At 71.7% G+C, this 95,990-nt stretch carries 91 protein-coding genes, 1 rRNA gene, 1 pseudogene and 2 riboswitches; of the genes and pseudogenes, 56 read left to right on the top strand and 37 right to left on the bottom strand.

The genetic code is table 11. The features are described from left to right. From rrf to ACZ7EG_RS33155, 11 genes are all read left to right on the top strand, one after another. Positions 1 to 95 (top strand): 5S ribosomal RNA (rrf, locus tag ACZ7EG_RS33205); the annotation flags it as partial. A gap of 109 nt (positions 96 to 204) precedes the next feature. After that, positions 205 to 813 (top strand): CDP-alcohol phosphatidyltransferase family protein, encoded by a 609-nt coding sequence (locus ACZ7EG_RS33200; protein WP_471087153.1) that lies wholly within the window; start codon positions 205 to 207, stop codon positions 811 to 813. Positions 814 to 927: 114 nt separating this feature from the next. Continuing rightward, positions 928 to 3,423 (top strand): sugar phosphate nucleotidyltransferase, encoded by a 2,496-nt coding sequence (locus tag ACZ7EG_RS33195; protein WP_471087150.1) that lies wholly within the window; start codon positions 928 to 930, stop codon positions 3,421 to 3,423. 98 nt (positions 3,424 to 3,521) lie between these two features. Next, positions 3,522 to 4,436 (top strand): DUF881 domain-containing protein, encoded by a 915-nt coding sequence (locus ACZ7EG_RS33190; protein WP_471087147.1) that lies wholly within the window; start codon positions 3,522 to 3,524, stop codon positions 4,434 to 4,436. Beyond that, entirely contained in the window at positions 4,433 to 4,765 is a 333-nt protein-coding gene (locus ACZ7EG_RS33185; protein ID WP_003988855.1) for a small basic family protein, read from the top strand. The genes ACZ7EG_RS33190 and ACZ7EG_RS33185 overlap by 4 nt, the downstream gene beginning before the upstream one ends. A gap of 5 nt (positions 4,766 to 4,770) precedes the next feature. Further along, positions 4,771 to 5,745: a DUF881 domain-containing protein gene (locus ACZ7EG_RS33180; protein WP_471087144.1), complete on the top strand. Its 975-nt coding sequence runs from the start codon at positions 4,771 to 4,773 to the stop codon at positions 5,743 to 5,745. A 61-nt stretch (positions 5,746 to 5,806) separates the two neighbouring features. After that, positions 5,807 to 6,760 carry an FHA domain-containing protein gene (locus ACZ7EG_RS33175; RefSeq protein ID WP_471087141.1) on the top strand — a complete coding sequence of 318 codons (954 nt, stop codon included), beginning with the start codon at positions 5,807 to 5,809 and terminating at the stop codon, positions 6,758 to 6,760. A 51-nt stretch (positions 6,761 to 6,811) separates the two neighbouring features. Next, positions 6,812 to 7,549, top strand: coding sequence for a transcriptional regulator FtsR (ftsR, locus tag ACZ7EG_RS33170; protein WP_471087138.1), 738 nt, complete (start codon positions 6,812 to 6,814; stop codon positions 7,547 to 7,549). Positions 7,550 to 7,634: 85 nt separating this feature from the next. Further along, positions 7,635 to 8,108: a bifunctional nuclease family protein gene (locus ACZ7EG_RS33165; RefSeq protein ID WP_003988851.1), complete on the top strand. Its 474-nt coding sequence runs from the start codon at positions 7,635 to 7,637 to the stop codon at positions 8,106 to 8,108. Positions 8,109 to 8,394: 286 nt separating this feature from the next. After that, the gene (locus tag ACZ7EG_RS33160) at positions 8,395 to 9,078 is read left to right on the top strand and encodes a MerR family transcriptional regulator (RefSeq protein ID WP_471087134.1); all 684 of its coding nucleotides are present in this window, start codon (positions 8,395 to 8,397) and stop codon (positions 9,076 to 9,078) included. 304 nt (positions 9,079 to 9,382) lie between these two features. Next, a complete protein-coding gene (locus ACZ7EG_RS33155) occupies positions 9,383 to 10,837 on the top strand; it encodes a DNA polymerase IV (RefSeq protein WP_471087131.1) in 1,455 nt (484 codons plus the stop codon). On the opposite strand, the gene ACZ7EG_RS33150 is transcribed toward ACZ7EG_RS33155, so the two are convergent. Continuing rightward, complete coding sequence (locus tag ACZ7EG_RS33150; protein WP_189593721.1) at positions 10,756 to 11,130, bottom strand: PRC-barrel domain-containing protein; 375 nt, start codon at positions 11,128 to 11,130, stop codon at positions 10,756 to 10,758. The genes ACZ7EG_RS33155 and ACZ7EG_RS33150 overlap by 82 nt on opposite strands. Before the next feature lie 113 nt (positions 11,131 to 11,243). Beyond that, a riboswitch (glycine riboswitch) is annotated at positions 11,244 to 11,339 on the top strand. A 175-nt stretch (positions 11,340 to 11,514) separates the two neighbouring features. Here ACZ7EG_RS33150 and gcvP point away from each other — a divergent pair. Continuing rightward, the gene (gene gcvP / locus ACZ7EG_RS33145) at positions 11,515 to 14,400 is read left to right on the top strand and encodes an aminomethyl-transferring glycine dehydrogenase (protein ID WP_471087127.1); all 2,886 of its coding nucleotides are present in this window, start codon (positions 11,515 to 11,517) and stop codon (positions 14,398 to 14,400) included. A 64-nt stretch (positions 14,401 to 14,464) separates the two neighbouring features. Here the strand turns inward: gcvP and ACZ7EG_RS33140 are convergent, their stop codons facing one another. From ACZ7EG_RS33140 to ACZ7EG_RS33130, 3 genes are all read right to left on the bottom strand, one after another. Further along, positions 14,465 to 14,884 (bottom strand): TOBE domain-containing protein, encoded by a 420-nt coding sequence (locus tag ACZ7EG_RS33140; protein ID WP_471087124.1) that lies wholly within the window; start codon positions 14,882 to 14,884, stop codon positions 14,465 to 14,467. Positions 14,885 to 14,987: 103 nt separating this feature from the next. Then, complete coding sequence (locus ACZ7EG_RS33135; RefSeq protein ID WP_471087121.1) at positions 14,988 to 15,383, bottom strand: TOBE domain-containing protein; 396 nt, start codon at positions 15,381 to 15,383, stop codon at positions 14,988 to 14,990. 91 nt (positions 15,384 to 15,474) lie between these two features. Next, positions 15,475 to 17,454 carry an APC family permease gene (locus tag ACZ7EG_RS33130; protein WP_471087118.1) on the bottom strand — a complete coding sequence of 660 codons (1,980 nt, stop codon included), beginning with the start codon at positions 17,452 to 17,454 and terminating at the stop codon, positions 15,475 to 15,477. Between the two features lie 434 nt (positions 17,455 to 17,888). Here ACZ7EG_RS33130 and ACZ7EG_RS33125 point away from each other — a divergent pair, with 434 nt between their 5' ends. From ACZ7EG_RS33125 to ACZ7EG_RS33110, 4 genes are all read left to right on the top strand, one after another. Then, positions 17,889 to 19,181 (top strand): extracellular solute-binding protein, encoded by a 1,293-nt coding sequence (locus ACZ7EG_RS33125; protein ID WP_471087201.1) that lies wholly within the window; start codon positions 17,889 to 17,891, stop codon positions 19,179 to 19,181. A 6-nt stretch (positions 19,182 to 19,187) separates the two neighbouring features. Further along, positions 19,188 to 20,186: a carbohydrate ABC transporter permease gene (locus ACZ7EG_RS33120; protein WP_471087115.1), complete on the top strand. Its 999-nt coding sequence runs from the start codon at positions 19,188 to 19,190 to the stop codon at positions 20,184 to 20,186. A gap of 74 nt (positions 20,187 to 20,260) precedes the next feature. Then, complete coding sequence (locus tag ACZ7EG_RS33115) at positions 20,261 to 21,025, top strand: carbohydrate ABC transporter permease (RefSeq protein WP_471087198.1); 765 nt, start codon at positions 20,261 to 20,263, stop codon at positions 21,023 to 21,025. Positions 21,026 to 21,079: 54 nt separating this feature from the next. Beyond that, the gene (locus ACZ7EG_RS33110) at positions 21,080 to 22,129 is read left to right on the top strand and encodes an endo-1,4-beta-xylanase (RefSeq protein ID WP_471087112.1); all 1,050 of its coding nucleotides are present in this window, start codon (positions 21,080 to 21,082) and stop codon (positions 22,127 to 22,129) included. Here the strand turns inward: ACZ7EG_RS33110 and ACZ7EG_RS33105 are convergent. The 3 genes from ACZ7EG_RS33105 to ACZ7EG_RS33095 form a co-directional block, all read right to left on the bottom strand. Further along, a complete protein-coding gene (locus tag ACZ7EG_RS33105) occupies positions 22,108 to 23,217 on the bottom strand; it encodes a LacI family DNA-binding transcriptional regulator (protein ID WP_471087109.1) in 1,110 nt (369 codons plus the stop codon). The genes ACZ7EG_RS33110 and ACZ7EG_RS33105 overlap by 22 nt on opposite strands. Positions 23,218 to 23,426: 209 nt before the next feature. Beyond that, a complete protein-coding gene (locus ACZ7EG_RS33100; protein ID WP_398665845.1) occupies positions 23,427 to 23,630 on the bottom strand; it encodes a DUF5999 family protein in 204 nt (67 codons plus the stop codon). 432 nt (positions 23,631 to 24,062) lie between these two features. After that, entirely contained in the window at positions 24,063 to 24,647 is a 585-nt protein-coding gene (locus ACZ7EG_RS33095; RefSeq protein WP_471087105.1) for a hypothetical protein, read from the bottom strand. A 545-nt stretch (positions 24,648 to 25,192) separates the two neighbouring features. Between ACZ7EG_RS33095 and ACZ7EG_RS33090 the strand changes: the two genes are divergently transcribed. Next, complete coding sequence (locus ACZ7EG_RS33090) at positions 25,193 to 26,710, top strand: glutamate-cysteine ligase family protein (RefSeq protein WP_471087102.1); 1,518 nt, start codon at positions 25,193 to 25,195, stop codon at positions 26,708 to 26,710. A gap of 303 nt (positions 26,711 to 27,013) precedes the next feature. Then, positions 27,014 to 27,814, top strand: coding sequence for a CPBP family intramembrane glutamic endopeptidase (locus ACZ7EG_RS33085; RefSeq protein ID WP_471087099.1), 801 nt, complete (start codon positions 27,014 to 27,016; stop codon positions 27,812 to 27,814). Positions 27,815 to 27,865: 51 nt separating this feature from the next. On the opposite strand, the gene ACZ7EG_RS33080 is transcribed toward ACZ7EG_RS33085, so the two are convergent. Continuing rightward, positions 27,866 to 28,684, bottom strand: a complete 819-nt coding sequence (locus tag ACZ7EG_RS33080; RefSeq protein ID WP_471087096.1) for a PhzF family phenazine biosynthesis protein — start codon at positions 28,682 to 28,684, stop codon at positions 27,866 to 27,868. 165 nt (positions 28,685 to 28,849) lie between these two features. Here ACZ7EG_RS33080 and ACZ7EG_RS33075 point away from each other — a divergent pair, with 165 nt between their 5' ends. After that, positions 28,850 to 29,485: a PadR family transcriptional regulator gene (locus ACZ7EG_RS33075; protein WP_471087093.1), complete on the top strand. Its 636-nt coding sequence runs from the start codon at positions 28,850 to 28,852 to the stop codon at positions 29,483 to 29,485. A gap of 60 nt (positions 29,486 to 29,545) precedes the next feature. Here the strand turns inward: ACZ7EG_RS33075 and ACZ7EG_RS33070 are convergent, their stop codons facing one another. After that, positions 29,546 to 29,974, bottom strand: a complete 429-nt coding sequence (locus tag ACZ7EG_RS33070; RefSeq protein WP_471087090.1) for a type II toxin-antitoxin system Rv0910 family toxin — start codon at positions 29,972 to 29,974, stop codon at positions 29,546 to 29,548. A 223-nt stretch (positions 29,975 to 30,197) separates the two neighbouring features. On the opposite strand from ACZ7EG_RS33070, the gene ACZ7EG_RS33065 reads away from it, so the two are divergent. The 3 genes from ACZ7EG_RS33065 to ACZ7EG_RS33055 all read left to right on the top strand — a co-directional run bounded on the left by ACZ7EG_RS33065 (position 30,198) and on the right by ACZ7EG_RS33055 (position 33,019). Continuing rightward, a complete protein-coding gene (locus ACZ7EG_RS33065; protein ID WP_471087087.1) occupies positions 30,198 to 30,746 on the top strand; it encodes a Clp protease N-terminal domain-containing protein in 549 nt (182 codons plus the stop codon). A gap of 86 nt (positions 30,747 to 30,832) precedes the next feature. Continuing rightward, positions 30,833 to 31,837 carry an EamA family transporter gene (locus tag ACZ7EG_RS33060; protein ID WP_471087195.1) on the top strand — a complete coding sequence of 335 codons (1,005 nt, stop codon included), beginning with the start codon at positions 30,833 to 30,835 and terminating at the stop codon, positions 31,835 to 31,837. Positions 31,838 to 32,068: 231 nt separating this feature from the next. Further along, positions 32,069 to 33,019, top strand: coding sequence for a DMT family transporter (locus tag ACZ7EG_RS33055; RefSeq protein WP_471087084.1), 951 nt, complete (start codon positions 32,069 to 32,071; stop codon positions 33,017 to 33,019). Between the two features lie 16 nt (positions 33,020 to 33,035). Here ACZ7EG_RS33055 and ACZ7EG_RS33050 read toward each other — a convergent pair whose 3' ends face one another. Further along, entirely contained in the window at positions 33,036 to 33,668 is a 633-nt protein-coding gene (locus ACZ7EG_RS33050) for an FMN-binding negative transcriptional regulator (protein ID WP_471087081.1), read from the bottom strand. Beyond that, on the bottom strand, positions 33,668 to 34,360 hold the full coding sequence (locus ACZ7EG_RS33045; RefSeq protein WP_471087079.1) for a pyridoxamine 5'-phosphate oxidase family protein: 693 nt from the start codon (positions 34,358 to 34,360) through the stop codon (positions 33,668 to 33,670). The genes ACZ7EG_RS33050 and ACZ7EG_RS33045 overlap by 1 nt, the downstream gene beginning before the upstream one ends. A 35-nt stretch (positions 34,361 to 34,395) precedes the next feature. Between ACZ7EG_RS33045 and ACZ7EG_RS33040 the strand changes: the two genes are divergently transcribed. Next, entirely contained in the window at positions 34,396 to 35,727 is a 1,332-nt protein-coding gene (locus ACZ7EG_RS33040) for an aminotransferase class I/II-fold pyridoxal phosphate-dependent enzyme (RefSeq protein WP_471087076.1), read from the top strand. Positions 35,728 to 35,891: 164 nt separating this feature from the next. Here the strand turns inward: ACZ7EG_RS33040 and ACZ7EG_RS33035 are convergent, their stop codons facing one another. Continuing rightward, the gene (locus ACZ7EG_RS33035) at positions 35,892 to 36,845 is read right to left on the bottom strand and encodes a DMT family transporter (protein WP_471087073.1); all 954 of its coding nucleotides are present in this window, start codon (positions 36,843 to 36,845) and stop codon (positions 35,892 to 35,894) included. A 75-nt stretch (positions 36,846 to 36,920) separates the two neighbouring features. Between ACZ7EG_RS33035 and ACZ7EG_RS33030 the strand changes: the two genes are divergently transcribed. Next, complete coding sequence (locus ACZ7EG_RS33030) at positions 36,921 to 37,823, top strand: LysR family transcriptional regulator (RefSeq protein ID WP_471087070.1); 903 nt, start codon at positions 36,921 to 36,923, stop codon at positions 37,821 to 37,823. 15 nt (positions 37,824 to 37,838) lie between these two features. Here ACZ7EG_RS33030 and ACZ7EG_RS33025 read toward each other — a convergent pair whose 3' ends face one another. After that, complete coding sequence (locus tag ACZ7EG_RS33025) at positions 37,839 to 38,309, bottom strand: pyridoxamine 5'-phosphate oxidase family protein (RefSeq protein ID WP_471087068.1); 471 nt, start codon at positions 38,307 to 38,309, stop codon at positions 37,839 to 37,841. Between the two features lie 134 nt (positions 38,310 to 38,443). Here ACZ7EG_RS33025 and ACZ7EG_RS33020 point away from each other — a divergent pair, with 134 nt between their 5' ends. Next, the gene (locus ACZ7EG_RS33020; RefSeq protein WP_471087065.1) at positions 38,444 to 39,094 is read left to right on the top strand and encodes a cysteine hydrolase family protein; all 651 of its coding nucleotides are present in this window, start codon (positions 38,444 to 38,446) and stop codon (positions 39,092 to 39,094) included. Here the strand turns inward: ACZ7EG_RS33020 and ACZ7EG_RS33015 are convergent. From ACZ7EG_RS33015 to ACZ7EG_RS33000, 4 genes are all read right to left on the bottom strand, one after another. Further along, positions 39,081 to 39,569 (bottom strand): Rieske (2Fe-2S) protein, encoded by a 489-nt coding sequence (locus ACZ7EG_RS33015; RefSeq protein WP_471087062.1) that lies wholly within the window; start codon positions 39,567 to 39,569, stop codon positions 39,081 to 39,083. The genes ACZ7EG_RS33020 and ACZ7EG_RS33015 overlap by 14 nt on opposite strands. Beyond that, positions 39,566 to 40,738, bottom strand: a complete 1,173-nt coding sequence (locus ACZ7EG_RS33010) for a MerR family transcriptional regulator (RefSeq protein WP_471087059.1) — start codon at positions 40,736 to 40,738, stop codon at positions 39,566 to 39,568. Before ACZ7EG_RS33010 ends, ACZ7EG_RS33015 begins: the two co-directional genes overlap by 4 nt. Next, a complete protein-coding gene (locus ACZ7EG_RS33005; RefSeq protein ID WP_471087056.1) occupies positions 40,732 to 41,514 on the bottom strand; it encodes a HEAT repeat domain-containing protein in 783 nt (260 codons plus the stop codon). The genes ACZ7EG_RS33010 and ACZ7EG_RS33005 overlap by 7 nt, the downstream gene beginning before the upstream one ends. 176 nt (positions 41,515 to 41,690) lie before the next feature. After that, positions 41,691 to 42,332, bottom strand: coding sequence for a maleylpyruvate isomerase N-terminal domain-containing protein (locus ACZ7EG_RS33000; protein WP_471087053.1), 642 nt, complete (start codon positions 42,330 to 42,332; stop codon positions 41,691 to 41,693). 304 nt (positions 42,333 to 42,636) lie between these two features. Here ACZ7EG_RS33000 and ACZ7EG_RS32995 point away from each other — a divergent pair, with 304 nt between their 5' ends. Then, the gene (locus tag ACZ7EG_RS32995) at positions 42,637 to 43,392 is read left to right on the top strand and encodes a HipA family kinase (protein WP_471087050.1); all 756 of its coding nucleotides are present in this window, start codon (positions 42,637 to 42,639) and stop codon (positions 43,390 to 43,392) included. Beyond that, positions 43,389 to 43,802, top strand: coding sequence for a DUF3037 domain-containing protein (locus ACZ7EG_RS32990; protein WP_471087047.1), 414 nt, complete (start codon positions 43,389 to 43,391; stop codon positions 43,800 to 43,802). Before ACZ7EG_RS32995 ends, ACZ7EG_RS32990 begins: the two co-directional genes overlap by 4 nt. 30 nt (positions 43,803 to 43,832) lie before the next feature. Here ACZ7EG_RS32990 and ACZ7EG_RS32985 read toward each other — a convergent pair whose 3' ends face one another. Next, positions 43,833 to 44,312: an excalibur calcium-binding protein gene (locus ACZ7EG_RS32985; RefSeq protein WP_471087044.1), complete on the bottom strand. Its 480-nt coding sequence runs from the start codon at positions 44,310 to 44,312 to the stop codon at positions 43,833 to 43,835. A 230-nt stretch (positions 44,313 to 44,542) separates the two neighbouring features. On the opposite strand from ACZ7EG_RS32985, the gene fabG reads away from it, so the two are divergent. The 5 genes from fabG to ACZ7EG_RS32960 all read left to right on the top strand — a co-directional run bounded on the left by fabG (position 44,543) and on the right by ACZ7EG_RS32960 (position 49,260). Continuing rightward, positions 44,543 to 45,304 (top strand): 3-oxoacyl-ACP reductase FabG, encoded by a 762-nt coding sequence (fabG, locus tag ACZ7EG_RS32980; RefSeq protein ID WP_392111350.1) that lies wholly within the window; start codon positions 44,543 to 44,545, stop codon positions 45,302 to 45,304. 12 nt (positions 45,305 to 45,316) lie between these two features. Then, complete coding sequence (locus ACZ7EG_RS32975) at positions 45,317 to 46,075, top strand: SDR family oxidoreductase (protein ID WP_471087040.1); 759 nt, start codon at positions 45,317 to 45,319, stop codon at positions 46,073 to 46,075. Positions 46,076 to 46,273: 198 nt separating this feature from the next. Beyond that, positions 46,274 to 47,860, top strand: a complete 1,587-nt coding sequence (locus tag ACZ7EG_RS32970) for an ABC transporter substrate-binding protein (RefSeq protein ID WP_471087037.1) — start codon at positions 46,274 to 46,276, stop codon at positions 47,858 to 47,860. A gap of 93 nt (positions 47,861 to 47,953) precedes the next feature. After that, on the top strand, positions 47,954 to 48,637 hold the full coding sequence (locus tag ACZ7EG_RS32965) for a uracil-DNA glycosylase (RefSeq protein WP_471087034.1): 684 nt from the start codon (positions 47,954 to 47,956) through the stop codon (positions 48,635 to 48,637). Between the two features lie 122 nt (positions 48,638 to 48,759). Beyond that, the gene (locus tag ACZ7EG_RS32960; protein WP_471087031.1) at positions 48,760 to 49,260 is read left to right on the top strand and encodes a hypothetical protein; all 501 of its coding nucleotides are present in this window, start codon (positions 48,760 to 48,762) and stop codon (positions 49,258 to 49,260) included. A 4-nt stretch (positions 49,261 to 49,264) separates the two neighbouring features. Here the strand turns inward: ACZ7EG_RS32960 and ACZ7EG_RS32955 are convergent, their stop codons facing one another. From ACZ7EG_RS32955 to ACZ7EG_RS32945, 3 genes are all read right to left on the bottom strand, one after another. After that, a complete protein-coding gene (locus ACZ7EG_RS32955; protein ID WP_471087028.1) occupies positions 49,265 to 49,627 on the bottom strand; it encodes a hypothetical protein in 363 nt (120 codons plus the stop codon). Positions 49,628 to 49,920: 293 nt separating this feature from the next. Beyond that, positions 49,921 to 50,445, bottom strand: coding sequence for a DinB family protein (locus ACZ7EG_RS32950; protein ID WP_471087192.1), 525 nt, complete (start codon positions 50,443 to 50,445; stop codon positions 49,921 to 49,923). Between the two features lie 92 nt (positions 50,446 to 50,537). Next, a complete protein-coding gene (locus ACZ7EG_RS32945; RefSeq protein WP_471087025.1) occupies positions 50,538 to 51,128 on the bottom strand; it encodes a TetR/AcrR family transcriptional regulator in 591 nt (196 codons plus the stop codon). A 79-nt stretch (positions 51,129 to 51,207) separates the two neighbouring features. Between ACZ7EG_RS32945 and ACZ7EG_RS32940 the strand changes: the two genes are divergently transcribed. Next, entirely contained in the window at positions 51,208 to 52,392 is a 1,185-nt protein-coding gene (locus ACZ7EG_RS32940; protein ID WP_471087022.1) for an FAD-dependent monooxygenase, read from the top strand. Positions 52,393 to 52,405: 13 nt separating this feature from the next. Continuing rightward, entirely contained in the window at positions 52,406 to 53,311 is a 906-nt protein-coding gene (locus ACZ7EG_RS32935) for a Gfo/Idh/MocA family protein (RefSeq protein ID WP_471087019.1), read from the top strand. On the opposite strand, the gene lnt is transcribed toward ACZ7EG_RS32935, so the two are convergent. Both lnt and ACZ7EG_RS32925 read right to left on the bottom strand, forming a co-directional pair. Beyond that, complete coding sequence (gene lnt, locus ACZ7EG_RS32930; RefSeq protein WP_471087016.1) at positions 53,235 to 54,800, bottom strand: apolipoprotein N-acyltransferase; 1,566 nt, start codon at positions 54,798 to 54,800, stop codon at positions 53,235 to 53,237. The genes ACZ7EG_RS32935 and lnt overlap by 77 nt on opposite strands. Before the next feature lie 69 nt (positions 54,801 to 54,869). Next, entirely contained in the window at positions 54,870 to 55,340 is a 471-nt protein-coding gene (locus tag ACZ7EG_RS32925) for a nuclear transport factor 2 family protein (RefSeq protein WP_471087013.1), read from the bottom strand. A 96-nt stretch (positions 55,341 to 55,436) separates the two neighbouring features. Between ACZ7EG_RS32925 and ACZ7EG_RS32920 the strand changes: the two genes are divergently transcribed. Beyond that, positions 55,437 to 56,039: a DUF4291 domain-containing protein gene (locus tag ACZ7EG_RS32920; protein WP_471087010.1), complete on the top strand. Its 603-nt coding sequence runs from the start codon at positions 55,437 to 55,439 to the stop codon at positions 56,037 to 56,039. Between the two features lie 58 nt (positions 56,040 to 56,097). Here the strand turns inward: ACZ7EG_RS32920 and ACZ7EG_RS32915 are convergent, their stop codons facing one another. The 3 genes from ACZ7EG_RS32915 to ACZ7EG_RS32905 form a co-directional block, all read right to left on the bottom strand. Then, on the bottom strand, positions 56,098 to 56,277 hold the full coding sequence (locus ACZ7EG_RS32915; protein WP_471087007.1) for a hypothetical protein: 180 nt from the start codon (positions 56,275 to 56,277) through the stop codon (positions 56,098 to 56,100). Between the two features lie 98 nt (positions 56,278 to 56,375). Continuing rightward, a complete protein-coding gene (locus ACZ7EG_RS32910; protein WP_471087004.1) occupies positions 56,376 to 57,251 on the bottom strand; it encodes an undecaprenyl-diphosphate phosphatase in 876 nt (291 codons plus the stop codon). A gap of 158 nt (positions 57,252 to 57,409) precedes the next feature. Then, positions 57,410 to 57,880 carry a winged helix-turn-helix transcriptional regulator gene (locus ACZ7EG_RS32905; protein WP_471087001.1) on the bottom strand — a complete coding sequence of 157 codons (471 nt, stop codon included), beginning with the start codon at positions 57,878 to 57,880 and terminating at the stop codon, positions 57,410 to 57,412. A gap of 93 nt (positions 57,881 to 57,973) precedes the next feature. Here ACZ7EG_RS32905 and ACZ7EG_RS32900 point away from each other — a divergent pair, with 93 nt between their 5' ends. Then, entirely contained in the window at positions 57,974 to 59,143 is a 1,170-nt protein-coding gene (locus ACZ7EG_RS32900) for a thiolase family protein (RefSeq protein WP_471086998.1), read from the top strand. Positions 59,144 to 59,160: 17 nt separating this feature from the next. Here the strand turns inward: ACZ7EG_RS32900 and ACZ7EG_RS32895 are convergent, their stop codons facing one another. Further along, complete coding sequence (locus tag ACZ7EG_RS32895; RefSeq protein WP_471086995.1) at positions 59,161 to 59,952, bottom strand: TVP38/TMEM64 family protein; 792 nt, start codon at positions 59,950 to 59,952, stop codon at positions 59,161 to 59,163. A 340-nt stretch (positions 59,953 to 60,292) separates the two neighbouring features. On the opposite strand from ACZ7EG_RS32895, the gene tuf reads away from it, so the two are divergent. Both tuf and ACZ7EG_RS32885 read left to right on the top strand, forming a co-directional pair. Next, positions 60,293 to 61,462: an elongation factor Tu gene (gene tuf, locus ACZ7EG_RS32890; protein WP_471086992.1), complete on the top strand. Its 1,170-nt coding sequence runs from the start codon at positions 60,293 to 60,295 to the stop codon at positions 61,460 to 61,462. 99 nt (positions 61,463 to 61,561) lie between these two features. After that, positions 61,562 to 62,407, top strand: coding sequence for a spermidine synthase (locus tag ACZ7EG_RS32885; RefSeq protein WP_471086989.1), 846 nt, complete (start codon positions 61,562 to 61,564; stop codon positions 62,405 to 62,407). Here the strand turns inward: ACZ7EG_RS32885 and ACZ7EG_RS32880 are convergent. After that, on the bottom strand, positions 62,369 to 63,673 hold the full coding sequence (locus tag ACZ7EG_RS32880) for an MFS transporter (protein WP_471086986.1): 1,305 nt from the start codon (positions 63,671 to 63,673) through the stop codon (positions 62,369 to 62,371). The genes ACZ7EG_RS32885 and ACZ7EG_RS32880 overlap by 39 nt on opposite strands. A gap of 199 nt (positions 63,674 to 63,872) precedes the next feature. Then, complete coding sequence (locus ACZ7EG_RS32875) at positions 63,873 to 64,895, bottom strand: DUF8017 domain-containing protein (RefSeq protein ID WP_471086983.1); 1,023 nt, start codon at positions 64,893 to 64,895, stop codon at positions 63,873 to 63,875. A 175-nt stretch (positions 64,896 to 65,070) separates the two neighbouring features. On the opposite strand from ACZ7EG_RS32875, the gene ACZ7EG_RS32870 reads away from it, so the two are divergent. Continuing rightward, a complete protein-coding gene (locus tag ACZ7EG_RS32870) occupies positions 65,071 to 65,508 on the top strand; it encodes a DUF4442 domain-containing protein (protein WP_104781909.1) in 438 nt (145 codons plus the stop codon). Positions 65,509 to 65,561: 53 nt separating this feature from the next. Here the strand turns inward: ACZ7EG_RS32870 and galU are convergent, their stop codons facing one another. Then, complete coding sequence (gene galU, locus ACZ7EG_RS32865) at positions 65,562 to 66,506, bottom strand: UTP--glucose-1-phosphate uridylyltransferase GalU (RefSeq protein WP_471086980.1); 945 nt, start codon at positions 66,504 to 66,506, stop codon at positions 65,562 to 65,564. Between the two features lie 350 nt (positions 66,507 to 66,856). Between galU and ACZ7EG_RS32860 the strand changes: the two genes are divergently transcribed. The 3 genes from ACZ7EG_RS32860 (at position 66,857) to ACZ7EG_RS32850 (ending at position 72,128) form a co-directional block, all read left to right on the top strand. After that, positions 66,857 to 68,740: an RICIN domain-containing protein gene (locus ACZ7EG_RS32860; protein WP_471086977.1), complete on the top strand. Its 1,884-nt coding sequence runs from the start codon at positions 66,857 to 66,859 to the stop codon at positions 68,738 to 68,740. Positions 68,741 to 69,035: 295 nt separating this feature from the next. After that, positions 69,036 to 71,420 carry a phosphoketolase family protein gene (locus ACZ7EG_RS32855; protein ID WP_471086974.1) on the top strand — a complete coding sequence of 795 codons (2,385 nt, stop codon included), beginning with the start codon at positions 69,036 to 69,038 and terminating at the stop codon, positions 71,418 to 71,420. 69 nt (positions 71,421 to 71,489) lie between these two features. Continuing rightward, positions 71,490 to 72,128: a DedA family protein gene (locus ACZ7EG_RS32850; RefSeq protein ID WP_471086971.1), complete on the top strand. Its 639-nt coding sequence runs from the start codon at positions 71,490 to 71,492 to the stop codon at positions 72,126 to 72,128. Between the two features lie 77 nt (positions 72,129 to 72,205). On the opposite strand, the gene ACZ7EG_RS32845 is transcribed toward ACZ7EG_RS32850, so the two are convergent. Continuing rightward, positions 72,206 to 72,733: a gamma carbonic anhydrase family protein gene (locus ACZ7EG_RS32845; RefSeq protein WP_471087189.1), complete on the bottom strand. Its 528-nt coding sequence runs from the start codon at positions 72,731 to 72,733 to the stop codon at positions 72,206 to 72,208. A gap of 112 nt (positions 72,734 to 72,845) precedes the next feature. Between ACZ7EG_RS32845 and ACZ7EG_RS32840 the strand changes: the two genes are divergently transcribed. After that, positions 72,846 to 73,643, top strand: coding sequence for an acyltransferase (locus ACZ7EG_RS32840; RefSeq protein ID WP_471086968.1), 798 nt, complete (start codon positions 72,846 to 72,848; stop codon positions 73,641 to 73,643). Positions 73,644 to 73,653: 10 nt separating this feature from the next. Here the strand turns inward: ACZ7EG_RS32840 and ACZ7EG_RS32835 are convergent, their stop codons facing one another. Continuing rightward, positions 73,654 to 74,511: an EamA family transporter gene (locus ACZ7EG_RS32835; RefSeq protein WP_471086965.1), complete on the bottom strand. Its 858-nt coding sequence runs from the start codon at positions 74,509 to 74,511 to the stop codon at positions 73,654 to 73,656. Between the two features lie 97 nt (positions 74,512 to 74,608). Between ACZ7EG_RS32835 and ACZ7EG_RS32830 the strand changes: the two genes are divergently transcribed. Beyond that, positions 74,609 to 75,181: an XRE family transcriptional regulator gene (locus ACZ7EG_RS32830; protein WP_471086963.1), complete on the top strand. Its 573-nt coding sequence runs from the start codon at positions 74,609 to 74,611 to the stop codon at positions 75,179 to 75,181. Positions 75,182 to 75,189: 8 nt separating this feature from the next. Here the strand turns inward: ACZ7EG_RS32830 and ACZ7EG_RS32825 are convergent, their stop codons facing one another. Then, entirely contained in the window at positions 75,190 to 76,254 is a 1,065-nt protein-coding gene (locus tag ACZ7EG_RS32825) for a cation diffusion facilitator family transporter (protein WP_471086960.1), read from the bottom strand. Positions 76,255 to 76,317: 63 nt separating this feature from the next. On the opposite strand from ACZ7EG_RS32825, the gene ACZ7EG_RS32820 reads away from it, so the two are divergent. After that, the gene (locus ACZ7EG_RS32820) at positions 76,318 to 76,677 is read left to right on the top strand and encodes an ArsR/SmtB family transcription factor (RefSeq protein ID WP_391250974.1); all 360 of its coding nucleotides are present in this window, start codon (positions 76,318 to 76,320) and stop codon (positions 76,675 to 76,677) included. Between the two features lie 230 nt (positions 76,678 to 76,907). On the opposite strand, the gene ACZ7EG_RS32815 is transcribed toward ACZ7EG_RS32820, so the two are convergent. Then, positions 76,908 to 78,131, bottom strand: coding sequence for a 4-hydroxybenzoate 3-monooxygenase (locus ACZ7EG_RS32815; RefSeq protein ID WP_471086957.1), 1,224 nt, complete (start codon positions 78,129 to 78,131; stop codon positions 76,908 to 76,910). 91 nt (positions 78,132 to 78,222) lie between these two features. On the opposite strand from ACZ7EG_RS32815, the gene ACZ7EG_RS32810 reads away from it, so the two are divergent. Next, positions 78,223 to 78,753, top strand: coding sequence for a hypothetical protein (locus tag ACZ7EG_RS32810; RefSeq protein ID WP_471086955.1), 531 nt, complete (start codon positions 78,223 to 78,225; stop codon positions 78,751 to 78,753). Next, positions 78,750 to 83,081, top strand: a complete 4,332-nt coding sequence (locus tag ACZ7EG_RS32805) for a hypothetical protein (RefSeq protein WP_471086952.1) — start codon at positions 78,750 to 78,752, stop codon at positions 83,079 to 83,081. Before ACZ7EG_RS32810 ends, ACZ7EG_RS32805 begins: the two co-directional genes overlap by 4 nt. 13 nt (positions 83,082 to 83,094) lie before the next feature. On the opposite strand, the gene ACZ7EG_RS32800 is transcribed toward ACZ7EG_RS32805, so the two are convergent. Then, the gene (locus tag ACZ7EG_RS32800) at positions 83,095 to 84,699 is read right to left on the bottom strand and encodes an APC family permease (RefSeq protein ID WP_471086949.1); all 1,605 of its coding nucleotides are present in this window, start codon (positions 84,697 to 84,699) and stop codon (positions 83,095 to 83,097) included. A gap of 134 nt (positions 84,700 to 84,833) precedes the next feature. Then, positions 84,834 to 85,262: a CoA-binding protein gene (locus tag ACZ7EG_RS32795; protein ID WP_471086946.1), complete on the bottom strand. Its 429-nt coding sequence runs from the start codon at positions 85,260 to 85,262 to the stop codon at positions 84,834 to 84,836. Between the two features lie 97 nt (positions 85,263 to 85,359). After that, positions 85,360 to 85,520, top strand: a riboswitch (cobalamin riboswitch). Between the two features lie 83 nt (positions 85,521 to 85,603). Here ACZ7EG_RS32795 and ACZ7EG_RS32790 point away from each other — a divergent pair. The 9 genes from ACZ7EG_RS32790 (at position 85,604) to ACZ7EG_RS32750 (ending at position 95,776) form a co-directional block, all read left to right on the top strand. After that, the gene (locus ACZ7EG_RS32790; protein ID WP_471086943.1) at positions 85,604 to 86,620 is read left to right on the top strand and encodes an ABC transporter substrate-binding protein; all 1,017 of its coding nucleotides are present in this window, start codon (positions 85,604 to 85,606) and stop codon (positions 86,618 to 86,620) included. Positions 86,621 to 86,682: 62 nt separating this feature from the next. After that, positions 86,683 to 87,669, top strand: a complete 987-nt coding sequence (locus ACZ7EG_RS32785; protein WP_471087186.1) for a FecCD family ABC transporter permease — start codon at positions 86,683 to 86,685, stop codon at positions 87,667 to 87,669. Continuing rightward, positions 87,666 to 88,463 carry an ABC transporter ATP-binding protein gene (locus tag ACZ7EG_RS32780; RefSeq protein ID WP_471086940.1) on the top strand — a complete coding sequence of 266 codons (798 nt, stop codon included), beginning with the start codon at positions 87,666 to 87,668 and terminating at the stop codon, positions 88,461 to 88,463. The genes ACZ7EG_RS32785 and ACZ7EG_RS32780 overlap by 4 nt, the downstream gene beginning before the upstream one ends. Positions 88,464 to 88,564: 101 nt before the next feature. Further along, positions 88,565 to 89,281 (top strand): hypothetical protein, encoded by a 717-nt coding sequence (locus tag ACZ7EG_RS32775; protein WP_471086937.1) that lies wholly within the window; start codon positions 88,565 to 88,567, stop codon positions 89,279 to 89,281. Next, complete coding sequence (locus ACZ7EG_RS32770) at positions 89,278 to 89,820, top strand: SixA phosphatase family protein (protein WP_471086934.1); 543 nt, start codon at positions 89,278 to 89,280, stop codon at positions 89,818 to 89,820. The genes ACZ7EG_RS32775 and ACZ7EG_RS32770 overlap by 4 nt, the downstream gene beginning before the upstream one ends. Positions 89,821 to 90,202: 382 nt before the next feature. Next, positions 90,203 to 90,487 (top strand): hypothetical protein, encoded by a 285-nt coding sequence (locus tag ACZ7EG_RS32765; protein ID WP_471086931.1) that lies wholly within the window; start codon positions 90,203 to 90,205, stop codon positions 90,485 to 90,487. Positions 90,488 to 90,598: 111 nt separating this feature from the next. Continuing rightward, positions 90,599 to 91,225 (top strand): YigZ family protein, encoded by a 627-nt coding sequence (locus ACZ7EG_RS32760; protein ID WP_471086928.1) that lies wholly within the window; start codon positions 90,599 to 90,601, stop codon positions 91,223 to 91,225. A 394-nt stretch (positions 91,226 to 91,619) separates the two neighbouring features. After that, positions 91,620 to 92,783, top strand: a complete 1,164-nt coding sequence (locus ACZ7EG_RS32755) for an exonuclease SbcCD subunit D (RefSeq protein ID WP_471086925.1) — start codon at positions 91,620 to 91,622, stop codon at positions 92,781 to 92,783. Beyond that, positions 92,780 to 95,776, top strand: coding sequence for an AAA family ATPase (locus ACZ7EG_RS32750; RefSeq protein ID WP_471086922.1), 2,997 nt, complete (start codon positions 92,780 to 92,782; stop codon positions 95,774 to 95,776). Before ACZ7EG_RS32755 ends, ACZ7EG_RS32750 begins: the two co-directional genes overlap by 4 nt. A 13-nt stretch (positions 95,777 to 95,789) precedes the next feature. Here the strand turns inward: ACZ7EG_RS32750 and ACZ7EG_RS32745 are convergent. Next, positions 95,790 to 95,870 (bottom strand): annotated as a pseudogene (locus tag ACZ7EG_RS32745) (Lrp/AsnC family transcriptional regulator); the annotation flags it as partial. Positions 95,871 to 95,990 lie beyond the last annotated feature (120 nt).

Genomic DNA, 95,990 nt, shown 5'->3' with positions numbered 1-95,990 from the left:
AAACGCCCGGTTACATTCCGAACCCGGAAGCTAAGCCTTACAGCGCCGATGGTACTGCAGGGGGGACCCTGTGGGAGAGTAGGACGCCGCCGAACTCCTTTTAGAGCTCTGGCTCTTGGGCACACAGCCCAAGAGCCAGAGCTTTTTTGCGTTGAGGTAAGGTCAGGGGGCATCGTTGGCACGTTTCCCACAGGAGGCCCCCGGGTGGAGGTTCAGGAGACTCGCGTCCAGACGGACCGTGTGCTCACCATCCCGAACATCCTCAGCATGGCCCGCCTCATCGGCGTACCCGTCTTCCTGTGGCTGATCCTGCTCCCTGAGTTCGGTGGACCCCAGAGTGACGGCTGGGCCCTTCTGGTGCTCGCTCTGAGCGGTGTCAGCGACTATCTGGACGGCAAGCTCGCGCGGCGCTGGAACCAGATCAGCAGCCTCGGCCGGCTCCTCGATCCCGCAGCCGATCGGCTCTACATTCTCTCGACCCTGATCGGCCTCACCTGGCGTGAGATTCTGCCCCTCTGGTTGACCGCCGCACTTCTTGCGCGAGAGCTGGTTCTGCTGGTGATGGTGGGCATCCTCCGCCGGCACGGCTATCCGCCGCCCCAGGTGAACTTCCTGGGTAAGGCCGCCACCTTCAACCTGATGTACGCCTTCCCCCTGCTTCTGCTGAGTGACGGAAGCAGCTGGATCTCGTCACTGGCTGCTATTTTCGGATGGGCGTTCGCCGGATGGGGTACAACCCTGTACTGGTGGGCAGGAGTCCTCTACGTGGTACAAGTCCGCCGCCTGGTCCGTGCGGACGCCACGGCCGATTGAACTCTCGGATGGTCCTGCTGCCGTAGCGGAGCGATGGCCTGTACCGGATAAGTGCGGGACAATCCAGGCGGGGGAAGTCGGCTAGACCGTCTCTTCGAGGAGGACGCTTCCGACATGAAGGCCGTCGTGATGGCCGGAGGCGAAGGCACGCGCCTTCGCCCTATGACCTCAAGCATGCCCAAGCCGCTTCTGCCGGTGGCAAACCGGCCGATCATGGAGCATGTTCTTCGGCTGCTCAAAAGGCATGGGCTGAACGAAACAGTCGTGACCGTCCAGTTCCTGGCCTCGCTCGTCAAGAACTACTTCGGTGACGGCGAAGAGCTGGGCATGGAGCTCACCTATGCCAATGAGGAGAAGCCACTCGGTACCGCCGGGAGCGTCAAGAACGCCGAGGAGGCGCTGAAGGACGATGCCTTCCTCGTCATCTCCGGTGACGCTCTCACGGATTTCGACCTCACCGAGCTCATCAATTTCCACAAGGAGAAGGGCGCGCTGGTCACCGTCTGTCTGACGCGTGTGCCCAACCCGCTGGAATTCGGTATCACCATCGTCGACGAGGAAGGCAAGGTGGAGCGCTTCCTCGAGAAGCCCACCTGGGGCCAGGTCTTCTCCGACACGGTGAACACCGGCATCTACGTGATGGAGCCCGAGGTCTTCGACTACGTCGAGCCCGACGTGCCCGTCGACTGGTCCGGTGATGTCTTCCCGCAGCTGATGAAGGAAGGCAAGCCCGTCTACGGCTACATCGCCGAGGGCTACTGGGAGGACGTCGGCACCCACGAGAGCTATGTGAAGGCGCAGGCCGATGTCCTCGAGGGCAAGGTCGACGTCGACATCGACGGCTTCGAGATCTCCCCGGGTGTGTGGGTCGCCGAGGGCGCGGAGGTCCATTCCGACGCCGTACTCCGTGGACCTGTCTATATCGGCGACTATGCCAAGGTCGAGGCCGGAGCCGAAATCCGTGAGCACACCGTCGTGGGCTCCAACGTGGTCGTCAAGAGCGGCGCGTTCCTGCACAAGGCCGTCGTTCACGACAACGTCTACGTGGGGCCGCACAGCAATCTGCGTGGCTGCGTGGTCGGCAAGAACACCGACATCATGCGTGCGGCGCGGATCGAGGACGGGGCGGTCATCGGTGATGAGTGCCTGATCGGTGAAGAATCGATCGTCCAGGGCAATGTTCGGGTCTACCCGTTCAAGACCATCGAGGCCGGCGCCTTCGTCAACACCTCGGTGATCTGGGAATCCAGGGGCCAGGCGCACCTCTTCGGTGCCCGTGGTGTCTCCGGCATCCTCAACGTGGAGATCACGCCGGAACTCGCGGTGCGTCTCGCGGGCGCGTATGCCACGACGCTGAAGAAGGGCTCGACCGTCACCACGGCCCGGGACCACTCGCGTGGTGCTCGTGCGTTGAAGCGGGCGGTGATCTCCGCGCTGCAGGCCAGCGCGATCGACGTGCGGGACCTGGAGAACGTGCCGCTGCCCGTGGCCCGGCAACAGACTGCGCGCGGCAGTGCGGGCGGCATCATGATCCGTACCACGCCCGGGGTGCCGGACTCCGTCGACATCATGTTCTTCGACGGGAACGGCGCCGACCTGTCGCAGGGCAGCCAGCGGAAGCTGGACCGGGTGTTCGCGCGGCAGGAGTACCGCCGAGCCTTCCCCGGTGAGATCGGTGACCTGCACTTCCCGGCCAGTGTCTTCGACTCGTACACCGGGTCGCTGCTGCGGAACGTCGACACCACCGGGATCGCGGACTCCGGGCTGAAGGTCGTCGTGGACGCGTCCAACGGAAGCGCGGGACTGGTGCTGCCGAGCCTGCTCGGCAAGCTCGGGGTCGACTCGCTGACGATCAACCCCGGTCTCGACGAGTCCAGGCCGACCGAGACGGCCGACATGCGGCGGTCGGGGATGGTGCGGCTCGGGGAGATCGTGGCGTCTTCGGGAGCCGCGTTCGGTGTGCGGTTCGACCCCGTCGGTGAGCGGCTGTCGCTCGTCGACGAGAAGGGCAGGATCATCGAGGACGACCGGGCGCTGCTCGTGATGCTGGACCTCGTCGCCGCCGAGCGGCGCAGTGGACGGGTCGCGCTTCCGGTGACCACGACCCGGATCGCCGAGCAGGTGGCTGCGTACCACGGCACGCAGGTCGAGTGGACGACCACTTCTCCCGACGACCTCACGCGCGTCGGCGGCGAGGAAGGGACGATCTTCGGCGGTGACGGCAAGGGCGGCTTCATCGTCCCCGAGTTCAGCAGCGTGTACGACGCCACCGCGGCCTTCGTGCGGCTCATCGGACTCGTGGCGCGGACGCAGCTCACGCTCAGCCAGATCGACGCGCGCATTCCGCGGGCGCACGTCCTGAAGCGCGATCTGGCGACCCCGTGGGCCGTCAAGGGGCTCGTGATGCGTCGGGTCGTCGAAGCGGCCGGAGATCGCTTCGTGGACACCACGGACGGTGTGCGTGTGGTGGAGACCGACGGCCGCTGGGTGATGGTGCTGCCCGACCCGGCCGAGGCCGTCACCCACCTGTGGGCCGAGGGGCCGGACGACGCCTCCGCGCAGGCCCTGCTCGACGAATGGTCGGCGGTCGTGGACAGCGCCGGCCGGTAGAACGGGCTGCACGCGTGCGTGCCGGACAAGTGTCCCCAACGGGGCCTGTCCGGCACGCCGGTGGGCCCGTTCGGAGGTAGTGCTCGCGACGTGCGACGATGTGCGGCATGCCGCAGCAACCCCCCATTCGGAGCACACCCACGCGGCCCCGGCGCCCGGATGCGTCCATGTCGTTGCTCACCAACGTCATGGACCACAGCCTCGACGACGGCTACGCCGAGGCCGCCGAGCGCAAGAAGGCCGCGGGTGACAGCGGCATGCCGAAGACTCTCAGGGCGAAACTGGGGCTCGCCGCCGGACTGGTGCTCGCGGCCCTCGTCGTCACCGTCGGGGCGGCACAGGCGCGGGTCGCAGCCCCGGTCGTCGCCAAGGAGCGGGAAGAGCTGGTCGACCGCATCGACCGGGAGACCGAGGCGGCGGACAAGCTGGAGGACACCGTCGACGAGCTGCGCGCGGACGTGGGCGCACGACAGCGCGAGGCGCTGAAGCACAGCGGCGGCAGCGCCGACTCCGACCTGGCGGGGATCCTGTCGGGGGCGGTCGCGGTGCACGGCCCCGGTGTGAAGCTCGTGGTGAACGACGCCAAGGAAGCCGCCTCCGGTGGCGATGGCAACCCGCGGGAGACCTCCGGCTTCTCCGACACCGGCCGCGTGCGTGACCGGGACATGCAGAGGGTGGTCAACGGGCTGTGGGAGTCGGGTGCCGAGGCCGTCTCCGTCAACGGGCAGCGGTTGACGGCGCTGTCCGCGATCAGGGCCGCCGGGGACGCCATACTGGTCGACAACAAACCGCTGGTGCCGCCGTACACGGTGCTCGCGGTGGGGGACGGGCGGCGGCTGAGCACACGGTTCCAGAACAGCGCGGACGGGTTGTATCTCAACGCGCTGCAGGAGAGCTACGGCATCAGGACGAGCATCTCCGTAGAGGACGACCTCCGGCTGCCCGCCGCACCGAGTGTGATCGTACGTACAGCACAGCCGAGCACTGAGAAGAGCGAGAAGGGCACATCGTGATCGCCGTACTGGGCCTCGTCGTGGGAGTCGTGGCCGGCCTGTTGGTCCGGCCTGAGGTTCCGGCGGTGGTCGAGCCTTACCTGCCGATCGCCGTCGTGGCGGCGCTCGACGCCGTCTTCGGCGGGCTGCGGGCCATGCTCGACGGGATCTTCGACGACAAGGTCTTCGTGGTGTCGTTCCTGTCGAACGTGGTCGTGGCCGCTTTGATCGTGTTCCTGGGGGACAAGCTGGGTGTGGGTGCGCAGCTGTCCACCGGTGTGGTGGTCGTCCTCGGCATCCGGATCTTCTCCAACGCCGCGGCGATCCGCCGGCACGTGTTCCGGGCGTGAGGCCGATGAGCGAACACGACGAGAAGCCCGTCAAGCCGGTCAAGCCCGCCGATCCCGCCGAGGGGCGGGGCGACGCGCGGGACGGCAGCGGCGAGTCCGGGAACAGGTTGCGCAAGGAGCTGCCCCAGGAGGTTCCTGGGGCCGGGCCCGCGACGGCGCCCGCGGCCGGGAAGGCCCCGGCGGAGCCGGAGCCCGAGCAGGCACCGGAACCGCAGACCGAGCAGGCACTGGAACCGCAGCCCGACACCGAGCCGCGGCTGACCGGCCGGCAGCGGCTGGCACAGGGGGTGTGGCCGCCGCGTGTCACCCGGGCCCAACTCATCGTGGCCGTGCTGCTGTTCGGCCTCGGGTTCGGGCTGGCGGTGCAAGTGGCGTCGAACAGCGACAGCGACAGCGCGCTGCGTGGCGCGCGACAGGAAGATCTTGTGCGCATCCTCGATGAACTGGATGACCGTACTCAACGTCTTGAGGACGAGAAGCAGGGTCTCGAGAAGCAGCGCGACGAGCTGGAGAACAGCTCCGACCAGGCAGAAGAGGCCCGGAAGCAGACGGTCGAGAAGGAGAGGCAACTCGGCATCCTGGCGGGCACGGTGGCCGCGCAGGGGCCCGGCATCACCATGACGATCCAGGACACGAAGGGGACGGTCGAGGCGGACATGCTGCTCGACGCGATCCAGGAGCTGCGCGCGGCGGGTGCCGAGGCGATCCAGGTCAACGGTGTTCGGGTGGTCGCGGGCACGTATCTCACGGATTCGGGCAAGGGTGTGGGCGTCGACGGGAACAAGATCAACGCGCCCTATCGTTTCAAGGTCATCGGCAAGCCGCAGGACCTCGAGCCGGCGCTCAACATTCCCGGAGGCGTGGTGCAGACTCTCGAGAAGGAACAGGCAACCGTAACGATCGAGCGGTCCACCGACATCGTCGTGGACGCCTTGCGAGCAGCGAAGCGCCCTGACTACGCTCGGTCGTCCTCGCAGTGAACCGGGGGTGCATGGGCGGCGTTCGGCGAGGGCATGAGGTTGCGGGGGGTCGGCGCACCGAATGGGCGGTGCGTGGTGGAAACTGTCTGGTGCAGACGGACGTTGTCAGGATGTCCGGGTCGGCCAGAGTGTTCAGTCAGGGTTCGTCCTGCCCCACGGGCGGGTCTGTTTCGGTCAAGGGGAATCGCCCGTGAAGTTGTTTGCGAAGTTGTTCGGCAAGAGCGCGCGAGAGGGCAGTGACAACGCGACCGCTCGTCATCGCGCACAGCCTGACGCGGAGGGCCAGCGGCCGCTGTTCCGGGACCAGGTCGGCGGCCCGGGCGGCGATGTTTCCGGTGGTCAGGGCGCGCCGTCGGTTGACCCTGCACAGTCCGGCGGCATAGGTTTCGGGCAACCGTCAACCTCAAGTGCGGGTGGAGGGTTTTCCGACCCGTACGCGTCCAACGCCCCCGGTGGGCAGCCGCGGCAGGAGGATCCGATGTCGGCCCTGGTGTGTACGAGGTGCGGTAACCGCAACGCGGAGAACAGCCGTTTCTGCTCCAACTGCGGCGCGCCGCTGCGGGCGGGAGCGGCACCGGAGCGTCCGTCCGAGACGACCTCCACGATCTCCATCTCCGGTCTCGAGGCCTACGACAGCGAGACCACCGGCCAGACGCCGATGCCGACGCTGTCCCCCGAGGCGCAGGCCGCCGTCGACGCGCTGCCGCCGGGTTCCGCGCTCCTGGTCGTGCGCCGGGGGCCGAACTCGGGCAGCCGCTTCCTGCTGGACGGCGACCTGACCACGGCAGGCCGGCATCCGCAGAGCGACATCTTCCTGGACGACGTGACGGTCTCCCGGCGGCACGTGGAGTTCCGTCGAGCCCAGGACGGCTCGTTCACGGTGGCCGACGTGGGCAGTCTGAACGGCACGTACGTGAACCGGGAGCGGATCGACCAGGTCGCCCTGAACAACGGCGACGAGGTGCAGATCGGCAAGTACCGGCTGGTCTTCTACGCCAGCCAGCGGGGCTACTGACCGGCTGCGTCCGGGCAGACCCAGCGAAGGTCCATCCGTCAGGGAAGGTCCATGCTTCATACACCGAGCGGCGGTGCCGGGCACGGCACCGCCGCCACGGACAGTGGGCTGATGAGCATCGGCGCGGTGCTGAACGCGCTGCGCGGTGAGTTTCCCGAAGTGACCATCTCCAAGATCCGCTTCCTGGAGTCGGAAGGGCTCATCGAGCCGCAGCGGACCCCCTCGGGGTACCGCAAGTTCAGCGCGCATGACGTCGAGCGTCTCGGACGCGTCCTGCGGATGCAGCGGGACCACTATCTGCCCCTGAAGGTGATCCGGGAGCATCTGGAGGCCATGGAGCGTGGTGAGGCCGTGCAGCTGCCGGTCGTGGGTCGTCAGCGGGACGGCGAATCCGCGTCCGAGCCGCCCGAGCCGCCCACAGCGGCCAGGATCGGGCGGGATGAGCTGCTGACGGCCGTCGGCGTGGACGAACAGGAGCTCAAGGAGTGGGAGTCCTACGGGCTCCTCACCCCACTGGAGGACGGGGCCTACGACGCCGAGGCGGTCACCGTGGCCCTGCTCGTCGTGGAGCTCGGGCGGTTCGGGATCGAGCCGCGGCACCTGCGGGCGATGAAGGCCGCCGCCGACCGGGAGGCCGGGCTCGTGGACCAGGTGGTGGCGCCGCTGAAGCGGCACCGGAACCCGCAGACCAGGGCTCATGCCGAGGCCCGCGTCAAGGAGCTGGCGGGGCTCACGGTGAAGCTGCACGCCGCGCTGGTGCAGACGGCGCTCGGGGTGCGGCTGCCCTGAGACGGCCGGGCGTTCGGGGGCTGGATCAGGCGCCCTATCCCGGCCCGACTACCCAAACGTCCCGGGCACGGCCTAGGGTTGCTGTGTGAACGAGCTCGATGTCGTAGGTGTCCGGGTCGAAATGCCCTCCAACCAACCGATCGTGCTGCTGCGTGAAGTGGGAGGCGACCGTTACCTCCCCATCTGGATCGGACCGGGGGAGGCGACGGCGATCGCCTTCGCCCAGCAGGGCATGGCTCCCGCGCGGCCGCTGACTCACGACCTGTTCAAGGACGTGTTGGAAGCCGTCGGCCAGGAGCTCACGGAAGTGCGCATCACGGACCTGCGTGAGGGCGTCTTCTACGCGGAGCTTGTCTTCGCCAGCGGCGTCGAGGTGAGCGCCCGCCCGTCCGACGCCATAGCGCTCGCGCTGCGCACCGGGACGCCGATCTACGGCAGTGACACGGTCCTCGACGACGCGGGCATCGCGATCCCGGACGAGCAGGAGGACGAGGTGGAGAAGTTCCGCGAGTTCCTCGACCAGATTTCCCCGGAGGACTTCGGCAGCAGCAGCCAGTGAGCTCCTCGGCAGCGGCCTGAGAAAGCGTGTGGGCGGTCCGGCGGACGATGTGGTCCGTGGCAGGGCCGCCCGCCGTGTGTGACGGGTGAAATGCCCGCATGTGCCGGTGGCGTGTGAGAGCGTGACGCGGCCCGTTCCGGGCACATTCGGCTAGCCTTTCCCCGCGACGGGGCACGGGAAACCACTCTCAGGGTGATTATCACTCGGCGTGGCGAGTGTGGCGATCGTTGACGCACCCCTGGTGACTGCCTACCGTCGAGAAGGCAGGTCAAGGACGGAGGTCGGCGTGAGAAGCAGCGGCGACGGTACGGCTGGGGGCGGCCCCGAGCGCAGTCTCAGGGCGAGCGGTCCGTACCCTCCCCCCGGCTCACGGCCTCTCCCGGGAGGGGGATGCCCCCAGCCCGGTGGTGCGGCCGATCACGTTCCGCAGCGACCGACAGCGGTGCCGAGCAGCGGAGGGGCGACGTCCATGGCGTCCGAGCAGATCGGCTATCGCGGCCCCACGGCCTGTGCGGCCGCCGGTATCACCTACCGGCAGTTGGACTACTGGGCCCGCACCGGGCTCGTCGAGCCCAGTGTGCGCCCCGCCTACGGGTCCGGGACGCAGCGGCTGTACAGCTTCCGGGACGTGGTCGTCCTGAAGATCGTCAAACGGTTCCTCGACACCGGGGTGTCGCTGCAGAACATCCGCACCGCCGTTCAGCACCTCAGGGAACGCGGTTTCAGCGACCTCGAGCGCATGACGCTGATGAGTGACGGCGCGACGGTCTACGAGTGCACTTCGCCCGACGAGGTCCATGCCCTGCTCCAGGGCGGCCAGGGGGTCTTCGGGATCGCCGTCGGGGTGGTGTGGCGGGACGTCGAGAGTGCGCTGTCCCAGCTGCACGGTGAGCGGATCGACACCGGTGAGACCCTGGTCGGGCCCAACCCGGCGGACGAGCTGGCGCGCCGGCGGAACCGGGCCGTCTGAGCCGTCCTGCGGCAGGGGGGCGTAGTCGGCCGAAGGAGTCGGGACGTTTCCAGCGCCGGTCCGTAAGCGGTTTCCGGCGGGAGGGCGTCGCAGGGTGGTGAGCGGTTCGGCCGGGAGGGTTCTGCCGGATGGTGAGCGGCCTCTGCCAGGGGGCGCTGCCGGGGGTGTGGGCGGCCTCTGCGAGGGGGCGCCGGGGTTGTGGGCGGCCTCTGCGAGGGGATGCCGGGGTCGTGAGCGGTTCACCGTGAGGCGTTCAGAGCGGCAGGGCGGTGCGTTGTCAGTGGTGTAGGGCAGCATCGGGGGTGTGAGAACCTCGCCCACGATCCTGCATCTCGACATGGATGCCTTCTACGCCTCGGTGGAGCAGGCGTCCAAGCCGAGTCTGCGCGGGAAGGCCGTGGTCGTGGGCGGGCTCGGGCCGCGGGGCGTGGTGGCGACCGCGTCGTACGAGGCGCGGGTCTTCGGGGTGCATTCGGCGATGCCCATGGGACAGGCCCGGCGGCTCGCGCCCAACGCCGCGTATCTCGTGCCGCGCTTCACCTTCTACCGGTCGATCAGCGAGCGGGTGATGGAGTTGCTGCGTGCGCTGTCGCCGCTGGTGGAGCCGCTGAGCCTGGACGAGGCGTTCGTGGACCTGGAGGCCGGCGGAGTGGCGTGGGACGAGCGGTCGGCACGGCTGGCCGGGGTGAAGCTGCGCGCGGACATCCGTGCTGTCACGGGGCTCACGGGGTCGGTGGGGCTCGCCGCCTCCAAGATGCTCGCGAAGATCGCCTCGGAGGAGGCCAAACCGGACGGGCTGGTGGTGATCGAGCCGGGGACCGAGCGGGCGATGCTCGGGCCGATGTCGGTGCGGACACTGCCGGGAGTGGGGCCGGCGACGGGCGACCATCTGAGGCGGGCCGGGATCACCACGGTCGAGGAGATCGTCGAGGCGGGCGAGGACGAGCTGGTCCGGCTGCTGGGCAAGGCACACGGGCACGGTCTCTACGCCATGGCGCTGGCACGGGACGACCGGCCCGTGGTGGCGGAGCGCGAGGCGAAGTCGGTGTCGGTGGAGGACACCTACGACGTGGACATCCACGACCGCACGCGGGTCGGGCTGGAGGTGCAGCGCCTCGCCGAGCGGTGCGTGCGGCGGCTGCGCGGGTCCGGGCTCTCCGGGCGGACGATCGTGCTGAAGGTGCGGAGGTACGACTTCTCGACCCTCACCCGCTCCGAGACGCTGCGCGGGCCCACGGACGACCCCGCGGTGGTCCGCGAGGCGGCGGCCAGACTGCTCGACTCGGTCGACACGACCGGCGGGGTGCGGCTGCTCGGGGTGGGGGTCAGCGGTCTCGCCGATTACACGCAGGAGGACCTGTTCGCCCAGGCGGCGGGGGAGCGGGCGGTCGCGGAGAGTCCCGCCGAGGAGCATTCCGTGGCGCCGGCCGAGGAGCAGCCGCCGCTCGCCGAGCGGCGCTGGCCCGCCGGGCACGATGTGCGGCACGCCGAGTTCGGGCACGGCTGGGTGCAGGGCAGTGGCCTGGGGCGGGTCACCGTACGGTTCGAGACGCCCGACTCGGAGCCCGGGCGGGTGCGGACGTTCCGGGTCGACGATCCGGAGCTGGAGGCGGCGGATCCGTTGCCGTTGGTGTTACGTGGGCCGGACGGGGGAGGCGGGGGGCCCGGGGCGGGGTCTCAGGCCGTCTCGTCGGTACCGGCGAGCTTGCCGAAGTCACGGTCCGGGAGCGGGGGCGGAGCAGCGACGTCGAGACCGTAGTGGTGGTAGAGCTGCAGTTCCTGCTCGGGGGAGAGGTGGCGGCCCACACCGAAGTCGGGGGCGTCCTTGATCAGGGCGCGTTCGAAGGGGACGTGGAGGGCGCCCTCGATCAGTTCGCTGGGCTCCAGGGGGACGAAGGCGTCCCTGCTGAACAGGCCGGTCCGTATGGCCGCCCACTCCGGCTCGCCGGTGGCGTCGTCGAGGTAGACCTCGTCGATGGTGCCGATCCTGGTCCCGTTGCGGTCGAACGCCTTGCGGCCGATCAGGTTGCGCGGATCGATATCGGTTCGCACGGGCCCTCCACGTGGTCGCGACTCATACGTAGACACTACAAAACGGTACAAGCGGGGATGCGGCCACTCGAAGGTTCGTGCGTTGGCCTCGCTGGTACGCTGGCATCGGCTGTTGACCCCGTGCGGGAGAGTCCTCCAGACACCATCGGAGGCGCCGAAGGAGCAAATCCTCCCCGGAATCTCTCAGGCACACGTACCGCACGGACGAGGTCACTCTGGAAAGCAGGGCGGGTGTCGACGGCTTCCGCTCTCACCGACGGTGAAAGCCGGAGGCCTTCGGGCGATCCGGTGAAGCTCTCAGGTTGAGATGACAGAGGGGGAGGCCGTCCGGGTACCCGCGCCGTGGTGCCCCTCGCAGGTCGCGTCGACCAGGAGGCCTCCGCAATGACCGCCCACCGCATTCCGCTCTCCGAGCTCGAAGAGGCAGCGCCCTTCGAGCAGCGCCACATCGGCCCCGACCACGAGGCCTGCGCCAAGATGCTCGCGCACGTCGGTTACGGCTCGCTGGACGAGCTGACCGCCGCCGCGGTCCCCGCCGTGATCAAGAGCGCCGAGGCGCTGGACCTGCCGGGCGCCCGCAGCGAAGCCGAGGTGATCGCCGAGCTGCGCTCCCTCGCCGACCGCAACCAGGTCCTCGGCTCCATGATCGGCCTCGGGTACTACGGCACGTTCACTCCGCCGGTCATCATGCGCAACGTGATGGAGAACCCGTCCTGGTACACGGCTTACACGCCGTACCAGCCGGAGATCTCGCAGGGCCGGCTCGAGGCGCTGCTCAACTTCCAGACCATGGTCGCCGACCTGACCGGACTGCCGACCTCGGGCGCCTCCCTGCTCGACGAGGGCACCGCGGCCGCCGAGGCCATGGCGCTGTCGCGGCGCCTGGGCAAGAACAAGAAGGGCCTGTTCCTGGTCGACGCGGACACGCTCCCGCAGACCATCGCCGTGATCCAGACCCGCGCCGAGCCGACCGGCGTCGAGATCGTCGTCGCCGACCTCAGCGAGGGCATCCCCGCCGAGATCGCCGAGCGCGAGATCAACGGCGTGCTGCTCCAGTACCCGGGCGCCTCCGGTGCCGTGCGGGACATCAAGCCGGTCATCGACCGGGCGCACGAGCTCGGCGCGCTCGTCACCGTCGCCGCCGATCTGCTGGCGCTGACGCTGCTGAAGTCGCCCGGTGAGCTCGGGGCGGACATCGCCGTCGGCACGACGCAGCGCTTCGGTGTGCCCATGGGCTTCGGCGGACCGCACGCCGGCTACATGGCGGTCCAGGACAAGATGGCGCGCAGCCTGCCCGGGCGGCTCGTCGGCGTGTCCGTGGACGCCGACGGGAACAAGGCCTACCGGCTGGCCCTGCAGACGCGTGAACAGCACATCCGCCGCGAGAAGGCGACCAGCAACATCTGCACCGCGCAGGTGCTGCTCGCCGTCATGGCCGGCATGTACGCCGTCTATCACGGTCCGGAGGGCCTGAAGGGCATCGCGCGGCGCACCCACCGGTACGCCACGGTCCTCGCCGCCGGGCTCGCGGGCGGCGGGGTCGAGGTCGTGCACGGGGCCTACTTCGACACGGTGACCGTGCGTGTCGAGGGCCGGGCCGCCGAGGTCGTGGCCGCCGCGCGGGACCACGGGGTCAACCTGCGCCTCGTCGACGCCGACCACGTCTCCATCGCCTGCGACGAGACCACGACGCGGGCCCAGCTGCGTGCCGTATGGGCCGCCTTCGGTGTCGAGGGCGTCGTCGAGGCGCTGGACGCTGCCACCGGGGACGGACTCCCGGCCGCACTGCTGCGCAGCGACGACTACCTGACGCACCCCGTCTTCCACCAGCACCGCTCCGAGACCGCCATGCTGCGTTACCTGCGCAAGCTGGCCGACCGGGACTACGCGCTCGACCGCGGCATGATCCCGCTGGGCTCCTGCACCATGAAGCTCAACGCGACCACCGAGATGGAGCCGGTCACCTGGCCCGAGTTCGGGCAGCTGCACCCCTTCGCGCCCGCCGAGCAGGCCGGGGGCTACCTCACCCTCATCCACGAGCTGGAGGACCGGCTCGCCGAGGTCACCGGCTACGACAAGGTGTCCCTCCAGCCGAACGCCGGGTCGCAGGGGGAGCTGGCCGGGCTGCTCGCCGTCCGCGGGTACCACCGGGCCAACGGGGACGAGCAGCGCACCGTCTGCCTGATCCCGTCGTCCGCGCACGGCACCAACGCCGCCAGTGCGGTGATGGCGGGGATGAAGGTCGTGGTCGTGAAGACCGCCGGGGACGGCGAGATCGACGTCGAGGACCTGCGGGCGAAGATCGAGCAGTACCGCGACGAGCTGGCCGTGCTGATGATCACGTACCCGTCCACGCACGGTGTGTTCGAGGAGCACGTCTCCGAGATCTGCGCGCAGGTGCACGAGGCGGGTGGGCAGGTCTACGTCGACGGGGCCAATCTCAACGCGCTCGTCGGGCTCGCCAAGCCGGGGCACTTCGGCGGTGACGTCTCGCACCTGAACCTGCACAAGACCTTCTGCATCCCGCACGGCGGCGGCGGTCCCGGCGTCGGCCCGGTCGCGGTGCGCGAGCACCTCGCGCCCTACCTGCCGAACCACCCGCTGCAGCCCGAGGCCGGACCCGAGACGGGCGTCGGCCCCATCTCGGCGGCCCCCTGGGGCTCCGCCGGCATCCTGCCCATCTCGTGGGCGTACGTCCGGCTCATGGGCGGCGAGGGGCTGAAGCGGGCCACGCAGGTGGCCGTGCTCAGCGCCAACTACATCGCCAAGCGGCTGGAGCCGCACTACCCGGTGCTCTACACCGGTCCCGGTGGTCTTGTCGCCCACGAGTGCATCATCGACCTGCGGCCGCTGACCAAGGCGACCGGCGTGAGCGTCGACGACGTCGCCAAGCGGTTGATCGACTACGGCTTCCACGCGCCGACCATGTCGTTCCCGGTGGCCGGCACGCTGATGATCGAGCCGACCGAGTCGGAGGACCTGGCCGAGCTGGACCGGTTCTGCGAGGCGATGATCGCCATCCGGGCGGAGATCGAGAAGGTCGGCTCCGGCGAGTGGCTCGCGGACGACAACCCGCTGCGCGGCGCCCCGCACACCGCCGGTGCGCTGGCCGGGGAGTGGGAGCACGCCTACAGCCGCGAGGAGGCCGTCTTCCCCGCCGGGGTGTCGACCGCCGACAAGTACTGGCCGCCGGTCCGCCGCATCGACCAGGCCTTCGGTGACCGGAACCTGGTGTGCTCCTGCCCGCCGTTGGACGCGTACGAGGACTGATCGGCCGACCGGTCACAGGGAGGGGCTCCGCGGTGCGGGGCCCCTCTCGCCGTTCACGGCCGCGTCATGCGGTGGCGAGTGACACCTCGGTCGCCTTGATCAGAGCGACGACCGGGATCCCGGGCGACAGCGCCAGGTCTTCCGCGGCATCCCTGGTGATCGCGGAGGTCAGCTCGCCGCCCTCGACCGTGAGGCGGACCGACACCATCGCCTCGCCGACGGCGAGGTCCGTGACCCTACCGGGGAGCTGGTTGCGGATCGACAGGCCCTCGATGGGCGCGGTGGCCAACGAGACCTCCGTGGACTTCAGCAGGGCGCGCACGGCGGTGCCAGGAGCGAGACGGAGCTCTTCCGCTGCCTCGCGGGTGATCGCCGCGGTGAGGTCCTGGCCGCCGGTGAGGCGGACCCTGACCGTCGCCATGGCCTCGCCGGAGGTGACGGCGGAGACGGTGCCGGGGAGCTGGTTGCGGATGCTCAGGCTCATGAGTTGCACGGTAGCCCCGGTGGGCGGATCGGGACGGTATGTGGGGGCGTGCGTCGCCCTTCCCGACCCCGCCTCAGACGCGGTCGATCTTCCCGGCCCCGCCTCAGACGCGGTCGATATGGACGTTCGTCGACTTCACGCGGGCCGTCGCCTCCATGCCGACCTCCAGGCCCAGTTCCTCCACCGCCTCGCGGGTGAGCAGTGAGACGAGCCGGTGGGGGCCGGCCTGGATCTCGACCTGGGCGGCGACGTCGCCGAGCTTGATCGCGGTGACGATGCCCGGGAAGGCGTTGCGGGCCGAGGTGTACGGGGTGCCCTCCTCGACGGTGCCGGACCGGGCGAGCTCGACGGAGAAGGCGGCCAGGTCCCGCCCGTCGATGAGCCGTCGCCCGGCCTCGTCGCGATGGGTCGTGATGCGACCCGCGTCGGCCCAGCGGCGGGCGGTGTCCGGGCTGACGCCGAGCAGCCGTGCTGCCTGGCCGATCGTGTAGGACTGCATGCCGGTCACGATAGGCGCGGGGGAGGGCGGAGGGGGATGCGGGCTGCCCCTCGGTGCAACGCGTATGGCGTGACTGCTCGAAGGGTCTGACTCACCCCACGTGCACCCTCGGCCGCCGCTTACGGTCCGGCTCCGCCTCCCGCAGGACCTCGCGGGTCACCGGGGCGACCTCGCCCTGGCCGAACAGGAAGAAACGCAGGAAGTTCGCGAAGGGCCCGCCCTCGGTCCACTCGAAGTAGATGTGCGGGGTCCGGCCGGTCGTGTCGCGAACGTGCAGCAGCAGCGCGGCCAGGGCGTTGGGGATGGAGGACGACTCCAGGGTCAGGACGCGGTAGCGGCCGTGCAGCACCTCGCCGCGTACGGTCAGACCCGCCTCGAACTCGGACGGGTCGGTCACCGTCACCTCGACGAAGACGAAGTCCTCCTGGGGAGGTACGTCGTTGTCGTGCCGGATCTGCTCGATCTTGTCGCGGTACTCGGCGATGTCACGTCGGTCGGGCTCGTTGGCGATGAACCGTATCCGGCGGCTGGCCATGTCACGGATGAAGCGCTCCGCCATGTCGTCCAGCGTCACGCTGGTCACGCGCAGCTCGAACGCCCGGGCCAGGCGTGACAACAGGGAGACCAGGGTGATGCCGGCGATGAAGCAGGCTCCGATCTTCACGCCGTCCGGGCGCTCGATGACGTTGAGCACGGTCGTGTAGAGGAACACCGCGGAGATCACCGCGAAGGCGATCGTCCAGTTCCGCTGCCGGGCCTTGCGGGCGGCGATGGTCACCGCGATCGCCGCTGAGCTGATGAGGACCAGCACACCGGTGGCGTAGGCGCCGCCCTGGGCGTTGACGTCGGCGTCGAAGATCCAGGTGACCAGGAAGGCGATCAGGGTGAAGACGATGACCATGGGCCGTACCGCACGGGCCCAGTGCGGGGCCATGCCGTAGCGGGGAAGGTAGCGCGGCATCAGGTTGAGCAGGCCGGCCATCGCGGACGCGCCGGCGAACCAGAGGATGGCGATCGTCGAGACGTCGTAGACCGTGCCGAAGGTGTTGCCGAGGTAGTCGTGCGCCAGGTAGGCGAGCGCACGGCCTTTGGCCTGGCCGCCCGCCTCGAACTCCTTCTCCGGGATGAGAAGGGTGGTGATGAAGCTGGTGGTGATCAGGAAGACGCTCATGATCAGGGCGGCCGTGGTGAGCAGCTTCTTCGTGTCGCGGATGCGTCCGGCCGGCCGTTCCTCCGTGTCGTCCGCATCGCCCTTGACATGCGGCATCACGGCGACGCCCGTCTCGAACCCGGAGAGACCGAGGGCCAGTTTCGGGAAGACGAGCAGGGCGACGCCGATCATGGCGAAGACGTTGCTGTGCTGGGCGGTGAGGGCGCTCGACCAGTCGGTGATCACATGACCGGCCGTGATGACGTGGTAGAGGCCGACGACCACCACGACCGCGTTCAGCGCGAGGTAGGCACCGACGAGGGCGACCGCGACACCGATCGCCTCCAGGAAGCCCTTGAGGAACACCGCGCCCAGCAGCGCCACCAGGACCAGGGTGATCAGCAACTGCTTGTCGTGCAGCACACCCGTCAGATGCGGGTTCTCCACGAGGTGGGTGGAGGCGTCCGCGGCCGACAGGGTGATGGTGATGAGGAAGTCGGTCGCGGCGAAGCCCAGCAGGGTCAGGACGAACAGCTTGCCCTGCCAGAAGGAGAGCAGCCGCTCCAGCATGGCGATCGAGCCTTCGCCGTGAGGGCTCTCCTCGGCCACGCGGCGGTACACGGGCAGGGCGCCTGCCAGCGTGACGACGACCAGGACGATGGTCGCGATCGGCGACAGCAGTCCGGCGGCGAGGGCCGCGATACCCGGCTGGTACCCGAGGGTCGAGAAGTAGTCGACACCGGTCAGGCACATCACCCGCCACCAGCGCTGTCCCCGGTGCGGAGGCTCCGGTTCGGCGTGCGGCCCGGTGTGTCCACCGCCCTTGCCCATGTCCGACAGGCCCTCCAGCATCCAGGCGCGCAGGCGGCTGGGCGCAGAAGGCTCCCGACGGCTCGGTGCCGGGTGCTCGGTGGTGGCCATGGACGTGCTCCCGATCGTGCGGCTCAGCGTGTTTCCGGCCATCACTGGACGGCGCGATCAGCGTAAGCGGAGCGTGACGCCATGGCCCATGAACGAAGGGGCTGAGCGCGTCAAGCTTCCGTTAAGACTGACGGCCGGGGCGGCTGCGGCCCTCAAAACACGAGCTGAGCGCGCGTCGGACGGCGTTGCCGCCAAGGGTGCGGGTGCACCCTCGTCGACTCGCTGGCGGACACCCTGCGTGATCAGGACGGAGTCGACTTCGTAACGTTCGTCTTCGAACTCGAATGTTTCGTCTCCGCGTCAGGTCCGAGTGTTGCCGAGAGATTCACCTCGCACAAGGGGTTGCCACCGTTTATCCGCTGTCTCTAGGGTGCGGCAGCAGCGAAGCTTTCTGGTTCTGATCCGAAACTTTCGATACTCTTGAGGAGCGCATGATGGGCGACCCGGCACTGTCCCGCCGCGGCTTCCTGGCGGCCTCCGCCGCGGCCGGTCTGGGGATGACGGCACTGACCGCATGCGGCGGGGACTCGGACGGGGGGTCGTCCGGGACGACCACGATCGAATGGTGGAACATCTCCACCACCGAGCCGTCCAAGACCGTCTGGGCCGCTCTCGCGCGGAAGTTCGAGGCACAGAACCCCAAGGTCAAGATAAAGATCGTCCAGCTGGAGAACGACGCCTACAAGTCGAAGATGACGGCCCTGACCGCCTCCGGCAAGCTGCCCGACATCTTCCACACCTGGGGCGGCGGCGTGCTGAAGCAGCAGGTCGACGCGGGCCTCGTTGAGAACCTCACGGACCGGACCAAGCCGTGGGGCGACGCCCTGCTGCCGGTCGCCCGGGAGCCGTACCTGTTCGACGACCAGGCCTACGGCATCCCGTTCGACATCGGCATGATCGGCTTCTGGTACAACAAGGCGCTCTTCGAGAAGGCCGGCATCGCCGAGCCGCCGACGACCTGGAACGGCTTCCTCGACGCCGTACGCAAGCTGAAGGCCGCCAAGGTCACGCCCTTGGCCCTGGCCGGCAAGGAGAAGTGGCCCGGCATGTACTACTGGGCCTACCTCGCCATGCGCACCGCCGGGGCCGAAGCGTTGCAGAAGGCCTACGACGACAAGGACTTCACCGGCGCCCCGTTCGTCGAGGCGGGCGATCACCTGAAGGAACTCGTCGCCCTGCAGCCGTTCCAGAAGGGCTTCCTCGGCGCCGCCTACTCGTCGCCCACCGGCCAGGCCGCCGCCGTCGGCAACGGCAAGGCGGCCATGGAGCTCATGGGCCAGTGGGCGCCCACGGTGCAGGCCGACGCGGGCAAGGGTCTCGGCAAGGACCTCGGCTTCTTCCCGTTCCCCGCGGTCGAGGGCGGCAAGGGCGCCATCACCGAGGTGTTCGGCGGAGGCGGCGGGCACGCGCTGCGCAGGGGCGCCCCACAGGAGGCCGTCGACTTCCTCAAGTTCTTCGCGTCCGAGGCCACCGACCTGGAACTGGTCAAGAAGACCGGTGTCCTGCCCGTGGTCCCGGCGGCCGAGAGCGCCATCGCCGACCCCAACATCAAGGCCGTACAGGCCCAGTTGAAGGCCGCCACCGGCTTCCAGCTCTACCTCGACCAGGCGTACGCGCCCGCCGTCGGCCAGGAGGTCAACGACAGTGTGGCCGCGCTCATCGCGGGCTCCAAGTCGCCCGGGCAGGTCGCGCAGTCGATCACGAAGACCGCGAAGGAAGAGCAGTAGCCGGCGATGACCTCCACGTTCCTGCCGGACAAACGGACCGGCCCCGGAGCCGGTTCGCCGCCCCCGGCCGCGGCCCGGCCCACGGGGCGGACCCGGCGACGCGCGCTGCACTGGCTCACCGCGGCCGGCTTCCAGCTCCCGGCCCTGGTGCTGTTCATGGGGCTCGTGCTGCTGCCGATGCTGTTCGCCCTGTACGCCGCGTTCTTCCGCTGGGGCGGATTCGGCATGCCCTCCGACTACGTCGGCGGCGAGAACTTCACCCGCCTCTTCCAGGACGACGTCTTCCTCGGCGACCTGTGGCGCTGTCTGGTCCTGGTCGTGCTCTCGCTCGCCTTGCAGCTGCCGTTCGCACTCGCCATGGCCGTCCTGCTCAACCAGCGGATGCGCGGCCGGGCGGTCTACCGGATGCTGTTCTTCGCCCCGTACGTCCTGTCCGAGGCCATCACCGGCATCCTCTTCGGCATGATCTTCGCCCCGGACGACGGCTTCGCCGACCAGGTCCTCGGCAGGCTCGGCCTCGACGGGCTGGGCGGGGAGTGGTTCGCGGATCCGTCCACCGTCATGGCGACCGTGTTCCTGGTCATGACCTGGAAGTACTTCGGCTTCCACATGATGCTGTACCTGGCCGGGCTCCAGGCCGTCCCGAGGGAACTGACCGAGGCGGCGCTCATCGACGGGGCGAGTGCCTGGCAGCGCTTCCGCAACGTCACCCTGCCGCTGCTCGCGCCCACCCTGCGCATCAGCGTGTTCCTCGCGGTCATCGGGTCGATCCAGCTCTTCGACCTGGTGTGGGTGACGACCGCGGGCGGCCCCGACCACCACTCCGAGACCATGGCCGTGACCATGTTCCAGTACGGCTTCAAGCGCTACCAGGTCGGCTACGCCAGCGCGATCAGCGTGGTCATGTTCGGCATCAGCCTCGTCTTCGCCCTCGCCTACCAGCGGTTCGTCCTCCGGCGCGACCTTCAAGGGGCCACCACGACCATGCGGGGTGACGGAAAGTGACAGCCAGTCAGAAGACACGTGCACGCGGGAAGACCTGGAGCCTGCACCTCGTCCTGGTCGTCGTCGGGGCCGTCATGGCCGTCCCCCTGCTCTACGCGGCGCTCTCCGGCTTCAAGTCCACCGACGAGCTCTCCCGCAACCCGGTCGGACTGCCCGAGTCGTGGGTCACCTCCAACTACACCCAGATCCTCGGCTCGGGGGACTTCTGGCGGCTGATCGGCAACAGCACGCTGATCGCGGTGGGCACGACCGTCCTGGTCGTCGCGGTCTCCGCCCTGTCGGCCTTCTCCTTCGCGCGGTTCGCCTTCCGCGGCCGGGAGGTCCTGTTCACGCTGTTCACCATGGGGCTGATGTTCCCGTTCGCCGTGGCGGCCCTGCCGCTGTTCCTGCTGCTGCGCTCGCTGGACCTGCTGGACAACCCGCTCGGTGTGATCCTCCCGCAGGCCGCCTTCGGACTGCCGATGACGATCATCATCCTGCGGGGCTTCTTCCGGCAGATCCCCGGCGAGCTGGAGGAGGCGGCCACGCTCGACGGGTGCAGCTCGTTCGGCTTCTTCTGGCGGGTGCTGCTGCCCATGGCCCGGCCCGCGCTCGGCACGGTATCCGTGCTGGCCGTCGTCACCAGCTGGAACAACTTCTTCCTGCCGCTGCTGGTGTTCACCGACGCGCAGTGGTGGACCCTGCCGATCGGCGTCCAGCAGTTCCAGGGGCAGTACTCCGCGGAGTACGCCAAGGTCTTCGCCTATCTGGTGCTGGCCATGGTGCCCGCCCTCGCCTTCTACTCCGTCGCCGAGCGTCAGCTCGTGGGCGGCCTCACCGCCGGCGCCACCAAGGGCTGACGCGCGCCGCGAACGTACGGCTCTACCCACCCACCCGTTGTGAGGAGTCGCACCATGCGCACCACCCGTCTCAGACTCGTCGGCGCCGTCGCCGCGCTCCTGGTCGCCGCCGGCATCGGTGCCGGCACGCCCGCCCGGGCGGGTCACCATCAGCCCACCCTCGCCGACCTCGCACAGCGGCACGGCCGCTACTTCGGCAGCGCCACCGACAACCCCGAGCTCGTGGACGGGCCCTACAAGGCCCTGCTGGGCAGCGAGTTCGACCAGATCACACCCGGCAACGGCATGAAGTGGTACGCGACCGAGCCCCAGCAGGGGGTGTTCGACTTCTCAGCGGGCGATGAGATCGTGAACCTCGCCCGGGCCAACCGGCAGAAGGTGCGTGGCCACACCCTGGTCTGGCACAGCCAGCTGCCCGGATGGCTCACGGACAGGGAGTGGACGGCCCCCGAGCTGAGGGCCGTACTGAAGAAACACATCCAGACGGAGGTACGGCACTACCGGGGCAAGGTGTTCGCCTGGGACGTCGTCAACGAGGCGTTCAACGAGGACGGCACGTACCGGGAGTCGGTCTTCTACAAGACGCTGGGGCCCGGCTACATCGCCGACGCGCTGCGCTGGGCCCACCAGGCAGATCCACGGGTCAAGCTGTACCTCAACGACTACAACATCGAAGGCGTAGGCCCGAAGAGCGACGCCTACTACCGGCTGGCCAAGGAGCTCAAGGCGGCGGGCGTCCCGCTGCACGGCATCGGCCTGCAAGCTCATCTGGCTCTGCAGTACGGCTATCCGAGCACCCTCGAGGACAACCTTCGCCGCTTCTCCCGGCTCGGCCTCGACACCGCGCTCACCGAGGTCGACATACGGATGCAGCTGCCCGCGACCGAGGAGAAGCTGGCTCAGCAGGCCGAGTGGTACGCCGATCTGACCGAGGCGTGCCTGGCGGTCCGTCGCTGCGTGGGCATCACCCTGTGGGACTACACCGACAAGTACTCGTGGATCCCCGCGTTCTTCCCCGGCGAGGGCGCGGCCCTGCCGTGGGACGAGGAACTGCGGCGGAAGCCCGCGTACTTCGCGCTGCGTCAGGCGCTCGGGGGGAGGTAGCGGGGGGCGGGCGGCGCCCCACCGGACAGGGGGTGGTGGGGCGCCGTTCCTCGTATGGGGGGGCAGGCCAAAGGCGCCGTGCTCGCACGGACCACCAGTTCTGTGCCCAGCTCCACCCGCGATGAGTCCGGCTGCTCGTCACGGGTCAGACGGAGCACTGTGCGCACGGCCAGTCTGCCCATGTCGGCCAGGGGCTGGCGGACCGTCGTCAGAGGCGGTGCCGACCAGCGGACCTCCGGAAGGTCGTCGAAGCCGACCACGCTCATGTCCTGCGGCACCCGAAGACCGCGCCGGCGCAGTGCCTCGATCGCGCCGAGCGCCATCTGGTCGCTGGCCGCGAACAGCGCGGTCGGCGGCTCGGGCAGGTCGAGCAGGGTGTTGCAGGCGGTGAAACCGGACTCGGGGCGGAAGTCGCCGGGGACGACGAGGGAGGCGTCCATCGGGATGCCGGGCCCTTCCAGGGCCGCGCGGTAGCCGTCCAGGCGGGCCCGGGAACACAGCAGGCGGGGCGGTCCGGCGATCAGGCCGATCCGGCGGTGGCCGAGGGACAGCAGGTGCTCGGTGGCCGCCCGACCGCCCGCCCAGTTCGCGGCGCCGATCGTGGGGGCGTCGAGGGCCGCGGAGCCCGCCGGGTCGACGACCACCAGGGGCACGCCGAGGATGTTCAGCTCCTCGTGGAGTGTCGGATCCAGGGCGGACGTCACGAGGACGACCCCGTCACAGGCGCGGACCCTCAGGTTGCGCATCCACTCGCGGGCGTCGCCGGAACGCCCGTGGATGGCCGACACCACCGTGCCGACCCCGGCGGCGTGCGCGACCTCCTCGACCCCGCGGATGATCTCCACGGCCCAGGGGCTGTCGAGATCGTTGAAGACCAGGTCGAGCAGGGCGGCGCGGGTGCCGGGGGCCGCGAGACGCTTGCGATAACCGTGCCGGCGCAGCAGGTCCTCGACCCGGGCCCGGGTCCGCGGCGACACATCGGACCGGCCGTTGACGACCCGGGACACGGTCGGTACGGACACACCTGCCTGTCGGGCGATCTCCGTGATCGTGACCCTGACCCCGGCGTCGCCCCCAGCTGATCCCACCAGCCCCACCTCCGTCGACGGGTGACCGCGAAACTTCCAGGAGTCTTCCGGAAGGACGCATCCGTGGGAAGGCGTACGGGCCGGGAACGCCACGTGGCGGGAAGTGACGTTCAGTGACGGCTGTCGGACATGCGTAGGGGCCGGTGCGCAGGGTGTCCTGCGCACCGGCCCCGCATGTCGTACGGCGGGACAGCACCCCGCCGACGGCCTCAGGCGGCCGTCATCACCTGGCCGGCCACCGGACGGTGCGGGGCGATGGCCCGGCCGTCCGGCAGGAGTTCGCCGGTGTCCTCGAAGAGCACCACGCCGTTGCACAGCAGGCTCCACCCCTGCTCCGGGTGGTGCGCCACGAGGCGGGCGGATTCCCGGTCGGCGGATTCTGCTGAGGGGCACTGGGTCTGGTGCTGGCACATGGGTGGGATCTTTCGCTGTGTCGAGACGGACGGTGGTATTGACGTGTCCGAGTGGGCTGTCGTGTCTGTTCCGCGGCTAGAAGTGTCGTTCATGGCCGCCCCCCGTTGTGATAAGTCGTCGGAACCCAGTGTTGCCCCACGGGCGTCGATCCGCAGGGATTTCGCGGCACCGCTTCTCACAGGTTCAGGACGCGTCACCCGCGCGGACGGTTCATCCCAACTGGGCTGTCTCTTCGGGTGGTTCGCAGTAGCCGGATAGGGCTAGTCCGCTCGGGTCGACGTCTATTCCGGCTCGTACGAGCTATTCATCGCTCGTACGAGCGATCGTGTGAGCGATAGAGAGATCGTGCGAGCGGTCGGTGGTCGACCGGCGGTGAAAGAACGACCCCGCCGCCGGAATTCGGCGACGGGGTGGGGGAGCCGCGCGGTGCTTCAGGCGGGTGATCCGAGAAGTCTGTCGGGAGTCACTCGATGGGTGAGCACCGGGAGGAGTTCGGAGACGCGGTGCGGGCGGTGGGCCGCGATGCCGGGCGGCGCCGGCGCCAGCGGGACGAGCAGGTCGGTGGCGGCAGGGTGACCGGCGGCGGCGTCCGCGGAGCAGTCCTCGTGCAGCCAGAGCGTCAGCATGTACAGGCCGGGCACCGACAGCAGACGGGGCTGGTACGGCTGAGGCATCGTCTCGGCCTGACGCAGGGCGCGCTCGGTGGAGGTGATGTACGGGCCCTCGAAGAAGTGGGAGAAGGTCCAGCCGTCGGCGGTCAGCATGGTCTCCGCCGCCGCCACGACGTGGTCGCCGCAGCGGATCAGGAAGCGCCACCCGGCCAGCCGGGTCGCGGACACGCCCTCGGCCGTGACGTGGTCGAGGACGTGCACGGGCAGGGGCAGCTCGGGTGTGGCGGGTCCCTGGGTGCCGAGCAGGGAGGGAGTGCGGGCTTCGCGGACCGCTGTGGGCGAGGAGAGGGCGGTGAGGACGGAGCGGAGTGCGGGCGCGGGAGCCGGAGGGACATGCAGCGGCATGGTGGGTCGCCTCTCATTCAAAGGCACGGTGGCACGAGGGCGGGGGCGGACGGCGCTGTCTGCTCACGGGGGTCAGAGCGGCAGGGGCCGGGTCATGAGAACGAGAGGGGGTGGGGTCCGCGTCGCCTCGACGGCAGGACCCATCGACCGTGGGCGCCAACCTTCTGCCTTGTACGCGGAGTTTATACGACACGGGTTCAGACTGTGTTTCGTCTAGCCGTTTCCGGTGAGTAGAACAAGGGTACATTCGGTCGGCGATACGCGAGAATTATCCTGATTCCGGGAGGGCGTGTACGGCGATGACCTCGGCGAATGCCCGCGAACCGGTCGGCCCATTCTCGTCGGCGTTTTTCACGAGTTCTTAAGGCCCCCGAAACCCTCCTGTGCGTCATGCCGAGTGAATGTGCCACCGGTCACTCGTGACCAGCGTAGCGGGCGACGGGTCCGCCCGGGACGTTATCGATCGCCTTCGCTGGGCATCCTCCACCTGACCGGGACCCCGGCGGCCCTGGATCCTGGCCCGCAGCACCGAGGAAGGACGTTCGATGGGCGAGAAAGTCGCGGCAGGCAGGTTCGACCTGGCCGATCGCCAGCGCTACCGCGACAAGCTGCGTCAGTGCCTGACGGGCTTGGAGCGACTCCTGGCGGAGAAGCGGTTCGATCGGCCCAGGAACCTCATGGGGCTGGAGATCGAGCTGAATCTCGCGGGTGCCGACGGCATGCCGAAAATGTTGAACGGGCAAGTCCTCGAACGCATCGCGAGTCGCGATTTCCAAACAGAACTCGCCATGTTCAACCTGGAAGTGAACATTCCCCCACACCGTCTCGGGGGCCGGGTATTCGACCGTCTCGCGGAGGAACTCCGCACGTCGCTGGCATATGCCGACCGGAAAGCCGGCGAGGTCGACGCGGGCATTGTGATGATCGGTATTCTGCCGACTCTCGACCGTGACGACCTGGTGTCGTCGAACCTCTCCGACGTCGATCGGTACACCCTCCTCAACGACCAGATCGTGGCCGCCCGCGGCGAGGAGTTCACCCTCGACATCGACGGCGTGGAGCACCTGAGCTGCACCTCGAAGTCCATCGCGCCGGAGGCCGCCTGCACCTCCGTGCAGCTGCACCTGCAGGTGACCCCGGCCCGCTTCGCCGACGTGTGGAACGCGGCCCAGGCGGTTGCCGCCGCGCAGATCGCCGTCGGCGCCAACTCGCCCTTCCTCTTCGGCCGGGAGCTGTGGCGCGAGTCGCGGCCCCCGCTGTTCCAGCAGTCCACCGACACCCGCCCGCCCGAGCTGCAGGCCCAGGGCGTCCGGCCGCGCACCTGGTTCGGGGAACGCTGGGTCACCTCGGCGTACGACCTCTTCGAGGAGAACCTGCGCTACTACCCGGCCCTGCTGCCGATCTGCGACGACGAGGACCCGCTCGAGGTGCTCGACCAGGGCGGCACGCCGTCGCTCGCCGAACTCGTCCTGCACAACGGCACGATCTACCGCTGGAACCGCCCGGTCTACGGCATCGCCGACGGCGTCCCGCACCTGCGCGTGGAGAACCGCGTCCTGCCGGCCGGGCCCACCGTCATCGACGTCGTCGCCAACGCGGCCTTCTTCTACGGCGTCGTCCGGGCGCTCGCGGAGGAGTCCCGGCCGGTGTGGTCCCGGCTGCCCTTCGAGGCGGCCGCCGCCAACTTCGACGCCGCGTGCAAGGACGGCATCGACGCCCGCTTCACCTGGCCCAGGCGCGGCCGGTACAGCGGCACCACCGAGGTCGACGCGGTGAGCCTGATCCGCGACGAACTGCTGCCGCTGGCCGAAGCCGGGCTGGACGCCTGGGGTGTCGAGCCGGCCGACCGCGATCTGTACCTGGGCGTGATCGAGGAGCGGTGCCGGCGCCGGGTGAACGGGGCGAGCTGGCAGGCGGCCACCTTCCACAAGGCACTGGACGCGGGCCTCTCCCGGGAGGACGCGCTGGCCGCCACGACCCGGCGTTACCGCGAGCTGATGCACAAGGGCGAGCCGGTGCACAGCTGGCCGGTGGGGCTGCCGGAGCCGGCGTCGCTGGCCTGACATCGCGGCCGGCGGCGGACGCTGCGCGTGGCTGTCGCCGGTGACGCTAGCGGGGCCAACATCGCGAGGCGGTAGCCGCCGGTGACGCCGCAAGCCGGGACCGACAAGCCGGGGTCGGCATCACGAGGCGGTAGCCGCCGGGGTGACGCCGCAAGCCGGGACCGACAAGCCGGGGTCGGGCATCGCGAGGCGGGAAGTTGCCGGGGTGACGCCGTGGCCCGTGTCGCCGGGCCGACGCCGCCTCAGGGGTGAGATCCCGCTGCCGCCATACTGATCCGACAGGTCGGTGAAGTGGAGGCGGGTGTGCAGGCGGAGGCGAGCCCGGTGGGCGATTCCATTCCCCAGCAGGGGCTCTCACGGCGGATGCTCCGCAACGAGACGCTGCTGGTCCTCGCGCTGTCGCTGGGCGCGAGCGGGCTGTCGGCGCTGATCAGCTTCATCGGGTCGGTCACCAAGCCGGGCGGCCTCAAGGACCAGGCGGCCACGATGAACGCCTCGGCCGCGCCAGGCCGGCCCTGGCTCGACCTCGCCTGGCAGCTCTTCGGGATCACCACGGCGCTCGTGCCCGTCGCGCTCGTCGCACACTTCCTGCTCCGCGAGGGAGCGAGCCTGCGCACGATCGGCTTCGACCGCACCCGCCCCTGGCCCGACCTCGGCCGCGGAGCGGCCATCGCCGCGGTCATCGGCAGCACCGGCATCGCCTTCTACCTGGCGGCCCGCGGCCTCGGCTTCAACCTCACCGTGGTGCCCGAGGCGCTGCCGGCGGTGTGGTGGAAATACCCGGTGCTGATCCTCTCGGCGGTGCAGAACGCCGTGCTCGAGGAAGTGATCGTCGTCGGCTACCTGCTGCGCCGCATGGGCCAGCTGGGCTGGACGCCGACGGCCGCGCTGGCCGGCAGCGCCGTTCTGCGCGGGTCCTACCACCTTTACCAGGGGATCGGCGGCTTCATCGGGAACATGGTGATGGGCGTCGTCTTCGTGTATCTCTACCGCCGCTGGGGGCGCGTCGGCCCGCTCGTGGTGGCCCACTCGCTGCTCGACATCGGGGCGTTCGTCGGGTACGCGCTGCTGGCAGGCAAGGTGGGCTGGCTGCCGACGGCGTGAAGCAGTGAGCGGAAGGGGCGTACGACGGTGTCGTGCGCCCCTTCACTCGTCTCAGGCCAGCAGCTCGCCCTCGATGACCGTGACCGCCGTGCCCGTCAGCAGGGTGCGGTCGCCGCGCAGCTCGGTACGGATCCGGCCGGAGCGGAGTGAGGCCTGGAGGCCGGTGAGGCGGGGGCGGCCCAGGCGCTCGGACCAGAACGGGGCGAGTGCCGTGTGGGCGCTGCCGGTCACCGGGTCCTCGTCGATGCCGACGTTCGGGAAGAAGCAGCGCGAGACGAAGTCGTGGCCTTTGGCGGGGTCCTCGGCGCGGGCCGTGGCGATCACACCGCGCTCGGAGTGGGCGGCGAGAGCCGTCAGATCCGGGGCGAGGGCGTGCACCGTCTGCTCGTCGGCGACCTCGACGAGCAGGTCGCCGACGTTCGGGCCGGTGTCGAGGACCGTGAGCACCTCCGTGCCCAGCGCCTCGGCGAGACCTCGGGGCGGATCGATCCGAGTGAGCGGTGCCGTCGGGAAGTCCAGGGTGACGGAGCCGTCCGCCGCGGGCGTGGCGACGACGACGCCGCTGCGGGTGGCGAACCGCACCGGCCCCGCGTGGGCGCCGGTCGTGTGCAGGACGTGGGCGGTGGCGAGGGTGGCGTGGCCGCACATCGCCACCTCGGTGACCGGAGTGAACCAGCGCAGCGCCCAGTCCGCCTCGGAGCCCTCGGGGAGCGGGTGGGCGAAGGCCGTCTCGGCATGGTTGACCTCCAGGGCGACGTTCTGCAGCCAGGTGTCGTCCGGGAAGGCGTCCGCGCCGGACAGGAGCAGGACCCCGGCCGGGTTGCCGGAGAAGGGGCGATCGGTGAAGGCGTCGACGATTCGGATCCGCATGCCCCGACGTTAGGGCGCCCACGAAGCAGCAGGCCAAGGCCAATTCGCACCCGCTGGCCCGGTTCCGCCGGCAGGAAACCTCGGGGAGGGCCTTGTCGGGTGAGGCTTACCGATATATCGTTGAAGTATCGCGACAGATCAACGATGGAATGGAGAGTGGTTGCGATGCGTACCCACGGATTCGAGCGTGGACATGGACACGGCGGCCCGCACCACGGTCGGGGCGGCTTCGAAGGGCTGCGTGCCGCCTTCGGCCCCTTCGGGCCGGGTGGCCCGGGCGGCCCCGGCTGGGGCGGGCCCGGTGGACCGGGCTTCGGCCCGGGCCCCTGGGGTGGCCGAGGGCGCGGGGGGCCCAGGGGGAGGGCGCGGCGCGGTGACGTACGCGCCTCGATCCTGGCCCTGCTGAAGGACCGGCCGATGCACGGCTACGAGATGATCCAGGAGATCGCCGAGCGCAGCGGCGGGGCGTGGAAGCCCAGTCCCGGCTCGGTGTACCCCACCCTCCAGTTGCTGGAGGACGAGGGGCTGATCGCCAGTGCCTCCGAGGGCGGCAAGAAGCTGTTCTCACTCACCGAGGCGGGCCGTGAGGCCGCCGAGGAGGGGCCCGACGCTCCCTGGGAGGAAGCCTCCCGCGGGGTCGACTGGGAGGCTCTCGGTGAGGTCCGTCAGGCGGGCTTCGGTCTGATGGAGGCCTTCGGCCAGGTCTGGAAGACCGGCAGCAAGGAGCAGCGGGAGAAGGCCCTCGGTGTCATCAACGAGGCCCGCAAGAAGCTGTATCTCATCCTCGCCGACGAGGCCTGAACCGCGTACGGCACGAGGCGCCCCCGGAGTGGTCCGGGGGCGCTTCGGCGTGCCGGGGTGTCAGGTCACCAGCCCGTCCAGCTTGCGCAGCGACTCGTGCAGGGCTGCCGTCGCCGAGTCCTTGAGCTTGCCCGCCATCAGGGACACCGTCGCGCCCGTGAACTCGCCGTCGATGCGGACCGTCGTGGCGTCGCCGTCGGGCGTGAGGGTGTAGCGCGTCGCGACGGTCACCGCCATCGGGCCCTTGCCTCGGATGGCGAGCACCCGTGCCGGTCGCAGTTCCTCCACGGTCCACGCCACCTCGGCCGGGAAGTTCATCAGGCGCATGTTCTCCTGGAACGTCGCGCCCACTTCGAGGGGCTCCGGACCCCCCGCCGGGAAGCTCGTGTGGGTCGCGTTCCATTCGCCGTACGCGGACCAGTCGGTGAGCTTCGCCCACACCGTGCCGGCCGGCGCCCCGATGCGGGCCTGCGCGCTGACTTCGGCCATGCGACCACCTCTCCGTATCGGGCTGGGTGCCGCGGAACGTAGCCGCGACGGCCGCAATGTTCAATACTGACGAACCGTCAGAACGGGGCCGGGGTCCCACCCGGTCTGCCTGATCTCCTCCGCAAGGAGGAGATTCCGGCCGGCGGAGTCCACTTCCCGTGGGACGCGAACATGCTTCCCGCCGAGGATGACGCGGGCCCGCGGGACTGGTGGGCTAGAGGATGTGCAACCCCGTACCCCCCGGCAGTCGGCCCATGAGCACGGCATTCAGCGCGTGGACAACGATGCCAGGCTCAGTGACGAGCTGGCGTCGGTGGTCGGTGGTGCCCGGCGCCGGGCCGTCCGGGACGGCGACCGGCAGATCGACACCGCCCATCTGCTCCACTCGCTGCTGGAGTCCGACCCCGAGGTGCGTGCCGCCTTCGTCGAGGGGCCGCAGATCGCGCGCCTGCTCGGCTATCTCGTCCAGCGCAGCATCGGGTACGGCTTGCGCTGGCAGAGCGGAATCGAAGACTCCGGCGCCGTCCCCGTGGTGACGGAGACGGCGGGTTTCTCGCCGCTCGCCGCCGCGTGCATGGAGTACGCCTGCGAGCGTGCCGCCGAGCGCGGCGGTCCGGCTCGTGGCACCGACCTGCTCGCGGCGATCGTCGTCGACCCGCAGGCTCGTGCGGTCGAGGTGCTCGGACGGGCCGGCGTCGACCCGCGCGAGGTGCTCGCCCGGCTCGACGGCCGGTCCGGCGTCGCCGAGGAGTGCGGCGAAGCCGCCCACTGAGCGGTACGGCGTGGGGCCGGTCGTCACGTCCAGGCGGTGAGACAGGTGTCATAGGGGATGACGCTCCTGTCGTGGCCTGTCATCATGTGCCGGTGCGTACCACTGACAGCAGCGTGAGCGGGCGTGGCAGGGGCGTGGGGCTCGGACTCGCCCTCCTGTCCGCGGTGGCCTTCGGCGGATCCGGTGTCGCGGCCAAGCCGCTGATCGAGGCGGGCCTGGACCCGCTGCACGTGGTGTGGCTGCGGGTGGCCGGGGCGGCCCTGGTCATGCTGCCGCTGGCCGTGCGACACCGCGCGCTGCTGCGCAGGCGCCCCGGACTGCTCGCCGGGTTCGGGCTGCTGGCCGTAGCCGGTGTCCAGGCCTGCTACTTCGCGGCGCTCTCCCGGATCCCCGTCGGGGTGGCGCTGCTCATCGAGTACCTGGCGCCCGCACTGGTGCTGGGCTGGGTGCGGTTCGTGCAGAAGCGGCCCGTCACGCGCGCCGCGGCCGTCGGTGTCGTGCTCGCGGTCGGCGGACTCGCCTGTGTGGTGGAGGTGTGGTCGGGCCTCGGGTTCGACGCGCTGGGGCTGCTGCTCGCGCTCGGCGCGGCCTGTTGCCAGGTGGGCTACTTCGTCCTGTCCGACCAGGGCAGCGACGCCGGGGACGAGGCGCCCGACCCGCTCGGCGTCATCGCCTACGGGCTGCTCGTCGGCGCGGCGGTGCTGACCGTCGTCGCCCGGCCCTGGACCATGGACTGGTCGGTGCTCGGGGGCACCGCGAGCATGGACGGCAGACCCGTCGCCGCCGTCGTGCTGCTGGCGTGGATCGTCCTGGTCGCCACGGTGGTCGCCTACGTCACCGGTGTGGTCTCCGTGCGCCGGCTCTCCCCGCAGGTCGCCGGGGTCGTGGCCTGTCTCGAGGCGGTCGTCGCCACCGTCCTGGCCTGGGTCCTGCTCGGCGAGCACCTCTCGGCACCGCAGATCGCCGGTGGCGCGATCGTGCTGGTGGGCGCGTTCATTGCGCAGTCCTCGACGCCCTCGAAGGGGTCCGGGCAGCCGGTGGCGAGCGGCGGCCCGGAAAGGGAATTGTCCAGGCGGGGGCCCAGCGCCTAGGGTGTCGATCATGCCTTCGAACGCGCTCGTTCTTCCGCCTCCGGCCGCCTGAGGCGGGCCCTCCGGAAACCGCGCCCGACGATGTGCCGCCGCGCAGAACGGTGCTGCCCGCAGACGAAGTCCATGGACCCCGCTGATCACGACTGATCCGGGGCCCTTCCCGAACTTCCGCGCACCCGGCCGCCGCCCGACGCGGGCGCGGCATGCCGTGCGCGTCTGCGGAGAGAACACGTGTCGAACACTGCCTCCGGCCTGCCCGTCGGGCGAGGCCTCCTCTATCTGATCGTCGCCGGTGTCGCCTGGGGCACCGCGGGCGCGGCCGCCTCCCTGGTCTACCGGGCCAGTGACTTGGGGCCGGTCGCCCTCTCCTTCTGGCGCTGCGCCGCCGGCCTCGTGCTGCTGCTCGCCGTGCGCCCGCTGCGGCCGAGCGCCCAGGACCCTGTGCGGCAGCCGCTCGGTCGCCGGGCTTTGCGGGCCGGGATCACCGGGGTCGGGCTCGCCGTCTTCCAGACCGCGTACTTCGCGGCCGTCTCCGCCACCGGTCTGGCCGTGGCCACCCTCGTCACGCTGGGCGCGGGACCCGTCCTCATCACGCTCGGCGCCCGGCTGACCCTGGCCGAGCGACTGGGCCGTGGCGGCGCCGTAGCCGTCCTGGGCGCCCTCGCCGGGCTCGCCGTTCTCGTCCTCGGGGGCGGCGGCCCGACCGTGCGCCCGGTAGGTGTGCTGCTCGCGCTGTTGTCCGCGGCCGGATACTGCGCGATGACGCTGCTCACCCGCCGGTGGGGCCGCGACGGCGAAGGTGACGCCACGCGGACGACCGTCGAGGCCTTCGCCGTCACGAGCCTGTGCCTGTTGCCCTTCGCCCTGGCGGAGGGAGTGCTGCCGCACACCGAGGAGCCGGGCCGGCTCGTGCTCCTGCTGCTCTATGCCGCCGCCGTCCCCACGGCGCTCGCCTACGGCCTCTACTTCGCGGGCGCGGCCGTCGTACGGTCCGCCACCGTTTCGGTGATCATGCTGCTCGAACCGGTGAGCGCGGCGGTGCTCGCCGTCGTCCTGCTCGGTGAGCACCTGACGACGGCGACGCTGGCCGGGACCCTGCTGATGCTGGGCTCGGTGGCGGGCCTGGCGGTGGGGGAGACCCGGGGCGCGCGGAGGAGGGAGGAGCCGGTGACGGCCGTCTGAGGCGGGGACCCGCGGCCTACGCCTCCTGTCTGTGCAGGAGGTGGTCGCGCGCCCTGGAGTCGCCCGGACCACCGCGGGCCGCGAGATGCGCGGCGATCCGGTCCCGGACCTCGGCCGGCCTGTGGTTCGCGTACTTGAACTTCGCTCGTACGTCCGTCACTTCCAGGCGCAGGCCGCGGATGCCGGCGAGCATCCTGCCGTAGGGGGCCTCGCCCGCCGCCGCCCGTGCGGAGCCGCCCCGCGGCTGGAAGTGGTCGACCTGACGGTTGAGCAGCGCGGCCTTCTGCGCCGGGTCGTCCACGACACGGGCGCGGCAGCGGAGCTGGACGGCCGCGTAGAAGCTCGTCGGGGTGCCGTGCTCGGGCGGGACGTCCGGGGCGGCCTGCCAGGGGCCGGGTACGAACACGTAGTCGTCGACCACACTCAGCATGACGTCCGGGGCGGCCTCCAGCGCGGGCCAGAGCGGGTTGGGGCGGGCGAGGTGGGTGACGACCTCGCGGCGCCCGGCGTCGTAGGCGAAGTGGAGGGGCTGGACGTGGGGCGGTTCGCCCGGCAGGCCGTTGACCGCCAGCTGTCCGAAGTCGTGGTCGGCCAGCCATGCCTGCCACTCGTCGTCGTCGCGGGGCGCGTCCCAGGGGTGGATCAGCATCACAGGGCCGTCAGGTAGCCGGGCAGCTCGGTGCCGGGGGCCAGGCCGGGGTCGGAGAGCGGGGTGCCGTAGGTGCGCCGCACCGGGACGACGCCGGCCCAGTGGGGGAGGGCGAGGTCCTCCGGTTCGTCGTTCACACCGCCGGTGCGCAGCTTCGCGGAGACCTCGTCCAGGTCCAGGCGGATCACGGCGGTGGCGGCCAGTTCCTTCTTGTTGGCGGGGCGCGAGTCCGCGGAGCGGCCGGGCACGACGTGGTCGACCAGGGCGTCCAGGGCCCGCAACTTCTCCTCGGGGTCCGTCACGTCGTGGGCGACGCCGTGCACCACCACGGAGCGGTAGTTGATCGAGTGGTGGAAGGCCGAGCGGGCCAGGACCAGACCGTCGACGTGGGTGACCGTCAGGCAGACCGGGAGGCCGGGGTCGGCCTGACCGGCCGCCCGCAGCGGACGCGAGCCCGTCGAGCCGTGCACGTACAGCCGCTCGCCGACCCGGGCGTAGAGCGTGGGCAGCACGACGGGCGCCCCGTCGCGGACGAACCCGAGGTGGCAGACGTAGGCCTCGTCGAGTATCGAGTGCACCAGGTCCTTGTCGTACGAGGCCCGGCCCGGGGAGCGGGTGGGGACGGTGCGGTCGGTCGGGGTGTAGGCGGTGTCGGGCTGCGACGGCGTCTGCGTCTGCGCGGTCCCCTGCATGGCGCTCTCCATTGCACTAGTGCATAATTGGTTTTGTGCTAGGAGAGTATCGGATCAGTGGGCGTCGCGCAGCGGACATTTCCGCGAGCATCGAGCGCGCGGTGGGAGCCGGTGAGTTGCAGCCGGGTCAACTGCTGCCTCCCATGCGGGAGTTGGCGGAGAGGTTGGGGGTGAATCCCAACACGGTCGCGGCCGCGTACCGAACCCTGCGCGAGCGCGGGGTCATCGAGACGGCGGGCCGTCGCGGCAGCCGGGTGCGGCCCGCGCCGGCGACGACCGGGCGGGAGCACTTCCGGGTGGACGTCCCCGAGGGGGTGCGGGACGTCGCGCAGGGCAATCCGGACCCGGCGCTGCTGCCGGAGCTCGCGGGCGCGTTCGCCGCGGCCGCCGCCGAGGGGGACCGGGCGCCCGTGCTCTACGGCGACACCCCCGTCGAACCGGAGCTGGCCCGGATCGCACGGGCCGGACTCGACGCCGACGGCGTGCCGGACGGGCCGCTCGCCGTGGTCTCCGGGGCCCTCGACGGAGTGGAACGGGTGCTGGCGGCCCATCTCAAGCCCGGTGACACCGTCGCCGTCGAGGACCCCGGCTGGGGCCGCACCCTGGACCTCGTGCCCGCGCTCGGGCTCCGGACCGTACCCGTCGGCGTCGACGACGAGGGGCCGTGCGCTCAGGACGTGCGCCGGGCGCTGGAAGCCGGGGCGCGGGCTCTGATCGTCACGGACCGGGCGCAGAACCCGACCGGCGCGGCGGTGAGCTCCGCACGCGCGCGTGCACTGCGAGCCGTGCTCCGGGCGTATCCGGAGACCTTGCTGATCGAGGACGACCACGGCCACGGCATCGTCGACGTGCCTCTCCACCCTCTCGCCGGAGTCACCCGGCACTGGGCGTTCGTGCGCTCGGCCGCCAAGGCCTACGGCCCGGATCTGCGGCTCGCCCTGCTCACCGGGGACGCCGTCACCGTCGACCGGGTCCTCGGGCGGCACCGGCTCGGACCGGGCTGGGTGAGCCGGCTGATGCAGCGCGCCCTGGTCCGGCTGTGGGCCGACGGGGCGGTGGACACGGCCGAGGTGGCGGAGTCCTACGGGCGGCGGCGGGACGCGCTGATCGAGGCGCTCGAACGGCGCGGTGTCGCGGCCCGCGGGCGCAGCGGCATGAACGTCTGGGTGCCGGTGCCGGACGAGACCGGCGCCGTCGCCCGGCTGCTGCACGCCGGCTGGGCCGTGGCTCCCGGTGCCCGCTTCCGGCTGAGCGCGCCGCCCGGTATCCGGGTCACCGTCTCGACCCTCGTCGACGGCGAGATCGAAAGGCTGGCCGATGCGATCGCCTCGGCCCTCGGCCCGGGTCCCGTGCGGAGCTACGACTGAGACGCCGGGCTGGGCGGCTGGGTCCCGTGCGGGGCTTTGACTGAGACGCCGGGCTGGGCGGCTGGGGCCCGTGCGGGGCTTTGACTGAGACGCCGGGCTGGGCGGCCGGGTCCCGTGCGGAGCTTCTTCCGCGACACCGGCCCGAGCAGCCGGGCCCCGCACGGCTACTGCCGAAGTCCCGGCCCGGGCTTCGGCCGGATCTGGGTGAGTGCCGCCCCCGTCAGCACGATCACCGCCCCGACAGGCGTCGACCAGGTGAGCGCCTCGCCGAGGAGGGCGACGCCCGCGGCCGTGGCGATGACCGGGATGAAGTACGTGACCATCTGCGCGGTCGTCGGGCCGACCTCGGCGACGAGGCCGTACTGGAGGAGGACCGCGAGGCCCGTGCCCAGTGCGCCCAGGGCGGCGATCGCCAGCAGCGGCACGGCGGACAAGCGGGTGGGAAGGGTTGTGAACAGCGGGGTGACGACGGCCAGCTGGGCCGTGGCGAGCAGCAGTTGCGCGCCGGTCATCGACAGATGCGAGTGGCCGGTGCCGGCGAGGGTGCGGCGCACGTAGATCCAGCCGATCGGGTAGCTGAGGGAGCCCAGCAGGGCCAGTGCCGTGCCGGTGGCGTCCAGGCCGTTGAAGCCCTGCCAGGCGCCCAGCACCGTCAGCACCCCGAGGAACCCCAGCCCGAGCCCCGCCACCCGCACCCGGGTCGGGCGGTCCTCCGACAGGGCGACCAGCGACAACGCCATGCCCCACAGAGGCGAGGTCGCGTTGCAGATGCCCGCGAGGCCGGACGGAATGGTCAGCTCGGCGTACGCGAAGAGCGAGAACGGCAGGGCGTTGAGCAGGAACGCGGCGACCGTCAGATGCCCCCAGACGCGCGCCCCGCGCGGCAGCCGCTCGCGTCGTACCACCATCGCGGCGGCCAGCACCGCGGTGCCGAACGCCAGCCGGCCGAGTGTCACCTGGAACGGCGCGTAGGTCTCGGTGCCCACCTTGATGAGGAGGAAGCTGAAGCCCCAGATCAGAGACAGGGCGGCGAACCGGAGGCGCCAGTCGAGGAGACGGCGGGGCGGTGCGGGCGGGGCGGTGGCGGCCCGGCCGGCCGGGGTGGTCACGGTGCTCATGCCAGCCACGATGCGCCAACGAAACCTCGTAGCACAATCGAGATTTCGCACCCGGTACTGCGTAGCATTGCTTACATGTTGAACCTGGAGCGCCTGCGCACCCTCGACGCCCTCGCCCGGCACGGCTCGGTGAGCGGCGCGGCCGAGGGCCTGCACATCACGACGTCCGCCGTCTCACAGCAGCTGTCGAAGCTGGAGCGGGAGGTCGGTCAGCAACTCCTCGCCAAGAACGGCCGGGGCGTGCGGCTCACCGACGCGGGCCGGCTGCTCGCCGAACACGCCGCGCGCATCCTGTCCCAGGTGGCACTCGCCCAGTCCGATCTGGAGGCGCAGCGCGGACAGGTCGTCGGCGAGCTCCGGCTGTCGGCGTTCCCGACGGCCGCGCGGGGGCTGTTCCCGCACGCGCTGGCCGCACTGCGCGAGCAGCACCCCGCGCTCCGGCTGCGCTCCTGCGAGCTGGAGCCGGAGCACGGCATCGCCGGAGTCGTGCGCGGCGACCTCGACCTCGCCGTCGTGCTCGACTGGTACAACAAGCCGATGGCGCTGCCCGAGGGCCTGGTCAAGGCGTCGATCCTGGACGACCCGGCCGAGGTCGCCCTGCGGGCGGACCACCGGCTCGCGGGGCGTCAGGAGGTCGACCTCGGAGAGTTCGCCGACGACGAGTGGATCACCTGGGGCGACGGCGAGTTCTGCCACGAGTGGCTGATGTTCACCCTCCGCTCCAAGGGCGTCGAGCCGATCGTCGGCCATCGCGCCGCCGAGACCCACACGCAGCTCGCCCTGGTCGCCGCGGGCCTCGGGGTGTGCATCGCCCCGCTGCTCGGCCGCCATCCCGTGCCCGCCGATGTCGTGACCGTCCCTCTCCGCCAGCGGGTCCGACGGCACGTGTACGTCGTCTGGCGCGCGGATGCGGACCGCCGTCCGTCGATCCGTGCGGCGGTGAAGGCCCTGCGGGCGGCGGGGGAGAGGGTCGGCTGACGTTCCGGGGAGAGGCTACTGCCCGGACAGTTTGCGGAAGTCCCAGGAGACGATCTTCTCGGGCCTCAGCCGGATCCAGGCGTGCCGGCCGTCGTGCGGCATCTCCTCCAGGCCGAAGTTCTTCCGCGCGAACAGCATCTCGGGGACGTCGAGTTCGGCGCGCAGCTCTCCTGTGCGAGGTATCTCGCCCACGAACTCGACGGTGCCCGACAGCTCGGCGCCGCGCAGCTCGTCGTACTCCTCGCCGGTGTCGACCACGATCGCCACCCGCGGATCGCGCCGCAGGTCGGTCCACCGCTTGCTGCGTACGACCGAGTACAGCCACATCGAGGTGCCGTCCCAGGCGAACCACAGCGTGCTCACGTGCGGCGCCCCGCCGGCCGACACCGTGGCGACCCGGCAGGTGCGCTGGGTGGTCAGGAACTCGTCCAGCTCGCCCGGCGTCATCATGATCTTCCGGCCCCTGCGCTGCTGCGTGACGGTCATGCTCCCCCTCTTTCTCCCACGTCGTGCCAGAGGAGATCCTCTGACATCACGTCAGAAAAGGATGAGTGCTCTTCCGCCCATGCGCAATGGTGGTTACGCTCCCCCGCCCGGCCGCCGGCGACAGGGGGAAGACCGTGCCCTCGTACGAAGCGCTCAGCGAACTCATCGAACCGCGCACCACCGTGCTGCTCACCGTCGAGTGCCAGGAAGGCGTCGTCGGGACGGACAGCGCGCTGCCCGAACTCGCCGAACAGGCACGCGCCGGCGGCGCCCTCGCCAACGTCGCCCGTCTGGTGGCGGCCGCCCACGACGGCGGCGTCCAGGTCGTCCACGCCGTCGCCGAACGCCGACCCGACGGCCGCGGCGCCAACAGCAACGCCCGACTCTTCCGCGCCGCCGCACGGCTGCCCGTCCAGCAGTTGACCGGCACGCCGGCGGTACGGGTGGCGGCTCCGATCGAGGTGGCCGAGGAGGATCTCGTCGTGCGGCGTCTGCACGGGCTGTCACCCCTGCAGGGCACCGACGTCGATCCGCTGCTGCGCAACCTCGGCTGCCGCACGCTGATCGTCACCGGCGTCTCGGCCAACGTGGCCGTGCCCAATGCCGTGTTCGACGCCGTGAACCGCGGCTACACCGTCGTCGTCCCGGCGGACGCCATCGCGGGAGTGCCTGCCGACTACACCCCCGCGATGATCCGCCACACCCTCGCTCTGGTCGCCACGGTCGCGACCACGGACGAGGTGGTGGCGTGCCTGGAGCGTCCGCTCGGGGTCAGGCGAGCGTGATGGAGTCGCCGCTCACGCTGACCTGCTTCGCCTCCAGCGGCTGGACCGCCGGCCCCTTCTTCACGCTGCCGTCGAGGACGGAGAACTGACTGCCGTGACAGGTGCAGGAGATGATGTCGTCCTTCAGGTCCACCATCGGACACTGCCTGTGGGTACAGATCGTCGAGAACGCCTTGTAGTCGCCCGCCGCCGGCTGTGAGACCACGACCTTCTCGTCCTTGAAGATCTTGCCGCTGCCCTCGGGGATGTCGGCGGTCTTCGCGAGTGCCGCACCACCGGCTTCCGCTCCGGCGGACGAGCCGCCCCCTTCGTTCGTCGCGCCGCCGCCCGCGGCACCCTGTTCGGTGGGCGGGTCGGACGCCTTGTCCTCCGAACCGCACGCCGTCAGCGCCACGGTGAGCCCCGCCGCGCCGACCGCCGCCACGACGGTGCGGCGGCTCGGTACCGACGTCGGCTGAACTGATTCGCTGGTCATGCTGACGTTCCTTCCGGGGGAATTCGTGATCTGCCGAGAGGTACGGCCCCTGGGGACCGGCTGTTCAGACCCTGCCGAAATCCTGACCCGTCCGGGGAACGACATGGGTAAAGCGGAGCTGTCGGCTTGCTGTCGGGTGCCTCGTCCGTTCGGTCCTCGCGGGACCGCTCTTGGGGAACCCCGGCGAGGGCCGAGGCGACGAGCGCGACGGCCCGGTCGTCGTCGTGGGCCAGTTGGCGCAGGACCTCTTGCGCGGCGGTTCCCGCGAGCTCGACCAGCGCCTGGATGACGCGGATCCGCGTCGCGGAGTCCGCGGTGGGCGCGGCGAGTTCGTGGGCCAACGCGGTCGTGATGCGGTCCGCGCAGCCGGGGTCCCGGGACAGCGTTCCCAGAACCTCCGCCGCTTCCAGGTCGTTGGAGCCCTCGACCACCATGTCGACGAGTATGGGCACGGCCGCGGCCACGCCATGCCTGCCCAGAGCGAGAGCAGCGTGCCTGCGCACCGTCGTGTCCGGATCGCCGAGGGCGTCCGCAAGCACCGCGGTCGCACCCGGGGCGTCGGACATCTCGGCGATCGTCAGCACCGCGCGCCGCCGGATGTCGACGTCCTTCGAGCGCGCGCCGGCGTGCAGCGCCGCCACGCCTTCGCCGCCCGCTCGGGCGAGCGCCCAGCGCAGGGCGCCCGCCACGTGGGGGTCGGATTCGGCCAGGATCGCCCCGACCAGCAGCTCGGCGGGAACCGACACGCCCTCCGGCCGGGCCAGGGCGGCCTGCTGCCTGCGCGCGGCGTCGGTCGAGTTGAGTTCCCGCATGAGTTCGACGATGCGCAGGACGTCCTGCCAACCGGTGGGTGCCGAAGCGTCGATCGCACGGAGTCGCTCGAGCAGCTCCTGTTCCCGCGCCAGTCGGTCCTCCGTCCACCGGATGAGATCGCTGACCAAGGCGGACGGTGTGAAGGCCGGGTCTTCCAGCGCGCGCCCGATCTGCTTGAGCGAGAGCCCGAGGGACCGCAGGCTCTCCACGTGGAAGATCCGGCGGAGGTCCTCGACGGAGTACTCGCGGTAGCCGCCGACGGTGCGGCCCGTCGGCCGCACCAGCCCCAGGGCGTCGTAGTGCCGCAGCATCCGGGGACTCACCCCGCAGTGACCGGCCACATCGCCGATCAGCACTCCGCGGCCTCCGCTCCCTCTACAGCCTTGGCGGTCCTGGTCGACTCGGTCGTCTCCGTGGGCTCGGCGGTCTCCCGGGGCTCGGTGCCCGTCGACGCGGCGGCGGCAGCTCGTTCCGGACCGAGCGCGACCACTCGCTTGGCCTCTTCGACGGCCGCGTCGAAATCGGTCTCCTGGTTCTGCCGGAGCAGTTCGGTGGCACGGGCGTGCACGGCCACCGCCGGATCGGGGTGCTCCGCGGCCTTCTCCAAGGCCGGCTTGCTCACGTCGCCGAGGTCGACGAAGGCCCGGCTCAGGCTCAGCTGCGTGCTGCGGTCGCCGCGGCCGAGCTGCGGAACCAGCTCGTCGATCAGGTTCTCCTCCTCGTCCTCGGGCACGAGGACGACCGCGACACGCCACGCGGTCCGCGCGACCTCGTCGTCGGCGTCGCACAGCATGTCGCGGCTGATCCAGGCCCACGTACTCCTGTCGCCGACCTTGGAGAGCGTGTGCAGCGCCTGGCTGCGGGCCTGGTTGCGCTCGGAGTCGAGCTCTTGGCGGATCCGGGGCAGGGTGATCTCCGGCGAGAGGCGGGTCAGCACCCAGGACAGCATGTCGCGTACAAAGAAGTCCGGCTCGACCGCGCACCGCTCGACGATCGTCTCCAAGAACGCGGAGTCGGCGTTCGAGCCGACCGCCAGGGCCGCCCGCAGCCGGATTGACGGGTCCTCAGCGCTCAGGGCCTTGAGCATGCGGGCGTTGTGCGGGGTCACGTCGGTCGTGTTGATCAGGACCACCTCCTGCTCCCAAGCAGAAGCCTTGACACCGTGTCAAGGTCAAGCCCTTGACGGGTGAATCGGGTGATCAGCCGGCCACGGGCTCCGCCCGTCCGTATGCGCCGAGTGTCCCGCGATCACCCGATCGGGCCTCCCGTTTGACACGCATCTGCGGAAATCGGAACGACAACAGCTCCTTACAGCACGCGCAAAGCCTGGTCGGCGTCACGTTCACGCCTGGCGAGTGCATGTAGCACGGCCTGATCGCCGTGCCGGTCACGGGCGGCTGCCACAAGGACATCGACCGCAATGGCGAGCGTGGCTTCGGGTGCCTGGCAGTGAGCGCCCACGCTCAGGGCCAGGTCATCAAGGTGCACTGCCAATTCGACGCATCGGGTTCGGAGGTAGCCGTCGAGCAGCATCTCCTCTCCAGGCCGGTGGAGGACGGCCACTCGCCGATCGGCCGGCTCCTGGCCCAGCCGTTGTGCCAGCCTCTGTAATGCAGCGCGCGCCTGTTCAGCCACGGCGGCGGGGCCGGCGGTTGCCGTCTCCTCGCTCCGAGCGCGCACTCCGACGTTGAGTGCGGAGTCCGGCAAGGCCGTGCCGACGAGCCGCGCGTAGTAGCGCACCGGCGATACCGGCTCCGTGCCGACTGTCTCGCCGTCGAGAAACCATTCGACCTGCAGGACGCTGCGCGCGAGGTGACCGGCCAGTCCGCCCACCGTCATCCCCGGCAGCACTGACTCCTCGCCCCAGCGACGCGCCACCTCTTCCGTGGCCAGCAGGTGCACAGCCCGCTCGGCGCCCAGCAGGTATGCCTTGCGTATGTCCGTAGTCATACGAGGCATCCTGCCCACATCAAGATCGTCACGCCGAGGTGTCCACATGGTGAAGCGATGCCGGGTCGCGGTGGCTCGGGCACTCCTCGCCCGCGATCACCCTCGGTTACTATGCTCATTTCATGCCGGAGGCCGAAGTGCGGGGCGCACTGCCATCGACGGGCTGCTCGGGGGATGAGGAGACCGGCAGGACGGCCGCAACTCCCCAGATTCTCCCGGGCTCCTCGCCGGGTGGTGTGCGCTGCTGCACGCCTCCCGGCTATGCCATGGATTGCAAGATCAAGGAAACGGACGGCCTGCGAAAGTGCTGAAAGAGGTCACCGCGACCCGCTATATCACGCCCCTGCGTGAGGGCGGTTCACTGCCGGGTCTGGTCGAGGCGGACGACTTCGGCACCTACGTCCTGAAGTTCACCGGCGCGGGACAGGGCCGCAAGACACTCGTAGCCGAAGTGGTCTGCGGGGAACTCGCCCGGCGGCTGGGGCTGCGGATGCCGCGTCTGGTCACCGTCGAGCTCGACCCCGAGCTGGGGCTGGGCGAACCGGAGGAGCAGGTGCAGAGCCTGCTCCGGTCCAGCGGCGGCACCAACCTCGGCATGGACTTCCTCTCCGGCGCGCTCGGCTTCGACCCGCTCGCGTTCCCGGTGAGCCCCGAGGAGGCCGGCCGGGTCGTCTGGTTCGACGCGCTGATCAACAACGTCGACCGGTCCTGGCGCAACCCCAACCTGCTGCGGTGGCAGGGCGGGTTGTGGCTCGTCGACCACGGCGCGACGATGATCTGGCACCACAACTGGCCCGGCGTGGAGGCCTCCGCCGCCCGCCCGTACGACGCCTCCGACCACGCGCTGGCGTCCTTCGCACCGGATGTCGCCGCCGCCGCGGCCGAGTTGGCGCCCTTGGTCACCGAGGAACTCCTCGCCGATGTCACCGCGCAGATCCCGGACACCTGGCTCCTGGACGAACCCGGCTTCGCCACGCCGGACGACCTCAGGCAGGCCTACGCGCGCCCGCTGCTGGCACGGGCCGCCGACATCCACGACCGAATCCAGGGGCTGAAGTGAACGACCGGCACATCATCAAGGGCGGGCCCCGGGACCGCGACGTCTACGAGTACGCCGTCCTGCGCGTCGTCCCGCGCGTGGAGCGCGGCGAATGCATCAACGCCGGCGTCCTCGTCTACTGCCGCGCCGCGTCCTACGTCGGTGCCCGCACGCACCTCGACGAGGCCCGCCTGCTGGCCCTCGACCCCCTGGCCGACGTGGCCGGGGTCCGAGCCGCCCTGGGGGCCGTGGAGGGCCTGTGCGCGGGCGGGAGCGCGGCCGGGCAGGCGGCCTCCGACGACCCGGGCCGCCGCTTCCGCTGGCTCGTCGCCCCCCGCTCCGCGATCGTCCAGCCCGGCCCGGTGCACACCGGTCTGACCACGGACCCGGCGGCGGAGGCCGAACGGTTGCTGGACCTGCTGGTGAGGTGACGGCCGTCCCACGGCCGCCCCGCCCGGCCGTCAGCGCCGGCGGCGCTTCACCACCCAACCGGCGGCGACGGCGGCACCCGCCGCGAAGACCAGTCCGATGGCGACGTCCCAGTCGCTCGGCCCCGAGGCCACCGCGCCACCGAGCCCGCCTCGTACACCCTGGCTCGGAGCGCCGGTGGGAGTGGCGGTCACGGGAGCGGAGGGACTGACCGAGGGGCTGGCGGACGGGCTGGCGGACGGACTGACCGAGGGGCTGGGTGACGTGGGCGATGTCGTGGGGTTGATGATCCCGCGGCGGGCCAGCGCCTCGCACGCGACGCCGTCGTCGGGGCCCTGATCCTCGTCCAGCCTGTGAGGATCGCTCGGGTCCGCGTCGAAGACGGCCTGCGCGTCCTCCTGGAAGGCGAAGTCGCGGCAGTCCAGGTCCTGCCGGGCGTGAGCGGGGTCGGCCATGGGCACGATCGCGGCGATCGCGAACAGCGCGCCCGTGACACCGGTGCGACGGCGCATGGAGCGCCTCCCTTCCGGCCATGGGTGGCTCGCGCTCCGACGCTAGGCGCCGAAGGGTGCGGCGGCGCGCCGCCATGGGCCGATCGGGTGTCCCGGGGACGCCGCCGGGCCAAGGCGGGCCCGGGTGATGGATCACATGCCGCCCCCGGCCGTTGACACCGCGTGCCAGGGCTTCTAGCGTCACACCCACTGAAGGTACTAAGCGGTCGCTCACCTGAGGAGTAGCAGTCATGTCCACCACTGAGCAGCGGGTTGCCGTCGTGACCGGTGCCGCGCGCGGCATCGGTGCCGCCACCGCCGTACGACTGGCCGCCGAGGGCCGCGCGGTCGCCGTGCTCGACCTCGACGAGGCGGCCTGCAAGGACACCGTCGAGAAGATCACCGCCGCCGGTGGCAAGGCCATCGCCGTCGGCTGCGACGTCTCCGACGAGGCGCAGGTCGAGGCGGCCGTCGCGCGGATCGCAGACGAGCTCGGCGCCCCGACGATCCTGGTCAACAACGCGGGCGTGCTGCGCGACAACCTGCTGTTCAAGATGAGCGTCTCCGACTGGGACACCGTCATGAACGTGCACCTGCGCGGCGCCTTCCTGATGTCCAAGGCCTGCCAGAAGCACATGGTGGACGCGGGCTTCGGCCGGATCGTCAACCTGTCGTCGTCGTCCGCGCTCGGCAACCGCGGTCAGGTGAACTACTCGGCGGCCAAGGCCGGCCTGCAGGGCTTCACCAAGACCCTCGCCAAGGAGCTCGGCAAGTTCGGCGTCACCGCCAACTCCGTCGCCCCCGGCTTCATCGCCACCGAGATGACCAAGGCCACCGCCGACCGCGTCGGCATGGGCTTCGAGGACTTCAAGGCCGCCGCCGCCACCCAGATCCCGGTGGCCCGGGTCGGCGAGCCGGAGGACATCGCCAACGCCATCGCCTTCTTCACCGGCGAGGCGGCCGGATTCGTCTCCGGCCAGGTGCTGTACGTGGCCGGCGGACCGCTCGACTAGAGGACGAAGAACATGACTTCCGTGGAACTCTCCGGCAAGGTCGCCCTCGTCACGGGCGCCAGCCGCGGCATCGGCTACGGCGTGGCCGAGGCCCTCGTCGCGCGCGGTGACCGCGTGTGCATCACCGGCCGCAACGAGGACGCCCTCAAGGAGGCCGTCGAGCAGCTCGGCGCCGACCGCGCCGTCTACGTGGCGGGCAAGGCGCACGACGAGGCCCACCAGGCCGTCGCCGTCGAGCGCACGATGGAGGCCTTCGGCCGTGTCGACTACCTGGTCAACAACGCCGGTACCAACCCGGTGTTCGGGCCGATCGCCGACCTGGACCTGAACGTGGCCCGCAAGGTGTTCGAGACCAACGTCGTCTCGGCGCTCGGCTTCGCCCAGCGGACCTGGCACGCCTGGCAGAAGGACAACGGCGGCGCGATCGTCAACATCGCCTCCGTCGCGGGCCTCTCGCCCTCGCCGTTCATCGGCGCCTACGGCGTCAGCAAGGCCGCGATGATCAACCTGACCGTGCAGCTCGCGCACGAGTTCGCACCCAGGGTGCGGGTCAACGCGATCGCCCCGGCGGTCGTGAAGACCAAGTTCGCCCAGGCCCTGTACGAGGGCCGGGAGGAGGAGGCCGCGGCGGCCTACCCGCTCGGCCGGCTCGGTGTGCCCTCCGACATCGGGGGCGCGGCCGCGTTCCTCACCTCCGGGCAGTCCGACTGGGTCACCGGCCAGACGCTCGTCGTCGACGGCGGCATCTTCCTCAACGCCGGAACCGGCTGACGAGGACCGCGTACGCGGCTCGGCACGGGCGCCCGTCGACACGAACGGCGCCCGTGCCTGCGTAAAGAAGCCGCAAAGTCCGATGACAACGTCGTCAAAGGTTTATCGATCAAGCGGTCATGGACGGGGAGGGTCAGGGGGCGCGGCACTGCGGTATGGTCTGCCGACCCTTGGTATGGCAGATCGAGGAGCGTGCGCGTGTTCAAGCGGAAACGATGCCTGCGGCGGGTGGCGGCCATCGCGTCCATATCGGCCCTGCTCGCCGGGTGCGGCGTGCTGTCGTCCGACACCCCGGAGGACGAAGGACCGATCGTCGTGGGCACCACCAGTGCGCCCAGTACGCTCGACCCTGCCGCGTCATGGGACAGCTCCTGGGAGCTGTTCCGCAACATCTACCAGACGCTCCTGAGCTATCCGACGGGCGCGAGCACGCCTCAGCCGGACGCCGCCGAGAGCTGCGGCTTCAGCGACTCCTCGAACCAGGTCTACCGCTGTGAGCTGCGCGAGGGCCTGAGGTTCTCCAACGGCGACGCGCTCGACGCCCAGGCCGTGAAGTACTCGTTCGACCGGATCCGCAAGATCAACGTCAACGGCGGCCCCGCCGGTCTCCTGGGCAGCCTCGAGCGGGTCCAGGCGCCGAACGAGCGTGAGGTGATCTTCCACCTCAACAAGCCCGACTCGACCTTCCCCTTCGTGCTCGCCACCCCCGCCATGTCGATCGTGTCCCCGGACGCCTACCCGAACGACGGCCTGCGCAAGGGCGACGACGTGGTCGGGTCCGGGCCGTACACCCTCGACTCGTACTCCGACGGCAAAGAGGCCGTCCTCGTCCGCAACGCCTCCTACAAGGGCTACGCGGAGCGCCGGAACGACGCGGTGACCGTCCGCTACTTCCAGGACTCCGACGCCATGGTGACGGCGCTGCGGGACGAGAAGATCGACGTGACCTACCGCGGTCTGGCGGCCGGTGACGTCGTCGAGCTCCAGAGCAAGTCCTCCAAGGACGAGGAGATCCAGCTCGTCGAGGGCACCGGCACCGACATCAACTACCTGGTGTTCAACCCGAAGGACACCTGGGCGAACAAGAAGGCCGTGCGCCAGGCCATCGCGCAGGTCGTCGACCGGGCGGCGATCGCCCACAAGGTCTACAAGGACACCGTGGACCCGCTGTACTCCATGGTCCCCAAGGGTCTCACGGGCCACACCACGGGCTTCTTCGACGACTACGGCGACCCCGACGTCGCCAAGGCCCGCAAGATCCTCACTGAAGCGGGCATCAACCAGCGCGTCCCGCTCACCTTCTGGTACACCAGCGACCGCTACGGCTCCGAGACCGCCGACGAGTTCAAGGAGCTGGAGCGCCAGCTCGAGGCCTCCGGACTGTTCACGATCAGCCTGAAGAGCCGGCCGTGGAAGACGTATGTCGAGGGCTACCAGAAGGGCGAGTACCCGGTCTTCGGGCGCGGCTGGTTCCCCGACTTCCCGGACGCCGAGAACTTCATCGCGCCGTTCGTCGGCGACCAGAACGCCCTCGGCACGCCGTACCCGGCGCCCGAGATCACCGGCGACCTGCTGCCCCGCTCGCGCAGGGAGAGCGACCGCGCGAAGGTGGTGAAGGAGTTCGAGGAGGCCCAGCAGATCCTCGTGGACGACGCGCGGCTGCTGCCGCTGTGGCAGGGACGGCAGTACGTGGCGGCCAGCCGGGACGTCTCGGGCGCGGAGCGGGCCATGGACCCGTCGACGATCATGATGATGTGGGAGCTGCACCGCAAGACCGCCTGGTAGGCGGTCCGGCACCGGGCTTTCCCGGGCGCGTTGTCAGTGGTCGCCTGTAGGTTCTGAGGCCTGGAAGTGACCGCACATCGTGAGGACGTTGACGTGACCGACACCGCCATGCTGCCCGAGTCCTGGCGCGGGGTTCTGGGCGACGAGCTGCAGCAGCCCTGGTTCAAGGAGCTGACGGAGTTCGTCGAGGAGGAGCGGGCGAAGGGTCCCGTCTACCCGCCGCGCGAAGAGGTCTTCGCGGCGCTGGACGCCACGCCGTACGAGGAGGTCAAGGTCCTGATCCTCGGTCAGGACCCCTACCACGGTGAGGGTCAGGGGCACGGTCTGTGCTTCTCGGTCCGGCCGGGCGTGCGGATCCCGCCGTCCCTGCGCAACATCTACAAGGAGATGCACCAGGAGCTGGGCACGCCGATCCCGGACAACGGCTACCTGATGCCGTGGGCCGAGCAGGGAGTGCTGCTGCTCAACGCGGTCCTCACGGTCCGCGGCGGTGAGGCCAACTCGCACAAGGGCCGGGGCTGGGAGAAGTTCACCGACGCCGTGATCCGGGCTGTGGCCGAGCGTCCCGACCCGGCGGTCTTCGTGCTGTGGGGCAACTACGCGCAGAAGAAGCTCCCACTGATCGACGAGTCCCGGCACATCGTGGTCAAGGGCGCCCATCCCTCGCCCCTGTCGGCGAAGAAGTTCTTCGGCTCGCGACCCTTCACGCAGATCAACGAGGCGGTGGCGGCGCAGGGGCACACGCCGATCGACTGGACGATCCCGAACCTCGGCTGAGGCCTTCCGCTCGTACGGCCGTGCCGTGACGGGCCCGGTGCTGACCGGAGCCGCCTGAGCCGGATCGCCCCCGGCCGGGGTTAGCGTCGGCGGGAACAGCCGGCGAGTGCGCGGAGGGCGTCGTGGCGGAGCGACAGGAGCAGACGGCGCCGGATGCCGTGCTGACCCGGATCGGGCAGGTGGTCATGCTGCACCACGCGGGGGACCGGGAGGAGGCGCGGCACCGGTTCCTCGGCCTGTGGGCGGAGATCGGCGAGCACGGCGACCCGCTGCACCGCTGCACCCTCGCCCACTACCTCGCCGACACCCAGGACGACCCGGCGGACGAACTGGCCTGGGACCTGCGTGCCCTGACGGCCGCCGAGGAGGCCAGGGAAGAGGCCCTCGCGATGACCGCGGTGACCGCGCTCTACCCCTCCCTGCACCTGAACCTGGCCGACGACTACGTCAGACTGGGGCGCGGCGACGCCGCCCGCACACACCTGCGGTGGGCCCGGGAAGCCGCCACCGCCCTCACCGAGGACGGCTACGCCGAGGGCGTGTGGGCGGCCATCGGACGGCTGGAGTCCCGTTTGGGGGAGGGCGGCCCGGGGACGTGGACGCCGCCGCGTCAGCGGCCCTGACAGGTCAACGCCCGTAGGTGTGGCGGCAGATCATCGCCTCCGGGCTGTCCGCCCGCCATCCGCCGTAGCGCCTGCCCAGCGCGCACACGTCCGCGTTGTCGCCCGGGACGCTCTTCTCGATGTCCTGGCGCATCGAATCCGCCACGTCGCGGACGTCGGCGTGCGACCGCTGGGGGCGCCGCGGAGCGGGCTCGGGGCGTTCCGGACGGGCGGGGCGAGGACGGACGTCGCGGTGCCCGGCCTGCGGCGCCCCGGCGTGCCGCGAGGCCGCCGGGGGAGTGGCCGGGCGGGTCGCCGACGCAGCCGGCTCCGGGCGGCGGGACGCCTCTTCGATGAGCAGCAGGGCCTCGCGGGCCGGTGCCTGCACGATCGGGGTCTTAGCCTCACCCTCCGGCGCCGACGGCCGGGACGGTGCAGCGGAAGGCTCCGGCGCGGAGGGATGCGGAACCGTCGTACAGCCCGCGAGGGCCGAGACCGCCACGGTCACCAGGAGCGTCGCTGTGGTCGTCTTTCGATGCACCCGCGCAACTCTGGTGCGTCCGGCCCGCGTTCGGGCGGCGGACAGACAGAGGTTGCCCCGCACGGGTGATCTCGCACCCCGTACGAAGGGCGTCGGCGTGACGGGGGTGACGTGGGGTGATGGATGTGGCGGCGGTGGCGTCAGTCGCCGGTCGCGCCGTCGATGCGCTCGCGGAGCAGGTCGGCATGGCCGTTGTGCCGCGCGTACTCCTCGATCATGTGGGTGTAGAGCCATCGGAGGTTGAACCGCTCGCCGGTGCGCCGGTGTCGGCCCTCGGTGATGTCGTCGAGGCCGAAGCGGGCCGCGTTGTGCCGGGCCGTCTCGATCTCCGCCTGCCAGGTGGCGTGGGCCTCCTGCCAGGTGTCCGCCTCGGTGAGGTGGAACTCGCCGTCCGGATCCTCGTCGCTCCAGTAGATCGGCCGCGCGTCCTCGCCCGTCAGCACCCGGCGGAACCAGCTCCGCTCCACGTCCGCCATGTGCCGGACCAGCCCCAGCAGGGACAGGTCGGAGGGCTCGGCGGCCGCGGACCTGAGCTGTTCGTCGCTCAGGCCCTCGCACTTCCAGGCGAGGGTTTGGCGGTGGAAGTCCAGCCAGCCTTCCAGCATGGTGCGTTCGTCGGCCGTGGAGGCGGGCATGGTGCGCTCGTCGGCCGTGGAGGCGGGCATGGTGCGCTCGTCGGCCGTGGAGGCGGGCATGGTGCGTTCGTTCGTCATGGACGCATCCTTTCCGAGCAGCCCCTGCCGCGCCACAAGATTCTTCAGCCCCCGAGCATCCCCACCAGCAGTTCCCGCAGCCCGGCTTGCACCTCCTCCAGGCTCGGCACGTCGGCACCGAACGACCCCGCCACGCAGCTGAACATCAGCCCGTCCGCCCAGGCGATCAGCGAGAGGGTGTGCCGGGCCGGATCCGTCGAGCCCATTCCGGTGACCAGCGTGGTGAGTTGGTCCCGGAAGCGCGCGCCCGTGGCGTCGAAGAAGGCCCGCAGCTCGGGGCGGCGCGTCGCCTCCAGGGCCAGTTCGTAGCGGGCGAGGGTGAGCGCGCGCTGCTGCGTCAGGGCCCGGTGGGTCGCCAGGGCCAGCGCGTCCGCCAGGCGGTCGGCACCGGCCTCGGGGCCCGGCATCTCGTGCAGGGCCAGGACCCGGGCCTCACGGTCGGCCAGGCGCCGCACCGCCAGCTCCAGCAGGGCCTGCCGGGTCCGCGCGAGGTTCGACGTGGAGCCCTGGGGGAGCCCGGCCAGCTCGTCGACCGCCCGGTGCGTGAGACCGCGCATCCCGCGCTCGGCGAGCAGGGCGAGGGCGGTGTCGGCGACGAGGTCGGAGCGGGCAGGGCCTTCGGTGCGTACGGGCATGTGGTTCACGCTACCCCTCCAACTACACCTGTAGTAACGTCAACGGGTCACTACAGGTGTAGTCACAGAAGGAGGAGCCATGGGACAGCCCGGGCATGCCGTCATGATCGGCGGTGGGATCGGAGGCCTGGCAGCGGCGGTCGCCCTGTATCAGCGCGGAGTGCAGGTCACCGTCCTGGAGCGGGCCCGCTCGCTGGAACCGGTCGGCGCGGCGATCTCCCTCGCGCCCAACTCCCTGCGCGCGCTGGACGTCATCGGCCTCGGCGACGAGATCCGCGACCTCGCCGCCTGGTCCGGGGACGGCGGGCTGCGGACCCCGTCCGGACGATGGCTCTCGCGGTCCTCAGCCGACGCAGCCGCCGAGCGCTTCGGCGGTCCGCTCGTGCTGCTGCACCGCGCCACCCTGATCGCGAGCCTGGCCTCCCGGCTCCCGCCGGGCACCATACGCACGGACACCGCCGCGACCCTCGCCGACAGCGGGGGCACCGGTCGGCCCGCCCGCGTCAGCACGGCCGGAGGAGTGCTGGAGACCGACCTGGTGGTCGGCGCGGACGGCATCCGGTCCGGCGTCCGCCGCGCCCTCTTTCCCGCCCACCCCGGGCCCGTGTACTCCGGTCTCACCACCTGGCGGGTCGTGATCCCCGTCCCCGGCGCCGCGTTCGCCTCGCACGAGACCTGGGGCAGGGGCCGCATCTGGGGCACGCATCCCCTCAAGGACGGCCGCGTCTACGCCTACGCCGCCGCGGTCACACCCGCCGGGGGTCACGCGCCCGACGAGAAGGCCGAACTGCTGAGCCGCTTCGGCGACTGGCACGACCCGATCCCCGCCGTGCTCGCAGCCGCCCGGCCCGAGGACGTCCTGCGCCACGACGTCCACCACATCGCCGAGCCCCTGCCCGCCTACCACCACGGCCGGGTCGCCCTGCTCGGCGACGCCGCGCACGCCATGCCGCCGACCCTCGGCCAGGGCGGCAACCAGGCCATCGAGGACGCCGTCGTCCTCGCGCACCACTGCGACGACCTTCCCGCCTACACCGCCGCCCGGCTGCCCCGCACGACCGCCGTCGCACGCCGTGCCGTGCGGGTCGCCCGGCTCAACCTCATGACGAGCCGGGCCGGGATCGCCGTACGCGACACCGCCGTCGCCGCGCTGTCGAAGGCCGGGCCCGCCCTGGTCCTGCGCGGCTTCGACGGCATCGCCGACTGGCGGCCCCCGCAGGCGGACGCCGTATGCTCCGAGCAGACCCCGGCAGGCAACGCTTAGAGGAGATCACCCCGTGAAGGTCGGCTGCATCGGACTCGGCGACATCGCGCAGAAGGCCTACCTCCCCGTCCTCGCCCTCCAGCCCGGCGTCGAACTGCACCTGCAGACCCGCACGCCCGCCACGCTCGGCCGGGTCGCCGAGAGCCTCCACATCCCGCAGGAGCGACGGCACACCACCCTCGACTCGCTGCTCGCGGCGGGCCTCGACGCGGCCTTCGTGCACGCCCCCACACTCGTGCACCCCGAGATCGTGACGGCGCTCCTCCAGGCGGGCGTACCGACATACGTCGACAAGCCGCTCGCCTACGAACTCGAGGACTCCGCGCGGCTGGTGGCGCTCGCCGTGGAGCGGGACGTGAGCCTCGCCGTCGGCTTCAACCGGCGCCACGCCCCCTGCTACACCCAGTGCGCGGACCATCCGCGTGAGCTCATCCTCATGCAGAAGAACCGCATCGGGCTGCCGGAGGAGCCCCGCGCGATGATCCTCGACGACTTCATCCATGTCGTCGACACCTTGCGCTTCCTGGTGCCCGGCGAGATCGACGACGTGACCGTGCGCGCCCGCGTCCGGGACGGGCTGCTGCACCACCTGGTGCTCCAGCTCGCCGGGGACGGCTTCACCGCGCTCGGCGTGATGAACCGGCTCAGCGGTTCCGCCGAGGAGGTCCTCGAGGTGTCCGGGCAGGACACCAAACGGCAGGTGGTCAACCTCGCCGAGGTCGTCGACCACAAGGGGCAGCCGACCGTGCGGCGACGCGGTGACTGGGTGCCGGTGGCCCGGCAGCGCGGGATCGAGCAGGCGGTGCTCGCGTTCCTCGACGCGGTCCGGGCGGGCAAGGTGCTCAGCGCCCGGGACGCGCTGGAGACCCATGAACTGTGCGAACGGGTGGTACGCGCGGTTCACGAGCGGACCGCCTGATCCGCAGGGCCCGTGTGCCCTCGCCGGCGGCCCACAGGGCGAGGATCAGCATCGCCGCGTGCACCGTCCAGTCGCCGTGGCGGACGTAGGGCGTGGTGCCGTGGGCGAGGGGGATGTCGTAGACCCGCGCGGCGGAGGCGTCCGTGCCGAGCCATGCTCCGACGCGCTCGCCGCCCGGGCCGTAGACGGCCGAGACGCCCGTCAGGGTCGCGTGCACCATGGGGCGGCCGGTCTCGGCGGCCCGCAGCGCGGCCAGCGACGCGTGCTGCTCGGGTGCCCAGCTGTGCTGGAACGTGGACGTCGACGACTGGCCGATCAGCACGTCGGCGCCCTCCCGGGTGAGATGGCGGGTCATGTCCGGGAAGGCGGTCTCGAAGCACACCAGCGGACCGGCGCGCAGATCGTCGCCGACGTTCATCACGACCGGCAGCGAGCCGCGCCTGCGGTCCTCGCTCGCGGCCTTGCCGACCGAGGTGGCCCAGCCGAGCAGGGAGCGGGCGGGGATGTACTCGCCGAACGGCACGAGCCGCATCTTGTCGTAGCGCTCGCCGGTCAGGCCGTCGGGCCCGACCAGCACCGAGCTCTTGTAGATGCCGGGCTTGTCGGAGCGCCGGGCGTCCACGTTGACGAGGATGTCGGCGCCCGTCGCGCGGGAGAGGTCCGCGAGCCTGCGGGCGAGGTCGGGCCGGTCCCCGAGGTCGAAGCCCACGCTGCTCTCGCCCCAGACGATCAGGTCGACGTCCTGTCCGGCGAGACGGCGGGTGAGCTGCTCCTCGCGGTCGAACCGGCCGTCGGGGCCGGCGATGACACCCGGCTGCACGACCGCGATCCTGACGTCGCCGTCGACGGCGGGGCGGGGCGAGAACGCCCAGGCGGCGGAGGTGGCCGCGGCCGTGGCGACCAGACCGGCCACGGCGGGCATTCGTGCGCGGCGGACGGCGACGAGAACGGCGACCGCGACATTGACCGCCACGAGCAGATAACTGAGCAGCCACACGCCGCCGACCGAGGCGAGCCGCAGCGCGGGCTCGGCCTGCCACTGGCTGCTGCCGAGCATGCCCCAGGGGCCGCCGAGCCCCTGCCAGGAGCGGACCAGCTCGACGGCCAGCCAGCCCGACGGCAGCACCAGCAGTGCCACCGCGACCCGGCCGCTGGAGGGGACGCCGCCCAGGAGGCGGCGCACCAGCAGGCCCCACGGGGCCCACAGGGCGCCCAGAAGGGCGGCGAGGAGGAAGGTGAACACGTTCAGACTCGGCAGCAGCCAGTGGTGCATGGCCAGCATGAAGCCGAAGCCGCCGCACCAGCCGTCGTACGCGGCCCGCCTCCCGGTCGGCGCCGTGCGCAGCAGCAGGAGCCAGGGCACCAGGGCGACGTAGGCGGCCCACCACAGGGACGGCGCGGGGAAGGCGAGGACGGGGAGGGCGCCCGCGACCGCCGCGGCGGCCGAGCGGCGCCAGGGGGAGGCGAGCCAGTGGCCGAGCGTGTTCATAGGCGCCTCCTACCCCGCGGCTGCCTCCAGTGTGCGCGCCGTGGACGATCTAGGACACCGGGCGCCGGGTCAGCCGACCACAGGTGCCGTCCGCGGCTCGGGAAGGCGCCGCCACTTCTCCCGTACGACCACCTCGCTCAGCCGCCAGCCGTCGGCCGTGCGCAGCGCCGCGAAGGCGTACCGGCCGCCGCACACGAAGTCGGGAGCGGGTCCGGCGGTGGCCATGGGATTGACGTAGTCGGCCTGGACCTCGGCCGTGTCGCCGGTGTCCTGCTCCCAGATCCCGAAGCGCACCCGCCGGTTGACGATCAGATGCTGCCGCATCGGGAACAGCCCCAGGCTCTCCGCGAGCCAGGCGGCGACCGCCCGGGCCTCTCCCTCGATGCCGCCGGCCGAGCGGTAGTCCGCCCGCCCGCGAGGGGCGAACAGCCCCCGGTACGCCTCCCAGTCACCGTCGTCGACCGCCACCGCGTAGTCGGTGATCAGTCCGTCGACGGCCAGCCGGTCTCTCACGGTGGCGAGTTCCACGCGCTGCGTCATCGGCTCAGTGTTGGCCATGGCGGGGACCGGGCCAAGAGCCGTGCGTGCCTGATATTCGGTGGCCGCCGGGGGACGCCGGGGCCCAGCCTGTCCTTCGTGAACGAACGACATGAACCGAAGTACCGGGTGAGAGCCCGCCACACCGAGTCCACGATCACCGTGTACCAGGCCTACCGCCCGGAGATCGGCGGCCCTGCCGCCCGCCACGGCCGCTTCCCGGCCTCCTGGAAGCGGGAACGCATGACCTGGATCAAGCCCTCGTTCCTGTGGATGATGTACCGCTGCGGCTGGGGTACCAAGGAGGGCCAGGAGACCGTCCTGGCGATCGAGATCGACCGCGAGGGCTTCCTCTGGGCGCTGCGCAACGCCTGCCTGTCCCACCACGTCCCCGCTCTGCACGGCGACCAGGCCTCCTGGAAGCGGCGGTTGAGGCAGGCACCCGCGCGGGTGCAGTGGGATCCGGAACGGGATCTGCACCTCAACCCGCTGCCGCACCGGTCGCTCCAGCTGGGGCTCGCGGGGGAGGCGGCCGCGCGCTACGCGGACGACTGGATCAGGGGGATCGAGGACGTCACACCGCTCGCCACGGAGATCCACGGGCTGGTACGGGCGGGGCAACTGGAATCGGCTGCGCGGCTGTTGCCCGAGGAGCCGCCCTTCGCCGTCGACGACGAGGTGCTGGAGCGGCTGCGCGCCTAGAGGGTGCGCTACGACCAGAGGGTGCGGTAGAAGCCGGAAAACGGACTGCGGGAGCCGCTCAGGCCGCCTTGACGACGCCGCCTCGGAGCGCGGCGGCCCATTCGACGACGAGAAGCTCGTACTCAGCGCGCTCCTCGGCCGACAGGCTGCCGCCCGTGCGCTGCCACAGCGCACGGATCTCCTCGTTGACCTCGGCAGCGGACCGCACGGAACCAGGGGTCACGAAATCGGGGGACATGCGGACAAGCCTAGGGGCAGCCACTGACAGCCCGCTACCGGACGGCTACCCGATGGCTATGCGGTTGGTCACGAGACGGGGGTCACAGGACCCCGGGATCAGCCCGCCGACTCGGCCGCGTGAGGGCTCAGGGCACCCATGCTGACCAGCACGATGATGACGATGCCGAGCACGATGCGGTAGTAGACGAACGGCATGAAGCTCTTGGTCGAGATGAACTTCATGAACCACGCGATCACCGCGTATCCGACGCCGAAGGCGATGATCGTCGCGAAAATCGTGGGCCCCCACGAGACGTGGCCGCCCTCCGTGGCGTCCTTCAGCTCGAACACGCCGGAGGCGAGCACGGCGGGGATGGCGAGCAGGAAGGAGTAGCGGGCCGCGGCCTCGCGCTTGTAGCCCATGAACAGACCGCCGCTGATGGTGGCGCCGGAGCGCGAGACGCCCGGGACGAGCGCCATGGCCTGGCAGACGCCGTAGATCAGGCCGTCCCGGACGCCCAGGTCCTCGAGGGCCTTGCGCTGCTTGGGAGCCCGGTGCTTGCCGCCGCTCTCGTCACGGGCCGCCAGCCGGTCGGCCACGCCCAGGACGATGCCCATGACGATCAGCATGGTGGCGGTGATCCGCAGATCACGGAACGGCCCTTCGATCTGGTCCTTCAGCGTCACGCCCAGCACGCCGATCGGGATCGAGCCGACGATCACCAGCCAGCCCATCCGGGCGTCCGGGTCGCTGCGCAGTTCCTTGTTCGTGAGCGAGCGCGTCCACGCCGAGATGATTCGCCCGATGTCCTTGCGGAAGTAGATCAGCACGGCCGCCTCGGTGCCGATCTGCGTGATCGCCGTGAAGGCCGCACCCGGGTCCTCCCAGCCCGAGAAGGCCGCCGTCAGCCGCAGGTGGGCGCTGGAGGAGACGGGGAGGAACTCGGTCAGCCCCTGGACGAGTCCGAGGATGAGTGATTCGAACCAAGACATGAGGTAGCGGAGTCCAAGTGCCGATCGTGGGACGGACGACGGGCGCACCGGGCCGCCGTTGCGATGAACGGGGGATCATGTGTGCCGAGGGGGAAGCGTAGCGTCCCCGGAAGGACCGCCGGACACAGGGGTTTGGAAGCGCTCCCGACCAGCGGTGATCAGGCCGTGGTGGGTCCGGTCACCGTCCAGCCCGGAGTCTGGGGGCGGGCTGTGACGTCCTCGTGGCGCACCTCGTCGCCGCAGGCGCGGCAGATGACGGCCGGGGTGAGCGGCCGCCCGCAGGAGTGCTCCAGGACCATCGGGCGGTCGCCGTCCGGCCGGAGGTGGCGGTCGCCCCACGCCATCAGGGTCATCAGCACCGGCTCCAGCTCCAGTCCCGCCGGCGTCGGCCGGTACTCGAAGCGCCGCGGGCGCTCGCTGTACGGGTGCTTGGCCAGGATCCCGGCGTCGACGAGCCGGCGCAGCCGGGTGGCCAGGATGTCGCGCGGGGCGCCGATGTTGCGCACCAGCTGGTCGAACCGGCCGTTGCCCAGACACACCTCCCGCAGCACGAGCAGGGAGTACTTCTCGCCGACGAGCGCGAGGGTGTCGGCGATGGAACAGGGGCGCGGGTCTTTGCGGTCGGCCATGAGGATCAGTCTAGAAGAGGGTTGGATTTTCCAACCTTGCGGACTACGGTGAGTTCGAATTTCCTACTCACCGGTAGTCGTGGAGGCTCGCACATGCGTGACGCAGTCGTCGTCGAAGCCGTACGCACCCCGATCGGCAAGGGCAAGCCGAACGGCGCCCTGGCGCACGTCCACCCCGTGGAGCTCCTCGCCCACACCCTGCGCACCCTCGTCGAGCGGTCCGGGATCGACCCGGCCCTGATCGACGACGTCATCGGCGGCACCGTCGACCAGGTCGGCGAGCAGGCCATGAACACCACCCGCTACGCCGTGCTGTCGGCGGGCTTCCCGGACTCGGTGCCCGCGACCACCGTGGACCGCCAGTGCGGCTCCTCCCAGCAGGCCGTGCACTTCGCGGCGCAGGGCGTCCTCTCGGGCGCCTACGACCTGGTCGTGGCCTGCGGGGTCGAATCGATGAGCCGGGTGCCGATGTGGTCGAACGTGCCCGCGGGCAAGGACCCCTTCGGACCCGGAGTCGCCGAGCGCTACCCGGAGGGGCTCGTTCCGCAGGGGATCAGCGCCGAACTGATCGCCGCGAAGTGGTCGATCGGCCGCGAACGGATGGACGCCTTCGCCGTCTCCTCGCACCACAAGGCCGCCGAGGCCTGGGAGAGCGGGCTCTTCGACGCCGAGGTCGCCCCCCTGGAGGGGGTCACGCGCGACGAGTGCGTACGCCCCGGCAGCACCACCGAGATCCTCTCCGGCCTCAGGCCCGCCTACCACGACCCCGGCTTCGCCGAGCGCTTTCCGCAGATCGAGTGGAACGTCACTGCGGGCAACGCCAGCCCGATCAACGACGGTGCCTCGGCGGTGCTCATCACGTCGAGCGAGACGGCGGCCCGGCTCGGCCTGCGTCCGCTGGCCCGCCTGCACAGCTTCGCCGTCACCGGCTCCGACCCGCTGCTGATGCTCACGGGCGTGATCCCGGCGACCGAGAAGGTGCTGCGCAGGGCCTCACTGACCCTCGAGGACATCGACCTGTTCGAGGTCAACGAGGCGTTCTCCAGTGTCGTACTGGCCTGGCAGCAGGAGACCGGCGCCGACCTCACGCGGGTCAACGTGCACGGTGGGGCCATCGCGCTCGGGCATCCCCTCGGCGCGAGCGGCGCCCGGCTGACGACGACACTGGTGCACGCGATGAGGCAACGCGGCGCCCGGTACGCGCTCCAGACCATGTGCGAGGCGGGCGGACTCGCCAACGCCATGGTGCTGGAACGGGTCTGAGCCGGCCTGGCGGGGCGTCAGAGGCGGCGCAGCTGGTGCCGCTTGCGCCAGGCCACCACCACGCCCGCCAGCGCGGGCAGGGCGATGCACGCCATGGCGATGAGGAACGCGGGAGAGGTCGGAGCGGAGGCGCGGGCGCCGGCGACGGCGTAGGCGGCCGTGTTCGGGATCGAGCCGAGCCCCGTGGCCAGCAGGAACGGCACCAGGCCCATGCGGGAGACGGAGGCGCAGTAGTTGGCGGCCCAGAACGGCACACCCGGGAACAGCCGCACCATCAGCATCGAACGGAAACCGTGCCGGCTGAGCTGGCCGTCCGCGGCCTTGAGCCAGCGCCCCCGCAGCAACGGCCGCAGGGCGTCCTGGCCCAGCGCCCGGCCCAGGCAGAAGGCGATGCCGGCACCGAGCACCGTGCCCGTCAGGGCCACACCGAGGCCGAGTTGCGAACCGAACAGGGCGCCCGCCGCGAGGTTCAACAGCGGCCTCGGCACGAACGCCACGGTGCACACGCCGTACGCCACCGTGAACACCACCGCCGCAGCGGCGCCGGAGAGCTGCGGCGGCCAGCCCTCCGTCAGCAGCCGCTGCGGCTCGAACAGGAGCACCCCGCACGCGCCGGCGGCGAGCAGCACGACGAGCAGGGACAGTCGCGAGTACGGGGAGAGCAGAACTCTCGTGCAGCGAGCGGCGAAACGGGTCGGTACGGCGGACGAGACGGTCGTTGCCGGGGGAACGGCGACGGCGAGCTCCGCGGCGGTGGCCCGGGGAGAGGCCGTGGCGGTGCCCCCAGAGCGGGTGGTGGCATCGAGCATCCGGTGACACTAACCGACAAATGTGTGTGATCGCCGTATGGTTCGTCTCACGAGCGTCACATCCCCGGCTCGCGCGCCTGTGCGCAGGGCGGACGAAAACCATTCGACGTGCGGTAAAGCGTCGGCAATGATCGACGGCATGTTCCGGCACGCCTTCGCCCTCGCAGCATCCGTGGTCACGGATGCCCCGAAGGCTGCCGTCCTCGATCTCACGGCCGTCATGGACGGCGCCCGAAGCTGACCCTCTCCGGTTCGTCCGGCGGACCCCGCAAGGGGAGGGTCGGGCAGGTCCTCGGGGTCCCACTTCTTCTTCGCTGATCACACGCTTCGAGGTACAGCCATGCCCAAAACGGCTTATGTCCGCACGAAACCACATCTCAACATCGGCACGATGGGTCACGTCGACCACGGCAAGACCACGCTGACGGCCGCCATCACCAAGGTCCTCGCCGACCGCGGCAGTGGCGCGTTCGTGCCGTTCGACCGGATCGACCGGGCGCCCGAGGAGGCGGCACGCGGCATCACCATCAACATCGCGCACGTGGAGTACGAGACCGACACCCGGCACTACGCCCACGTCGACATGCCGGGCCACGCCGACTACGTCAAGAACATGGTCACCGGCGCCGCCCAGCTCGACGGGGCGATCCTCGTCGTCTCCGCGCTCGACGGGATCATGCCGCAGACCGCCGAACACGTCCTGCTCGCCCGGCAGGTGGGCGTCGACCACATCGTGGTCGCCCTCAACAAGGCCGACGCGGGGGACGAGGAGCTGACCGACCTGGTCGAGCTGGAGGTCCGCGACCTGCTCACCGCGCACGGCTACGGCGGTGACTCCGTGCCCGTCGTACGCGTCTCGGGGCTGAAGGCGCTGGAGGGGGACCCGCGCTGGACGGCGTCGATCGAGGCGCTGCTCGACGCGGTGGACACCTATGTGCCGATGCCGGAGCGGTATCTGGACGCGCCGTTCCTGCTGTCGGTGGAGAACGTGCTGACCATCACCGGGCGGGGGACCGTGGCGACCGGAGCGGTCGAGCGGGGTGTGGTGCGCGTCGGTGACCGGGTCGAGGTGCTCGGGGCGTCCGTCGAGACGGTGGTCACGGGGCTGGAGACCTTCGGCAAGCCGATGGAGGAGGCGCAGGCCGGGGACAACGTGGCGTTGCTGCTGCGGGGAGTTCCGCGGGACGCCGTCCGGCGGGGGCATGTCGTCGCCGCACCGGGCAGCGTCGTGCCGAGCCGTCGGTTCACCGCGCAGGTGTATGTGCTGTCCGCGCGGGAGGGCGGGCGTACGACAGCCGTCGCCAGCGGGTACCGGCCGCAGTTCTACATCCGTACGGCGGATGTGGTCGGGGACGTCGACCTGGGGGAGGTCGCCGTGGCCCGGCCCGGTGACACGGTTGTCATGACCGTGGAGCTGGGGCGGGACGTGCCGTTGGAGGCGGGGCTCGGGTTCGCCATCCGTGAGGGTGGGCGGACCGTGGGGGCGGGGACCGTGACTGCCGTCGGGTGATCGCCTCTCGCCGTGCGCGGGGGACTGCGGGCCGGATGTGGCTGGTCGCGCAGTTCCCCGCGCCCCTGAGGGATGCTGCCCCACAGGCACAATGAGAGGGTGAACGAGCTCATCCCCGTGACACGCGACGTCGATCACGGCACCGCCAAGCTGATGCCCGACATCGATCGGGAACGGGCCTGGTTGCTGACCGTGGACGGGGCCCCGCAGTCCTACGTCGATCTCGACGATCCCGCGCATCTGGAGTTCGAGTACACCCGGCGGCTCGGGTACGTGCTGGATGTCGTGGCCGAGCCGGGACGGGCGCTGGACGTGGTGCATCTCGGGGGCGGCGCGCTCACGTTGCCGCGGTACGTGGCCGCGACCCGTCCGGGCTCGCGGCAGGAGGTCGTCGAGGCCGATCGAGGGCTGCAGGAGCTCGTGGCGGAGCATCTGCCGTTGCCGGCAGGTGCCGCCGTCGCCCTCCACACGGCGGACGCGCGGGCCTGGCTGGAGACCGCCCCCGCGGACTCGGCGGACGTTCTCCTCGCGGACGTCTTCAGCGGGTCACGGGTGCCGGCACACCTCACCTCCGTCTCCTATGTCCGTGCGGCCGCGCGGGTGCTGCGGGGGAGCGGGGTCTACCTCGCCAACCTCCCCGACGCCGCGCCCTTCGGCTTCCTGCGGTCGCAACTCGCCACGCTGGCGCTCGCCTTCGAGGAGCTCGTGCTGATCGCCGAGCCGGGCGTGCTGCGCGGGCGCCGCTTCGGCAATGCGGTGCTCGTGGCCGGGCACCAGCCGGTCGACATCGCCGCCCTGACCCGTCTCGCCGCCGCGGACGCCTTCCCCGCCCGGGTCGAACACGGACCCGCCCTGCGGAAGTTCATCGGCGGCGCGCGGCCCGTCGGGGACGCCGAGGCCGTGCCGTCACCCGAGCCCCCCGGCGGGGCGTTCGGCATCGGCTGACGCGGGCTCGGTGCCGCCCTGGGCGACCGGTGTGGTCCGGCGGCGCAGATCGCGGACGTCCGGTACGCACAGCACGGCCGCCGTGACCAGGACGACCAGGCCGGCGCAGCCCCACAGGGCAGCCGTGCGGCCGAAGGCGTCCTCCGCCGGTCCGGCCGCGGCCGTGGCGAGGGGGACCAGTGCGACGGAGCCGAACCAGTCGTACGCCGCGACGCGGGAGAGCTTGTGCTCGGGGATCTCCTGGTGCAGTGCCGTCATCCAGGAGACGCCGAACACCTCCACCGTCGCGCCGGCGAGGAACATCACCCCGTACAGGACGCCGATCGGCACCGGGACGGCGAGGGCGGCCGAGGGCAGGGCCAGCGGGAACACGCAGAGGGTGCCGGCGAGGAGCAGGCGGCGCGGTTTCCAGCGGGTCATCAGCAGGGCACCGGCCACCGTTCCCGCGCCGAACGCGCCCAGGGCGAGTCCCCAGGGGCCCGCGCCGCCGAGGTGGTCGCGCGCGACGAGCGGGCCGTAGACCGCGTCGGCGGCGGCGACGACCGCGTTGGCGATGGAGAACTGGACGACGATGCCCCACAGCCAGGGGCGGCCGGCGAACTCGCGCCACCCGTCCCGCAGATCGGCGAGCAGACCGCCGCCCGGGACACGGGGCGGGATGTGGCCGACGTCGAGGAAGGCCCGCAGCGCGCCGGCGAGCGCGAAAGCCGCCGCGTCCGCCGCGAGCACCCAGCCGGGCCCGATCGCCGCGACCATGGCGCCGCCGAGCGCGGCACCGCCGAGGGCCGCGCCCTGCATCGCCATCCGGAACACGGCGAAGGCGCGGCCCGCGTTCTCGCCGTCGACCGACGACATGAGCATGCCCTCGGCGGCCGGGCTGAAGAAGGCCTGACCGGTGCCGCCGAGCGCGGCCAGCAGCATCATGTGCCACAGCCGGGGCTCCCCGGCCAGCACGAGCACGGCGAAGGCGGCCTGGGAGAGGCAGTTGAGGACGTTCGCCGCGACCATCACGTGGTGCCGGGGCAGCCGGTCCGACAGGGCGCCGCCGATCAGAAGGAACAGCACCAGCGGCAGGGTCCGCGCCGCCGCCACCAGACCGACGTCGCCGCCGTCGCCGCCCGCTTCGAGGACGGCGAACGCCGATGCCACCAGGGCACCGTGGCTGCCCAGGCCGGTGACGACCGCGGCCGCGGTCAGCAGGGAGTAGTTGCGGCCCGCCCAAACGGGTCTGCGGGGGCTGCGGGAGGAGGCGGCGGGGGACGTCACCGACCGACTATCGCCGCCGAGGGCCCCTCCTGCCAAACCGTTTGCGCGGCGCGACGGCACGCCGCTGAGGTTGATCTTGATCGACCTTGCAATCGGGGAAGGGAACACCTGCGCAAGCGTTCTGCGACGCTGCCGGCCCGGCGGCGCTGTGAGCCGGTCCCGCCCCTGTCGCAAGGGGCGGGGCCGTTCCGTTTCCGGGTCAGCCGCCGGTCGGCTCGCCGTGCAGGCGGACCGTGCTGAGGATCTTCATGATGGTCTTCTCGGGCACCTCGCCCTTGACGCCCTTGGCACCGAAGAAGCTCCACGCGACGAAGTCGCCGGCGGAGTTCTTGAAGCCGAACGTCACCGCCTTGCCGTCGCTGGCGCACTTGCCCTTGTCGGGCGTGTTCTCCGAGTGCGCCCAGGCGACACTGCCCTTCACGCCCGAGGCGGTGGTGTAGGGCTTGCCCTTGTCGTCGGTCTTGACGCTCTTCTTGTCCGGCTGCGTATAGCCGCCGTACACCCACCAGGCCACCTGGTTGACCGCGACCTCGTCCGTGTTCTTGGCCCCGTCGGCGCCCTTGGTGCCCGCCCCGGCCAGGGACTCGGTCTCGGTCCTGCCGTCCTTGTTGTCGTCGCTCGTGCACCACTTGGACTTGTAGAACGCCGGTGCCGACATGGTGATCAGCGGCTTGCCGTCGTCGGACTTCTCGTCCTCGAAGAACACGGACGAGGTCGGGGAGGCCACCTCCCAGTCCGCGGGGACGTCGAAGGCCGTGCCCCACTTGGGGTTGATGACGACCTTCCAGCCCTTGACGGTGGGCTGCGCCGCCTCGCCGCCGCGGGGGTTGTCGTCCGAGGCGGAGGCGCTCGGCTCCTCGGCCGACGGGCTCGTCGCGACCTTGCCGTCCTTGCGGTTCTTGCCGCCGTCGGCCGTGTCGTCCTTGTCGCCGCCCAGCACCAGGAAGCCGGTGACACCGGCCGCCACGACCACCGCCGTGGCGGCGATGATCGCGACCAGCTTCGTCCGGCTGCCGCCGCCACCTCCCTGCGGCGGCTGTGGGGGCTGCGGTGCGCCGGCCGGCCCGGGGGTGCCCCACTGGGGCTGCTGCCCATAGGGGTTGGGCTGCTGCTGGTATCCCGGCTGCTGGTAGGGATTCGGCTGCTGGTACCCCGGCTGCTGGTACGGGTTGTTCGCTTGCGGGTTCTGCTCGCCCCCGGGCGGCTGCTGTCCTGGCCACATGGGCAGCCACCCTAGCCGCGCCCCGGACACGATTCGGTCACCGCCCGTGGACGGAGACGTAGCAACCCGGAGACAGCCCGGTGCGGATGGCGTGCGGAGGGATGCGGCGGTCGTCACACCGGCCTGGCCAGGCGTCTCTACTCGTGAGTAACATTCGGGCATGAGCGCAGACCAGATGTCCATCGGCGAGATGCTCGCCGCCACGGTGCCCATGGCCCGGACCCTGAACCTCGAGTTCCTGGAGACCTCGCCGGACCGGGCGGTGGTGTCGCTGCCGGACCAAGGCGAGTACCACAACCACGTGGGCGGCCCGCACGCCGGTGCGATGTTCACGCTCGGCGAGTCCGCGAGCGGGGCGATCGTGCTGGCCGCGTTCGGGGACCAGCTCTCGCGCGCCGTGCCGCTCGCCGTCAGCGCCGAGATCTCCTACAAGAAGCTGGCGATGGGTGCCGTCACGGCCACGGCCACCCTGGGCCGCCCGGCCGCCGAGGTCGTCGCGCAACTGGACGCCGGTGAGCGCCCCGAGTTCCCGGTGGCCATCGCCATCCAGCGGGCCGACGGTGCCGTGACCGGCGAGATGACGGTGGTGTGGACCTTGCGGCCCAACGGCTGATCCGGTGGTCGCGTGCGCGTCGGCTCCGGCCGGGTGCCATGGGTCTTCGCGGGTCAGGCCGCCGCGTCCCGCTGCCCCGGGAGCACGCCGTCCAGCTCCCCGAGGAAGACCCGGAGCCACGCCACGAACTCCGGTCCCAGGTCGGGTCGTTCGCAGGCCATCCTGACCACCGTGCGCAGGTAGTCGGCCTTGTCGCCGGTGTCGTGGCGCCGGCCCTTGAAGACCACCCCGTGCACCGTGCCGTCCGCGGCCATCTCCTGCAGGGCGTCGGTCAGCTGGATCTCGCCGCCCCGGCCCGGCGGGGTGCGCTCCAGGACGGCAAAGACGGCCGGGTCGAGGACATAGCGGCCGATGACGGCGTAGCGGCTGGGCGCCTGATGCCGGGCCGGCTTCTCGACCAGGCCCGTGACGCGGACGAGGTCCTGCTCGCCGGTCGGCTCGACGGCGGCACAGCCGTAACGGTGGATCTGGTCGGGCGGGACCTCCATCAGGGCGACCACGCTGCCGAGCCGGCGGTCGCGGACGTCGAGCATCCGGCTCAGCAGCGTCTCGCGAGGGTCGATCAGGTCGTCGCCGAGGAGGACCGCGAAGGGCTGGTCGCCGACATGGCGGCGGGCGCACAGCACGGCGTGGCCGAGGCCGAGCGGGTCGCCCTGCCGGATGTGGTGGATGCTCGCCAGCCGCGCCGGATCGCGCACCGCGTCCAGCCGCACAGTGTCGCCCTTGGCCGTGAGGGCCTGCTCCAGTTCCAGGGCGTGGTCGAAATGGTCCTCGATGGCCCGCTTGTGCCGACCGGTGACCATCAGGACGTCGTCGAGTCCCGCCGCTGCCGCCTCCTCGACGACGTACTGGATGGCGGGCTTGTCGACGACCGGCAGCATCTCCTTGGGCGTCGCCTTCGTGGCGGGCAGGAAGCGGGTGCCGAGGCCGGCGGCCGGGACGACCGCCTTGCGGACGGTGCGGGCGGGGGTCATGGCGGAAGGGCGGGGGGTGGTCATGCGCTCATGCTGGCGCGGGGGGCTGAGAGCGCGCCGAGAGTCACATGGGAGCGCGCTGTGAAGTTGGAGATCGTGTGGACCGACCGCCTTTGAATGCGCACAACTTGCGGCCTCCGGCGCCCGCGTTTTCGAAAGCCGGTGCGGATACCGCCGGTAACATATCCGCATTCCCCGCGTTGTGAACTTGGGTCATCCGAACTCCTTGTTACCTGTCAGTCGCTTGTGCGAAAGTGAGCCGGCTCACAGTGAAGTCCGCGGCTGACGCGGCATAGGTATGCACCAATCACGCACCTGCTTTCCGACGGACGCGCAATTCGCCTGCCGTTCTGCGGCTGGAAGGAAATGGTTCCGTGCAATCCCCCAACCCCCCACGCCCGCCGTACGCGCCACGCCCCGGAGCGGGACCCGCGGAGTCCGACCGCAATCTCCTCGCCCGGGTCGGTGAACCCGCCGAAGGGCCACGCGCCGTCGCGCTGCTGCTGGCCCGCCACTGGCGCGCGGTTCACGAATACGCCGTGATCTGCCTGGCGTCGTCCGAGGATTCCGCGTCGATGGCGGCCGCCGCCGCCTTCCGCAGGGAACTCGCCCGGCCGGGCGGCGGAGCCCTGCGTCCGCGGCTGCTCACCGCCGTCCGGGAGACGGTCGGGGAGTGGGCCGCCGACGACGGCATTTCCGGAGTGCTGCCGGAACTTCGCAAGACCGTCGGAGCCCGCGGTCTGCGCGCCGCCCGGCCCGGGACACCCGAAAGGCGACGCCTCGCGGAACGCGCTTTCCGCGGTCTTCCGGGGGCTTCCCAATGCCTGCTCTGGCACACGGACGTCGAGGCCGAACCCATATCCGTACCGGCCGGTCTGCTGGGAGTGGACGCCGGTACCGCGTCGGCCGCGCTTGAACGGGCACGCGAGCAATTCAGGTCGGGGTGCGTACGCGCCCACCGGGAACTCGCACCGACGCAGGAATGCCGCTACTACAACCGCCTGCTGGACGTTCCCATGCGTCGCGGCGGGGCGCTGCTTCCTGATGTGCAACGGCATCTCATGGCCTGCCGCTACTGCCGCCACGCCGCCGAGCAACTCAGCCATTTCGAGGGCGGTCTGGAAGACCTGCTCACCGAGACGGTTCTCGGCTGGGGCGCCCGCCGCTATCTGGAATCGCGGCCGGGCCGCGTCGAGGGCCAGGGCGCCCTGTCCGCCGGCGGACGCCACCGGCTCCGGTCCCGGGCCCTGCGGGGGGCCGGCCGGCCCGGGGCGTCGAGGAGGAACGCGAAGGCGCTGGCCGCCGCCGTCGGGATGACCTCCCTCGTGCTGCTCGCGACGCTGCTCGCCGCCCGGGGCTGGACCGAGGAGGGCGGCACCGCCGGCCCGCAGGCCACCTGGGGCGCGGTCAGTGGCCACTCCGTCGACCCGGACAGCGCGGGATCCTCGTCCGTCGGACCGGACTCCGTCGCACCCTCGGTCGCCGCTTCCCCGTCGGCCGCCTCCGCCGGCACCGCCGCAGAAGTGGCCCGGGGACGGCTGCGCAACCTCGACGAAGGCCTGTGCGTCGACGTCCCGGGCGGCCGTGCCCGGGCCGACGCCCGCATCGTGCTGACCCTCTGCTCCGCGGGTGGGTCCCAGCAGTGGTCGTACCAGGACGACGGCGTCCTGCGCAGCGCCGCCGACCCCACCCTGTGCCTCGGCTCCGACATCGCCAAGGGCTCGGTCACCCTGGCCGGCTGCCTCGGGCACGCGGGAGTCGTCCGCTACGACCTGACCGTGCGCGGTGAACTCCTGCCGCGCGGCGGCAAGGGTGTGGCCCTCGCGCCCGGGAAGGGCCGGAACGTGATCGTCGCCGGCCGCGACGGCTCCCAGGCGCAGCGCTGGGCACTGGAACCGGCCGCCGTCCCCGGCGGGCCGGGGGAGTCCGGGAAGAAGCGAGCGGAGGACGCTCCGCGGGAGAGCCGCCGGGAGCGCGAGCAGCGGGCGTACGGCGACGCCCCGCCCGGGCAGCGGTCCGTACGTCCGCGCACCCAGCCCGGGGAATTGCCGCAGCGGTACGGGACGCGGTTCGCGCAGGTGGGCTGCTGCGAGGGGGCCGAGTCAGGGGCCGAGTCAGGGGCAGGGGAAGGGGAAGGTGCAGCGGCCGGTGGAACCGGCGGAACCGGCACGCAGCCGGGCTCCGCCGCGCTCGATCACGCGAGTGCCACCGTGGCCGACACCGTGGCGACGACTCACTCGGCCGCGCGCCTGCCCTAGCGGCGGGGTACGGGGTCGGCCCACCGGGTGACCGTGTGGGCCGGGTGACCTCGTGGGCCCGGTGGCCTCGTGGGCCGGGTGGCCTCGTGGGCCGGGTGGCCTCGTGGATCGGGTGGCCTCGTGGGCCGGGTGGCCTCGTGGATCGGGTGGCCTCGTGGACCGTGCGACCCGTGGACCGTGCCGCAGGCCGCGGGAGTGCGGCCGCGGACTGCGGATGGCCGGCAGGCGCCTGGCATCGAACCGGAACAAACTGGTACTCCTCCTGAGTCCGCCCGCAGAACCCAGGGAGTCACCCATGCCCGAGGCCCCGCGCCAGGACAGCAGGACCGCGCCGACCGACGAGGAACTGCGCACGCTGGACGCCCACTGGCGGGCCGCCAACTACCTGGCGGCCGGTCAGATCTACCTGCTGGCGAACCCCCTGCTCACCGAGCCGTTGCAGCCCGAGCACATCAAGCCGCGGCTGCTGGGCCACTGGGGCACCTCACCCGGGCTGAACCTCGTCCACACCCACCTCAACCGGGTGATCAAGAACCGCGGGCTCGACGCCCTGTGCGTCTGGGGCCCGGGCCACGGCGGGCCGTCGGTCCTCGCCAACGCCTGGCTGGAGGGCAGCTACAGCGAGAAGTACCCGGACGCCTCCCGGGACGCGCAGGGCATGGAGCTGCTGATGCGGCAGTTCTCCTTCCCCGGCGGCGTGCCCAGCCACGTCGCCCCGGAGGTGCCCGGCTCGATCCACGAGGGCGGCGAACTCGGCTACTCCCTCGCCCACGCCTACGGCGCCGCCCTCGACAACCCGGGCCTGCTCGTGGCCTGCGTGATCGGCGACGGCGAGGCGGAGACCGGACCGCTCGCCGGGTCCTGGCACGCCAACAAGTTCCTCGACCCCGTTCACGACGGTGCCGTCCTGCCGATCCTGCATCTCAACGGCTACAAGATCGCCAACCCGACCGTGCTGTCCCGCCTCCCGCAGGAAGAGCTCGACGCGCTGCTGCGCGGCTACGGCCACGAGCCGATCCACGTCGCCGGCGACGATCCGGCCACCGTCCACCGCGCCATGGCCGAGGCCATGGACACCGCGCTCGACCGCATCGCCGAGGCCCAGCGCGCCGCCCGCGAGGACGGCGTGACGGAGCGCCCGCACTGGCCGGTGATCGTGCTGCGCACCCCCAAGGGCTGGACCGGCCCCGCCGAGGTCGACGGCGAGCCGGTCGAGGGCACGTGGCGCGCCCACCAGGTGCCGCTGTCCGGCGTCCGCGACAACCCGGAGCATCTGCGGCAGCTGGAGTCCTGGCTGCGCTCGTACCGGCCCGAGGAGCTGTTCGACGCCGAGGGCCGCCCGGTCGCGGACGTCCTCGCCTGCGTCCCCGAGGGCACCAGGCGTCTCGGCGCCACCCCGTACGCCAACGGCGGCCTGCTCGTCCATGATCTCCCCATCCCGTCCCTGGACGACTTCGCCGTGCCCGTCGACAAGCCCGGCACGACGATGCACGAGCCGACCCGGGTCCTCGGCGACCTCCTCGCCCGGATCATGCGCGACACCGCCGACCGCCGCGACTTCCGCCTCGTCGGCCCGGACGAGACGGCCTCGAACCGCCTGCAGGCCGTGTACGGCGCCAGCGGCAAGGCCTGGCAGGCGGGCACCCTGCCCGTGGACGAGCACCTCGACCGGCACGGCCGGGTGATGGAGATCCTCTCCGAACACCTCTGCCAGGGCTGGCTGGAGGGCTATCTGCTCACCGGCCGGCACGGGCTGTTCTCCTGCTACGAGGCGTTCGTGCACATCGTCGACTCCATGGTCAACCAGCACATCAAGTGGCTGCGCACCTCGCGCAGGCTGCCCTGGCGGGCCCCCATCGCCTCCCTCAACTACCTGCTGACCTCCCATGTGTGGCGGCAGGACCACAACGGCTTCTCCCACCAGGACCCCGGCTTCGTCGACCACGTCCTCAACAAGAGCCCCGAGGTCGTCCGGGTCTACCTGCCGCCGGACGCCAACACCCTGCTCTCCGTCGCGGACCACGCCCTGCGCAGCCGCGACTACGTCAACGTGATCGTCGCGGGGAAACAGCCCTGCTTCGACTGGCTGTCCATGGACGAGGCCCGTGTGCACTGCGCCCGGGGCGCCGGCATCTGGGAGTGGGCGGGCACGGAGGACGGCACCGAGCCCGATGTCGTGCTGGCCTGCGCCGGTGACGTCCCCACCCAGGAGACCCTGGCCGCCGCCCACCTGCTGCGCCGCCACCTGCCCGAGCTGTCCGTCCGGGTGGTGAACGTCGTCGACCTCGCCCGGCTGCTGCCCCAGGGGGAGCACCCGCACGGCATGAGCGACTTCGAGTACGACGGCCTGTTCACCACCGACAAGCCGGTGATCTTCGCCTACCACGGCTACCCCTGGCTGATCCACCGCCTGGCCTACCGCCGCACCGGCCACCAGAACCTGCACGTGCGCGGCTACAAGGAGGCCGGTACCACGACCACGCCGTTCGACATGGTGGTCCGCAACGACCTCGACGGCTACCGCCTGGTCATGGACGTCATCGACCGCGTCCCCGGCCTCGCGGTCCGTGCCACGGCGGTGCGCCAGCGGATGGCCGACGCCCGCACCCGCCACCACGCCTGGATCCGTGAGCACGGCACCGACCTGCCCGAGGTCGCCGAGTGGAGCTGGAACGCCTGAGCCCCGAGGGACGTCCTAGAAGCCGGTAGGCTTCCCGGTCGCAGGGAAGCTGAGGGAAAGGAACCGGCGTTGCACGTCCAGGAGTGGCTCGAAACCGTACCCGCGGTCGCCGTATACGCGCTGGTCGGGCTGGTCATCGGCCTGGAAAGTCTGGGCATTCCGCTGCCGGGCGAGATCATCCTCGTCTCGTCGGCGTTGCTCGCGTCCCAGCACGGCGAGATCGACCCCGTCGTCCTGGGCGCCAGCGCCACGGCCGGCGCGATCATCGGCGACTCGATCGGCTACGCCATCGGCCGCAAGGGCGGGCGGCCCCTGCTGGCCTGGCTGGGCAACAAGTTCCCCAAGCACTTCAGCGAGGGCCACATCGCCACCGCCGAGCGCTCCTTCGAGAAGTGGGGCATGTGGACCGTCTTCTTCGGCCGCTTCGTCGCCCTGCTCCGCATCTTCGCCGGCCCCCTGGCCGGTGTGCTCCGCATGCCGTACTGGAAGTTCCTCATCGCCAACGTCCTCGGCGGCATCGTCTGGGCGGGCGGCACGACGGCGGTCATCTATTACGTCGGCATCGTCGCGGAGTCCTGGCTGAAGCGCTTCTCGTGGCTGGGCCTGGTGGCGGCGGTCCTGGTGGGCCTCACGTCCATGCTGGTGATCAAGCGCAAGGCGAAGAAGGCCGGCCAGAACCTGGAAGAGGCAGAACCGCAGGTTCCCTAGGGGCGCGGGGCCGTGCCCCTGTGCGGCTCCGCCGCGTGGCGCGACCGGTCCCCGCGACGCCGCTCCCGCCGCACCACCTACGCGTGCACATCCCGATGCGCCTTCGCCAACTCGGCGTACATCGTGCCGTTGAGGGTGATGCCCTGCCGCTCCTCCTCGGACAGCTCCCGCCGGACCTTCGCGGGAACCCCCGCCACCAGTGACCCGGGCGGCACGACCATGCCCTGGGGTACCAGCGCCTGTGCCGCGACGAGCGAACCGGCCCCGATCACGGCGCCGTTCAGGACCGTCGCCCCCATGCCGATCAGACAGTCGTCCTCGACCGTCGCCCCGTGCACCACCGCGTTGTGTCCGATGCTCACCCGCTCACCGACGCTCACGGGAAAGCCCGGATCGGCGTGGAGGGTGCAGTTGTCCTGGACGTTGCTGCTGGCCCCCACGGAGATCGCCTCGACGTCGCCGCGCACCACGGCCCCGTACCAGACGCTCGCCCCCGCCCCCAACACCACGCCCCCGATCACCGACGCCGTGGGCGCCACGAACGCCGTCTGATGGATCTCCGGCTCCCTGCCGCCGATCCCCGTGATCATCGCCCGCTGCGCCATGTCCGCCTCCAGGAACGTCGTAGACAACGCGCAAACCGTACGCCACCCGGTGGGGCGAAGATCACAGGCCTCCGACGCCGCGGGCGGAGCTACCGCTGAGTACCGTGAGGTCGTGCCGAAGCGCAAGAACACGTTCTCATCCTGGCGGCGGGGCCTCACACAGTGCGCCGTCCACGCGGGCTGGTCCTGGCTGCAGCGCACGGGCTCCGTCACCGCCGAGCACCCCGGCCGCTACCGCTTCGGCGCGATGGGAACGAGTACCAGACTGGCCTTCCCGCTCGGCACGGTCTTCGGCGAACCCTGGATCCACCTCGGCTCCCACTGCATCATCGGCGAGCAAGTCACCCTCACCGCGGGCCTGATGCCCGACCTCGACCTCGGGCCGGACCCGATCCTGCGCATCGGCGACGGGGTCGTCCTGGGCCGCGGCAGCCACGTCATCGCGGACACGACGGTCACGATCGGCAGCGACTGCTACTTCGGTCCGTACGTCTACGTCACGTCCACCAACCACTCCTACGACGACCCGCACGAGCCGATCGGCAAGCAGTGGCCGCGGATGGAGCCGGTGGAGATCGGGCCGGGCTGCTGGATCGGCACGGGTGCGGTGATCCTGCCCGGCGCACGGATCGGACGGAACGTCGTGGTGGCCGCGGGCGCGGTCGTGCGGGGCACGGTGCCCGACCACGCCGTGGTGGCCGGCGCGCCCGCCCGGGTGGTACGCCGCTGGACTCCCGCGGACGGCTGGCAGCCACCGCTGCGCACCCCCGCGCCGGTGCCGATACCGGAGGGCGTCACCCCCGAGCAGCTCCGCGCGCTGTCGGACCTGGACGAGGAGACGGCGGCCCGGCTCGCCGAACTGGACGAGGAGACGGCGGCCGATCTCGCCCAGCTGGAGCCTGGTTCCTGAACCGTCGGGCTCAGCCCGACGCCAGCAGTACCGTCCCCACCAGGGCGAGCCCGGCTCCCGCTGCCTGTACCGCCCGCAGTCGTTCACGCAGGACGCCCCGCGCTGCCACGGCCGTCACCACCGGGTACAGGGAGGCCAGCACGGCGGCGACCGTCACCGGGCCGTGCTGCGCGGCGATCGAGTACGTGCCGTTCGCGGCGACGTCCGCGAGACCGACGAAGGCGAGGGCGGGCAGGGAGCGCCAGGGGAAGCCGTCCGCGGGGAGCGCGGGCGATCCGCGCCGCACCGAGACGTACAGCGCAAGGCCGCCTGCGGCGACGTTCGTCACCCGCTGGACGAACAGGGCGAGGAACAGGCCGGTCAGTGTCGTCGACGCCTCGGCGATCAGCGCCATCACCGCGCCGAAGCCGAACGCCGCGAGCAGGGTCAGGGCGATGGCCTGGCGCTGGACCGGGGCGCCACGGAACTGCGGACCGCCGGCGAGGCACACACCGGCGACGGCCACCAGGATGCCGACGAACTGCAGCAGGCCGGGGCGCTCGCCCAGCACCAGGCCCACCCCGACCGGCACGGCCACACCGATGGAGCCCAGCGGCGAGACCACGCCCATCGGGCCGAGCGCGAGCGCCTTGTAGAAGGCGAGCATCGCCACCGGTCCGACCAGCCCGGCCGCCACGGCGAACCACAGCTGCGGCCCCGCCTCGCTCCAGCCGTCGGTCGCCGCCACGACGGCACCGAGCACCACCACCGCGATCGACTGCGAGACCACGACCACCGTCAGGGCGGGCGTGCGCCGGGTCAGCAGGCCACCGCCGAAGTCGGCCAGCCCCCACAACAGGCTGGTGGCCAGGGCGAAGAGCGCTGTCATGGGACGGATACCTCGCAGTACAGTGCAGTGAACGATCAGGTCAACCACACCATAGTGCAGTACGCTGTACTGTGTCATACAGAATATTGGACGGAACGTGTCGGACCTCGACCTGTTGACCCAGTCCCTGGCGCGGAGCGTCAAGCACTGGCGCGCGGTGCGCGGCTTCACTCTGGACGTGCTCGCCGCCCGGGCCGGCGTCAGCCGCGGCATGCTCATCCAGATCGAGCAGGCCCGCACCAACCCCAGCCTCGGCACCGTCGTCAAGATCGGCGACGCACTCGGCGTCAGCATCACCACCCTGCTCGACTACGAGCAGGGCCCGAACGTCCGCATCGTCCCGGCCGAGCAGGCCGTACGGCTGTGGCACACCGACGCCGGCAGTTACAACCGGCTCCTCGCGGGCACCGAGGCCCCCGGCCCGCTGGAGATGTGGGACTGGCGGCTCATGCCCGGCGAGAGCAGTCCGTCGGACCCGCACCCCGCCGGCACGACCGAACTGCTCCACGTCACGGCGGGCGAACTGACCCTCACCGTCGACGGAGTCGAGCACCGCGTGCCCGCGGGCGCCAGCGTCCACTTCGAGGCCAACGTCCCGCACATCTACGGCAACACCGGCGACGCCCCCATGGAGATGGTCATGGCCGTCTCGGTGCCACCCGTGACCTGAGCCCTGACCTACGCCGCCATGTGGTGGGCCAGCGGCAGATGGGGGTCGCTCTCGCCCGGGGCCGGCTCCGGGTCCGCGTGCACCAGGGCCGCGGTCAGGCGCGGTACCGCATGCAGCAGCGCGTGCTCGGCGTCCACGGCGATGCGGTGGGCCTCGCGCACCGTCGCCTCGCCGTCCACCACGACCGCCACCTCGGCGCGCAGCCGGTGCCCGATCCAGCGCAGCCGCAGTTCACCCACCCCGCGCACCCCGGGCACCTCGGTCAGGGCCCGCTCGGCCCGGTCCACCAGGGCCGGGTCGACGGCGTCCATCACCCGGCGGAACACCTCCCGGGCCGCGTCCCGCAGTACCAGGACGATCGCCGCCGTGATCGCCAGCCCGACGATCGGATCGGCCGGCTGCCACCCCAGGGCCGAACCGCCGGCGCCCAGCAGTACGGCCAGGGAGGTGAAGCCGTCGGTTCGGGCGTGCAGACCGTCGGCGACCAGCGCGGCCGAGCCGATGGAGCGGCCGACGCGGATGCGGTAGCGGGCCACCCACTCGTTTCCGGCGAAGCCGACGACAGCGGCCACGGCGACCGCCGGGACGTGTTCGACCGGGCGCGGATCCAGCAGCCGGTCCACGGCCGTCCAGCCCGCGAAGACCGCGGACGCCGCGATCGTCAGCACGATGACGAGTCCGGCCAGGTCCTCGGCGCGTCCGTAGCCGTACGTGAAGCGGCGCGTGGCAGCGCGCCGGCCCAGTACGAAGGCGATGCCGAGCGGGACGGCGGTCAGCGCGTCCGCGGTGTTGTGCACCGTGTCCCCGAGCAGTGCCACCGACCCCGAGACGGCCACGACGGCCGCCTGGGCCAGCGCCGTCACGCCGAGCACGGCGAGCGAGACCCACAGTGCCCGCATCCCGCGCGCCGAGGACTCCAGGGCGGAGTCGACCTTGTCGGCGGTCTCGTGCGAGTGCGGGGTGAGGAGGTGGCCCATCCGGTGGCGCAGACCGTGCCGGTGGCCGTGGCCGTCGTCGTGACCCTGGTCGTGGCCATGCTGGTGGGAGTGGGTGTGCTCGTGCCGTTCGCTCACGTGGATCCCCTTCCGGTGCGCGCGGGAGTGGACGTACCCCTGCCGTGGCGCCATTATGTGCGTATGAGCGCACGCATGCACCTGTCATCTGCACACGATGCGCATCCGCGCAGTCCGGGCGAGGAACAGTTCGCACTGGCCGCGGAGCTCCTCGCTCTGCTGGGGGACCGGACCCGGCTCGCCCTGCTGCACGCGCTGACCGGGGGAGAGGCCGACGTCACGACGCTCACGGAGGCATGCGGGGCGGCCAGGCCGGCCGTCAGCCAGCACCTGGCGCGACTGCGCCTGGCGGGCCTGGTGAACACGCGCAAGGAGGGCCGCCGGGTGATCTACTCACTGCGCGACGGTCATCTGCGCCGGCTCGTCGACGAGGCGCTCAACGTGGCCGACCACCGGCTCAGCGACCGCCCCCTGCACGACTGAGCACGGCTCGCTCGGTGGCGCGCCGCCGTCCCGATGAGTACGGCTCGCTGGTAACGCGCCGCGGGCCCGGCGAGTGCGGCTCGCTGGTAACGCGCCGCGGGCCCGGCGAGTGCGGCTCGCTGGTAACGCGCCGCCGTCCCGGCGAGTGCGGCTCGCTGAGTAACGCGCCGCCGTCCCGACGGGTACGCCTCGCTGAGTAACGCGCCGCCGTCCCGACGGGTACGCCTCGCTCAGTAACGCGCCGCCGTCCCGAGGTACTGCTCGGCGAAGGCGGCCGCCGCGGCGGGCGAGGTGAACAGGCGGCGCAGCCGGGCGAGCGCGGTGCCCGCGCGGAACGGGTCGCCCGCCGCCGCCCCGTGGAACACCTCGGACAGCCACTGCGAGAACTCCTGGTAGTCCCACACACGCCGCAGGCACGCCTGCTCGTAGCCGGCCAGACCGCTGTCGTCGCCCGTGGCCAGCCGGGCGACCAGGGCGTCGCCCAGCAGGAAGGCGTCGTGCAGGGCGAGGTTCATGCCCTTGGCGGCGATGGGGGCGACCAGGTGGGCCGCGTCACCGGCGAGGTGGAGCCGGCCGTGCACCATCGGCTCGACCACGTAGTCGTGCATGTCCAGCACACGCTTCTCGATCAGCCGCCCCTCGGCCGGCGGGGGCGCGCCCGCCGCCCCGAGCCGCTGCTGGAGCTCCGACCAGACGCGCTCGTGCGGCCAGTGGTCCGGGTCGTCGCCCGGCGGGCACTGGAGGTAGTAGCGGGTCACCTCCGGGCTGCGGGGCATCTGGCCGGCGAACCCGCGCGGGTGGCAGCCGAACAGTACGCAGTCGGCGGACGGTGGCGCCTCGGCGAGCAGGGCCAGCCAGCCGATGCCGTAGTCGTGCCGCGCTATCCGGATCCGCTCGGGAGGAAGCGCGGCCCGGGTCGCCCCGCGTGCCCCGTCGCACCCGGCGACGAAGTCGCAGTACACCACCCGGCGTTCAGCCGTCTCGGAGCAGGTGTACGACACCGACGGCCGGTCGCTGTCGACGTCGTGCAGCTCAACGTCCCTGACTCCGAAACGGACTTCACCGCCGCGGACGTCGGCGTACTCGCGCACCAGGTCCGTCACCAGCAATGGCTGCGGATAGACAAAGTGGTGACTGTCTGTCAGCTCGCTGTACGAGAAGCGGTAGCGCTCCCCGTCGAAGCGGAACTCGCACGCGGTGTGCAGTTCCGCGCGGTCGAGCAGGTTCCGGGCGAGGCCCCGCTTCTCCAGGCCCCGTACGGCCCATTCCTCGATGACCCCGGCGCGGGGCCGCTGTTCGATGAACTCGCGGGTCTCCGACTCCAGCACCAGGCACTCCACGGACGCGGCCCGCAGGATGTTGCCGACGGTCAGCCCCGCCGGACCGGCGCCCACGACGACAACCGGAACGCGGTGCTGGGGCGACGAGTCGGTGCGAGGGGCCGGCGGAGTCACCCGCACATTATGTCGGCCTGCGCCCCGAGCGAGGAGGGGGCCGCAGCGGTAATGTTGAGGGCCCTGACGACAGCGAGGATCGGTTGCCGCCATGACGGATCTGCTCCCCCTCGCGGCGCTGTCCGCCGCGGCCCTCACCGAGGGCGTCAGATTCCTCTACGACCAGGCGGGCGAGCTGCTCAGAGCCCGCCGTGAACGCCGCGCGGAGCGGTCCGCCGCGGACACCCCGGCCGTCGTCGCCGAACCGGCCGTCCTGCCCGCGGCCGACCCCGCCGCTGTGGAGCGGTTCTCCGGGGAACTGCGCGCGCTGCGCGCCGATCTGCACGAAGTCGCCTCCGGAGTCGACGAGATCGACCCGTCGGACGAAGCGCTGGTCCGGCGCGTCGACGCCCTGCGCCGCGTCCTCGAGGCCGTGTACGGCATCGCCGTGACGTTCGACGGGGAGACAGGGGCGCAGGACGTGCCGCGCACCCACGGGCGGATCGACGTCGACGCCGTCGCCGGCTACGTCGCGGCCGTCCGGGCCGACCGGCCCTCGGGGTGGATCAAGGGCGACATCCGGGCCGGGCGGGTCGAAGCGGGTGGCGAGGCGATCGGCGTCGACCTCCGCGACCAGCGGTGACGGCCACGGGTGCCGGCAGTAGCGGTCCCGGGCTGCACTTCCAGGACCTGATCACGGACCGCGCCACGGCGTTCGTACCGCGCCCCTGGCTGACGGGCGACATCGAGCGGGGCCTCTCGGACGCCACCACACGCATCGTGCTCGTCACGGGCGAACCGGGGGCGGGCAAGACCAGCCTGCTCGCCGGCCTGGCCCGCGCTCACCCCGAGTGGCAGCACTACTTCATCCGCAAGGACAGCCGGACCGCGCTCGCCGGCAGCGACCTCCAGTCGTTCCTGCTCACCATCGGTCACCAACTGGCCCGTTTGCGACCGGAGTTGTTCGAGCCGCAGCGGCTGGAAGTCACCGTCGACCAGCGCATCGGGACGGTGGAGGCGGGAGCCAGGGCGGTCGGCATCCGCATCGACGACCTGCGTTCCTCCCCGTTCCACCGGACCGCGTCCCTACGCGTCGAACAGGACATCCTCCGGGTTTCGGGCAGCGCCCTGGGCGTCGAGATCGGGACCACGACCGTGGAGCCGCGACTGCTCGAACCGGGGGTCCTCGCCCACCTGGCGCTGACCGGTCCGGCGCAGGTGCTGCTGTCCGACGCGCCGGACGAGCGGATCGTGATCCTCGTCGACGCCCTCGACGAAGGCGCCCACGATCCCGGCCCGACCCTGCTCGACTGGCTCGCCACGGGCCCGCAACTCCCGGCGAACGTACGGGTCGTCGTCACCTCGCGCCCGCACGCCGCGCTCGACCGGCTCCGCTCCGCCCGCGGCGGGAGCCTCGCCGAGATCACCATCGACCCGCTGTCGCCGCAGGTGCGGGACGACCTGCTTGCCTACGCCGACCAGCAATTGGCCCCGGAGACGACCGCGAAGGCGCTGCGCGCGAACGGACGTGACCCGGTGGAGTTCGCCCGCGCACTCGTGCGGCAGGCGAGCGGAAACTTCCTGTACGTGGCGATGTATCTGCAGGCCCTGCACCGGGCGATCGAGGAGGACGACTCACCGCTCACCGCCCGCCTGACCAACGCCGACGCCGTGCCGGACGGCCTCCACGGCCTCTACGCGTTCTTCGTCGAAACCGCGCGCGCGGACCTCGAACGCCTCGGCATGCTCGACATCAGCGACCCCCTGACCCCCACCGACCTGGTCACTCCCGCCTGGGAGGGAGCCGCTCAGCCTCTCCTCGGCGTCCTGACCGTAGCGCGCGAGCCACTGACACCCGAACAACTGCGCACCCTGGCCGGGATCCGGGTCTGGCCTCGGGCGGTTCACTCGGTGCTGAGCCGGATCCGCTGGCTGCTGTCGGTCCGGGACGGCCGATACGCCTTCTACCACCCGTCCGTCGCCCAGTTTCTGACGGACCCTCAGGTAACCCGGGAGAACCCCGACTGGGGCGTCGCCGAACAGGAGTGGCACGAGCGCATCGTGCGCCACTACCGCGCCGGGGCCCCGTCCTGGGCGGACGTCGACTGGCCGGCGGTGGACCGGTACGGCCTGGCCCACCTCGCTCACCATCTCGTCCAGTGCCGGCCCGCGATCGCCGCCGAGGTGCCGGACCTGGTGTGCCCGGGGCTGCGCCTGGCCGGCCGGGCCGCGTTCGGCTCCGACCGGTACTTCGCCAGGGTCGTCGAGACGGCCGCCGACCACCTGCTCGACGGCGCTCCCACACCGTCGGCCACCCCGACGGTGCTCTTCCTCGCCACGGTACGGCGTCAGTTACGGCGGGCGACCTCCATGGCGGCGCCCGCCGTGTACGGGCTGCTGGCCCGGCTCGGCCGGGTCGACGAGGCCATGACGCGGCTCAGCGCGCTGGCGCCGTCCGGGCAGCAGGTGGCCGCCCTGCTCGAGGTGCACCGCTACACCGCGCATCCGGTGCGCCGGACGGCCGTGCGCGAACTGCTGGGCGAGGCCGCGTCCGTGGCGCCGCTCGACACACACGACTCCGTGCGGGGTTTCGTGGAGGAGGCGGCACGCAGGCTCGCTCCCCACGACCTGCGGCTGGCCCTTCACCTCTGGCAGCGGACCCAGCGCGAGGCCTGGAAACCGGCTCCGCCCGACGACGTGCTGCGTGCCGCGGCCGACGAGGCCGACCACGGCGACGCCATCGAACTCGTGGCGGGGATGAGCTCCGGGCGTTGTGGCGCCTACCTCGACCTCGCGGACCGGGCCCACGGCGCTGGCCGGGACGAGCTGCTGGCGTGGACCGGGCGCGCCCTGCGCCACGCCGCTCCCGCGGAGCGGCTGACGTCCTTCGTACGCCTCGCCGGGACGCTGCGGGCCACGCGACCCGAACACGCCGACCGCCTCGCCGAGCAGGCGCTGCGGGAACTGGCCGAAGCCTGGCCCGGGGAGGACGGTGCGCTCGCCCAGGCGGTGGCCGAGGCGGCCGAACACGCCGCGGGACCGTTCCCGGCGCTGTCGCGAGAGCTGCTGCGCCGTCTGGAGGCCGTGGAGGTGACGGGCCTGGTCACCGACGCCTTCTTCCACGCCGCACGCACCTGGGCGGCCCTCGGTGACGTCCCTGCCGCGCACCGGCTGATCGACCGGGTCCTGGGCTTCGGCAACGGTGTCTGGTACACGAACAAGGCCGCGAAGGTACTCGCCACCTTCGACGGCGAGGCGGCGACGGCGTTGATCGACGCCACCTGCGCTCGGGTTCCCCCCGAGCCGTCGTCTCGGGACATGTTCAGCCGACTGCACCACGACGGGGACCTGGAGACCCTCGCCGAGGCCTTGGCCGGCCGTGCCCCGGAGCGGGCCGTGGCCTACGCCCGCGCGATCGCCACCACCGAGTGGCAGCCGCCCTTCAAGGACCGCTACTCGACCCTCGCGCTCGTCGCCCACCGGCGCGCCGACACAGGCGACCTGGCCATGGCCCGCTCGCTCCTGGACGAGGCGCTGCACGCCGCCGAGGAGGTGCCGCCCGTGGCCGACCCGCCGATGTGGGGCTTCTACCACCTGGCGGGAGAAGGGGGTGGCGTGGCCCGGGGGAACACCGTCGGCGGTCCCGTGGCCGAGATGCCCATGGTGGTCAACCACACCAACGACTGGCGCCGGCTCGTCGAACAACGCTTCCACCGCGATCCGTCGGACGTCCTGCGCGCCATGGCGCCCGGCACCTGGTCGGTCGGGCACCCGTACTCCTGGGCCCGTACGATCCGCTGCTTCGCCGAGGCCGTCGCCGTACGGGACCCGGACCGAGCCCGGACGCTCGTGCACGCCCTGACCGATCCCGGCGAGCGAGTCGTCGGACTCGCCGGGCTCTTCGGGACCGCCGCAGGAGCGGACCGGGCGGCGGCCGACCGGCTGTGGGCCGAGTTCGGACAGGCGTACGCCGAGATACCCCGGTACGAGTGGAACCTGCCGCAGGAGCAGGACGGGCCCCTGGCCTATGTGCGCCCCGACCACCGCAGCAGATTCGAGGCCGCGGTGCGGATCGTGCCGTGGGAGGCCGACCGGGCCATGGAGTTCCTCGGCGCCGACGGCAACCCGTACCTGCTGTACATGTTCCAATTGGCCTTCGGCGCCGATGCCTCCCGCCGCTACGCCTTCGACGCGGTGGCCGGCCGGCAGCCGTACCCGCCGTTCGCCTACGCGCACCGCTCCCTGCTCGGGATGCCCCCGGACATCCACGGGCCGCTGCTCACCGGTGTGATGCTCGCCCCGGCCATCGCCAACGAGTGCATCGTGACCGCGGCCGGGGCGCCCCCGGCCGTCGAGTCCCTGCCGGTCCTGGAGGACGCGCTGTACGCGGCCTACGTGGACATGGCTCTCTTCGGCCCGCAGGCCGGCGCCGCACGGGTGCGGCCGCTGCTGGACTCGCCGAGGCTTCCGGCCGTGGCGGCGCTGGTGGCCCGCGCGGCCGAGATCCACGGTGCGGGCCACCCGGCCGTAGCGGAGCTGTGCGCCGACGTCGTGGCCGCGGCGGAACGGGCCGAAGCCGCCCAGTACGCGGTGACGTTGCTGCAACTGGCCCGCTCCCCGGCCACGGCCGGCCTGGTCGACGCGGAGAACCTGCTGGAGCGGACGCTCGCGCTCTCGGACAATCCCTGGGAACGCGTGGAGCGTGACGAAGTGCTGCGCGAGCTGTTCGCCATCCTCCTGGGCAGGTCTCCCGCAACCGCGCTGCGGCTGCTGTACGACCGTACCGCGGACGGCTGGGCCATGGCGACGGCGATGCTGGAGAACGCCGTCGCCCCGCTCCTCGAAGCCCTGGGGCCGGACGCTCCGCTGCTGCTCCACCGGGGCCTGCGGCGTGCCGTGGCCTGCGTTTCGGCGCGGGGCCGCACGGACATGCCGTCGATCGACGGTGTCCGTACGGCCCTCGGCGACTGACCGGGGCGGGCCGTCAGTGGACGGCCACCTCGGTGGCGGCCACCTCCCCGATGCTCCGCTCGATCTCCTCCGGCCGGGAGGCCGACGCCCTGGCCCAGTAGTAGATCGCCAGCGAGAACACCGTGATGACCGCGCTGTCCCACCACAGTCCGATGTGTCTCTGGCCGCCGAAGCCGCCCTGCCAGGAGATGACGCCCATGCCCAGCAGGTAGACGGGCAGCCACTGGGCGGCCTTCCAGTCGAGCCGGGGAGCGTCGGGCAGGCCCTTGCTCGTGGCGTACCAGGCGTAGCCGCCGAGCAGGACGTAGCCGAGGACGATGGCCACGCCGAGCCGCCACAGGGTGTCCCAGGTGGACCAGTAGATGATGAGATCGGCCACCACGAAGGACAGCGGCGAGAGGACCTTCCCGCCGGGCAGGCGGTAGGGGCGTTCCCGGTGTGGCAGCCGGTCGGCGAAGACGCCGTAGGCCAGCGGGGCACCCGCGTACATCAGCACGCTCGCCGAGGTGATGAAGCCGACCAGCTGCTGCCAGCTCGGGAACGGCAGGAAGCAGACCACGCCCGTCACGAAGGACACGATCAGTCCGAGCCATGGCACGCCGCGCGCGTCGGTGCGGACGAACAGCTTCGGCGCGTAGCCGTTGCGGGCCAGTCCGTAGGAGACCCGGGACGTGGCCGTCGTGTAGATCAGGCCGGTGCCGCCCGGGGAGACCACCGCGTCCAGGTACAGCACGACGCTCAGCCAGCCGAGGCCCAGCAAAGTCGCGAGCCCGGCCCACGGGCCGCTGATGCCGGGGTAGTCGAGCTTGGTCCAGCCGTGCGCGAACGAGCCCAGCGGCAGGGCGGCGATGAAGACGACCTGGAGCAGGACGTAGACGGCCGCTCCGATGGCGACCGAACCGATCGTCGCGCGCGGCAGATCCCGCTGCGGGTCGCGGCTCTCGCCCGCCAGCTGGATCGCCTGCTCGAAGCCCAGCAGGGCGAAGATGATGCCGCTGGAACTGACGGCACTCAGCACACCATGGGCGCCGAACGGTGCGAAGCCGTGCTCGGTGAAGTTGCCCGGGTGGAAGTTGCCCGCCGCGATGATGAAGATCGCCGCCAGCGGCACGGCCACCTTCCACCAGGTGGCGGCGCTGTTGGTGTGCGCCAGGATCCGCACCCCGAGGAAGTTGACGACGACGAACACGGCCATCAGGACGACCGCGACGACGAAGCCGCTCGTCGTCAGCGTCCCGTCCTTCGGGTGCTGGAAACCCTGCGCCCAGTGCCAGTGCCCGGCGTAGCCGATCATGGCCTCGACCTCGATCGGTGCCACCGTCGCGGCCTGGAGCCAGGAGAACCAGCCGAAGGACATGCCGGCCAGTCCGCCGAACGCGTAGTGCGGATAACGGGCTGTGCCGCCGGCGACCGGGAACATGCCGCCGAGTTCCGCGTGCACCAGGGCCAGCAGCACGATCGCCACCGCACCGATCAGCCAGGACAGGATCGCCGCGGGGCCGGCCGCCACGACGGCCTTCTCGGCGCCGTACAACCAGCCCGAGCCGATGATGGAACCGACCGAGGCCCACATGAGCCCGATCAGTCCGACCTCCCGGCGCAGGCCGTCTCTTTCCATGGATTCAGGGGCCTCTCATAGATGAGCTCGCAGAGTCCGGCGAGCAGGAGGCCTCAGGTTAGGAATCGGTCATCCGACCGAAGAAGACGAGTTGTGCAGCCTTGACCGGGCGCGGGTATTTCCTGGCGAACGCTTCAGGGTTTCTGTACGCCGTGATGAGACAGCCGTGGGATCTCGATCGCCGGGCAGCGGTCCATCACCATCTCCAGGCCCGCCGCGCGGGCCCGGTCGTACGCCGCCTCGTCGACCACGTCGAGCTGGAACCAGACGCCCTTCGCGCCCTTGGCGACCGCCTCGTCCGCGACGGCGCCGGCGAGGTCGCTGTTCACGAACACGTCCACGACGTCCACGTCGAAGGGGATGTCCGCCAGGCTCGCGTAGCCCTTCTCCCCGTGCACCGTCTCCGCCTTCGGATGCACGGGCACCACACGCTTGCCGAAGCGCTGGAGCACGGCGGCGACGCCGTACGCCGCGCGCTGCCGGTTCGACGACAGGCCCACCACGGCCCAGGTGTCGCCGAGCTCGGTGAGGATCCTGCGGACCGTTGCCTCGTCGCCGTACACCGGCGGCCTCCTCGGAAGTCGTGGGCAAGCTGCTCTCCGTTCAACGGCGCCGGGTGCGCGGTGATTCCCCGGACGGCCCCCGTGATAGCTTGCCGGGGCCAGTCGAACCCATGTACGTGGGTCAGGGAATCCGGTGCGAATCCGGAACTGACGCGCAGCGGTGAGGGGGACGGGCGGGGCCTTTGCCACTGGACTCCTTCGCGGACGTCCGGGAAGGCGCTCCGACCCGGGTGAACCCGAGTCCGAAGACCTGCTGGCGGCCCCCGCGGCCGCGCGCGGCGGGGGAGCTCCGTACGACCGGGCTCCGCGATCGAGCCCTCGACGACTGAGGACTGGTTCCCGTGCCCCTCGCCCGACCCGCCCGTGCCGCCGTTCTGCTCGCGGCCGGCTCCCTTCTCGTGACCGGCTGCGGCGGCAGCACGTCCACCGACGCGAAGGCCGCCGTCACGCTCACCGACTGCGGGCACGAGGTCCGCGTCCCGGCCCCGCCGCGGCACGCCGTGTCCCTCAACCAGGGCACCACCGAGATCCTGCTCTCCCTCGGTCTCGCCGACCGCCTCGCGGGCACGGCCACCTGGACCGACCCCGTGATGAAGGGACTGGAGAAGGCGAACGCGACGGTGCCGCGCATCGCCGACGACACCCCCTCCTTCGAACGCGTCCTGGACACCGAGCCCGACTTCGTCGCCGCGTCCTTCGTCTCCACCCTCGGCAAGGGCGGCGTCGCCACCCGCGAGCAGTTCGAGAAGCTCGGCGTCCCCACCTACGTCTCCCCGTCCGACTGCGCCGGCAAGGACAACTCGGGCGGCGGCGACGGCGCACGCGACAAGGCCCTGGACATCGACACCGTCTACGGCGAAGTCCACGACCTCGCGACCGTGTTCGGCGTGAGGAAACGCGGCGACGACCTCGTGGCCTCCCTCCGGGAGCGCATGAAGAAGGCCACGAAGGGCATCGACGCCTCCGACGTCACCCTCCTCTACTGGTTCGCGAACTCCGAGTCGCCCTACATGGCGGGCTGTTGCGGAGCACCCGGCATCATCACCCGGGCCCTCGGAGCGAAGAACGTCTTCGACGACACCCACGAGGAGTGGCCACAGGTCAACTGGGAGACGGTCGCGGACCGCGACCCCGACGTCCTCGTCATCGGCGACCTGACCCGGGAGTCCCAGACCGCCGAGTCGGCCGCGAAGAAGATCGCCTTCCTGGAGTCCAACCCGGTCACCAGGAACATGGACGCCGTCCGGCACAAGCGGTACGTGCTGCTCAGCGGGCAGGCCATGAACCCGACGATCCGCACCGTCGAGGGCGTGGAACAGGTCGCCGCCGGGCTGCGCCGGTTCGGGCTGGTGAAGTGACCGCCCGGGAGCAGGAGCCGCCGTCCGCCCGGCCCGGGGGTGGGGCCGGGCTCGCGCTGGGCATGGCCGGGGCCGTCGCGCTCGTGGTCTCCCTCGCCGTGGCCATCACCATCGGTCCCGCCGACCTCGGCGTCGCCGAGGTGTGGGCCGTCGTGGCCGCCCATCTCGGCCTCGGCAGCTCGGGGCTGACGCCGATCCGGGACGGGATCGTCTGGCAGCTGCGACTGCCGCGCACTCTGCTCGCCGCCGTGTGCGGGGCCGGACTGGCGGTGTGCGGGGCGGTGATGCAGTCCCTGCTGCGCAACCCGCTCGCCGACCCGTTCGTGCTCGGGGTGTCCTCGGGCGCCTCCACCGGAGCGGTCCTCGTCGTCGTGCTCGGCGTGGGCGGCGGCGCCCTCCCGGTGTCCGCGGGCGCGTTCCTCGGCGCCCTGCTGTCCTTCGCGCTGGTGCTCCTGCTCAGCCACACCCTCGGCGGCACCACCGACCGGGTCGTCCTCGCGGGCGTCGCCGCCATGCAGCTCTTCTCCGCGCTCACCTCCTTCGTCGTGATGACCTCCGCCGACGCCGAGACGACCCGCGGCGTGCTGTTCTGGCTCCTCGGCTCGCTCGGCGGCGCCGGCTGGGCCGACGTGTGGCTGTGCCTGGCCGTGCTGGCGGTGGCGCTGGTGGTGTGCCTGTCGTACGCCCGAACCCTCGACGCCTTCGCCTTCGGGCAGGACGCGGCCGCCGCGCTCGGGGTGTCCGTCGCCCGCACCCGCCTGGCCCTGCTGTGCGTCACCGCCCTGCTCACGGCGGCTCTGGTCAGCTCGGCCGGGGCGATCGGCTTCGTCGGACTGGTCCTGCCGCACGCCGCACGGGCCCTCACCGGTCCCGGGCACGCACGGATGCTGCCGGTCACCGCCCTCGCGGGAGCGGTCTTCCTGGTGTGGGTGGACACCCTGGCCCGTACCGTCCTCGATCCGCAGGAGGTGCCGGTGGGGGTCGTGACCTCGCTGATCGGGGTGCCGGCGTTCGTGGCGGTGCTGTACCGGACACGGAGGGTGCGGTGAGCGGCGCGGGGGCGTCGGCGGGGGCGGGGCTGCGGGCCGACCGGGTCAGCCGCCGCGCCGACGGGCGCCTCATCCTGGACGGCGTCGCCCTCGCGCCGGAGACCGGCTCCACGGTCGGCGTGCTCGGCCCCAACGGCTCCGGCAAGTCCACGCTGCTGAGGCTGCTCGCCGGGCTGCTCACGCCGACCTCGGGAGTCGTCACCCTCGACGGCACGCCCCTGGCCGACCTGCCCCGTCGCACGGTCGCGCGCCGCCTCGCGGTCGTCGAGCAACAATCGGACACTCAGGTCGAGTTGACGGTCGAGGATGTCGTACGGCTGGGCCGCGTCCCGCACCGCCGCGCCTGGACGCCCGCCTCGGCCGACGACGAACGGGCGGTGCGCGCCGCCCTGGAGCGCACGGGCCTCGCCGACCGGGCCGGGCGGCTCTGGCACACCCTCTCGGGCGGCGAACGCCAGCGGGTGCAGATCGCCCGCGCGCTCGCGCAGGAACCCCGCGAGCTCCTCCTCGACGAACCCACCAACCACCTGGACATCCACCACCAGCTCGACCTGCTCGCCCTGGTCACGGCCCTGCCCGTCACCGCCGTCGTCGCCCTGCACGACCTCAACCTCGCGGCGATGTACTGCGATCGGGTCGTCGTGCTGTGCGCGGGGAGGGTGGTGGCGGCGGGCCCCGCACGAGACGTCCTCACGGCGGAACTCATCGCCGAGGTGTACGGGGTGCGGGCCACCGTCAGCCCGGAAGGGCCCGAAGGGCGGCCTCATGTGCGGTTCCTCGGGACACTGAACTGAGAGGAGCGGCCACCCACCCCAGGGGTGAGCGATCGCGCCACGGTGGCCGGAAAAGTCCCGGCCTGCCTGCGCGGGCCCGTCCGCCCGCCTACGCTCGCCTCGTGCTGCGCATCATCGACGCCCGAACCCGCGAGCCGGTCGACGCCGCCCCGGCCCGCCGGGGCCTGACCCGCGTCCAGGTGCACGCGTCGGACTCCGACACGACGGACCTGCGGGTGCTGCTCGTCGGGGACCTGCTCGTGCGGACCCTGGAACTCGGCGGCACACCGGTCTGGGCGCTGCTGACCGGCGGCAACCGGCAGGCGGAGCTGCGCGCGGGCGCCACGACACTCGGCATCCGCCCCTTCGAGGACAGCCCTGACGTCGGTGCCGGTCTGGGCGAGTCCCAGGTCGTCCATGTCGCCGCCGAGGGCGCGGCGGTACCCGACGGGGTGCGGATCGCCGTCGCACCGGTCGAGCCGGGCCCGCCGCACCACAGTGACCCCGCCGCCCTGCGCCTCGCTCTGATCACCCGGCACCACAGCGCCCCGGTCCGGCTTGAGCCCGCCGGACTCGACGAGGCCGGCGCCACCCTCGCCCGCTGGCGCGCCGCGGTCGCCCGCTGGGCGCGACAGCCCTCGCGGCCCGTCCCCGACGGCGTACGGGAGCGGCTGCGCGAAGCCTGGGACGACGACCTGGACGTGCCGCGGGTGCTGGAGGTCCTGCGCCAGGTCGAGACCGAGCCGGACCTCGCGGACGGCGCCCGCTTCGAGACATACGCGTACGCCGACCGGCTCCTCGGCCTCGACCTCGCCGGCGACCTGGGATCGCCGGCATGATCGCCCGCAGCAGCGCCGGCCCGCTGCGCCGCCTGATCGTGTTGCGGCACGCCAAGTCGGCCTGGCCCCTGGACGTCGCCGACCACGAACGCCCCCTCGCCCCGCGCGGCCGCCGGGACGCACCCGCGGCGGGACGGGCCCTGGCCGACGCCGACCTCCTGCCCGACCTCGCGCTGTGCTCCACCGCCGTCCGCGCCCGCCGGACCTGGGACCTGGCCGCGGCCGAGTGGGGCACGCCCCCGCCGGTCAGGCACGACCGGCGCCTGTACGCCGCCGGCCCGTCCGGCCTGATGGCCGTGGTGCACGAGGTGCCCGCCGAGGTGGAGACGTTGCTGCTGATCGGCCACAACCCCGGGCTGGAGGAACTGGTCCTGGCTCTCGCCGGTGACGGCCTCGACGACACCCTGGAGCAGGTCCGCACAAAATTCCCCACCTCTGCCATCGCCGTCCTGTCCTGGCACGGCACGACCTGGCAGGCGCTGGCCCCCGGCGCCGCGCTGCTCACGTCCGTGACGGTGCCCCGGGGCGCGAAGCACTAGTGCCACGGCGGCAACGTCCGCCCCGTCGCGGCGCGGCGCTGGCCCCCGGCGCCGCGCTGCTCACGTCCGTGACGGTGCCCCGGGGCGCGAAGCACTAGTGCCACGGCGGCAACGCCTCCCCCGTCGCGGCGCCCCGGCACGCTCCCTCGAACTCTTCGAGCAGAGGCCCTCTTGCAGGACCGCGGAAAACATGACGGGGGCCCTCACGCGCCGTACCGCCGCTCCTCGACGGGCAACCGCTGCCTGCAGCGGCATCAGCCCTGGCCTTCGCGCCGGCATGGGGCCTTTCCGGTGATGTGCGCCGGGCTTGCGCTGCGCACACGTCCCGCGGCGGGTATGGCGTCTGAGTCGAACACCGTGCCGACCCATGAGGAGACCAGCCATGCACGCAGTGATCCGGCGGTACGAAGGGGTGACCGACCCGGCCGAGGCGGGGCGCCGGGTGAACGAGGAGTTCCTGCCGCTCGTCCGCCAGGTCCAGGGGTTCGTGGCCTACTACTGGGTCGACGCCGGCGGCGGGGTGATGGTGTCCACCGGTGTCTTCCAGGACCGGGCCGGCGCCGAGGAGTCGACCGAGAGAGCCGGGGACTTCGTACGGCAGCGGCTTGCCGAACTGCTGCCGCATCCGCCCCAGGTGACGGCCGGCGAGGTCGTGGCCCACTCGTAGCGGAGCTCTCGACGGTTCCGGCCCGCCCGAGGTGTCGCGGGCCGCCCTCCGGGGCACACAGAGGCAGCCGCCCCGTCGGGACGCTCCCGACCAGGGGAATAGGCTGGCCCGATGCAGGACGAATACCGCACGGTGGCCGGTGCCGGCGTGCACGAGACCGAGGTCAGCCGCTCCCGCTTCCTGTGCGCCCTCGCCCCGGTGGCCACCGAGCAGGAGGCTCAGGACTTCATCGCCTCGGTCCGCAAGGAGCACGCCGACGCCTCCCACAACTGCTGGGCCTACGTCATCGGCGCCGACGCCTTGGTGCAGAAGGCGAGCGACGACGGCGAACCCGGCGGCACCGCAGGCGTCCCCATGCTCCAGATGCTGCTGCGCCGCGACATGCGGTACGTCGTCGCCGTCGTCACCCGCTACTTCGGCGGGGTCAAGCTCGGAGCGGGCGGGCTCATCCGGGCGTACGGCGGAGCGGTCGGCGAGGCCCTGGACGCCCTCGGCACCCGCACCCGCCGCAGGTTCCGGCTGGCCACGGTCACGGTCGACCACCAGCGGGCCGGCAAGCTGGAGAACGACCTGCGCACCACCGGCCGCGAAGTCCGGGACGTGCACTACGGCGAGGCGGTCACCCTCGAGATCGCCCTCCCGGACTCCGACGTGGACGCCTTCCGCTCCTGGCTCGCCGACGCCACCGCCGGCACGGCCGGTTTCGAAACGGGCGGGGAGACGTACGGGGACGTGTGACGGCGGCTCCGCCTCGCACGCGGCGTGCGGCAGGGAAGCTACCGACCGGCCCTGCCGAGGTCAGCGGTCGGCGACGGTTCGGCCCTCCGCGCCCTCCGCATGCCCGGCAGCCGTCCTCGCCGGGAGGGGAGTGCCCGGTCACCCGGAGCAGGGCCGAGGCCGCGCTCCCTCTCGACCGGTGGCTGCGGGAGTGCCGCATCGCCCGGAATGACCTGCTTCACGGCACAGTTACGGACATTTCCTCTGAATTGCTGCCGCACAGGCGTGACGCTCCGGGGTTCGTGGTGGACCGGGTGCCCACAGGCGTTAGCGTGGTGGGCTGACAGCGAGCCGGACCGGCTCGCGTCGCCGACGAACGAACCGTAGGGGGAGACATGCAGGTCGGAGCGGCGTCTTGAGGCTGCTGCACACCTCCGACTGGCATCTCGGCCGGGCCTTCCACCGGGTGAACATGCTCGGTGCCCAGGCCGAGTTCATCGGCCACCTCGTCACGACCGTGCGGGAGCGCGCCGTGGACGCGGTGGTCGTGTCGGGGGACGTCTATGACCGGGCGGTGCCGCCGCTCGCGGCGGTCGAGCTGTTCGACGACGCCCTGCACCGCCTCGCCGACCTCGGCGTGCCGACGGTGATGATCTCCGGCAACCACGACTCGGCCCGCCGGCTGGGCGTCGGGGCGGGGCTCATCGGGCGGGCCGGCATCCATCTCCGGACAGAACCTGCCGCGGCCGGCACTCCGGTCATGCTGGCCGACGCCCACGGCGACGTCGCCTTCTACGGGCTGCCCTATCTCGAACCGTCCCTGGTCAAGGACGAGTTCGGGGTGGACAAGGCCGGGCACGAGGCCGTTCTCGCCGCCGCGATGGACCGGGTCCGCGCCGACCTCGCCGCGCGCCCGCCCGGCACCCGCTCCGTCGTCCTCGCCCACGCCTTCGTCACGGGTGGTGAACCCAGCGACAGTGAGCGGGACATCACCGTCGGTGGCGTCGCCGCGGTCCCCGCCGGGGTGTTCGACGGCGTCGACTACGTGGCGCTCGGGCATCTGCACGGCTGCCAGACCCTCACCGACCGCGTCCGCTACTGCGGTTCACCGCTGCCCTACTCCTTCTCCGAGGCCGCCCACCGCAAGAGCATGTGGCTGGTCGACCTGGCCGCGGACGGCTCCGTCGACGCCGAGCGCGTCGACTGCCCGGTGCCCCGCGCCCTCGCCCGCATCCGCGGCACGCTGGAGGATCTGCTCGCCGATGCGGACCTGGCACGGTACGAGCAGGCCTGGGTCGAGGCGACCCTCACCGACCCCGTCCGCCCCGCCGACCCGATGGCCCGGCTCGCCGAACGCTTCCCGCACACGCTCAGCCTCGTCTTCGACCCCGACCGCGACGACGACGAGTCCGAGGTGTCATACGCCCGGCGCCTGGCCGGGCGCAGCGACCAGCAGATCGCCGAGGACTTCGTCGCCCATGTGCGCGGCGCCGGACCCGACCCGCACGAACGGGGCGTGCTCCGCGACGCGTTCGACGCGGTACGGGCGGACGAGACCGTACGGGAGGTGGCCCGGTGAGGCTCCACCGGCTCGCGGTCACCGCCTTCGGACCCTTCGGGGGCACGCAGACCGTCGACTTCGACGAGCTGTCGGCGGCAGGCCTGTTCCTGCTGCACGGACCCACCGGCGCGGGCAAGACATCCGTCCTGGACGCCGTCTGCTACGCCCTCTACGGCGCGGTGCCGGGCGCCCGGCAGGGCGGTGGCCAGGGCACGGCCCTGCGCAGCGACCACGCCGCTCCCGCCACCCGCACCGAGGTCACCCTCGACCTCACCGTCGCCGGGCGCCGCCTGGAGGTAACCCGTCAGCCGCCCTGGGAGCGCCCCAAGAAACGCGGCACCGGCACGACCCTGGACAAGGCCCAGACCTGGCTGCGCGAGTACGACGCGACGGCCGGGGCCTGGAAGGACCTCAGCCGCTCCCACCAGGAGATCGGCGAGGAGATCACCCAGCTGCTCGGCATGAGCCGGGAACAGTTCTGCCAGGTCGTGCTGCTGCCGCAGGGCGACTTCGCCCGGTTCCTGCGCGCCGACGCCGAGGCCCGTGGCAAGCTGCTGGGCCGCCTGTTCGACACCCGCCGCTTCGCCGACGTCGAAAAGCGCCTCGCCGAGCGGCGTCGCACCACCGAGGCCCAGGTGCGGGACGGGGACGCGGACCTTCTGGCCGACGCCCACCGCATGCAGCAGGTTGCGGACGACGCCATGGAGCTGCCCGAACTCGCCCCGGGCGAACCGGGGCTCGCCGAGGCGGTGCTGAGCGCCGCCGCCGTCGCCCGCAGCACCGCCCGCGAGCAGCTCACCGTCGCCGCGTGCACGCTCACCGCGGCCGAGTCCGCGCAGGCCGCCGCCGGCCGCGCCCTGGACGAGGTACGCGAACTGGCCCGGCTTCAGCGGCGGTTCGACGAGGCACGCGAACGGGCGGCGCGCGTGGAACAGGGAGCCGAGGCCTACCGGGAGGCCCAGGCCCTCATGGAGCGGGCCCGCAAGGCCGAAGCCGTCGCGCCCGCCCTCGACCTGCGGGAAGCCTCCGAAGCCGAACACCGCCGGGCGGCCGCCGCCGAGGTACGCGCGCGTGCCCTGCTGCCGGATACCTTCGCCGACGCGGGCGCGGCCGGACTCGCCGCCGCAGCACGCCGGGCCGCCGAGGAACTGGGCGGGCTCGACTCGGCCCGTCGCGCCGAGCGGCGACTGGCCGAACTCCTCGACGAGCGCGCCGGCCTGGACCGCCAGGAACGCGTAGACGCCGACCTCCTGCAGGAGGCGGAGGCCTGGCTCGACGGCTGGGAGGAGCGGCGCACCGCACTCCAGAACCGCGTCGACTCCGCGCAGCAGGCCGCCGCCCTCGCCGAGCAGCTCGGCGCACGACGTGAGCCCGCGCAGCAGCGGCTGCGGGCGGCCCGCATGCGCGACCGGCTCGCCCAGGACACGGACCGGGCGGTCGACCGGGTCCGCACGGCGCGGGACGAGACGCTGCGGGCCAAGCAGCACTGGCTCGACCTCAAGGAGCAGCGCCTGAACGGCATCGCCGCCGAACTGGCCGCGAACCTCACCGACGGCGAGCCCTGCGCCGTCTGCGGCGCCACCGAACACCCCGCCCCCGCCCGCAAGGTCGCCGGGCACGTGGACCGCGAGGCGGAGGAGCACGCCCTCACCGCCTACCAGCGCGCCGACGAGCAGCGTGCCGAGGACGAACGGCGCCTCGGCCTCGTACGGGAGGCGCTCGCCGCCGCCACCGCGGAGGCCGGTGACACGCCGACCGGGCAACTCGACGACGAATTGGCGGAGTTGGAGGAGCGGTACGCGCAGGCCCGCAGTGCCGCCGCCGAGCTGCACGCCGCGCAGGAGCGGCTGCGGCAGGCCGGGCAGGAGCACGAACGACGCCTCGCCGCCCGGCAGGAGACCGCGGTGCGGACCGCCTCCCGGGTCGGTCACCGGGAGCGGCTGGACCACGAACGGGCCGCGCTGGAGGAGGAACTGGACCGGGCACGGGGCTCCCTGGACAGTGTCGCCGCGCGGGCCGCGCAGCTGGAGCGGCGGACCGCACTGCTCACGGACGCCGCCGACGCCGCCCGTGTGGCCGAGGACACCGCCCAGCGGCTGAAGGACGCCGACGCCCGGCTCGCCGACGCCGCCTTCCGGGCCGGCTTCGAGACCCCGCAGGCCGCGGCCGACGCCCTCCTCGACCGCGCCGCCCACCGCGAACTGCAACGCCGCCTGGACGCCTGGCAGCACGAGGAGGTCGCCGTACGGACCGTCCTCGCCGAGGCCGACACGGCCGCGGCGGCCCGCGAGCCGCGGGCCGATCCGGACGCGGCGCGGCGGGCCGTCGACGCGGCGGTCCGGCGGCTGCGCGACGCCGCCTCCGCCCATGACGCCGCCGAGCGGCGCTGCGCCGACCTCGACCGCCTCTCCGCCCGGGCGACCGCCTCCGTACGCCGGCTGGCGCCGCTGCGTCAGGAGTACGACCGCGTGGCCCGGATGGCCGGACTCGCCGCCGGCACCTCGGCGGACAACGAACGCCGGATGCGTTTGGAGTCGTACGTCCTGGCGGCGAGGCTGGAGCAGGTCGCCGCCGCCGCGACCGTACGGCTGCGGCGCATGTCGTCCGGCCGCTACACCCTCGTCCACTCCGACGACCGCAGCGGCCGCGGCCGCAGCGGACTCGGGCTGCACGTCGTCGACGCCTGGACCGGCCGTGAACGCGACACGGCGACGCTCTCGGGCGGCGAGACGTTCTTCGCCTCGCTCGCGCTGGCCCTCGGCCTCGCCGACGTCGTCACGGACGAGGCGGGCGGGGTGCGGCTGGACACGCTGTTCATCGACGAGGGCTTCGGCAGCCTCGACGACCAGACCCTGGACGAGGTCCTCGACGTGCTCGACTCCCTGCGCGAACGCGACCGCAGCGTCGGCATCGTCAGCCATGTCGCCGACCTGCGGCGGCGGATCCACGCACAACTCGAGGTGGTGAAGGGCCGGTCCGGGTCGACACTGCGGCAGCGCGGCGCCGGCTGAGGTCAGCGGCCCAGGGGCGCCGGGGGAGGGGCGAGGAGTACACCACGCTCGTGGTCACCGGGCCCAGCGCCCCGGTCTTCCCCGACACTTCCTCCCCTTGCGCGCGAGGGGCCGGGATTCGAGACCTGGCAGGGGCGCGAGCGGCGGGCCCCGGGCCCCCTGACGGCCCCCCGTGGGCGCGGACGACTGCGGTTGCCGAACTCCTGATCCTTTG

The sequence above is a fragment of the Streptomyces sp. NPDC037100 genome (assembly GCF_055606225.1).
This window is presented reverse-complemented; position numbering and strand designations above follow the sequence as displayed.

Bases quoted from the DNA above. Each gene is read 5' to 3' on its own strand.
- ACZ7EG_RS33045 (WP_471087079.1), bottom strand. From the start codon at position 34,360: ATGCAGGGGACCGCGCAGACGCAGACGCCGTCGCAGCCCGACACCGCC.
- ACZ7EG_RS33130 (WP_471087118.1), bottom strand. From the start codon at position 17,454: ATGGCCACCACCGAGCACCCGGCACCGAGCCGTCGGGAGCCTTCTGCG.
- ACZ7EG_RS32835 (WP_471086965.1), bottom strand. From the start codon at position 74,511: ATGACAGCGCTCTTCGCCCTGGCCACCAGCCTGTTGTGGGGGCTGGCC.
- fabG (WP_392111350.1), top strand. From the start codon at position 44,543: ATGTCCACCACTGAGCAGCGGGTTGCCGTCGTGACCGGTGCCGCGCGC.
- ACZ7EG_RS32765 (WP_471086931.1), top strand. From the start codon at position 90,203: ATGCACGCAGTGATCCGGCGGTACGAAGGGGTGACCGACCCGGCCGAG.
- ACZ7EG_RS33120 (WP_471087115.1), top strand. From the start codon at position 19,188: ATGACCTCCACGTTCCTGCCGGACAAACGGACCGGCCCCGGAGCCGGT.
- ACZ7EG_RS32770 (WP_471086934.1), top strand. From the start codon at position 89,278: ATGATCGCCCGCAGCAGCGCCGGCCCGCTGCGCCGCCTGATCGTGTTG.
- ACZ7EG_RS33125 (WP_471087201.1), top strand. From the start codon at position 17,889: ATGGGCGACCCGGCACTGTCCCGCCGCGGCTTCCTGGCGGCCTCCGCC.
- gcvP (WP_471087127.1), top strand. From the start codon at position 11,515: ATGACCGCCCACCGCATTCCGCTCTCCGAGCTCGAAGAGGCAGCGCCC.
- ACZ7EG_RS33015 (WP_471087062.1), bottom strand. From the start codon at position 39,569: ATGACCAGCGAATCAGTTCAGCCGACGTCGGTACCGAGCCGCCGCACC.
- ACZ7EG_RS32820 (WP_391250974.1), top strand. From the start codon at position 76,318: ATGAGCGCACGCATGCACCTGTCATCTGCACACGATGCGCATCCGCGC.
- ACZ7EG_RS33050 (WP_471087081.1), bottom strand. From the start codon at position 33,668: ATGCTGATCCACCCCTGGGACGCGCCCCGCGACGACGACGAGTGGCAG.
- ACZ7EG_RS32925 (WP_471087013.1), bottom strand. From the start codon at position 55,340: ATGACGCAGCGCGTGGAACTCGCCACCGTGAGAGACCGGCTGGCCGTC.
- ACZ7EG_RS32945 (WP_471087025.1), bottom strand. From the start codon at position 51,128: ATGCCCGTACGCACCGAAGGCCCTGCCCGCTCCGACCTCGTCGCCGAC.
- ACZ7EG_RS33110 (WP_471087112.1), top strand. From the start codon at position 21,080: ATGCGCACCACCCGTCTCAGACTCGTCGGCGCCGTCGCCGCGCTCCTG.
- ACZ7EG_RS32985 (WP_471087044.1), bottom strand. From the start codon at position 44,312: ATGCGCCGTCGCACCGGTGTCACGGGCGCGCTGTTCGCGATCGCCGCG.
- ACZ7EG_RS33075 (WP_471087093.1), top strand. From the start codon at position 28,850: ATGCGTACCCACGGATTCGAGCGTGGACATGGACACGGCGGCCCGCAC.
- ACZ7EG_RS33190 (WP_471087147.1), top strand. From the start codon at position 3,522: ATGTGCGGCATGCCGCAGCAACCCCCCATTCGGAGCACACCCACGCGG.
- galU (WP_471086980.1), bottom strand. From the start codon at position 66,506: ATGACCACCCCCCGCCCTTCCGCCATGACCCCCGCCCGCACCGTCCGC.
- lnt (WP_471087016.1), bottom strand. From the start codon at position 54,800: ATGAACACGCTCGGCCACTGGCTCGCCTCCCCCTGGCGCCGCTCGGCC.
- ACZ7EG_RS32810 (WP_471086955.1), top strand. From the start codon at position 78,223: ATGACGGATCTGCTCCCCCTCGCGGCGCTGTCCGCCGCGGCCCTCACC.
- ACZ7EG_RS33025 (WP_471087068.1), bottom strand. From the start codon at position 38,309: ATGACCGTCACGCAGCAGCGCAGGGGCCGGAAGATCATGATGACGCCG.
- ACZ7EG_RS32895 (WP_471086995.1), bottom strand. From the start codon at position 59,952: ATGCTCGATGCCACCACCCGCTCTGGGGGCACCGCCACGGCCTCTCCC.
- ACZ7EG_RS32900 (WP_471086998.1), top strand. From the start codon at position 57,974: ATGCGTGACGCAGTCGTCGTCGAAGCCGTACGCACCCCGATCGGCAAG.
- ACZ7EG_RS33080 (WP_471087096.1), bottom strand. From the start codon at position 28,684: ATGCGGATCCGAATCGTCGACGCCTTCACCGATCGCCCCTTCTCCGGC.
- tuf (WP_471086992.1), top strand. From the start codon at position 60,293: ATGCCCAAAACGGCTTATGTCCGCACGAAACCACATCTCAACATCGGC.
- ACZ7EG_RS32950 (WP_471087192.1), bottom strand. From the start codon at position 50,445: ATGCCCGCCTCCACGGCCGACGAGCGCACCATGCCCGCCTCCACGGCC.
- ACZ7EG_RS32940 (WP_471087022.1), top strand. From the start codon at position 51,208: ATGGGACAGCCCGGGCATGCCGTCATGATCGGCGGTGGGATCGGAGGC.
- ACZ7EG_RS33090 (WP_471087102.1), top strand. From the start codon at position 25,193: ATGGGCGAGAAAGTCGCGGCAGGCAGGTTCGACCTGGCCGATCGCCAG.
- ACZ7EG_RS32975 (WP_471087040.1), top strand. From the start codon at position 45,317: ATGACTTCCGTGGAACTCTCCGGCAAGGTCGCCCTCGTCACGGGCGCC.
- ACZ7EG_RS33115 (WP_471087198.1), top strand. From the start codon at position 20,261: ATGGCCGTCCCCCTGCTCTACGCGGCGCTCTCCGGCTTCAAGTCCACC.
- ACZ7EG_RS33030 (WP_471087070.1), top strand. From the start codon at position 36,921: ATGTTGAACCTGGAGCGCCTGCGCACCCTCGACGCCCTCGCCCGGCAC.
- ACZ7EG_RS32855 (WP_471086974.1), top strand. From the start codon at position 69,036: ATGCCCGAGGCCCCGCGCCAGGACAGCAGGACCGCGCCGACCGACGAG.
- ACZ7EG_RS32760 (WP_471086928.1), top strand. From the start codon at position 90,599: ATGCAGGACGAATACCGCACGGTGGCCGGTGCCGGCGTGCACGAGACC.
- ACZ7EG_RS32875 (WP_471086983.1), bottom strand. From the start codon at position 64,895: ATGTGGCCAGGACAGCAGCCGCCCGGGGGCGAGCAGAACCCGCAAGCG.
- ACZ7EG_RS32870 (WP_104781909.1), top strand. From the start codon at position 65,071: ATGTCCATCGGCGAGATGCTCGCCGCCACGGTGCCCATGGCCCGGACC.
- ACZ7EG_RS32800 (WP_471086949.1), bottom strand. From the start codon at position 84,699: ATGGAAAGAGACGGCCTGCGCCGGGAGGTCGGACTGATCGGGCTCATG.
- ACZ7EG_RS32915 (WP_471087007.1), bottom strand. From the start codon at position 56,277: ATGTCCCCCGATTTCGTGACCCCTGGTTCCGTGCGGTCCGCTGCCGAG.
- ACZ7EG_RS32785 (WP_471087186.1), top strand. From the start codon at position 86,683: ATGGCCGGGGCCGTCGCGCTCGTGGTCTCCCTCGCCGTGGCCATCACC.
- ACZ7EG_RS33100 (WP_398665845.1), bottom strand. From the start codon at position 23,630: ATGTGCCAGCACCAGACCCAGTGCCCCTCAGCAGAATCCGCCGACCGG.
- ACZ7EG_RS33175 (WP_471087141.1), top strand. From the start codon at position 5,807: ATGGGCGGTGCGTGGTGGAAACTGTCTGGTGCAGACGGACGTTGTCAG.
- ACZ7EG_RS33140 (WP_471087124.1), bottom strand. From the start codon at position 14,884: ATGAGCCTGAGCATCCGCAACCAGCTCCCCGGCACCGTCTCCGCCGTC.
- ACZ7EG_RS33000 (WP_471087053.1), bottom strand. From the start codon at position 42,332: ATGACTACGGACATACGCAAGGCATACCTGCTGGGCGCCGAGCGGGCT.
- ACZ7EG_RS33180 (WP_471087144.1), top strand. From the start codon at position 4,771: ATGAGCGAACACGACGAGAAGCCCGTCAAGCCGGTCAAGCCCGCCGAT.
- ACZ7EG_RS32910 (WP_471087004.1), bottom strand. From the start codon at position 57,251: ATGTCTTGGTTCGAATCACTCATCCTCGGACTCGTCCAGGGGCTGACC.
- ACZ7EG_RS33070 (WP_471087090.1), bottom strand. From the start codon at position 29,974: ATGGCCGAAGTCAGCGCGCAGGCCCGCATCGGGGCGCCGGCCGGCACG.
- ACZ7EG_RS33035 (WP_471087073.1), bottom strand. From the start codon at position 36,845: ATGAGCACCGTGACCACCCCGGCCGGCCGGGCCGCCACCGCCCCGCCC.
- ACZ7EG_RS33135 (WP_471087121.1), bottom strand. From the start codon at position 15,383: ATGCAGTCCTACACGATCGGCCAGGCAGCACGGCTGCTCGGCGTCAGC.
- ACZ7EG_RS32905 (WP_471087001.1), bottom strand. From the start codon at position 57,880: ATGGCCGACCGCAAAGACCCGCGCCCCTGTTCCATCGCCGACACCCTC.
- ftsR (WP_471087138.1), top strand. From the start codon at position 6,812: ATGCTTCATACACCGAGCGGCGGTGCCGGGCACGGCACCGCCGCCACG.
- ACZ7EG_RS33195 (WP_471087150.1), top strand. From the start codon at position 928: ATGAAGGCCGTCGTGATGGCCGGAGGCGAAGGCACGCGCCTTCGCCCT.
- ACZ7EG_RS32845 (WP_471087189.1), bottom strand. From the start codon at position 72,733: ATGGCGCAGCGGGCGATGATCACGGGGATCGGCGGCAGGGAGCCGGAG.
- ACZ7EG_RS33095 (WP_471087105.1), bottom strand. From the start codon at position 24,647: ATGCCGCTGCATGTCCCTCCGGCTCCCGCGCCCGCACTCCGCTCCGTC.